Raw genomic sequence first — 112,062 nt, forward strand, 5'->3', positions numbered from 1 at the left:
TCAGCACGCTGTGCGGCGTTATAGTAAATGCGACGACGATACTTCATGGGAAACACTCCATCTTTGCTCAAAGATTAAAGTGTTGCGTCCACCTGTTGAGGGCACCCCGCATATCGGCCATTCTTTAGACCCCTCGGTACCGCTCAGCTTTGAGAGATTGACTGTCTGCAAACCGACACGCACTCAATGAAGTGAACTGCGGTCAAATCTCAGGCAAATGTCCTCGAAAGACCTCGACCACACGCGCATACACGTCTCGTTTGAAGGGTACGATTTCATCAACGAGCCGTGACGGTGTCTGCCACTTCCAGTTGGTGAATTCCGGGTGCTCAGTTGCGATGTTGATCTGATCATCCCGCCCCAGAAACCGCATCAGGTACCATTTCTGCTCCTGCCCGCGATACCGGCCCTTCCAGATTTTGGGCACAATGTCATGCGGCAAGTCATAGGGCAGCCAGCCGTCGGTCTCGGCGATGACTTCGACCAGATCTGCGGTCACGCCGGTTTCTTCCCAAAGCTCGCGCAGGGCGGCATCGCGCGGGTCTTCGCCCTTGTCCACACCGCCCTGAGGCATCTGCCAGGCGTCTTTGTGGCGGTCGTTACGCTGACCGACAAAAATCGATCCCTCGGCATTCATTAGCATCAGCCCGACACAGGGGCGATAAGGAAGTTTTGCTATCTGGTCGGGGGTCATATGCGGCCTCATGAACATTCTTTTAAGCGTCTGTAGCAAGCACTGCGGCAAACGCAAAGGGAATGACGTTAGGTTTCGCGTGACAACGGTGACGCGAAGGTCAATCTGACGGACAAAGTCGGGAGGGAGAGTTTGCCATGACTGCGTACCCAAACATGCTGGCCCCGCTGGATCTGGGCTTTACCACGTTGAAGAACCGCGTGCTGATGGGCTCGATGCATACCGGGCTGGAAGAGACGGGCGACTGGAACCGTGTCGCCGAGTTTTACGCGGATCGCGCGCGTGGCGGTGTGGCCTTGATGGTGACGGGTGGAATTGGCCCGAACCTAGAGGGCTCGGTCCTGCCCGGGGCCTCGATGATGACCAATGAGACAGAAGTGGCAAACCATTCCATCGTGACCAAACGCGTTCATGAGGCGGGTGGCAAGATCGCAATGCAGATTCTGCATGCGGGGCGGTACGCTTATGGGCCGAAATGCGTCGCCCCCAGCCCGGTGAAATCTCCGATTTCTCCATTTCCGCCGCATGAACTGGACGAAGAGGGCATCGAAAAGCAGATCAGCGATATCGTGAATGCTGCTGTTCTAGCCCAGAAGGCGGGCTATGACGGGGTCGAGATCATGGGGTCCGAGGGGTATTTCCTGAACCAGTTCCTCGTGACCCACACCAACAAGCGCACCGACCGCTGGGGTGGGTCCTATGAAAATCGGATGCGCCTGCCCATCGAAGTGGTACGCCGCACGCGCGAAGCCGTGGGGACCGATTTCATCATCATCTATCGCCTGTCGATGATTGATCTGGTGCCCAATGGGTCGACCCATGACGAAGTCGTTGAACTTGCGCAGCGGATTGAGCAGGCCGGGGCCACAATCATCAACACTGGGATCGGCTGGCACGAGGCGCGGATTCCAACGATTGCCACCAGCGTACCCCGTGCGGCCTTTGCGTGGGTCACAAAGAAGCTGATGGGCAAAGTTGGCATCCCGGTGATCACCTCGAACCGGATCAATACGCCTGAAGTGGCCGAAGAGGTTTTAGCGACCGGCTGCGCAGACATGGTATCTATGGCCCGTCCGATGTTGGCCGATGCGGATTTCGTGAACAAAGCAATCGCCGGTGAGGCAGCGAAGATCGCCCCGTGCATCGCCTGCAATCAAGCTTGCCTGGATCATACCTTCAGCGGCAAGCTGACCTCGTGTCTGGTCAACCCGCGTGCCTGTCATGAGACCGAATTGGTGATCGGCAAGTCCGCGGTACGCAAGACCGTGGCCATTGTCGGCGCGGGACCTGCCGGTTTGTCGACCGCGATGACTGCCGCCCAGCGCGGCCATGACGTAACCCTGTTTGATCGCGCCGCCGAGATTGGCGGACAATTAAACATGGCCAAACAGGTGCCGGGGAAAGAAGAGTTCTGGGGACTGGTCGACTGGTACCGCACCATGATGGACGATCTGGGTGTGACGGTCGAACTGAACCGCGAAGTCAGCGCGGATGATCTCACCAGTTACGATGAAGTGGTCATCGCCACCGGTGTCACCCCGCGCGATCCGCAGATCCCCGGACAAGAGCAAGACAATGTGCTCAGCTATATCGACGTGCTGCGCGACAAGGCCGAGATCGGCAAATCGGTTGCTGTGATCGGGGCCGGAGGCATCGGGTTCGACGTCTCCGAATTCTTGCTGGAAGATGGCCACAGCCCGACCACGGAACTGCCTCTTTGGATGAAGGAATGGGGCGTCACTGACCCGGCCGAACATCGCTCGGGACTGGCACCCGAAGGTCCGCAGCCTGAGGCGCCCGCGCGGCAGGTCACGTTGCTGCAACGCAAAGCACAGCGTCACGGCAAGGGGCTCGGCAAGACAACGGGTTGGATTCACCGTGCGACCCTAAAGATGAAAGACGTTAATTTCGTAGGCGGCGTGAATTACGAGCGCATCGATGATGACGGCCTGCACGTGAGCTTTGGCGAAGCCCACGAAGACCCGACTGTGATCCCGGTGGATACGATCGTACTGTGCGCGGGTCAGGTCTCGGACCGTTCACTGGCAGATGAGCTAATTGAACGCGGGATAACACCTCATGTGATCGGTGGTGCAGATTTGGCCGCCGAGTTGGACGCAAAGCGCGCAATCAATCAGGGGACGCGGCTGGCGGCAACTTTCTAAATTGCATCGGATTGGCGCCAATCCGGTTGCCAATCCTTGCTATAGTCTCCCGTTTATCGTGAAGTTGGCACGATCAACACACGTTGTTTGAAACGGGACTATGAGTCAGGAGCCGTTCGTACCGCGCCGCAGCAACCTGCCGATTATAGCCGGGCAAGGTGCGCTGTCCGTCATGGCCTGGTCCATGGCCAGCCCGGCGATCGTATTGACTTTTCTTGCGGTGTCACTGGACCTGCCCGTCTTTTTGGCTGGCCTTTTGGTGACCATTCGGCACGCGGCGGGCACGCTTGCGGATATGTTCTTTGCACAGTCGATCACCCGACTTCCCCAAAAGAAGTCAGCCATCGCCCGGGCTGATCTGGTGGTTGCTATATGTTTTCTGATTGTCATTTTCGCCGTTACCTATGGCAGTAGACCGGTAACCATTGCAGCATTTGTTGTTGGGATATTCGTCATCGGCATCTTGGGAGAGATCAAGAGTCTGATGATCATCGATTTCATCAGCGACAATCTGACCTCAAAAGACAGGATGCGAATTAGTTATACGCAGAAGGCGCTTGGAGGCGCTGCAACGATTGCCATTGTACTGTTGCTGCATCAGCTATTTCAGGATGCCCCCGCACTGACACGACACAGCACAGTAGTCGGACTTGGTGCCACGTGCTTCGTTTTCTCAGCCTTATTCATGATGACTCTGCAAGAGAGATCGCCGGATCCTGCCGCGAGCACTCCGTCGTCGGCCAACACACGTTCGGAGGCGATGAAGGCATATTGGCGAGAGGCCAAGGTGCTGCTGAAAGAACGTTGGTTTCAGAAATACGTTCTGATCCGGCTTGCTTTTGTTCTGACTGGTCTGTCGGTTCCGTTCTACGCATTGCTGGCGGCAGAGGCGCACCACAGTTCGTCGCAGGGTTTGACAGCGCTTGTTGTATCGTCGGCAGCCGCATTGTTGGTGGCGTCGCCCCTTTGGAGGGCGCTCAGCAGTTATTCCAATCGAGTCGTCATGGTGGCCGGGGCGTCGATGGTTGCCCTTACAGGGATAGGGTTGGTAGCGATCCATCGTTGGGGATTTGATCACAACGTGCATCTGCATGCCGTGTCGCTGTTTATCGTAACTGTAGCCGTCACCGGGTTGGGCAGTGCTCGTGGGCTTTATTTTATGGACGTCGCCCCAAAATCCCAACGGATCGCGGCGCAAGCGATCTCACAAACGCTGGTGCGGGTTGCCGTCGTCGCCATCTCAGCGGCTTTGGCTGCGATTGCCCACATGAATGAAATCGTATGGGCGGTCGCTGCCATTTCGGCCGGTAGCCTGCTTGCGGTTGTGGCGATTCTGTCCTTTGTCGAACCGAGTATTCCGAAGGGCGCGAGGCAGGAAGAAAAGGCGTAGTTCGTTACGTTCTATCATGCGGCGCTGAGACACATCTGAGCCAAGTTCGATCCTCTCGTAGTATAAAGCCTTCTTGTTGCGCAAATGCGTAGTTCTCCTGCCCAAGTGGATCAGCCGACAGACGAGCGCGGTAGGACTCATATTCAGCAAGACTGGGAATGTTGTAGATTCCATAGGCTAAGGTCGATGACCCCTCGTGCGGTGCGAAATATCCGATCAGATCAGCCCCGCATCGCGGAATCGCCTGTCCCCAATTGCGCGCGTAGGTCTGAAACTGCTCTTTTTTCGTCGGATCGATCTGGTATTGGATTATACAAGTGAGCATAGACGCCTCCGGTTTATGATTGGCAAAGAATAACCTCTTGGATGCAGCTTATGTTTCGACTATGATCGAAGTATGCGAAACGGACCGGATATTGCACAGATCGCAGCGCTGATTGGCGATCCTGCGCGTGCCAATATGTTAACAGCACTGATGTCGGGCAAAGCGCTGACGGCTGGCGAACTGGCGCGTGAGGCCGGGATCAGCCCCCAAACCGCAAGCTCACACCTGAAAAAGCTGCTTGCAGGCAGCCTGGTCCGGGTGCGTGGACAGGGACGGCACAAATATTACGGACTGTCCGGAGAAGATGTGGCGCATGTGCTGGAAAACCTTATGGGGCTGGCTGAAGGGCGCGGCCATCTGCGGACGCAGACCGGACCAAAAGATGCGGAATTGCGGTCAGCACGGGTTTGCTACAACCATCTTGCGGGCAGCCGTGGGGTGCAGATGTTCACCGCCATGCAGAAACAAGGGTATCTTGAGACAACGGAGAAAGCGGTTCACCTGACCAAAGAGGGCACTCAATTCTGCACCGGCTTTGGCATCGATCTGGAAGGACTCGGCCGCAGCCGCGCACCGATTTGCCGTCCCTGTCTAGACTGGAGCGAACGGGAAACGCATTTGGCCGGCAAACTCGGCCGCGCCATGCTGACCCGCATGGAAGAGATCGGCTGGCTGGTGCGTATACCTGACAGCCGCATCATCCGCTTTACCCGAACAGGAGAAACTGAGTTCGACGCACAATTCAGCGCTTAACCACTACTCTACAGTGATTGTAATCACCTCTGAAACGATTGGCGTCGCGTGGGGCACATGACCCGCATCACCCAACACAAGCTGCAAAGTGTGTTCCCCCGGGCTCAATTCCAGCGTGACCTCGGTCTGGCCGCCGCCAAAGTGGATGTGATTGTCATCTGCGGGCAGCCCATAGGCCAGTTCATCCGCGCCGTCTTCACCCTGCCCCAACGGAGGACGATCAACCAGAAGGTGATGGTGGCCCGTGTTCTCCTTTTCGGTTCCGGCAGGAGCAACACCCATGCCACTTAGGCCAAACACGATCGTGACGGGTGATTGTACGGTGTCTCCGTCAGTCAGATTTGCGAAATAAACCCTGGCATCAGGGTTTGACGGCGTTTCTCCTCCGGCCGACGCGAGAGTTGCGGATAGGCACAGGACGGCAGCAGCAAAAAGGGCTTTCATGATCTCCTCCATGGTCACAAAAATGCCATTCTAATCATAGCACGATAGAGAAAAAGTCCAGATATCGGTTATTTGTGTTGGGTGTTTGGAATTGCAGCACGACAACTTCGGCGTTTCCCAGTCGCAAACGATCCCTATCAAAACCCTGATATTATCTCATGTCTGCCCAGTTCTCGCCCAGATTGATCGCGATAAAGAGACAACGAACAGAAGACCTGGGGAACGAGAATGGATCGACTGACCGAAATGGAGGCCTTTTCCAACGTGGTGGACCAGGGTGGTTTCACCGACGCGGCCAAAAAAATGGGTATCTCCAAATCAGCCGTGTCCAAACACGTGTCGAGCCTTGAGGCGCGGCTGGGTGCGCGACTGCTAAACCGCACCACACGCCGGGTTTCACCGACCGAGATTGGACTGGCCTATTATGATCGCGCCCGGCGCGTGCTCAACGACGCGGGCGAGGCAGATGCGCTTGTAACCTCGATGCAATCCGACCCTTCTGGTCTTCTGCGGATCAGTGTGGCGACGGATTTCGGTGTCAATCACCTGTCACCTGTGCTTTCGGAATTCCTGTCTGCCTATCCCGATATCACTGTAAACATGGTGCTGAACAACCGTTACGTCGAACTGATCTCGGAAGGCTTTGACGTGGCTGTGCGCATTGGGGAACTGGAAGACAGCACCTTGCGCGCCCGCAAACTGACCGAGACCGTAAAACGCATGGTCGTAGCGCCCAGCTATATCGAGCAGTTTGGGCGCCCGCAAAAGATCGACGACCTGAATGAACACAAGCTACTGCACTATTCGAGCCAGTCCTCGGGCAGCGTCTGGAAACTGACCGCGCCGTCGGGCGAGAAACGTCAGGTGCGCACCGCTGGTTGGTTAAGCGTAAATGACGGGCAGTCGCTGTTGAACGCCGCAATCTCGGGCCTTGGGATCGCACATCTGCCAAGCTATCTCTATGCCGACGCGCTGAAATCGGGCGAGGTGGTGGATGCGATGCCTTCGCTTCCGGACGAGGTACAAGGCGTTTACGCAGTTTATCCGCCGGGCCGGTTCACCCAGCCCAAGGTGCGTGCTTTCATTGATTTTCTAGTCGCGTCCTTCGCTGAAAAAGGCCCGATGGATTGGTAGAATTCTCCCTGTGGAACCTAAATGGCCCGCGCTGATCAGTGCGGGTCTTTTTTGTTTTGTCGCTCGTTCGATCTGAATCTGCCGGTCAAACCTCAGCAGGTGATACAGCCCGCTGATACAGGTGCCATGTGGTGTGACCCAGGATCGGCAGTGTAAAGACAAGTCCCAAAAACGCAGGTACAAGCGAAATCAGCATGGTGACCGAGATGATCGCAGCCCAGCCGAGCATCACCACCGGATTCTCGGAGACGGTGCGAACCGAGGTAAGCATGGCAGAGACGAAATTGGTTTCACGATCCAGCAGCATCGGCATGGCGATAACGGTTACCGAGAACAGCACAGCCGACAGAAACGCCCCGACGCAGGTGCCAATCGCAAGGAAGGTCCAGCCCTGCGGCGTGAAAAGCACGATGTTCAAGAACCCCTCAAAATCGGAAAATGACGCTTTTTGCAGAGTGATCGCCAGCCAAAGGCGGATTTGATAGGTCCAGACCCAGAATATGAACAGGGTGACGAAGGCCATCCAGCCCAGCTCGCGTTTGCGTTGATTGGCCATGACGGTGAGGATGTCGGACCACCCGAAGCTTTCCCCTTTTTGCAAGCGACGGGAAATCTCATAGAGCCCCGCGGCTGCGAACGGCGCGACCAGCGGGAAGCCGACAGCGGCAGGAATGATCATCCAGATCTTGCCAAGCCAGACCAGGCACCAGACGAACAGGATGCCGAAAACTGCATAGAACAGGCCGAAAAAGCCACTCATGACTGGGCGTGCGAGGAAGTCGGAAAACCCGGCCTTGAGCGATGCGGTGATATCTGCCGCTGTCAGCCTATTGACCTCGGGAATGGCTTGTTGTGGGGTCATATTATCCGGCGGTGTGGAATCGTCGGTCCTGGATGCCATGACGCACTCCTCCCAATGCATGGTGGCGGGTGGGACTGCCTGCCAACAAATCCGACGGCAAGGCAGATGCCCTGTTCATCTGCAAGTGTGCATCAGGGTGCGGCATCAGGGCAAGAGGGGCGCAGAGCGGTTGCGATGCCCGCGCCCGTCAGTTGACCAGCAACACCGCCTCGACCCGGCGATTAATATCTCGGCCCTCGGGCGTGGCGTTCGAGGTGATGGGCGCAAGATAGCCCACACCCTGCGCCTCGATCCGGTCGGCGGCAACACCATGCGCTTCAATCAGGCGCGCGCGCACGGCTTCGGCCCGTTTGGTACTGACCGCAATATTGGCCGGCAAGGCGCCGGTATCATCCGTGTGTCCGACCAACGCCAAGCGGGTCGATGGATTGTCGGCCAGATAACCCGCAAGCAGCGCCAGCGAGGCGAAAGGCCCCTCGCCCAGCGCGACTTCACCGGTGCGAAAGTGCAGGTCATCGAGAATGACGTGTCCGGTGCCGCTGAGATCGCTGAGCAACCCGGCCGAACCTTCAACAGTTTCCTCGATCACCAATGGCGGCGCGGGCTGCGTGCCCAGTGGGGTCACCCAGATCATCTGCACATAGCCATCCGGCGGATTACGGCTGACGAGCAGGCTCAGCACCTCGTCGCCGCGGGTGGCGGACAGAAAGCGGTAATCGTGGATCGCCACATACATGTCGGGTGTCGGCACCACTTCGGTGCCAAAGCGGAAATCGAACCCGCCACAATTGCGTGCCTCGCATTCAAACGCGATCTCGAAACCCTGCGCCTGAAGCTGATCCCGCAGAGGCGCAAGGATTTGCAGCGTTGTGCTGGACCCCGCCTGCAGCCGCCATGTCAGCCGCTTGACGCGCCCTTCGACGGTCCGCGACGGGACCGAGCCATCGGCAAACACACCGGTCGGCAAGTCATAGCTGTCAAGCGCGCTGGTGCGGTCAGATATCTGCCGGGCGCCCGCAGGAAAATTCAACTCCTGCGCCAAGGTAGGCGCGGCCAGCAAAGCAATACAGATGAACAGGGTTCGGATCATCGGAACTGTGCGTGATACTCGGGGTTCGGGACCATTGCAGTCGCGCTCGCCACGCGGTTGGTCATGTTGAAGAAACCGGTGACATTGGCAATATCCCAGATGTCGTGATCTGAGAAACCGACATCGCGCAATTGCTGGCGATCAGGCTCTTCGATTGTAGTGCTGGCAGTGGTCATTTTGGCGGCGAAATCCAGCATCGCACGTTGGCGCGCATCCAGTTTGGCGACGCGGTAGTTCATCACCAACATCTCGCCCAGTTGCGGATCACCCGAAAGCTGCCGCACCGCCGCGCCATGGGCCACGAGGCAATAGAAGCATTTGTTGATCGAGGACACCACGACCGCGATCATCTCGCGCTCCAGTTTGGACAGCCCGCTGTCGGCCAGCATCAGGTCATTATACATCGAAGTGAAGGCGTTCAGCTTGTCGATATCGAAGGCATAGGCGCGCAGGACATTCGGCACCATTCCCAGTTTCTCGACACAAATATCGAAGTATTTCTGCGTCTCTGGCGGTAGAGGGTCCACCATTGGCAGATCCAGGGCAGTGGGCATGTCCTGTTTGGTCAATTCGCTCTCCTCAGACGCGCTGGCGATAGTGGTATTCTCCATCGATCTTCATCCCAAGCGAGTGGTAGAGGCCATTGGCCCCCGCGTTCGCCTTGGTACAGATCACGCTAAGCGTCTGCGCGCCATTGTCCAGCGCCCAAAAGGCCGCGGCGCGCATGGCCCAGTTGCCCAACCACTTGCGGCGGTGGTCCGGCAGGATTTCCAGCGCGTGCACCATCGCGATACCGTCATGGATCGCCACAAAGCCCGTTCCTGCGGGTTGATCGCTGTGGCGCAACAAAAGGCCGGTCTTTGGGCCCGGTGCCCGGTACATGATGGCAATCCGCTCGGGGCCGATACCGCCCTGCGCCCAGATCTCGCGCATGATGGCCAGCGGTTCCCAGATGTTGAAAACAGTCACGCGCGGGATCGGGATATCGGTCAATTGCTGCGCCGGGCAGGAATAGATATTGACCGGATCGAGAATGTCGTAGCCGCGTTCGGCAAGCATCGCATCCAGTGCTTCATCCCTCGGTCGCAGGCAGAAGATGCGTTTCTGGCCCATCGCCTGCATGGCGCCTTCAGCCGCGTCGATATCGGCGCTGGTTACGTCCCCAATCCGACTGGCGGCGGATACGCGTGACCCTCCGCCCTGCCCTTGTCGCAGCCGAAATGGGCCTTGCGTTTGATAGCCTGCAGCAGGCCATGTGCCGTCAACAATTGCGGCCCAATCGGTGCTCAAAGCTCGATCTCTTTCGCGAGGCGGGTCATGGCGGCATCGATGCGCCCGCCATCGGTGCCGCGCACAACCACATTCGCCCCGAACACGCCATTTGTCTGAAACGGATAACATCCGATCGAGAGGTCGCTGAAATCTTTGGCGAGCGCGGCCAAGGTCGACGCTATATCGCCCTCACCTCTGTCCACTCGCAGAGTCTGCGACAACAGCGGGTTGCCTCCGGTAAGCAAAGGTAAAACACTCGCCACCATCGCCTGAAAAACCAACGGTACTCCGGCCATGACATGGACGTTTGCAATCGTAAAGCCGGGCGCGGTCGAGACCGGGTTGTCGATCAATTCCGCCCCGTCCGGGATACGCGCCATACGCAGGCGAGCGTCGTTCAGCTCCAGCCCGGACTTCTCGTAATGCGCTTCAAGCAGTGCCCGCGCGTCGGCGCGAACATCGATATGCGCGCCAAAAGCTCGTGCGATGCAATCGGCGGTGATATCGTCATGGGTCGGGCCGATGCCGCCACTGGTGAACACATGGTCATGGGCCTGGGACAGCGCCCTGACTGCCGCCTCAATCGCGGGCGCATCATCACTGACAATGCGCACCTCTTTCAGGTCGATGCCGTGTTTGGTCAGCTCTCCGGCCAGATAGTGCATATTGGCATCGCGGGTGCGGCCCGAGAGGATCTCATCCCCGATCACCAACATTGCAGCGGTTGGATTGGCCATGGTGCGCCCTCCCTCTTGATCGACCGTTAGGGCAGGTATAGGCCCTTGGCCATGCGATTTGAAACCCCCCTTGTCCCCGCCCGCCTGATCCGCCGCTATAAACGCTTTCTGGCCGATTGCAGGTTGGAAGACGGGCGCGAGGTGACGGCCCATTGCGCCAATCCGGGTTCGATGATGGGGCTGGCGGAACCCGGTGAGAAAATCTGGCTGGAGCCCAACGACGATCCCAAGAAAAAGCTGAAATACGGTTGGCGGCTGGTCGATCATGAAAACGGGCATTTTACGGGGGTCGACACATCCGTCCCGAACAAGGCGCTTCGGGCAGCGCTGGAGGCGCGCGAAATCCCGGAATTGGCGTCCTATGAAACCGTGCGCCCTGAGGTTAAATACGGTGAAAACAGCCGCATCGATTTCTTGCTGACCCAGCCTAGTTTGCCAGATGCCTATGTCGAGGTCAAAAGCGTCACCCTATCTCGCCAACCCGGTCTGGCCGAGTTTCCCGACAGCGTTACAACGCGCGGCACCAAACATCTGGGCGAACTGGCGGCTATGGCGGCACAAGGGCATCGGGCGGTGATGCTGTATCTGGTTCAACGGACCGATTGCGACCGGTTCGCATTGGCCGCCGATATTGATCCGGCCTATGCGGCGGCGTTTGAGGTAGCCACAGGCGTTGAGCGTTTTATCGTTGGCACCCGGATCACACCCGAAGGCGTCTGGGTCGAACCCGCCCGGCGATGGCACATGGGCTAGTACTTAATTTACTCAGCCCTATTTACTGGTTGCAAACCGCGCCCTCTGGTACTTTCTGCACAAGCAGCGTAAAAGAAGTGCTGCGCGAAATATTTGGAGTCTCGCACCGATGAAAGAACATCGTGGCCGTCTGACCAAGGATGGCATCCGTATCTACGAACAGAGTGACTTTGCCGGAATGCATGCGGCAGGGGCGCTGGCTGCGCAGATATTGGACGATATTGCTGATCATGTTTTTGTTGGTCAGACCACTGGTGCGATTGACGGGCTGATCACTCAGATGGTCGAGGACGCAGGCGCAGAATCAGCGACCATTGGCTATAAAGGTTATCAGCACGCAAGTTGTATCAGCGTGAACCATGTAGTCTGTCACGGCATCCCCGGCGAGAAGAAGCTGAAGGATGGCGATATCCTGAATATCGACGTCACTGTGATCGTCGATGGCTGGTTTGGTGACACCTCGCGTATGTACGTGGCTGGTAAGCTTCCGCGTAAAGCCGAGCGGTTGATTCAGGTGACCCATGATGCGCTGTTCAAGGGCATCGATATGGTCAAGCCGGGTAATACCTTCGGGGATATAGGCCATGCCATTCAGGCCTATGTCGAGGCGCACCGGATGAGCGTTGTCCGTGATTTCTGCGGCCATGGGCTGGGCCGTGTTTTCCACGCGCCGCCCAATGTCCTGCACTATGGCCGTCCGGGTACAGGCGCGGTTTTGGAAGAAGGCATGTTCTTCACCATAGAACCGATGGTCAATCTGGGCCGACCGGAAACCAAAACGCTGTCCGATGACTGGACTGCCGTGACACGCGACAAATCTCTGTCGGCGCAGTTTGAGCATTCGGTGGGTGTGACGGCCGATGGGGTTGAGATTTTCACGCTGTCACCGGGTGGCAAATATCATCCGACCTATTCGTCCTGATCGGTCGCCTGATCGCGTAACAGTTTCAACAGCAATGTCTCATCCCGCCAGGGGATCACCGCGTCGTTGATGAACACCGGCGCACGCAACGGTTTGGTCGTCGGTCCGGTGGTGGTGTCGGCATCCTGCGAGAATGCCCAGAGCGGAGGTGAGATAGCGCGGTCCATGGGCCGACCTTACCATGTTTCGCAGTCAGAGTCCCAAAAGCCCCGGCACATGTGACATATCCGTGAAGACCTCGGCCCCCAGCGTTGCCAGCCGCGCGCCGTCGTCGTGGGCTGCATAGGCGAGGCAGCGCATATTGGCACGGATGGCGGCGGTGACGCCGTTCTCACTGTCTTCGATCACGACCGGCGATTTGGCGCCAAATTGCTGCGCCGCTGTCAGGAACAGGGTGGGGTCAGGTTTACCTGAGCCCAGCACATGGGCCGAAAACATGACCGTGCTGAACCGCTCCCACAGACCGTTCTGACCCAGAGTAATCTGCATTTTCTCTGGCCTGCCATTTGAGGCGACACAATAAGGAATGCTGGCTGCATCCAATTGCGTCAGCAATTCTGGGATGCCTTCAACCAAAGGAGTGCCCGCTCGCAGCCTCTCATAGATTTCCGAGTAGATTTGATCGGTCCAGTCGTCAGGCAGATCCGCACCGAGATCGCGCGCCTTGTCTCGGACACCAGTCATCGTACCACCGACGAAAAGAGACATGCACTCTGCGAGGGTCAGGTGCAAACCATATTGGGCCAGATTGTCGATCATGACCTGATTGGACAGAACCTCGCTATCAACCAGAACCCCGTCGCAATCGAAAATGATCAGATCATGCATATCAGCCCCCTGTTCGCCACATCAGCGAAATGCACGTGTCGCCATATTTTCGCGCGTCATGCAGAGTGAACCCATTTGGAGCAATCATGGGGGCGTTTTCCTCCCACACGATCAGGGCGTCCTGGGCCAGCCAGCCACCTTTGGTGGCAGCCGCCAGCGCCTTTTGACCCAGGTCTTTGCCATAAGGCGGATCAAGAAAGACCAGATCGCATACGCCGCCTGGGTTTTCCCCCAACCGCGTTGCGTCACGTCTGATCAGAGTGGTCTGGTCCCGACTTCCGGTCAGATCGATATTCTTACGGATCAGACTCTGCGCAATTCGCCCATCATCGACAAACGTAACATGGGCCGCTCCGCGCGACAGCGCTTCAAGCCCCAATGCACCAGTACCTGCAAACAGGTCCAACACGTGCAGACCATCAATGTCGATCTGATGGTTCAGGACGTTGAAAAGGCTTTCCCGCACCCGATCGGTGGTGGGGCGCAGATGTGCTCCAGCATCGCCCTTGCCGACCGAGGCCAAAGCGCGGCCCCGGAAGTTACCGGCGATGATCCTCACGCTTTGAGCAGCGGTTTCAGTTCCGCTTCTGGGTCAGCCACCACCGTCGGATCGGCTGTTTTACCCGCATCGATCAGGCGTTTACCTACCATATAAGCGCGCGGGTCATTCATCGCGTCGACCGCAATCAGCTGATCGCCTTTATAGTACCAGAAGGACACCGTCGCGCCTTCACCCTTTCGGGTCACGACGCGATCATAGCCTGTATTTAGGCCCGCAATCTGCAGCTTAACGTCGTACTGATCCGACCAGAACCACGGCGTCGCGTTATAATCCTTGGCAGCACCCAGCATGTTCTGGGCCACAATCTCGGCCTGGTCGATGGCGTTGGGCACGCTCTCCAGACGAATGCGGCCCTCACCATGCGGGAACGAGGCACAATCACCCGCCGCCCAGATCGACGGGTCCGAGGTGCGGCCATGGGCATCGGTTTTGATGCCGTTGTCCAGCTCCAACCCCGCCATTTCAGCCAGTTGCGTTGAGGGCGCGATTCCGACCCCCACCACGACGAAATCCACCTTTAATTCAGTGCCATCGGACAGAATAGCACCCGTCACCTTGCCATCTTCACCAACCAAACGATCCAGCCCAACGCCTTCGCGAATGTCGGCTCCGTATTCCGTATGAAGCGTACGGAAATAGTCGCTGGTCTCTTTCGCGGCGACACGTTGCAGAATACGGTCTGCCATCTCAACCAACGTCACCTTGACCCCACGCTTGGCACAAACCGCGGCGGCCTCGAGCCCGATATAGCCGCCACCGACGATCAAAGCGCGCGCGCCGTCGGTTACCCGAGGCTCCATCTCGTCGATATGCGCAAGATCGCGCACCACATGGACACCTTCAAGATCGCCACCAATGGCTGCGGGCAGGCGACGCGGATCAGAGCCTGTGGTCAGTGCCAACTCGTCATAGGCGATCACGTCATCACCTATCGTTACCGTTTTGGCCTTGGGGTCAATTCCGGTCACACGCTGCCCCAGTCGCAGGGTGATGTTATTCTCGGCATAGAAGCTCTCGGGTCGAAGGAACAGGCGTTCCAACTCCATCTCGCCCAACAGGTAACCCTTGGACAAAGGTGGGCGCTGATAGGGCAGGTGCGGCTCGGCACCAATCAAGGTGATGTCGCCCTCAAACCCATCTTTGCGTAGCCGCGCCACGAGTGAAGCACCAGCCTGCCCTGCTCCGATCACGACGATATGGCTCATGTTGTGCTCCCCTGCAGAATTCCGATGGTCTCTTTCTTTCGACAACCTATATTGCGACAAAGCCCGACTCTGCAAATCCAAATGACAGGAGCTTAATAAATGATCTCAACAGGTGACATGCTGCCCGACGCGACGCTGATTCAGATGGGAGCCGATGGCCCTGAAGAGGTGCGGATTTCAGAAAAAACAAAAGGGCGCAAGGTGGTGATCTTTGCTGTGCCCGGCGCATTTACCGGGACCTGCACGACCGCGCATGTCCCAAGCTTCATGCGGACAAAAGGCCAATTCGACGCAAAAGGAGTTGATGAGATCATCTGTATTTCGGTCAACGATCCCTTCGTGATGGACGCTTGGGGTGAAAGCACCGGAGCAACTGCCGCAGGACTGACCATGCTGGCTGACGCCGCATCGGAATTCACCAAGGCGATAGACATGGATTTCGACGCACCACCGGTTGGTCTGCTGGCACGGTCCAAGCGCTATGCCATGTTCGTCAATGACGGAAAGGTAATCGCCTTGAACATCGAAGAGAATCCGGGCGTTTGCGAGATTTCGGCTGGCGAAGGTCTGCTTGAAACCTTCTGATCCCGGTTGGCCCCGGCATCACCGGGGCCACATGAAACGCATTTAACTTGATGCAACGACCCGATGTGCCAATACTTGGACATACAACCCGGGAGTTCATTGATGCGACTGAAATTAATCACTTTGATTCTTGGTGGCGCCGGCGCCTTAGCCGCGTGCGGCCCTGCCCCTACACCCCAGCAACAAGCTGCTCGGCAACACGAGATCGCTTGTCTGAGCGGCACCATAGGCGGCGCATTGATCGGCGGAGTGATCGGCAATCAATTTGGCGGTGGATCGGGCAAAACCATTCTGACGGCGGCGGGCGCTGCTGCAGGTGGGTTGTCTGGCGAACGTTACGCATGCTGAGGAGATTGGATTTGAAACAAGCATTGATCATCATCGCTGTCATTCTGATGTCTGGCACCGCAAGCGCCGAAAGTGTCGCAGAACTGCACGAGGCCGAGCTGAACAATATCGACAAGAACAATGATGGGTTTCTGTCCCGGGACGAATTCAACGCCTTCTCGGATTATGCGTTTCAAGCGATGGACGAAGACAAGAACGGCACACTTGGCCTGGATGAAGCTAAACCGTTCCTAGACATCAAGCAGTTTCAGAATGTTGACCGCGATGGAGATAACGCTATCTCACGGCCAGAATACGACGCCCAGATGGACAGCGATTTTACCTCGGCTGATCTGGATGGCAATGGGCAATTAAACTAATGCTCAATCAGGAGGCGTAAGATGACGAGATGGATCAGCCTCGGCGCGCTTCTGGTGCTCGCGGCTTGTGATGTACCGCAATCACCTGTTGTTACCGGCCCAGACGGACAGACCCGCATTCAGATCAATACCGCCGGTTTGACCTGTTATGAGACACGGTGCCTCGACATCAACCCGTCGACCCGCAGCGTCCGCTCGGTCGGCAGCCGCACGATCAGAATTCCGGCCAACATCGATATCAGCGGAGGAACCATTTCTCCAGATGATTTCAAACAACTAGGAACCGCTGCGTTGCTGGCAGGTGGTGCAGGGTCAGCTGGCGACCGATAGAAGGCTATCCATCTTGCGCGCCAGCTTGGCGTCTTGTGCGGACAGGCCGCCAACATCATGGGTGGACAGCACCACCTCGACTGTGCGGTAGACATTCGACCATTCGGGGTGGTGGTTCCATTTCTCGGCCCAGATCGCCACCTGCGTCATCCAGCCGAAAGCGGCGACAAAATTATCGAAGATGAAGGTCTTTGTGATCGCATCGCGGTCCTCAACCATGGTCCAGCCATTTCTGAACAGCGGGTCCAGCAGCGGGCCGCGGGTCTCGGTTGACAGAAGTTCGGTCATTGCTGTTCCTCCGGGTTCGATTTCCTGAACGGGCCATAATCCGTCAGAATCTCGATCTCTTCTCCCACTGCGTGGGCTTCGGCGTCCAGATATTTCTGAACTGCATCAGCAAAACCCGGATCACCGACCCAGTGCAAGCTATGCGTGCGGGTCGGCATATAACCGCGCGCCAGCTTGTGCTCGCCCTGGGCACCTGCCTCAACCCGGGCCAGCCCTTCAGCAATGGCAAAGTCGATCGCCCTATAATAGCACAGTTCGAAATGCAGGCAGGGATGGTGTTCCACGCAGCCCCAATAGCGGCCATAGAGCGTTTCCCGGCCGATGAAATTCAAGGCCCCGGCTACCGGGTATCCGTTGCGTTCGGCCAGCACCAGAGCGATGTCATCTGTCATGGTTTCCTGAGCGATATCAAAGAATTGCCGCGTCAGGTAGGGTGATCCCCATTTGCGCGCGCCGGTATCCTGGTAGAATCGCCAGAAGGCATCCCAGTGCTCCGGCCGCAGATCATCGCCTGTGATCGTACGAATCTGCCCGCCGAAGTCACAGGCCTGCTCGCGTTCTTTCCGGATATTTTTGCGTTTGCGCGAAGATAGCGCTGCCAGAAACCCATCGAAATCGGTGTATCCATCATTGAGCCAGTGAAACTGCTGCGAATGCCTGACCATCAGGCCCATCTGTTCACCAGCCAGCGCCTCGGCCTCGGTGCAGAAGGTGGCGTGCAGTGAGGAGATGCGATTTTCGGCGGCTAACTGCACCGCGCCTTGCACCAGCGCTGAAATGCCCACCGCATCATAGCCGGGCCGTACCAGAAAACGTCGGCCTGTTGCGGGTGTAAATGGCGCAGCGATCTGCAGTTTCGGATAGTATCGCCCGCCTGCACTTTCATAAGCATGGGCCCAGCTGTGATCGAAGATGTACTCACCCTGCGAATGCGATTTGGCATACATCGGTGCCGCACCGATCAGCATTCCATCAAGATAAGCCGTCAGATATTGCGGCTGCCAGCCTGTGCCGCGTCCGACTGAACCGCTTTCTTCCAAAGCCAGCAAAAATCGGTGTGTGGTGAACGGATCATGCGGTCGCCCGCCATCAGCAACCTCAGGACAGGCGCAACTGTCCCAATCGCCCGCTGTTATCTGCGATAGCGATGTCAGAACCCGAACCTCAATCTGTGCCTGATCCATGTCCCCTCCGCGCTGCACCTTTATCTGTGATCGCGCGCGGCAGGATCAAGCGGGATATTCGGCCAGATAGCCTTCGAAGGTCACATTATCGGCAACCCTGCGCGCCTCGGCCTCTTGTTCAGGCGAGCGCACCGTCCAGCACAGGATCGGCACACCTTGCTCCTTCAGCTCGGCGACCCGGGGTCGGTCAAGATCAGAAGCTTCATGGCTGATGAAACTGGCCCCAACACGGTCAAAATCCGGGATATTGCGCAGATGGTCGCAAATGGATTGCGGCAAAAGCTCGGCCTTTGGGTCGTAAGAGCCGGTAACGAGACCGCGCGGTAGGTGTGGCGCAAGGCGCGCGAGTTCGGCAACCGCGTGTGGGTTGAATGACATTAGTGCGACCAGTCCGACATAGCCTTTCAGCGCACTTACTACATCCGCTTCCAACGCACCGATATCAGGTCCCATTGCCCCATCCTGATCCTTAAGCTCAATCAGAAGAGGCACCCGACCGGCAACCATGTTCAACACCTCTTCGAATGACGGGATACTCTCACCGTCGGAATGCAGCAGAGGCTGCGCCTGAGCCTGCACCGCAGTGATTTGCTGAATAGGTCCCGCGCGTCCGGTCAGGCGAGTCATGTCATAGTCATGAAACACCATCGCACGGTTATCGCGCGTGCGCTGCAGATCAATTTCAATGCCATATCCCGCGTCGATCGCAGCACGAATGGCTGACCGGCTGTTCTCGGGCCGCTGGTCTGCAACGTCATGCAGCGCCCGATGTGCAATCGGGCGCTTCAGAAACTCAAGGGGCAGCGAAGGTGTCATTGAACCTCGAAGATGCCTTCGATTTCGACTGCAACGCCCAGCGGCAGTGACGCTGCGCTGACGGCCGAGCGCGAGTGACGACCAGCCTCACCCAGCGCCTCAACCAGAAAATCGGACGCGCCATTGATCACCTGCGGTTGCGCAGTGAAATCAGCGGTCGAGTTCACGAAACCAGTCAGTTTGATCACCCGCACCAGTTTGTCGATATCGCCGTCGCACGCCGCTTTTACCTGAGCCAGCAGATTAATGGCGCAGACCTTGGCCGCAGCCGCACCTGCCTCAATATCCATGTTATCGCCCAGCTTACCTGTGATCAGATCGTCCGCCTTGGAGATTTGGCCCGACACATAGACGATGTTGCCGATGCGCACGAACGGAACGTAGTTTGCTGCCGGCGCGGGCGCGTCCGGTAAATTGACACCCAAGCTATCCAGTTTTGCTGCAATACTCATGTGGTTGATCCTCATCTCACAGTGATTCCGCGCGGACGCTAACCGGGAACGCAGGTTTCGGAAAGCGGGAAAGCGGTAATTTTCTTAAGGCCTGCGAACTGCGCGGGTGTTCTCCTGTTCAGGAAGTGTTGAATTCGTGTCACTTTACGACCTCCCACCTACTGAGGTAAACGCGAGTCGTTGTTTCATATTCCGCGCGAAACCTCTATGTGAGACGAATTGCGCACCATGAGCGCAATGGCCGTATTGATTGAAGGCCCGGCACACCACCGGGTATTTTTGGAGTAAAGAAGACAGTGCCAAGCTATATTCGCCTGAAGCACCTATTCATATTCGCCATCATGACGGTTCTGTCGGCATGCGCAACGCAGCCACAGGACGCTGCCGCGCGAGGTGAGATTTTCGACCCTTACGAAGGTGCCAACCGTGGCATTCACAAGTTCAATCTGGGCGTTGACCGGTTCCTGTTCCGTCCAGCCTCAAAAGGCTATGTGAAGATCGTGCCCGATCCGATGGTCACCAGCTTCAATCACTTTGCTGAAAACCTGACCATGCCAGGGCAGGCTCTGGATTATCTGTTGCAAGGCAATCTGAAACAATCGGGCAACGCGTTGCTGCGCTTTCTGATCAACTCGACCGTGGGTGGATTTGGCCTGTCCGCTCCGGCGGATGAATTGAACCTGCCGCCCGTCGACACCGATTTCGGAGAAACCTTGCATGTTTGGGGTGTCAGCGAGGGCGCCTACGTGGAACTTCCTTTCTATGGCCCGTCGACCGCGCGTGATGCTGTCGGCGTCGTATTCAATCTTTTCTCGAACCCAATTAACTTCTCTCCGGTGCGTCCGGTCGACAACATTGGTGTCTATGCCGAGGTTGTGCGGCGCATGGGGGATCGTGGACGGTTCTCGGATACGGTCGATTCAATTCTTTATGACAGTGCCGATAGTTACGCGCAGGCACGTACGATCTATTTGCAAAATCGCCGCTTTGAACTGGCAAGGGATGATGAAGACGCCTATCTGGGTCTGTATGACGATCCCTACGCCAACACCGGGACCGACCCTGTCAGAGACCCCTATCTTGACCCGTATGAGGACCCCTATGCCGAATAACCTGTTGAACAGACGCCGATTTGTAGCCGCTGCCCTGACCGGGATGACAGTTGCCGCATTGCCTCTGCCCGCGTTTGCGCTGACCGAAGCGCAGGCCAAGCAACTGGTCAACAGCGTGGTGGCCGATATCACGCGTATCATCGATTCGGGTAAATCCGAGAACGCGATGCTGCGCGATTTTCAGAAGATTTTCGTTCAATACGGTGATGTGCCGATCATGGCCCGCTATGCGTTGGGGGCGGATGCACGCACAGCGTCCTCCGCACAACTGCGCCAGTTCACCAAGGCGTTCGAGGGCTATATCTCGCGCAAATATGGCCGCCGGTTCCGCGAGTTCATCGGCGGTGAGGTCACAGTGCGCAACGCGCGCAAGATCAAGACCGGATACGAGGTCAGAACCTCAGTCAAACTGCGCGGCTCGTCCCCGTTCGAAGTGACATTCTTAGTGTCCGACAAGTCTGGCCGCGGCAAGTTCTACAACATGTTCATCGAAGGCGTGAACCTGCTGCTGACCGAGCGCACTGAGATCGGTGCCATGCTGGATGCACGTGGCGGTGACCTAAATCGCCTGATCAAGGACCTGAAAAACACCGGCTGATCCTGATATCCGAAAACGAGCGTGCCGCCGATTAACACCGGCGGCACAGTGGCGATCCGTTGCCTGAATCCACGGAATCAATTCAGTCGTTCGCCCGTTTCCTTGGCGAAATACGACACCTTGCTCATGTCGAAAGCCAGATTCAACATCTGGCCCGCCTGTGCGCTGGTTTCGGCATGCAGCCGCGCTGTAACCTGCTTGCCCCCCAGTTCCGACACGACATAGGTGTCGGCCCCGGCAGGTTCGACCATATCGACCATGCAGGTCGCCTCTTGCACGCCTGCCCCGGCGCGGAAACCGGCCTCGGCAATGTCTTCCGGGCGTAGACCGAGGATGACATCCTGCGGCAGTTCCGGCGCGCGCGCATCGGTTAAGACCAGCGTATCGCCGGTTTCTCGCGTGATCGAAATCTGCGTCCCCGAACCATTGTTCGATGCCTGTGCTGGGATCAGGTTCATCGCCGGAGAGCCCATGAAATCCGCAACGAAAAGGTTGGCTGGGTTGTTGTAGATCTCGGCCGGTGTTCCGATCTGCTGCACGATCCCGCCTTTAAGCACGACGATCTTGGTCGCCAGCGTCATCGCTTCGATTTGGTCGTGGGTCACGTAAACGATCGAAGCGTCCAGCGTCTGGTGTAGCTTCTTGATCTCGGTCCGCATCTCGACCCGCAGCTTGGCATCAAGGTTCGACAGGGGTTCGTCAAACAGGAACAGCTTAGGATCACGCACCAGCGCCCGACCCATTGCGACCCGTTGACGCTGACCGCCCGACAATTGGCTTGGGCGGCGGTTGAGCAGCGGTTCGATCTGCAGCAGCGACGCGACCTCTTTCAGCTTGGCATCCTGAGTGGCCTGATCGACCCCACGCACTTTCATGCCGAAGGTGATGTTCTTGGCGACCGACATGGTCGGGTACAAAGCGTAGGACTGGAACACCATCGCGATGTCGCGGTCCTTTGGGCTGACATGAGTCATGTCGTTACCGCCGATGGACAATGTGCCGCCGGTGATCTCCTCCAGCCCCGCGATGCAGTTCAGAAGGGTGGATTTACCGCAGCCTGAGGGGCCGACAAGCACCAGGAAATCGCCTGGTTCAATCGAGATGTTGATGTCTTTCAGAATTTCGACAGGGCCGTAATTCTTGTAGAGTTTGTTGATATCAAGGATGGGAGCCATGGGTCTTATCCCTTCACTGAGCCAGCGGTCAGGCCGCGGATGAAATACTTACCGGCAACGACATAGACGAGCAGCGTCGGCAGACCCGCGATGATCGCGGCCGCCATGTCGACGTTGTATTCTTTGACGCCGGTGGTGGAGTTTACGATATTGTTGAGCGCCACGGTCACGGGCTGTGTGCCCGCCTGGCTGAATGACACGCCGAACAGGAAGTCGTTCCAGATCTGCGTGAACTGCCAGATGACGGTCACCACGATGATCGGCAGCGACAGCGGCAGGAAGATCGACCAGAAGATCCGCATGAACCCGGCCCCATCGACACGCGCCGCCTTGGTCAGCTCGGCCGGAATGGTGACATAGTAGTTGCGGAAGAACAGCGTGGTGAAGCCCAACCCATATATCACGTGGACAAAGATCAGACCCGGAATGGTTCCTGCGATTCCCATGATGCCCAGAAGGCGCGCCATGGGCAGCAGAACCACCTGGAACGGGATGAAGCAACCAAACAGCATCAGCGAGAAGATGATGTTGGCACCCTTGAACCGCCACTGCGCTACGACATAGCCATTCAGTGCGCCTAGAAGGGTCGAGATCGCCACCGCAGGCACCGCAATCAGGACCGAGTTCCAGAAGTATGGCCGCAGACCTTCGCACTGGATACCGGTACAGGCACCGGACCATGCAGTTTTCCAAGCGTCAAAGCTGACTTCGCGCGGCAGCGAAATCAGGGACCCGGTGCGGATTTCCTCAAGGCTTTTCAACGATGTGGTCAACATCACGAACAGCGGCATCAGGTAATACAGCGCGAACAGGCCCAGCAGGACATAAAGCAACCAACGCAGGGCAATCTTGCCAGTGGTGCTTTGGGTACGGGTTTGGGTTTGGGGCATCGACAGATCAGTCATTTTTCGCCCTCAGCTCTGAGTAAAGATAGGGAACCACGATGGCAAAGACGACCAGCATCATGATCATCGCGGACGAGGCCGCCTGACCAATATCGCCGCGCGAAAACGCCATGGCGTACATATAAGTGGCAGGCAAATCAGTCGCGTAGCCCGGACCTCCACCCGTCAAGGCGATGACAAGGTCAAAGCTTTTGATCGCGAGATGCGCCAGTACGATGAAGGCTGACAGGAAGATCGGGGCCATCGAGGGGATGATGATCGCAGTATAGATGCGCCATGTCGGGATGCCATCGACCTGCGCGGCCTTGATGATCTCTCCGTCCACTGACCGCAGACCGGCCAGGAACAGCGCCATGACGAAACCCGAGCTTTGCCAGATCGCGGCCATCACGATGGTGTAGATGGCGTAATCAGGGTTCACCAACCAATCGAACTCGAAGTTTGTGAAGCCCCAGCCCTGCACCATGGATTCTATGCCCAGACCCGGGTTCAATATCCACTTCCACGCGGTACCGGTCACAATCATCGACAGCGCCATCGGGTAGAGGTAGATCGTGCGGATGGCTCCTTCGACGCGGATTTTCTGATCCAGCAGGATGGCCAGCAACAGGCCCAGTACCATCGCGATGACGATGAACAGCGCGCCAAAGATATACAGGTTGTTGATCGCCGTATCCCAACGGGGCGAGTCAAAGAGGCGTTCATACTGGATGAAGCCCTTGATCTCGTATTTCGGCAGTAGTTTCGATCGGGTCAGCGACACCCATGCGGTCCATCCGATAAATCCGTAGACAAAGATCAATACGGCGATGAACGACGGTGCCAGCACCACCTTGGGCAGGTGGTTTTCCAGCCATTCGGACATTTTAGCCTCCGGGGAAAAATGCTCTGCCCCTCAGTATCGGGGGCAGAGCGTATTGGATCAGTAGCTGTTTGCTACCGCGTCCGCCAGTTGCTGAACCGCGTCAGCCGAGGACATATCCGAGTTGAAATGTGCGGTCACAACATCGGTGATCGCACCGGACTGCGACCCGCGCAGCGCCATGCCATGGGCGTAAGACGGCAGCAGCGAACCCGCAGCAGATGTCGAGCCCATGTCTTCGGCCGACAGGTTGGCACAGATGTCAAAATCTTCCAGACCAACATCGGTCCGCGCAGGGATCGAGCCTTTGTTCAGGTTGAACACTTTCTGGAAGTTCGGTGCAACGATCAGCTTGGCGAGCAGGTCCTGACCGGCTTTCTTGTCGTCGCCTTCCACGTCAAACATGGCAAAGCTGTCGACGTTGTACAGATACCCGTCGCCGGGGGTCGAGGCGCACAGGAAATCTTCGCCGGGCTTTTTGCCAGCCGCCAGGAATTCACCCTTGGCCCAGTCACCCATGATCTGGAACGCGGCTTCGCCGTTCATCACCATCGCGGTTGCGAGATTCCAGTCGCGGCCCGAGAAGTTCTCGTCCACGTATCCGCGCAGGGTACGCATCTGATCAAACGCCTGCACCATGGTGTCCGAGGTCAACGCTTCGGGGTCCAAGTCGACCAGTGCTTTCTGGTAGAACTCAGGTCCACCGACGCCCAGCACAACTGCTTCGAATACGGTGGCGTCCTGCCATGCCTGACCGCCATGAGCCAGCGGGATCACACCGGCGGCTTGCAGTTTTTCGGCAGCGGCATTGAATTCATCCCAAGTGCTGGGCATTTCGATACCGTTTGCAGCCAGAACGTCCGCGTTGGCCCAGATCCAGTCAACACGGTGAACGTTCACCGGAGCCGCGCACCAGGTCCCTTCACACTTCATGTGGCCCGCGATCGACGCAGGCAGGACATCAGCCCAGCCTTCTGCCTCGGCCACGGCCGAGATGTCTGCCAGAACGCCTTCTTCATACCATTCCTGAATGGCGGGGCCTTTCAGCTGAACAGCTGTCGGCGCGTTACCGGCCAGAACACGTGCGCGAAGCGCAGTCATGGCCGCATCACCGCCGCCACCTGCGACCGGCATGTCGGTCCATGTGCCACCGTTCGAGGCAAACTCCTCCTGCAGAACCGCGACTGATTTCGCTTCACCGCCGGATGTCCACCAGTGCAGAACTTCTGCCTGCGGTTCGGCCACTACCGACGACCCGGCCGCAATGGCAAAGGTCGACACAGTGACAAATGCAAAACGCTTCATATTTGTTCTCCTCCCTGAGAATTCGGTGCCACCCAATGGGCGGCGATGCTCGATATAGCGCTAACAGAATGCCGCATGGCAACGCAGAATGCAGAGCAATATCCTGACAAGGCGGAAATTTTCACCGCTTTTGTTACCGCGTGTTACTTTGGGCTTGAATCCGTTTCCATTCGTTACAATTGGCGGCAGCGGAGGAAGTTTGAGAGGAGGATCAGAGTGGGTATTCCCCGGCTCCTGGTTGTGGACGACGATTCTGAGATGCGTTCGATGATGACCCAGTTCTTTCAGCAGAACGGGTATATAGCGCTACCTGCCAGTTCGGAAAGTGAAATACGCACGCATCTGACCTCGGGTCGGATCGACCTGATCCTGTTGGACGTGATGCTAGGCGACGAGAACGGCGTGGAAATTTGCGCTAGATTGCGCACCGAGCAAGATGTACCGATCATTCTGGTCTCTGCTTTGTCGGCAGATCACCAGCGCATGGCGGGATATGAAGTTGGCGCGGATGACTACATTGCCAAGCCGTTCAACCCGCAGCTTCTGCTGGCCCGCGTCCGTGCTGTGATGCAGCGCGCGCAACGCACCCCTTCGCTGGCTTATCGCCGCCGTACCCGTACATTTCACTTTGACGGCTGGGTCTTTGACGGCAAACGGGACGAGGTACATTCGCCCGACGGCTATTTAGTCTCGCTTTCACAGCGCGAGACCGCCCTGCTGAAAGTCTTGCTAGCAAATCCACACATCCCGCTAACCCGGGATGAGATCGCCACCGCACTGGATGTCACCGGCGAGGCTGACAAGCCCGAGGCGCAAGGCCGCGCCATCGATATGCTGGTTGGGCGACTGCGCTCTAAAATTGAGGCTAATCCGAAAGAGCCTCAGATGCTGCGCACTGAGCGTGGGGTTGGGTACATATTTACCGCCGACATATCGGTAGATGAGGACGCATGACATTGCGCCTGCGCAGCTTTGGTTGGGTCTGGACGCTGTCAGCCTTCGCTGCAGGGCTGTTGGCAACCGCATTGTGGTTCACCTCTGCACAGGCTTGGAACCGTTTCCAAACTCAGGCATTTGTTGCGGGATTCACCGTATACGAGGATTTGCGGACGGGGATGGCACCGCCACCCGGCTTGCTGATCAATCCCTTGCCTGCCAAGGCCGCCGCACTTGCCGATAGGGGAGAATTCCAACAAATGCCCGGCTTTTCTGATCGCCGCTTTGTCACCAACCTGTCGATCCTGACCGACAGTTCAGCCCCCCTGAGTGGGCGCGAACTGACGCTGGCGGTATTATCGGATCGGCTAGTCTATCCGGTTTCAGACATCGTGTCCGGCAGCGATCAGACAGGTCCCGAGAAGATGGGCAATCTGACGCGCCTGCTTGCGACCTATTGCAGCGAACCGATCCTGATCGCGCAATTTGGACGTGGTGTCTGGCAACAGATTGATGGCACTGAAATCTGGGGGTGTAAGGCAGCTCCGATTGATCTGCGCCTGCCCGCGATATTGCTGGGTATCGTCGCGCTGGCCGCGTTGCTGACCTCTGTCGGTAATGTCTCGGACAGCTTCACGCGCTTTGCACAGGCACTTGGTGACCGCAAACGCCGCGGTGGGCCACAAAGTTATGATGCGGACGGGCCGGAAGAGCTGCGCGATATCGTGGCTGCGGTGAATGATCACCTTGAGGCTGAACGCGCGCAGCTTGAGAAACGCGCCATTGTGCTGTCGGGTGTTAGCCACGATCTGGGTACGCCGGCAACGCGTGTCCGGCTGCGTGCCGCCCTGATCGACGATGCCGAATTGCGCGAGAAGCTCGAAGCAGACGTGGATCAGATGACCGGCATGATCGAAAGTGTACTAACCTATACAAGGTCCGAGCTCAGTGTCGAGGAACCGCGGCAGATCTCGTTGACCTCACTGGTCGAGTCACTGGTCGCCGACTATCAGGATATGAACTTGCCCGTATCTTTGAAAGCGATTGAACCTGTCGCTGTCGAAGGTGCGCCGTCATTGTTCATGTCGCGCCGGGGGCACGGATCGCTGCCTGAGACACGGCGCATTCTGGTGATGGGTCGACCAATCTCGTTGAGGCGGGCGCTGTCAAATCTGATCGACAACGCCTTGAAATATGGGCGCCGGGCCGAGGTTGAGCTGGAAACCAATGCTCAATCCGCCACGATTATTGTCGAAGATAAAGGCACCGATTTGTCGGTTGATGATATCGAGGCATTGCTGGCCCCGTTCCAGCGTGGGTCAAACACCGGTTCGTCAGATGGCTTTGGGCTTGGCCTGACCATCGCACGCACCGTTGCCGAGCAACATGGCGGAACGCTGAGCTTTGAGGCCGGAGACCAAGGCTTGCGCGCCTGCCTGCAGATCACCAGGCAATAGATCAGGGCGAATAGCTGCGTACCAGCGCGCTTGCGATCAAAGCCCAACCATCTGCAATCACGAAAAATGCCAGTTTGAACGGTAGGGAAACCGTAGCCGGAGGCACCATCATCATACCCATCGACATAAGGACCGCCGCAACAACCAGATCGATGATCAGGAACGGCAAAAATATCAGAAACCCGATCTGAAATGCCCGCGCAATCTCGGACAGCATGAATGAAGGCATCAGAACGGACAGAGGTGCCTCGGGTGACAGCTGCAAATCCACGCCATCCGGTCGCAATGCTGCCATCGCCTGGAACGTATCGACATCCAAACGCGCCGCCATGAAGCTGCGAAACGGCACCAACGCGCGTTCCAGCGCGGGCTCCACGTCGATTGTTTCCTCGACCATTGGCTGGATGCCGACTTCCCACGCTTCGGTGAAAACCGGCTCCATGATGAAATAGGTCAGAAACAGCGCCAGACTGACAATCAGCATGTTGGGCGGCGATTGCTGCAACCCAATCCCTTGCCGCAGTATCGCCAATACGGTGATCAGAAATGGAAAACAGGTGATCATGATCGCCAGACCCGGTGCCAGGCTGAGCACCGTGATCAGCAATATCAGCTGAATCGTCCGGGCCGAAATCGATCCATCTTCGCCCATAGACAGCGACAACTCCTGCGCCATGCCATTGGTGGGAGCGACCAGCAGGATTGCCAGCCAGATCGGATGGCGCATCATCCGATCCCGTTCTGCAGATCCGAGATCTCTGTCAGCCGCACAGCCAGCTGCCCAGCCTGATCTCCTTCCATTTCCTCCAGCAGCCCGCGCGCGACCAATTGGTCCCCGACATACAGGTCGACGGGGTCTTCAATGCGTTTGTCCAGCGCCAGAACAGCGTTTTCGCCCATGTTGAGCAGATCACGGATCAAAGGTCGCGCCCGACCGACCGAAACTGTGACTTCGATCGGAACCGCTTCGAACGGATTTGGCTTTTCGGATTTCGGAGCTTGGGAATCACTCATTTGACAGAGCCTCTTTTGCTTCAAATAGATAGGCTTCGAAAGTTGCGGCAATGGACGCGAGCAAAGCGCTACAATCCATCTCTCGATAGGCGGTGCCCACTTGCAAACGCGCCTGTCCCGGCTGCAGAGAAGGGTCCTCGGCAACTTGTGGCAACGGCGTGAGATCTTGTGGAAGAACTGCCTGAACCTGATCGGCGGCACCGTCCGGAACGGTAAGTAGCATCGGCTGCCCGATCTGTTCCCGGGCCATCTCACAAAGCTGTTCAGTCAATCTGGCGGAAAAGCCCAGTTCAACGGTTTCGGGCAAAACCACCTTTATCAGGCTCTGAAACATCGGTTCCAGCGACAATGTCATCCGGGTTAACGCCTCCTGATAGGTAAACGACAGGTCTGCTAGCGCTGCAGACAAGTCAGAGCTCAGCTGCGCCCCACCCTGTTCCCGCGCCTGCACCGCATCTTCCCAACCGGCACCATAGCCTTGCTCAAAGGCCGCAAGGCGTTGTTCTTCCAGTGCCTCTTCATCCAACAAATGAACGGCGACACCTGCTGCTGGGGCGGTGAAATCCTCAAGGAGATGAGCGATAGACATCACACCCTCTCCTCACCTTCTTCAAGCCAGCTTCGCAGGATCTCAACCGTCTCTTCCTGTTTGTCACCGATCATGGCGCGCAATCGGTCGACGGGGTCTTCACCATGGGCGCTGGCTATTACCGGAATATTTGTCTGAGCGGTCTCAGGAAGTGATGTGAACTCTTGCGCATCACCATTTGCGATCTCTCCCGTCAAGTAAGTTGCAGGCTCCGCTTCCGGCGGTATGCCTGCCGGTAGCAACGCAGGTGCAGCAGATTGTGTCAAAATGGGTCGTATGACAAACAGACCCAAAACAAGGGATACCAGTGCCAAAACGAACATCTGAACCAGCGACATGGCATCAAGATGAACCTTCTGCCAGACCGACGACGACACCAATGTACCCTGCGGCTCAACAACAGGTAGATCAAGCGATTTAAGGGTAATGACGTCACCGCGTTCGGCATCATAACCTACGGCTGAGGAAACAAGTTCCTCCAATGCGTCAAGCTCTGGCTGCGGAATGGGTTCAAATCGTTCGACGCCTTCTGTATCAACCGTTCGGGCACCGTTGATCAGCACTGCAACGGTCAGACGTTTGATGGCGCCCGGCGCTCGGTGAACCTCGAGTTCGGTCTCGGAAACCTCATAATTCACCCGCTCGCGGGTCTGGGTGGCATTTGAATTGGATTCGTCCCCGCCAGCACCATCCCCATCCGGCAGATTTGACGCCACGGTCACGTCTGCAGACTGATTTCGCGCACTGTCAGACCGTTCTTCAACATCCGTACTGATCGCTACGCGACCTTTAGGATCGAAGCGGCGCTCACGGATCGACTCGGTTTCGGTCTCCGTATCCACGCTGACCTCGACCACGGCATTACCGGCCCCGACGCGTGCTTCGACAAGTCGAAGAACTTTTTCCCGCAACTAGCGTGCTTTGTCGTCTGCAGTATCAGCGGCCACGGTTGATTCCTGTGCTCCGATCACAGCGCCGTTCGAATCGATTACGGTGACGTTTTCTGGTGCAAGCCCGCTGACAGCTGACGCCACCAGAAACCGTATCGCCTTGGCCTGATCTCCTGTGATCTGCGCACCCGATGGCACCAAATATACCGAAGCGGTCGGCGCAACACTACGTTGAAACGGGTTGGCCGAACCGTTGGCGATGTGTACGCGTGCCTGGCTGACATGTGAGCTGCCGACAATCGTGCGGGCCAACTCGCCCTCTTTTGCCCGCCAATAAGCAGCGTCAAACATCTGCGACGTCGTGCCAAATCCACTGAGTGAGTCCAGCAACTCGTATCCGCGGTTGCCGTTTGCTGGCAGTCCTTCACTGGCCAGCGTCATGCGCAACTCATCCCGTTGCGAACCCGGTACATAGATCGAACCACCCCGGATTTCATACGCAACACCGCGCTGATCCAGCGATCGCACGATATCACCCGCCGCACCGCTTTCGAGACCTGAATATAACAGCGTCATCGACGGTGCCGTCGCAATCCGTGACATCGCAAGCACGCCCAGAAACACCAGCACTACCGCACCGGCCACGAAAATTTGTTTGCGCTTGTCCAAACTTGCCCAGACAGTTCCGATCTGCTGCACACTCACCTCCGACTCACCGACATTCTGCTCGGCTCAACCCCTGTTTGGACGATTGCCCTTAACAATCGGTTAGTCCCTGCGGGGTTATGACAGTTGCCGAACAGATTCATGAGGACGGCATGACCGATGCAACAGCTGACGAAGTGGAAACCCCTAAAAAATCAGGAAAAAAGGGCCTGATTCTTGGGATGATTCTGGCCGTGGCAGGCGGTGTTGGTGGCTACTTCATAACCGCCTCTGGCTTACTGCCAATTGGTAGCGGTGCCGAAGCAAAAGAAGAAGATAGCAATAGCAATAAAAGGCCAGCGACGGCGTTGCCAGACGTGAGCTTTGTTGATCTGCCGCCGGTGATCGTTTCGGTCAATGCAGGCGATTCACGGCATCTCAAGTTCCATGCACAACTCGAGGTGAACGCGGGCTACGCCGCCGAGGTTGAAAAGATGCAGCCGCGAATCATGGATGTTCTGAACAGTTATCTGCGCGCGGTCGAGCTGAACGATCTTGAAGATTCACTCGCCTTGGTGCGCATCCGTGGGCACCTGCTGCGACGTATAGGAGTTGTCGTGGGTGACGGCCGTGTGCGCGACGTTCTGGTGACAGAATTTGTATTGAATTAGGAGGCGAAGGTGGAACTGATTGCCGATATTCTGCTGGTAGCAGGCGCGCTTGGGGCAGGACTGTACTGTTTCATTTTGGCGCGACGTTTGCGTCGATTTACTGATCTTGAAAAGGGCGTGGGTGGTGCGGTTTCCGTTCTTTCGGCCCAAGCGGAAGAGCTGCGAAAATCGCTCGATAGCGCCCGTCAGTCTTCCGACGAGTCCGGGGTTGCCCTGCAGACTTTGACTGAACGGGCGGAGTCGGTAGCGCAGCGCCTGGAACTGATGATGGCCTCGATGCACGATGTCGTACAGGAAGACCAACCAAGCCCTGAGCAGCCCGAAGAGCACGCGCAGGAAAAATCTGACGTGGACGCTGTCGAAGAAACTGTTCCTGAAAATTCTGAGCCCATATCCCTAAAACCCGTAACAAAGCCCGAGGGCTTGATGTTCTTTCGGCATGCTGCAGCGTCAAGCGGGTCGGGCCAATGATCCGCCAAAGAAAAAAGAATTCTGACCAGCGCCCGCGCGGAGGAGTTCTGACCGTCATCTCCTTGCTGATGATCGGGTCCGCCATCATTCGGATCGGGCTTGAGGCTGGGCCTGCGGTGGCGCGTGGGACTGATCCGGCCTTGGCAAAGCAAATCAAGTCGGAGCGCATTGAGACCAGCGCCACGGATCTGCAAGTTTTGCTAGCAGAACTGCTACGCCGCGAAGTCGAACTGAATCAGCGGGAAAGCACGATTGTCGATCGAGAACATGCGCTGGACATCGCAGATCAGGCCATTGAAGCCCGGTTGGCCATGCTGCAGGAAGCCGAAGAGTCGCTGCGTGAGACCGTCGCTATTGCCGAAACGGCCGCCGAAAGCGACCTGACGCAACTGACTGATGTTTACCAAAGCATGAAACCAAAGAATGCCGCGGCCTTGTTCGAAACCATGGATGCAGTATTCGCCGCCGGATTCCTGTCACGCATGCCACCGGATGCTGCCGCCAATGTGATGGCCGGTCTCAGCCCCGAGGCCGCCTATGGTATCAGCGTCATAATGGCTGGGCGCAACGCCCGCGCCCCACAGGAATAATGCTGATGGGCAACCACTTCTCCCACCTTAACGCCGGAGATCACTTATGATCGGACTCATCGGAATTGCTGTTATCTTCGTCATGGTTTTTGGCGGATATCTCGCCGCTGGCGGCAAGATGGCGATTATCATGAAGTCATTGCCGTATGAAATGATGATGATCGGAGGCGCCGCGATTGGTGCTTTTATGATCAGTAACGACATGGGTGGGGTCAAACACACCGCGAAAGATATTGGCAAAGTGTTCAAAGGCGCGAAGTGGAAGCCCGAAGATTATCGTGATCTGCTTTGCCTGTTGTTCTCGTTGATCCGGATCGCGCGCGCAAACCCGGTTGAGGCCGAGCAACACATCGAAGAGCCTGAAAACTCGTCGCTTTTCTCAGCTTATCCCAAGATCAAAGCCGACAAAGAAGCCGTGGACCTGATCTGCGACACCATGCGTTCAGCCGCGATGAACTATGACGACCCGCATCAAGTCGAAGAGGTGCTTGAAAAACGGATGGAGGCAAATTTCCATCATGCCATGCACTCGAGCCATGCCTTGCAAACCGTTGCCGACGGCCTGCCTGCTCTTGGTATCGTAGCTGCGGTTCTAGGCGTTATCAAAACCATGGGTTCGATCGACCAGCCCCCAGAGGTGCTGGGAAAGCTCATCGGCGGCGCGTTGGTCGGCACTTTTCTGGGCGTTTTTCTTGCCTATGGTTTGGTCGGTCCGTTTGCTGGCAAACTGAAAGCTGTAGTTGAAGAAGACAACCATTTTTATCAACTCATCAAGGAGGTTCTGGTCGCGAATCTGCACAATCACAACGCTGCGATGTGCATCGAGGTCGGACGCCAAAACACGCCAACCCACAACCGCCCAAATTTTTCGGAGCTTGAAGAGGCCTTGAAAGAAATCAAACAGGCGGCTGCATGATACGGGCTTTGACATTAATTTTATTGGCCCTTGGCACCAGTGTGTCAGCGCAGGTGCTGCGTGTTCGCTCGGGCGAACACGATGGATACACCCGTCTGGTGATACAAGTGCCTGCCGGCACCGATTGGGTTATGACTCCAAACGAACGCGGTGCTGATCTGAATATTGCTATCAAAGGCGCCACATTCGATACCGGAACCGTATTTGACCGGCTGACCAGCAAAAGACTTCAGTCTCTAACTCAGGCTAGTTCAGGTGGAGCTCTGAAGATGGTCTTTGGATGTGAATGTGTCGCCACCGCATTTCTGCATCAACAAACTATGGTGGTCGTGGACATCTCGCCCGGTAAATTCATTCCGGTTGCGGTTCCAAAAATCGACGTGGTGACAGACCTTCACCCGGACATCGCAAAGCAAGCTCCGCCTCCAGTACACATCCCTGCAACTGCGCTGACGTTGCCCTTGTTGCAAATGAGTCATCAAAACTTTGAGGACGAGCTGATATCCCGCATATTACAAAGCGCAGATCGTGAGGTTATTGACCTCACACTTGCTGGTAATGGGCGCAGACAATCCGCTCGTTTTGGACCTTTTAGAACCTCAGACGCACAAGCGCCCAATTTACGATTGTCTTCAGTTCTGGACGACGCCCGGGGTCTCGAAAGTCTGGCACTTCCAGAATTCGATGCCAAATTTGAATGCATCACCGATGCTGAACTGGAGTTCGACTCCTGGGCAGGCCCCGAACCATTTGTGGTGCAGGTAGCGCAACTGCGAACGGGGCTATTCCAGGAGTTTGATCGACTCGATCAGGAAAAGGCCCTGAATCTGGCCAAGCTGTACACATATTATGGATTCGGAGCCGAAGCGCTGCAGGTGTTGGATCTGCTGCCAGGAACGACGGCAGAGCAACAACGTATCTCGACGGTGGCGTCTACTCTCGATGGTTTGACTGCGTCTGAACCGCACTCATTCGCGGGTCAACAAAATTGCGAAAGCGCGGCAGCGCTATGGGCGCTTCTGGCCGAGGGGAAACTGGCACCGGAGGCACAGCTGAACATAATCGAGCACGCATTCAACCGGCTTCCCGAACACCTTAGGCGGCAACTCGGGTCGACTCTGGCAGACTTACTGGCAACAGCCGGGCGGCTGGAAGCAGCGCGGCGTATTTTGCGTTCGGTAGACCGAGTGATGACAGCTGAAACGGCCGACGTGACCCTGACCAAGGCCACGATCGCCGATGCCGAAGGCGATGCAGATACTGCGAATGCTCACTTGACTGAAGTCATAGCCACCCCAAGTGCTTCTGAGGAAGCGCCTCTGGCGCTGGCGCGGTTGATCGAAAAAAGATGGGCTGATCGGGTTTCGATACCACCCAAAGATCTTGATTTAGCGGCAGGTTACGCACGTGAACTCAGAAACTCCGAACTCGGGCCCATGATGGCGCGCGCTCATGTGCTTGCGTTGTCGATGTCGCAGGAGTTCGATGGTGCCATGCATCATATCCAAAATGCACCTGACGATAAGGATTCGCGCCGCACGCGAGATCAGGTGCTGCAACTGCTTGTTGAGCGGGCGGATAACATCACCTTCCTGCGCTACATTTTCGGACTGAAGGAGAAAACTCGCATTACCCTGAGCGTGGATACGGCCACATCGGTGGCGCATAGGTTGGTCAATCTTGGGTTTTCGAGCGCTGCCCGGGAATGGACAGACCCATCGGGCGATCAAAACCATGCTATCGAGCGTGCCCAGATTCGGGCGCGTTCATCTCTACTAAGCGACCATCCTCGCCAGGCTTTGCTGGAATTGTCTGAAGATCCCTCAGACGACGCGCGAGTATTGCGGGCTCAAGCTTTGGCGCGGGTGCAAAACTTCTACGCCGCGGCGGAATTGTTGAGAGAAACTGGTCAGATCGAGGCTGCCGACCGCCTATCCTGGTTGGCGGGCACGAATGAGATTGATGCCGAGGATTCGAATGTCTTCAGCGATCTAAATCGAATCAGAATATCGTTAGATCAACCGATTGAACGGCAATCTGACAAACCTCTTGCAGATGCCAAAACGCTTATTAAGGAGAGCGCCAATGCCCGCGCGCAAATTTCTGATATGCTTGAAATCGTGCAAACAGGCGGATTGAATTGATCGGACCCGCAGCGCCCAGTGGTTATGCTGTTTCAGAGTTGGTCATTCGTCATACACCTTATTTCAGTCTCTAACTTGGCGATTCTCGATCATGTAGTTTAATTCGGCGTGGTGCCGTATCAACATGCGGGTGGGTCGTATATCAGGGCAGACAGATTGGAAAAGCTCGACCCGGGTTGGGTCAACTTCAAAGTGGCCGCAAGGATCTGGGCGGCCCGATTGCCCCCCACAGCTGGCGCTGCAAATTCGGTGAATTTATCGGTGATCTCCTGTTTGCTCAGGGGATTTTCCTGACCACCGCGCGCGTTGATATCACCTGAATGATAAACAGATCCTTCCAAGGTTTCGATCTCGACATCTGCCCATCGTCCTGCTGGGAAACGGGCAGAGTGACGCGGGCTCTCTTTGACCTTAATCAGCTTTGTTATCTCTGCGACCGTTGGATCAGACAGGCCTTTGCCCGAGATATGTTCCACGCCAATGCGGCCGTGAACTGCCTGAACCGCTACAGCAAATGGCAACGAGTATTGAGCTTGTGAGGTAGTCAGAGGATGGCCAGAATACAAACAAGCTGCTTCTCTAAAGCTGTTGATGCGGATGGCTGCGATCTGTTGATATGTCAGCTTATGTTCCTGCATCAGCATCCGAACACCGTCAATTGATGCATGTGCCCAACGGCAGATTGGATAGGGTTTGATATATTGCTGCTCAACTTGCCAGACCCGGCCAAGATCGTCCCAGAATGGAACAGCCTCTTTCGCCTCGATCGTGATTGCAGGTGCTCCGGTAAATCCGCGCTCGGCCAGGATGGCAGATGACAGCCCCACCAGGGCACCCCAACCGGAACCGTCGTGCAACATTGTTGGATTTGCAATCTCGCGCATCATTTGGCTGCGTGGCCCGTGGAATTCCGCAATCCCCAACGCCTGTCGCAGTTGATCTGGGGCATGACGGCGCAAACGCGCCGCCACAGCAGCGACGCCCAGCGCATTCCAAGCACCGGAAGTGTGATAGTCACTGACCGTTGCGTGTAGGGTCAGGCCAGCCCGACCCGCGATTTCATACCCGATGATCATAGCCGCCAGAGCCTCACGACCCGACAGATCCGGGGATTGTTCGGCCAACGCAGCAAGCGCCGGAACAATGGCAACTCCGATGTGGCCTTTGACGGGATTGAACCCGTCATGGGCATCCAGATTATCGGTTTGACTGGCAGTTGCATAAGCTGCACCTGCAAGACTGGCGTGCCGCCCGTCGAACAGCATCCGAGCGCTAAAATCAGGCTCTGAACTTGCAAAAAGCAACGCTGCGGTATCCCGGGCGATCCCACCGGCCTGCATCGATCCTGCAGCGATCAGAACACCCATCGTATCCAGCAACAAATACGCAGCTGTTTCGCGGGCTGTGTCGGGAATGTCTTCGGCGGTGCTGTTCAGAGCAAACTCGGCAACCCGGTCAAAAACGTTGGTCATTTCACTGGCTCCGCAACGGTTTTCGTATCGCGCAACCTGTTTCCGGCGGGGTCGAACGGCGGCTTTAAAAGGAGTTTAGCTTTGTGTGGTATTCCAAGGATGAAGATCTCGACCGTGTCTCCGGGTTTTGCGGCTTTGGGGTTGGCGAAACCCAGGGCCAGGGATTTGCCGACCGAATACCCATATGCGCCGGAAGTTACCCGGCCCACCGGGGTACCGTCGGGGGTGAAGATCGGTTCGCCGCCAGTGGCGTCGGCTTTGTCCGCATCGACCTCGAATATCGAGAGCACCTCGCGCGGGGCGTTATCATTGACCCGTAGATAAGCATCTTTGTGCAGAAATTCTTTGTCCAGCTTGATTAGACCTGACAGGCCAACCTCTTGTGGCCAGTATTCCTGAGAATACTCTCGCCCCCACGAGCCATACCCCTTTTCGATGCGCAAAGATCCCAGTGCGCGACCACCAACCGGGCCACCGCCCAGGTCTTTTGCAGCCTCCAATAGCGCTGAATAGAGCATGGTTTGATCTGATTCCGCGCAATGCAACTCCCACCCCAGATCGCCAGTAAAGCTGACACGGATAGCCAGGCAAGCGATACCGGCCACCTTGATTGTGCGCGAGCGCATAAAGCGGAACGCGTCGTTTGAAAGGTCTGCATTGGTCAGCCGCTGTAACAATTCGCGCGACTTGGGCCCAGCCACGTTGAAGCCTGCGATGCGATCGGTGGCGACCTCAAGCGTGGTGCCTTCGGGCAAGCCGATCATGTTGAAAAACCGCTGATGATAACGCTCGGCCATACCCGAGCCGATCATCATATACTCTTCATCAGCTACCTTGGTGATGGTAAAGTCACCAGCCACGCCGCCGCGAACCGAAATCAGGGGTGTCAGGCACGAACGACCTACCTCGGTCGGGACCTTGTTAGCCACCAGACGATCCAGCCAGTCATAAGCACCTGGGCCTTTCACGACGTAATTGGCGAAGTTCGAGATGTCGATCACACCCACATGATCGCGCAGCATCTGCACCTCGCGGCCCACCGGTTCCCACCAGTTCTGACGGGTGAACCCATTGGTTTCTTGTACACCGGGCTGATCGGCAAACCACAGCGGATGTTCCCAGCCGCAGTTCAAGCCAAAGACCGCGCCCAACTCCTTTTGCATTTCATAGGCGGGGCGGACACGCGCGGGGCGTCCCGCGCTGCGCTCCTCATTGGGGAAATGGATGGCGAAACGATGGGTATAGGCATCCTCAACCCGCGCCTTGGTAAAGGCCTTGTCGGCCCAGTCGCCGAACCGGGCTAGATCCCAGGCAAACATGTCGTATTGCGGCTCGCCTTCTATCATCCATTGCGCAGACAGCAGACCCAGCCCGCCCGATTGCGAGAAGCCCGGAATGATGCCGGTGCAGCAGAAATAGTTCTGCAGCTCGGGCACTGGGCCCCAGATTGCGTTTGAATCAGGAGACCAGATCATCGGCCCGTTGATCACCCGTTTGACGCCCGCCGTGGCAGCGACCGGTACCCGTTCTGTGGCGCGGATGACATTTTCCATGATCCGGTCCAGATCGTCTGGGAACAGGTCATGGGCAAAATCCAGCGGCGTGCCGTTTTCGGCCCAAAACCGCATGTCTTTCTCGTAGGCGCCGATCAGAAGGCCGTTGCCTTCCTGGCGGAAGTAATATTCTCCGTCCCGGTCAGCGATCGAGGGTAGGCGGCGCCCAAGATTAGCCACTTCGTCGATGGCTTCAGTGACGAAATACTGATGCTCGGTCGGTTGCAGTGGCAGTTCGATGCCCGCCATTGCAGCCACTTCGCGCCCCCACAGGCCCCCCGCATTCACAACCCATCGAGTGTGAATGTCCCCCTTATCCGTGCGCACGATCCAAGAGCCATCGGATTGCTGTTCAGTCCCTATTACAGGGCAAAACCGCTCAATTGTGGCCCCCATTGCCCGCGCACCCGCAGCGTAGGCGTGGGTAACCCCGGACGGATCGACATTGCCACCATCGGGTTCGAACATGATGCAACGGATGTCGTCAAACTGCGCCAGCGGGTGAAGTTCACTCGCCTGTTCGCAGCTGATCTCATAAAAGTTCAAACCGTAGAATCGGGCTTTTGCCTCCTGCAGACGTAGCTGATGTTCGCGATCTTCGGTTTGCGCCAGATACAACGAACCAGATTGGAAAACCCCGCAGCCCTGCCCGGTTTCCTTCTCCAGCTCTTTATACAGGTTCATCGTATAGTGCTGGATGCGGGTGATGTTGTTGTTGTCATGCAGGCCGTGGATGTTCGCTGCCGCATGCCAAGTTGATCCCGAGGTCAGCTCATTGCGTTCCAACAGAACCACATCGGTCCAACCAAGCTTGGCCAAATGATAGAGGATTGAGCAGCCAACCAATCCTCCTCCGATCACGACGGCCTGAGCGTGGGTCTTCATGGTCTGATCTCCTGTCTGCGAACCTAGTGCTCTCAGGAAAGTCAGCCACAGCCAAATGTCAGGTTATGCTCTGTTCCCGACGCGAAATGTCGGGAACAGAGTCTGAATGACCGGTTTTGATCAGTAAGGGGCCTCGACATCGTTCATCGAAACATACACTGTCTTCATCTCGCTGAAGTGGTTGATCGCCAGTTTCGAGTTCTCGCGCCCCACGCCCGACATCTTGGACCCACCGAACGGGGCCTCAACCGGGGCGAGGTTATAGGTGTTGATATAGCAAGTGCCAGCTTCGAACCCCGCCACAATTCTATGGGCGCGGGTCAGGTCATTGGTGAAGACACCGGCAGCCAGACCGAATTCGGTATCATTGGCACGCGCCAGCACCTCTTCTTCGGTTTCAAAATCCAGCACCGACATCACAGGTCCAAAAATCTCTTCTCGTGCGATTGTCATATCGTCGGTGACGTCGGCAAAAACTGTGGGCTGCATGTAGAACCCGTCACCTGCGATCCTGTCGCCGCCGTAGACCAACCTCGCACCCTCGGCTTTACCTTTTTCGACATAGCCCAGCGCAATATTCATCTGGTTTTCGCTGACCATCGGGCCAAAATTGACCTCCTCATCCAGCGGATCACCAATTTTCGCGGTGGCCAGCCGCTCGGACAAACGCGAAAGAAATGCTTCCTTGATACCCTTTTGTACAAAGACGCGAGTGCCGTTGGAACAAACCTGCCCCGAAGAATAGAAGTTGCCCAAGATCGCACCCGAGACCGCATTGTCGAGATCTGCATCGTCGAAAACGATCATCGGGGACTTCCCGCCCAGCTCCATAGTGACGTGTTTCATGCCATCGGCTGCCGCCGCATAGACCTTGCGGCCTGTTGGAACCGACCCCGTCAGCGAGACCTTGGCCACACGCGGATCGGTAACCAGGCTGGCCCCGACATCTCCATAGCCTTGCACCACGTTGTAGATACCTTTTGGCGCGCCCGCCTCGATCAAGATTTCGGCCACCTTCAAAGCTGACAATGGTGTGGTTTCAGACGGTTTGAAGACCATCGCATTGCCGCAGGCTAGCGCCGGGGCACCTTTCCAACAGGCGATCTGGGTCGGGTAGTTCCACGCACCAATGCCGACACAGATACCCAATGCCTCGCGGATCGTATAGACGAAATCTCCACCCCCAAGTGGGATATGTTCGCCGGTCAGAGACCCTGCCAAGCTACCGAAATATTCCAAAGCATCTGCGCCGCTGGTCGCGTCCGCCACAAGTGTTTCCTGCAGCGGTTTGCCGGTGTCGTGGGTTTCGAGAACTGAAAGCGCCCGATTGCGATCCCGCATGATGTCTGACGCACGCCGCAGGACCCGGCCACGTTCCGTGCCCGACATGGCGGCCCAGCTTGCCTGAGCCGATTTTGCGTTATTTAGAGCCTGTTCTACGATTTCAGATGTTGCAGAATGCAACCGCGCGATAATTTCACCGGTGGCTGGATAGATAACGTCGATTGGGGTGCCTCTGGTATCTTCAACATATTCGCCGTTGATGAAATGGCTGGCCTTGGGCTGAAATTTCATGCCGAATCCTTCTCTTTTCGGACTACCCCTGCGCAAGGGGAGGTGTGTGTTGCCGACAGACTTAGCTTTCATTGATTGACCAGTCAATAAATCTGGTGATTGGCAGGTTCTCGCCGAATCCAAATGGCCTTCTCTTGAAATGAAAGGTCAATGTTCTATTTATGTTCTACATAGTCAGAGGATAACCCCGATGGCCCAGAACATGCGAAAAGCCGCACTTGGCGGCACGTCAAACGATTATCACCTGTTGCCTGTGACAGATCGGCAGATGCGCTATGCCCGCGCGATTGCGCAACAATCCGCGCTTGAGATTCCTGTCGAGGCGCAACACGACCGTAAATCACTATCAGACTGGATATCGGCCCATAAGCCGCATGACCCGTCGCCTTTCGCAAACTACCCAACGGGCAAGCAGGTCGCGTTTGCGGAGCGTATCTCGCTCACTAAACGGCGTCCGATCCCATCCGAGTGTTTCCGCGACAGACAATTGATGTCTCGATGGATCGATCACAACAAATAAGCTGGTCTACTTGCTGTGGTGGCGCGCGTATAGCGCCACGGCTGCGGCTACAAACATACTCAACAGGATATAGCCCGTAACCGCCTCGGCCACGGCCAACCCACGGCACAGGCCGGTCGGGGACATGTCGCCATATCCGACCGTGGTGAAAGTGACGTACGAAAAATACAGAGTATCTGCCGGTCCTTTGGCGCCGACAACACAATAATCCTCATACCCGAAGGCGCCGTAGACGGCGGCAAATAGGAACGGCACAACCTGAATGAAGGACACCCCCATCAAGAACAGTATTCTGCGCGGGGATTTAACCTGTGTTATGTAGTAGTAGGATTGCGAAGCCATCCAGACCACCAGCCCAACCGATGCAATCGTACCGATCGTGTCACCTGCGGTGGTTTCATTCAGACGCGACAAACCATACCAAGCGAGAAAACTGGCCAGAACCAGCCCTAATGCCGCCAATAGGGTGGATTTCCATTCTTCCAGAGTTCTGGGTTCGTGAGTCATAATCCGCTCCATCAGGCAGGCCCAAAGGCATCATCCGTTTTTCGGCATAGCCTGCAAGATGAATTCAATCTGACCCTAGATGTTCCTCACCTCGCGCGCGGGCCAGCTGGATTTGTCTCTGCCGCTCGCGAAACCGTGCCTTGTCCTGTTCGGACGTCTCATCAACACATCGATGGCAAGATACACCATGTTCGTATTCAGGGCGCTTTACATCTTCAGGCAGGATTGGGCGGCGGCAGCCATGGCAAAGCTTGTGTGGGCCTTCGACCAGCCCATGACCAACTGAAACGCGATTGTCGAAGACAAAACACTCACCCTGCCACGTGCTGTCTTCGCGTGGCATCTCCTCGAGATAGCGCAGGATGCCACCTTTCAGGTGGTAGACATCCTCGACGCCCTGCCCCAGCAGATAATTAGTGGACTTCTCACATCGAATTCCGCCGGTGCAGAACATGGCGACACGCTTGTTGTGAAATCGCTCTTTGTTTTCTTCCCACCATACTGGGAAATCGCGGAAACTTGCCGTGTTTGGATCTATTGCGCCTTCAAACGTGCCGATTGCAACTTCGTAGTCATTGCGCGTATCGATCACCACCACATCGTCCGAGCGGATCAGATCGTTCCAGTCCTCGGGCTCAACATAGTTTCCGACACTGGCACGTGGGTCGACATCGGGCTGCCCCATCGTCACGATCTCTTTTTTCAGACGCACCTTCATCTTACCAAAGGGTGGGTGGTCTGAGGTTGCCTCTTTCCATTCCAGATTGTTGCAACCCGGAAGCGCGCGGATATGCGCCAGCACCGCATCAATCCCAGCGCGGGGGCCGGCTATGGTGCCGTTGATCCCCTCGTGCGCCAGCAACAGGGTTCCTTTCACCGATTGAGCGCGGCAAAGCTCGTGCAAGGCAGGGCGCAATGCATCAGGATCAGGGAAGCGTGTGAAATGGTATAGGGCAGCGATTGTGTACATGTGCGCGATCTAATGCGCCTGATGAAAACACACAAGAGACAGCATTGACGATCCACGCTGCGCGCCATACCGATTATGTAACTGAAGGAGACCAACATGTCCCACGCGCTGCTCGTCATCGATGTTCAGAATGATTTCTGCCCGGGAGGTGCACTCGCAGTTGCGGGTGGCGATGAAATCGTCGCTCCGATCAACGCGATCATGGGCGATTTCGACGCGGTGATCCTGACTCAGGATTGGCATCCGGCGGGGCATTCGTCTTTCGCCAGCTCACATGACGACAAATCCCCGTTCGAAATGATCCAGATGCCCTACGGCGCTCAAGTCCTGTGGCCTGATCACTGCGTTCAAGGCTCGGATGGCGCGGCCTTTCACCCGAACCTGCGTACCGATGGCGACCTGATCATCCGAAAAGGCTTTCGCCGCGACATCGACAGTTATTCGGCATTCTTCGAAAATGATCATTCCACTCCGACTGGTCTGAAAGGCTATCTTGAAACGCGCGGGATCGGACAGTTGACGATGGTTGGACTGGCGACAGATTTCTGCGTCCATTATTCGGCGGTAGATGCGGCACAACTGGGATTTGACGTTACTATCAGAACCGGTCTGTGCCGTGCGATAGATATGGATGGATCATTATCAGCTGCCGAGAAATCAATGCGCGAAGCGGGTGTCAAATTGGCCTGAGGATCAATTCGCTGCGCCGTACTCCGCCAGGAGCTTCAGCAACACAAACAAAATCACAGCCAGCCCCAACGCAAATCCCAATCGCCCAACCAGGGTGCGCCGTTCTGGACGTACCGGCTCGGGGCTTTGGGATTGTACAGGTCGCGCAGGTGCCGGGCGGAGAACATGACCGGGCTTAGCTGCCCTGATGTGCGCCAGGAAGTGATGAAAATCAAACTCGCCGCAATATTCGCCCTGAACACCCATGTTCCGAATGTTTGCAAAAAGCCGTTTCAGTATTACGACGCGATTCTCGGAATCCTCGGGCCGGTAATATCCGGTGGACCGATTGTCACTCACCGTATCCAGACTGAAGCCAGATTCCAGAAATATGCGACGTATTTTAGGCGAAGCTGCCCGCAAGGCATCTGCAGTCTTGATATTCCTGAACTGCGCGCGCACCGGGGGTCGCCCTGTTACCGCTGTGTGTCCATGTTCCGGATCAACCTCATCCGGAGCAATCGCCACTATGTCAAAGTCGTACTCGAGACTCATTCACCAAATTCAACCTCTCAACCATCCCCACCCCCTCACTAAAGCGCGAAGGACACTCATAATATGCCCGCAATGTGACTTGTCATGGGCATTGTTACCAATCCAGCGACTCTTGCCAATCAGCGCGCTGATTGATCTAACAACGGAAATCGCAGGAGGTCCCCATGGTCGACATCGCGACGAGGGTCTACAATCACAAATGGAAGATTGACCCAATTGTGCGGTCATTAATAGACACAGACTTCTACAAACTGCTGATGTGCCAGTCAGTGTTTCGTAATAAGCCCCAAACAGACGTGGTTTTTTCGCTCATTAACCGGTCGAATCACGTTCCATTGGCGAAATTGATCGATGAAGGTGAGTTGCGTGAACAGCTGGATCATATCCGTTCCCTCAGTCTCAGCCGGGGCGAAAGCACCTGGCTGCGCGGCAATACGTTCTATGGCAAACGCCAGATGTTCCGTCCTGATTTCATGGAGTGGTTCGAAAATCTGTGTCTGCCGCCTTATCATCTGGAACGCAAAGGCGATCAGTATGAACTGACCTTCGAAGGCAAGTGGCACGAGGTCATGTTGTGGGAAATCCCAGCATTGGCTGTGCTGATGGAGCTCCGCTCGCGCGCAGTTCTAAACGGGATGCGCCGGTTCGAGCTTCAGGTACTGTATGCCCGCGCAATGACACGCGTTTGGGAAAAAATCGCCCAGCTTCGCAACATTGAGGGGCTGGGGATTGCGGATTTCGGCACACGACGGCGGCATTCGTTTCTGTGGCAGGACTGGTGCGTGCAGGCGATGATCGAAGGTTTGGGACCATCTTTCACCGGTACGTCCAACTGCCTGATTGCGATGCGCCGCGAAGTAGAGGCTATCGGCACCAATGCACATGAATTACCCATGGTCTATTCGGCTCTGGCTGAAGATGACGCTGCGCTCGCCCAAGCGCCATATGATGTGCTTAGCGACTGGCATGAAGAACATGACGGTAATCTGCGTATTATTCTACCTGATACCTATGGCACCAAAGGGTTTTTAGCCCGCGCGCCCGACTGGCTGGCAGGCTGGACAGGAATACGTATCGACAGCGGCGATCCTGCAACCGGGGCCGAAATTGCAATTGATTGGTGGAAATCTCGAGGTGAAGACCCCACTCAGAAACGCATTATCTTCTCGGACGGATTGGACGTGGACAAAATTCGCGAGCTGCACGCCCAGTTTGCTGATCAGACCAACGTATCGTTTGGCTGGGGCACTCTGCTGACCAACGATTTTCGCGGGCTTGTTCCAAATGACGCGCTGGCCCCCTTCTCGGTGGTCTGTAAGGCAGTGTCCGCCAATGGCAAACCAACCGTGAAGCTGTCTGACAACCCGGAAAAGGCAATGGGGCCAACAGATCAGATTGAGCGGTACAAGCGGGTTTTTGGCGTCGGAGCGCAGAAAGCGATCGAGGTGATCGTTTAGCCGTGATAGGCAGCGACCGTCTTAAGCTGTGAGAACCCGTACAGCGCCTCGAAGCCTTTTTCGCGGCCGTGGCCGGATTTACCAACACCTCCAAAAGGCAACTCAACACCGCCGCCCGCACCATAGTTGTTGATGAAGACTTGCCCCGACTGCAGCCCCTTGGCCAGTCGCATCTGGCGTGCCCCATCCCGCGTCCAGACGCTGGCGACAAGGCCATAGTCGGTGCTATTCGCTATGCTTAGAGCCTCTTCCTCGGTTTCAAACGGTATCAAAACCTGAACCGGGCCAAATATTTCATCCCGCGCAAGCACATGGTCCGGAGGGACGTCAGCAAAGAGTGTGGGCAGGACATAAGCCCCATTTTCTGGGGCGTTTTCCGCGATTTGCCCCTGTCCGGCGATGGTCAAATCCGCGCCCTTCTCAAGAAAACCGTTTACGATCTGTTTTTGCCGTTCCGAGATCAACGGCCCGACGCGCGGATCGTTCATCGCCGGTCCCACGGATAGCTCGCTATATGCGTCGGCCATGCGAGACTTGACCTGCTCATAAACGCCCCGCTGAACCAGTATGCGAGATGAGGCCGAGCAGGTTTGGCCCGCATTCTGAATGCCCGCATTCACCAGAAACGGCAGCGCGGCATCCAGATCGGCATCATCGAAGACCAGTTGCGGCGACTTGCCGCCCAATTCCAGCGTCACCGGGACAACATTTCGACCAGCCGCTTGCTGCACAAGTGCTCCCGTCGCGACCGACCCGGTGAAGGAGATATGATCGACATCTGGGTGTGCCGATAGCGCCGCGCCTGCTTGGGCTCCCAGTCCGGGCACCGCATTCAAGGCTCCGGGTGGCAAGCCCGCTTGAATAGCCAGATGAGCGAAGGCCAATGCGGTCAGGCAGGCTTCTTCCGCCGGTTTCAGAACGCAGGCGTTGCCCATCGCCAGCGCCGCCCCGACCGAGCGGCCAATGATCTGCATCGGATAGTTCCACGGCACGATATGGCCGGTCACACCATGCGGTTCGCGCAGCGTGTAAACGGTGTAGCCATAAAGGTAGGGAATGGTCTCGCCCATCACTTTATCAGCAGAACCGCCGTAAAACTCGCAATACCGCGCCAAGGCAACGGCATCCGCCCGCGCCTGGGTCAGCGGTTTGCCGACATCCATCGCCTCAAGCTGTGCCAGATCATCGACCCGTTCCAGAACCAGTTGCCCCAACCGGGTGAGAACACGCCCCCTTTCCAGCGCGGTCATGCGACCCCATTCATCATCGCGCGCAGAACGGGCGGCCTGCACCGCAGCATCTATATCGCGTTCGTTACCCCTTGCGATCTGGCAGATTTCAGAGCCGTCCGAGGGATTAACAAGCGTCAAGCATTGCCCTGAAGCAGGTGTTTTCCATTCACCACCAATCAGACACAGGCTGGGATCGAACCAGAGGGGATTAGACATCAGAAACTCCTAATATAGGCTCTAATAAAGTACTTTTGGATCATGCAGCCCCCTGTCCGATCTCTGGCAGACTGGGCGCTGCATCGATTAGCGTTCGCGTGTAGGGGTGCTGTGGCTGGATAAAGACCTGCTTGGTTTCACCCTGCTCGACAATCTTGCCGGCCTGCATCACCAACACGCGGTCGGTTATCGTACGAACCACACTCAGATCGTGGCTGATAAACAGATATGTCAGATCGTAAGCCTCACAAAGCTCGACCAAAAGATCGAGGATCTGGGCGCGTACCGAGACATCGAGGGCCGAGACAGCTTCATCGAACAGGATCAACTCGGGCTGGATGATCAGCGCACGGGCGATGGCGATCCGTTGGCGTTGCCCGCCCGAAAACTCGTGGATATACCTGCTTGAGTCATCCGGGCTGAGGCCAACCGCAGTAAGCATTTCGGCAATGCGATCCTGCCGTTCGGACACGTTTGGCGGGGTTTCGAGTAGGTGAAACGGCTCGGTGATCAGGCGCGCAACCCTGTGGCGCGGATTAAAACTGCCGTAGGGGTCCTGAAACACCACCTGCATCTTGCGACGTACTGTCAGATTGGGTTTATGGCCTGTAAATACAGGCTGACCATCCAGAGATATTCGGCCTTGTTGCACCTCTTCGAGACCCAATATCGCCCGTGTTAGGGTCGATTTTCCGCAGCCGGACTCACCAACCAACCCCAATCGTTCCCCTCGGTTCAGCGTAAAGCTAACCTGATCGACGGCCCGGTGATGGCCAGGTGCATCGAACAAGCGCTTTCTGGGCAGGCGGTAGTCCCGAACCACTTTGTCGACTTCCAGCAATGGCCGTGGCTCTGGGGCTACCGGCAGGTTGACCTGATGCCCCGAAGCCTCGAACAGCATGCGGGTATAGGGGTGTTGCATATGGCGTAGCAGATGTTCAGTTGCGCCGGTTTCAACCACCTCGCCATGCCGCATAACCACGATCTGATCCGCCATGCCAGCAACCACTGCCAAATCATGGGTGATCATCAGCAGACCCATGCCGTATTCCGTCACCAGTCCTTTGAGCAAGTCGAGGATTTGTGCCTGCGTCGTCACGTCCAGCGCCGTTGTCGGCTCATCAGCGATCAGTAACCGGGGGCGCAACGCAATCGCCATGGCGATCACCACACGCTGACGCTGTCCACCCGACAGCTCGTGCGGAAAGCGTGTCATAGGGAACCGGTCGGTGGGCAATCCGACCCGCGCCAAAACCTCTTCGGCCCGTTCGCGCGCCTGGGCGGGGGGCATGGTCTTGTGGATCAGGATGGTCTCCATCACCTGATCGCCAATTGTCTTGACCGGGTTCAAGGCAGTCATCGGTTCTTGGAAAACCATTCCGATCGCGGCACCCCGCAGGGCGCACATCTCTGCTTCTGACTGATTCAGCAGGTTCTGACTGTCAAGCTGCAGCACCCCTTCCGCATCAGCCCCGCTGGGCAGCAACTGCATCACGGCAAGGGCGGTCATGGATTTTCCCGAACCGCTTTCACCGGTCACAGCCACGATCTGCCCAGGGACAATTGACAGGTTAATCTGCTTTAAAATCGGTGTGCCATGGATGGCTACTGAGAGGTTCTTGATCTGCAAAAGGCTCATGCGCGGGCCACCCGTATCCGAGGGTCCAACCAGTCGCGCAAGCCATCACCCAGAAGGTTCAGACCTAGAACCGTCACGATGATCGCCAAACCCGGAATCAGAGCCAAATGCGGGGCAAAACTGACCATAGTCTGCGCGTCGGCCATCATTCTGCCCCAGCTTGGTGTGGGCGGTTGCGCGCCCAGGCCGACATAAGACAGCCCGGCCTCGGCCAGAATACCCAGAGAGAATTGAATCGTTCCCTGAACGATCAGCAGATTGGCGACATTGGGCAGGATGTGTTCAGCCGATATGCGTGCCGCCCCTTTGCCTGACACGCGGGCGGCGAGGATGAACTCGCGCTCCCACAGCGACAGGGCCGCACCTCGGGTGATCCGCGCAAAGACAGGGATGTTGAAGATACCGATGGCGATGATCGCGTTGATGGCCCCGGCACCAAAGACAGCGGTGATCAGAATGGCGATGACAAGAGAGGGGAATGCAAAGACCAGATCGTTGCCGCGCATGATGACTTCGTCCAGCCACGATCCTTTGCGCGCGGCAGCGGTCAGGCCCAAGGGGACGCCCAGCGCCATGCCGATCCCGACGGCCACCAACGCTACCGCAATCGAGGTACGAGCGCCGACCATGATCATCGAGAACATGTCGCGCCCGAAATGATCGGTGCCGAACCAGTGTTGCGCGTTTGGCGGTTGCAGCTTGGCCGGAATATTGAGCGCGGCATGGTCATATGGCGTCCAGACAAACGATACGAGCGCTGCCAGAAGCACCAGCGAGGACAGTGCGGCACCAAGGATCAGGTTGCGGCTCATGTCCTGCTCCTCAGTCTTGGATCGACGGCGGCATAGGCCAAATCGACCAAAAAGTTCACCATGATGACGGCGAAGACCAGCAACATGACGACCGATTCCACTACGATCAGGTCACGTGCAGAAATCGCCTGAAACACCAGCCGTCCGAGGCCTGGCAGATAGAAAACCTGTTCGATGATGATTGAGCCTGCCAGCAGGAAGGAAAATTGGAGCCCGATGATCGTCAGCACAGGAATCAGAGCATTCCGCACCCCGTGTCGCCACAGTGCCTGACGGCGTGACAGGCCCTTGGCGCGGGCAGTACGCATAAAATCCTCGGCCAGAATATCCAGCAATGCCGATCGCATGACCCGCGCAAGAATAGCCGCCTGTGGCAGGGCTAGGGCGATCGCAGGCAGGGTCAGAGAATGCAGGCCTGTCCAGACGCCGTTTTCCCAACCCGCGAACCCGCCGGCATTGAACCAGCGCAGATTGATCGCAAAGATCAGCACCAGCATCATTGCAAACCAGAAGTTCGGCACTGCTATCCCGAGTTGCGTTGCGCCCATTACAGCCAAGTCACCCGGTTTGCCACGCCGTGCCGCTGCATAGATACCAGCGGGAAACGCAATAAGCGTGGACAGGGTCAGTGCGTACAACGCCAGCGGCAACGACACCCATAGTCGATCCGTAATCATCTGCGACACCTGCGTGCGATAAGTGTAGGATGTGCCGAAATCCCCAACCAGCATCCCGCCGACCCAGTTGAAATACCGTTCGGCTTTGGAGACATCGAGACCCAATTCAGCCCGCAGGGCGGCCAAAGTGTCTGCCTGCGCGTTCACACCCAGCATGAACGACGCCGGATCACCGGGCGCAATCTCGATCACCGCGAAGATGACAACCGAGGCGACGGCCAGACTCAGGATCAGCGACAGCAGGCGTTTGAGGGCATAACGTAGCATTGGTAACAGGCTAAGTGTCTGGATTGCGCGGGTCCAGCACCTACTCGTAGGCCTGTCGCTCGTCGTTGACCAGTTTGATCGCACAGGCCGAGAGATTGGCGGCGGGCTCAGTCTCTGACAGCCATTCAAGATTGGTTTCAGTACGAGCCAGCGCGGCGCGGCGCAGGACCATCAACCGGGCGCGCGGACTATCCAGAAACTCATCTTGCGGGATCACCGTTTCAAGCGGGCTGTCGATCCGGATGGCCTCATAATACCCGCCCGTCAGTGCCAAAAATGCAAAAGCGCAGGCCGGAGCGTCATCGGTACATTGCTGATTGCAAAGTTGGGCAATGGGGTGTGTCTCTTCCGATGACATCAGCCAACTCTCTACCGATTGACGCCACGGGTTATCCAGCGAGATATCGCCGTACCCTAGCCCAAGCGCCAGCAGACCCGCCATACCCAGCGCTTGGTCCGAGTTTGCGTCGACCGGATCAGGTTGAATATGACGCAATGCTGCAAGCCCGTCTCCGCGTGGTTCTGGAGTTTGAGACAGATAGGCCAAGTAGGGTTTCAAGGCCTGCATGACCTGATCATCGGCCAACAACGTCTCACGCATTATGGCGTTACCATACAGCGCCACGATGCGTGTTGGATAATCCGTGGCCTGATGCTCACCAAGCGCGTTGAGTTTTGCGATCAGGTCAAGATCGGGGTTCGGATGCTTGGCCTGGAGTAAGATTTGCGCCAACTCGTTTCCAGCGCGTGCCTCGACCGTTAACCACGACTGCCCAAAGGCCGACCAATCTTTCTGGCGAAAAAGCTTTCGCGACTGTTTGGGTCCCAGCGATTGACGATATGGCGACGGCCCAAGATCCGATGTTTCGATCCGACCCAGTAACAGGCGCGCTTCTACGTCACCTTCAGCGGCAAGCTCTGCCAGCATGGGCAGGGCCTGCTCATCGTCGCCTTGCAGCCACAACTCAACCGCCTGGCTAAGCGATGAATCGGCCCGAGCAACAGATGTAATAGCGATCTGCGCCGCGAGGGTAAGAGCGACGAAGATTGACTTGACCATGCACGGACCTCCCTGGGGTCTATTCGTCCCAACTGATGGCAGTCAGGTCGATGGCTGCGGTGGGCGCGTTTTCCCACAGACCCTGAACACCTGCCTTGGCAACCCCGAGCTTGGCAAGCTGAAACAGATACCCGTTAACGTAATCGGTTGCGATCAGGCGCTGCGCCTCCCCCAACAGACGAGTTCGTTCATCAGGGTCGGTGGTGGAATTCAGAGTGTCCATCAAAGCCTGAAAATCGGTGCTGTCATATTGGAAGTAATAGTCAGGACGCGCATAGATACCGATATCCATAGGCTCGGTGTGGCTGACGATGGTCAGGCCGAACTCCTTGCCTTTGAACACGCTTTCCAGCCATTGCGCCCATTCCACATTGATGATCTCGGCTTTGATGCCAATCTCGGCCAGCTGAGCAGCGATGATCTCACCCCCGCGCCGAGCGTAAGAGGGCGGTGGCAGGTGCAGCATGGTCTCGAACCCGTCGGGATATCCGGCCTCGGCAAGAAGAGCCTTAGCTTTCTCAGGGTCGTAGGCCGAATTACCAGTCAGATCGACATAAGCCGGGTTGTGCGGCGCGAAATGGGTGCCGATGGGTGTGCCATAACCGAACATAGCGCCGTCGATGATGGCTTGCCGATCGATGGCATGGGCTAGGGCCTGCCGCACGAGTATATCGTCAAAGGGTTCTTGTTTGTTGTTGGTCGATAGGATTGTCTCACCCTCAGTCGAGCCGACAAGGACCTGAAAGCGCGGATCGGCCTCGAACTGAGGCAGGTTCTCGGGCGCAGGGAAGTTGTCGAACACGTCCACATCCTCGGCCATCATGGCGGCGAATGCGGCGGTCGGGTCCGAAATAAATTTGAACGTTGCAGTCTCTAACGCGGGCTGATCGCCCCAATAGTCGGGATTTCGATTCAGGGTGATGCTGTCCCCTTGCACCCAATCGGCAAAGGTGAACGCACCCGTGCCAACCGGGTTGGTCTTAATATTTTCGATACTTTCCGGCGCAACGATGACCGCGTCACCCCAGGCAAGGTTGAAGAGGAAATTACCGTTCGGTTCCTTCAACGTCACCTGAACGGTCTGAGGATCCACAACTTCGACAGTCTCAATCCCAGCAAACAGAGCCTTTTGTGCATTGGCGCTGTCTTCCGCGTTCGCCCGGTCGAGGCTGAACTTGACGTCCTCGGCATCCATCGTAGTGCCGTCATGAAAAGTCACGCCATCGCGCAGTTTGAATGTATAGACCGTGCCGTCATCCGAAATCTCCCAGCTTTCAGCCAACCCCGGAACAACCGATCCATCGCCCATAAAGCGGGTCAGACCTTCGAAGATGTTGGTGTAGACAACCGAATCGATTGCCTGAGCGGCGGCGCTGGTTGGGTCCAGATGCGGCGGCTCTAGCTGCATGGCGATGGTGATGTCGGATTTAGCCAGAGCCTGCGTGGCAAACAGGCTGGCACCTAGGGCCAAGGCCGACGCGAATGAGCGAAAGCGCTGCTTTGTCATGAAAATCTCTCCCCACATTATACGACTATTCCGCTGACTACGGATCGTTCTGAGACCGATCCTGCCAGAAACCCCGGGTCAATCAAGGGATTGTTGGCGCAACCGGGGTTTCTTTGCATCTGCCGCATCTGCTATGCCGCACTGCAACATGAACCCTGCGAGGAGTGATCATGAGCGCCACCGCCCACAAGAAAGCCCCGAACGCCGAGGATATCCGCGCCCGGAAAGGCACTGAACCTCTGGTCTCGCTGACTGCCTACACGACGCCGATGGCGCGGTTGATGGATGCGCATTGCGATTTCGTCCTGGTCGGTGACAGCGTCGGCATGGTGCTGCACGGGTTGACCTCGACCCTCGGGGTCACAATGGACATGATGATCATGCACGGCCAGGCCGTCGCCCGCGGGCTGGACAGAGCCATGATGGTGATAGACATGCCTTTCGCCAGCTACGAACACGACCAGGCGCAGGCCTTCCGCAACGCGGCCCGCTTAATGTCCGAAACCGGTGCAGGCGCGGTTAAGCTGGAAGGCGGCGTGGAGATGGCCGAAACCATTCGGTTTCTCGTCAAACGCGGCATCCCGGTGATGGCGCATATCGGTTTGACACCGCAATCAATCAACACGCTGGGCGGCTACAAGGTACAGGGGCGCGACAAACAGGCCGATGCCGTACTGGCCGACGCCTGTGCCGTTGCCGAGGCCGGTGCGTTTTCCGTCGTGTTAGAGAAGGTTCCGCAAAGCTTGGCTGACCGGATCACGTCCCAGATTGCGATCCCCACCATCGGCATTGGTGCTTCGGCCGGGTGTGATGGGCAAATTCTGGTGGTAGACGACATGCTTGGCTTTTTCACTGCTTTCAAACCAAAATTCGTCAAACGCTATGCCGATCTTGGCCCGTTGGCCGAAGCAGCAATTGCAGAATACGCAGCCGAGGTTCGAGCTCGCAGCTTTCCGGCAGACGAACATGTCTTTGCAGATCAGACCCCTTCAAAAGGGTCCAAGTCATGACCGCGCCTATTCTGCGTCGGCTGGCGGATTTGCGTGCACTGACCCGTGAATGGCGCCAAAAGGGCGAGGTGATCGGAGTCGTCCCGACCATGGGCGCGCTGCATCAAGGACATCTGTCACTGGCCGAAGCCGCCAAGGCGGATTGCGACCGGGTGGTCGTGACAATCTTCGTGAACCCCAAACAGTTCAACAACCCAGAAGACCTTGCCAACTATCCACGCACCGAACAGGAAGACGCGGAAAAGCTGGCCCCTTATGACGTTGATGCGATTTACGTACCCGACCCTCAGGAGATCTATCCCGAGGGATTCGCCACCACAGTCTCGGTCTCGGGCCTGACTGACACAATGGAGGGTGAATTCCGCCCGGGTCATTTCGATGGCGTGGCGACCGTTGTCGCCAAACTGTTCCTGCAAACGCAGGCGGATCGAGCCTATTTTGGGGAAAAAGACTATCAGCAGCTTATGATCGTCCGACGGATGGCCCGCGATCTGAATATTCCGATCGAGGTGATTGGTTGCCCGACGGTACGAGAGCCCTCGGGTCTTGCCATGTCTTCGCGCAACCAGAGACTGTCAGATCGGGGGTTGGTAATTGCGGCTAAAAAACATCGCATCATGCGCGCACTTGTTCAGGCTCTGGAGAATGGTGAGGCGTTCAACTCGCTGGTGACGCAAGCCCAGGCTGAATTGCTGGCCGCCGGTTTCGCTAAGGTGGAATATCTCCAACTCCGCTGTGCCGATACGCTGGACCCGCTAGCCCACGCCGACCGCCCGGCGCGCTTGTTCGCGGCGACCATGCTTGAAGGCGTGCGGCTGATCGATAATCTGTCGGTGTCAAAGGTCTGATTTCCCCTCTGGCACGTTTGGCATTGTTTGCGCTAAAGTCCCGCAAAACCAATGCGGGAGGGGCGCAGGCATGACCTATATTCTGGCAATCGATCAGGGCACCACATCGTCTCGTGCGATCCTGTTTGACGCGCAAATGCAGCGCGTCGGCACTGCGCAGCACGAGTTTACGCAGCATTTCCCGCAGGAAGGCTGGGTCGAACATGATGCCGAAGAAATCTGGGACAGCGTCCTGACCGTTTGCCGGGAGGTGTTGGACACCACGGGTGTTGCCGCCAGCCAGATCGCCGGAATTGGGATCACCAATCAACGCGAAACCACAGTTATCTGGGATCGCGCCACCGGTGCCCCGATTCACAACGCGATTGTCTGGCAAGACCGGCGCACTGCTGAAATTTGCGAACGTCTTCGCAAAGCGGGGTGCGAAGATGACGTGACCGCCCAGACGGGGCTGCTGCTGGACCCTTATTTCTCGGGCACAAAGGTCAAATGGCTTCTGGATACCGTGCCAGGCGCGCGCGACCGTGCCGCCGCGGGAGAGCTGCTGTTCGGCACAATCGACACCTTCCTGATCTGGCGACTGACCGAAGGGCGCATGCACGCCACCGACGCCACCAACGCCGCTCGTACATTGCTGTTCGACATTCACAAGGGGGAATGGAGCAGCGAGATTTGTGACTTGCTGGACATCCCCCAGGCCTTGTTGCCCGATGTCCGTGATTGTGCGGCAGATTTCGGATCGACCTCACTGCTTGGCGGCGACATTCCTATACTCGGCGTGGCAGGGGATCAGCAGGCCGCCACCATCGGGCAGGCCTGTTTCCAGCCGGGCATGATGAAATCCACCTATGGCACGGGGTGTTTCGCGCTGCTCAACACCGGTGCGCAGCCGGTGGACTCGAAAAACCGCCTGCTGACCACCATTGCCTATCAGCTGGACGGGCAGAAAACTTATGCGCTTGAGGGCTCGATCTTCATCGCCGGTGCGGCAGTGCAATGGCTGCGCGATGCGTTGCAAATCATCGAAGCCGCACCGCAAAGCGGTGAACTGGCCGCGCAAGCTGATCCAAACCAACATGTTGTCCTTGTGCCTGCCTTTACCGGGCTCGGTGCGCCCTATTGGAAACCCGATTGCCGCGGCGCAATCTTTGGCCTGACCCGCAATTCCGGCCGCGCCGAAATCACGCGCGCCACGTTGGAAAGCATCGCGTTCCAAACCCGCGACCTATGGCACGCAATGCAGGGCGATTGGGGGGCCGAGGCTGACGTGATCCTGCGCGTCGATGGCGGGATGAGCGCATCGGACTGGGCCATGCAGGGGCTTTCGGACATTCTGGGCGCTCCGGTCGACCGCCCGGTGATGCAGGAAACCACCGCGCTGGGTGCCGCATGGCTGGCTGGAATGAAAGCAGGTGTCTACCCGGATCAGGCAGGATTCGCCGAAACCTGGGATCTTGACTGTCGGTTTGAACCTCAGAAGGCCGAGGTCGACCGAGACGCGGCCTATGCGCGCTGGCAACGGGCCGTTCAGGCGACCATGGCGTTCTAGCTGTGGTCCTTCATCAGACGCTGTTTCTGGCGTGACCAGTCGCGTTTGGACTGTGTTTCGCGCTTATCGTGTAGCTTCTTACCCTTGGCGATGCCGATCTTCAGCTTCGCCCGGCCTTTGTGGTTGAAGTACAGCACCAACGGCACCAGCGTCATACCCTTGCGCTGAGTCGCGTTCCACAGGTTTGCCAACTCCTTGCGCGACACCAACAGCTTACGGCGGCGGCGTTCTTCGTGTTTGAAGACCTTCGCCTGTTCATAGGGCGCGATATAGCTGTTGATCAGCCACAGCTCTCCGTCATCAACCGACGCATAGCTTTCAGCAATGTTCGATCCGCCCGCGCGCAGAGATTTGACCTCGGACCCTTCCAGTACGATGCCGCACTCGATATCGTCTTCGATCGCGTAATCGAAGCGCGCACGCCGGTTTTCGGCGATCACTTTGTAATTCGGGTCAGTTTTCTGCTTCTGCTTGGCCATGACGCGTTGATGTATTCCGCTTGCGAGCGCCTTGCAAGACAGGGTTACGATTTGGCTGAGATAATCAAGTCAGGCCCAAAGATCGTATCCGCGTGGTTGTGCAGATAAATCTTGAGCCATGGCGTAAAGCGGTTCGGGTGCCGTTTCACCTCAGCCAGCAGATCGTGATAGTCGACCCAACGAATATCCATCACTTCGTCAGGATTAGGCTCGATTTTCAATGGTCCACGCACGTGCGCCAGAAAGACATCGACCACCTCGTTCTCAACCATGCCATTGCCAACGTCGGCGTGATATTCAAGCTTGTGGCGATATTCAGGATATTGCCCGGTAATGCCCAGCTCCTCGCGCAGACGACGTACCGCGCAATGCGAGGCGCTTTCTTCCCAATCTGGATGTGTGCAGCAGGTATTCGCCCAAAGACCCGGCGTGTGATATTTGCCCATCGCCCTGCGCTGCAGCAATATCTCAGTTCCGCGCACAACGAAGACCGACACGGCCTTGTGCTTGAGGCCTTTCTCGTGTGCCTCAAGCTTGTCAACGGGGGTCAGTTCGCCTTCAACCCAGGCCGGGATCATGATTCCCATCTGTCGTCTCCTGTTGGCGAATCCCGGTGCTCAAAGTCATACCGGTTTTTATCCAAAGTGACGCCGATGGAGGCATCATTCAACCGCACGAAAGGCCGCAGGGGCTGCGGCCTTTTGCACTTTTATACATGAACTAGACGAACCTAGTTATTCGCCCGAAACGCTCACGATATAAGCGTAAACGTCTTCAGCGCCCTTTTTCAGTTTAAAGGTCATTTTTGACTTGGCCGAGGTTTCACCCAGATAGTCTTTAAGAAACGCTTTGGGGTCCTGGGCGTAAGAAACAAAAGTCGCTTCATCCCAGACCAAGCCGTTTTCACCCGCTTCGACAATGCTGTCGCCGTATTTGAACCCTTCGACAGTGCCGGCGGTACGACCCGCAACACCATAGAGGTTCGGTCCGGTCTTGCCGCCTTTGACGATCACTTCACCGGCGGGATCAGCGATCAGGTGACAGGATTTGCATTTGTTAAAGGCTTTCTTGCCAGCTTCGGCGTCACCTTCAGCGTAGGCGGGAAGGGCTAGCAGACCAGCAATTGCGGTGGCAAGGATACGATTCATAGCTTTTGCTCCGATACGAATTGGCTGCACAGAAAGGACCTTTGGCGCAGCAGAGAGTCAACGCGCAGATTGCCGCGCGAGGGCACTGTGTCACAGCAGAGACTAGTTCGTCCTTAACTTAAGTCATGTACGGCAGACCAGCAGGGCAGAAGATCGCCTGCACTGGGTGACGCCAAATAGACCGCGCGCGCAATCGCCCGCGCCAGACAGATTGAGGCCGCGTGGCCGATCATCGCCATTGCTTCAGCCTCAACTTCACGGGCAGCTGTGCTAAGGCCAAATACAAGATCTCCATCGCCGGGCGTGTGCGCGGGAACAATGGCGCGGGCGATGCCATCATGGGCAGCCACCGCCATTCGCTGGCATTGCGGTTTGGTCAGTGCAGCATCGGTTGCAACGATAGCAATGGTTGTGTTTGTCCGATCTGGCTGGGCTGGTTTCATAGCCTCCGCCTTGCGGCTGGTGTGGATGCGGCCAAGATCCGAAGCCGGATCCGAACCATGCCCGCCAAACTCGGAACCGATCTCGAATGGTGCCGCCCAAAAATGGCGATCTCCGGGCGTACTCACACTGCCCAGCGGGTTTGCTGCAACCAGTGCACCAACAGTTGTTCCATCCTCAAGTACTAGCGAGGCCGAGCCCAGTCCTCCCTTATGCATTGCCGCTAATGCGCCGGTTCCGGCCCCGGCAGTCCCCAGTTCAAATTCTGGTGAGGCGTTCAGATATGCGGCATTCCCCAGCGCGCGATAGGGGTTTTCGACCCAGTCCTTATCTCCGCCATTAAGCAAATCGAACAGAATCGCCCCCGGCACAATCGGGACGATGGCCGAACCAGCTACAAAACCGCGCCCCTCTGCGCGCAAGGCATCGGATACACCCGAACAGGCATCCAGCCCAAAGGCCGAGCCACCGGAAAGCGCAATCGCATCAACCCGGTCAACGGATTTGTCGGCCGCCAAGAGATCGGTTTCACGCGTGCCCGGCGCCCCACCCATGACATGCACCGAAGCCGTGAAAGGGTGATCCGCAGTCAAGACAGTCGCGCCCGATTTCAACGCCTCGTCCTGCGCATTGCCGACCTTCAGGCCCGGGACGTCGGTGATCAGGTTTCTGGGGCCGGGTGTCATCGAAACCTCTGATGTTGGGCAGATATGCGCGCCGCGGCGCGCTGCCTCCGGCGGAGATATTTATGGCCAGATGAAGAGCGGATCAGATGCATCGGCCCCCATCCACCTCAAGCGCGGTGCCTGTGATCATGCTGGCCTCGTCCGAGCACAGGAAACAGGCGGCGTTGGCCATGTCTTCAGGGGTCGAAAAGCGGCCCAGCGGGATGGTCGAGAGGAACTTGGCGCGGATTTCCGGTGTGTCTTCGCCCATGAAGGATTTCAGCAGAGGCGTTTCTCCTGCCACCGGACAGATCGCATTGACGCGCACGCCCGATGGCGCGAGTTCCACCGCCATCGTTTTTGTTGCCGTGATCATCCAACCTTTGGACGCGTTATACCAGTTCAGATTGGGGCGGGGCGACAGACCTGCTGTTGAGGCCACGTTCAGGATCGCGCCCATACCGCGCGCCTTCATGCCCGGCACAAAGACGCGCGCTGTCAGGTAGACAGATTTCATGTTCACTGCAAAAACCCTGTCGAAGTCAGCTTCACTGACGTCTTCCAGTGGCGTTGGCATATGAGTCACGCCCGCATTGTTCACCAGAACATCAAGCGATCCGAAAACACTGTGTACGACATCAGCCATGGCCTGAACGGAGTCCACATCCGAGACGTCAACTTGCTGAGAAATGGCATCCTGGCCCAATGCAGCGGCCATATCGCGGGCGGCATCGCCATTGATATCGGCAATCATAACGCGGGCACCTTCAGAAAGGAACTTTTGCACAATTCCCGCACCGAACCCGGATGCACCACCGGTCACGATTGCGGTTTTACCCTCCAGCCTCATGTTGTTGCCCTCCTGCCCTTATTGTGGGTCAGACTATCAACCAAGAGCCGAGATGCCAGTTCATTCTTCGGACACTTTGCCCCGTAGCGCCTTTACATCGCCGCGTGCTTTTTTGGCTGCCAATCGACGCTTGACCGAGCCATAGGTCGGTTTCGTTGCAATCCTACGCTTGGGTTTGACCAAGGCGCGGGCAATCAGTTCCCCCAGCCGGGCGCGCGCAATCTCGCGGTTGCGGGCCTGGGAACGGGTTTCTTCGCATTGGATGACAATCGCTCCGTCCTTAGTCCATCGCCGCCCAGCTATACGTTTCAATCGAATTTTGACCGGGTCGGGCAAGGAGGGTGAGCGCGCTGCTTCGAACCGCAATTCAACCGCTGTCGATACCTTGTTCACGTTCTGCCCACCCGGACCAGAAGACCGCACAAAGCTTTCCGTCATTTCCCAGTCTTGCAGGGTGATATCGTCGTTGATGCGCAACATGGGTCGGACCATACTAGGCACAGGTAAAAACAGAAAGGGCCGCCCCGGTGGGACGGCCCTTCGAAAGTTCAGGAGGTGGGGTCGGTTAGATCAATCGACCAGCCGAAGCGAGCGCTCCGCCAAGGGCTGCCTTAACAGGCGATCCCCACGGTTGTTCCGACACCTCTCTCCAATCTCTTTCTCGACACTGGATCACCTCCTTTTCTATCTGTTGCGGTTAGAAAGGAGCGTGACACAACTTGTGCCAATCTCAAAGAACTTTTTTACGCAGGCTGTGCAGCGGTCAAGCGGGCAACGATCACTTTGAACGGAATCAACGCGATCAAAGCCAGTGACAGTTTCACAAGCCAGTCAGCGAAAGCCAGTGTCACCCAGAGCGGCGCCATCGGGCCAGACAGCATGAATGGCACAGGCTCCCACGCCCAACTGATCGCAGCGTCAGCATTGGCACCAAAGAAGGTGACCGAAGCCGAGAAGGCGATAGTGAAGAACAGCGCGGTGTCCAGTGCAGACCCAACCAGCGTCGAGACCAGCGGTGCGCGCCACCAGCGTCCGCCACGCAGTGAATTGAACACGGTGACATCGGTCAGTTGTGCGATCAGGAACGCGGTGCCCGAGGCGACGGCAATCCGCAGCGGTACGGCGGCATAGGTGAAGCCGTCACCCTGCAGCATGATCTGGCTGCCGATCAGCGAGCAGATGATACCGGTGACAAAACCGGCAAACACGACCTTGCGGGCTGGACCTACGCCATAGACGCGATTCATGATGTCCGTGACCAGGAAGGCCAGCGGATAAGTGAAAGCACCCCAGGTCAACAGCCCATCAAAGATGAGGAACTGGACCAGGATGTTTGAGGCCACGACAATGGCGGCCATGGCAATGATGCCGGGAATAAAGCTGCGTTGCATTTTCAGATGCCCGTTTTGACAAGGTAGCGGCGACTTGGCCCCAGGCTCATCCCAAGGCAGGCCGTGCGTTTAGACCTTTGATAACGACCTGTCAATCGGGCAACAGGTATTCAACCACTTCTGTCCGTTGCAGTGCCAGAAAGTTGTCGTCCGAGATCATCGTAGCGCGCAAACGCATCTGACCGTCGCGCCAGATCGACAATCCTTCGAGGTTGTCGTGAAGTCCGGTGCCGGTTTCGAGTAACACTTCTTCGGACTGAGGGGCATCATTGTCAATCTCCCATCGACGCAGGCGCGTTCGAAAGCCTATGAATGCAACGGCACGCTCAAGTACATAAAACCTCCCGTCAGGACCGAATTCAGCGGCAACTGGTTGGAACTTTCCGCGCGCGGGCAGAACAAAGGGCGTTGACCAGCGGCTGCCATCCCAACGATAGATCGGGATATCGCCGCGAAGGGTTCTGCTTTTTTCAGTCAGTGTATAAAGCCGTCCCAGATTGTCGATCGCCAGCGCTTCGAATGACCCGTTGCGGTCCAAATTCAGAAACTCTTTTGGACGCGGCAGAACCCGTGTATTTGTGTTGTGCGCCGTATAATGTGCGATGCGGTGAACACCTTCGAACGAGATGTATATACTTTCGTCCGAAGCAACCGCAATCCCTTCGGAATCCCCTGCCCGTCCCTTCAGAACGCGCCCTTTGCTGGACAGGATTGGCCATTGCCCGAGAATTTCGATACCGATGATCTTATCACCGTCCCGATTGACCCGCGCTGTAACCAGCCTTGACCGGTCACTGATCGCGATCAAACGTTTGCCGCCTTCTGCGATGTGAATCGCCGAAAATCCACCAAACCAATCAGAAGTGTTGCGCCAGACGTAAATGTCGAGCAACGAAGCCCGCTTTGGCTCGACTGCCCAAACCTGCCCTGTTAGCAGCAGCGCTAATATCAGTTGGCTTGCAAAACAGCGGTACATTGCTGGGGCAAGTCAGCCAGACGGTATTCTCGTCGTTTCTTTGGTGGAGGTGCATTTGGATCGGGTGGAGGTGGGTTGAGGATATTGCGGACCCATTGTTCCGCTTCTGCACAGCCATCGCCCTTGGGAGGTGGATCCTGATTGACGCAGCCTTTCGATCCCCTTGGGCACTTCAGACGCACATGAAAATGATAGTGATGCCCCCACCACGGTCGGATTTTACGCAGATAGGCTTTGTTGCCCTTCTCGTCATTGCACATCTGCACCTTGGCACCAGGGAACACAAAGATCCGGGCAACGCGCTTGTCCTTGGCGGCTTCGCGCAACACCGCATGATGCTGCTTGGTCCAGTTGCCGTTGACATAGGCGCCGTTCGCGCGGCGTAAGGATATGGACGAGATATTCTCGCGCGCTTTACGGCTAAGGCGCATGTTGTCGCCCGGCAGCATCCATATGTCGATATCCAGCCCTAATTGGTGAGAGCGATGGCCAGAGGTCATTGGCCCGCCCCGTGGTTGGCTGATATCGCCAATATAGAGACCATTCCACCCCGGTTGCTTGGCTGCAAACCGACTGAGATCCTGAACATAGTCGATCGCCTGCGGATGCCCCCAGTTGCGATTGCGGGACAGGCGCATCGCCTGCCATGTTGGCCCAGTTTCGGGCAATTGCACCGACCCTGCAGCGCACCCGCGCGAATAACTGCCGAAAGCCGCTGATTTTTGCTGAGACCCCACCTTCTGGGCCCCGAACAATTGCTTGGCCAGCGGTTGCGCACCCGCCGTGCCTGCCAGTGTCATCACCGTTAAGACGGCTAAAAAACGTAATAAAATCATCTGCTCTGATCCCCTTCCGGTTTCACCCAGCGCATCAGGACTAGTCCTAGAATAAACAACAGAATGATCGGTGACACCCCCAGTCTTGCACTACCGGTCACTGCCGTTGCTATTCCGATCAAAAGCGGCGCTGCAAAGGCCGTTGCCCGACCCGAAAGCCCATAAAGCCCAAAACTTTCAACCGGGGTGGCGGGATCAGTATGGCGCACCATCATAGATCGGCTGGCCGATTGCAGGATGCCTCCCATACCGCCGATCAGAATTCCGCATCCGAAAAACGCCATATCCGGCAAGCCAGAGCCTTCGGGCAATGAAATTCCGTAAATCTGTGTTCGATCCATCGACACAACCGTCAGGCAGACAAAGATCAAAACCCATATGGCTACCAGTATCACTGGTTTAGGGCCGTATTTCCGATCCATCTTACCGCCGACCCATGCGAAGATGGCCGAAGCCAGTACGCTGACGATCCCGAACACACCGATCTTAACGATATCCCATTCCAGGACCAGCGCAGCGTATGTTCCACCAAAGGTATATAGCCCGTTCAGAGCATCGCGGTAGAACATCGACGACCCAAGATATGTCGCCAGGCTCACCCGATGACGCAAGGCAGCGACGGATTTTCCCAGCAACCGCAAGGCTTCGCCCACGCTGCCTTGTTTATCAGTGTTCGTGTCGTCCCTGACCCAAAGAAAATACGGCACCATGAACAGGATGAACCACCCGGCTGTGAAGGGCCCGACAAACCGAGTACCTTCCTGCGTTGCCGCATCCAGACCGAACATCGGGTTCATCCCGATCAGGGTTTTGCCATTGGGCTGCTCGACGAACAGTGCCAGCATAATCGCCAGCGACAGCAGTCCTCCGAAATAGCCAAACGCAAAACCTGATCCCGAGATCTCACCGACCTCACTGTCATCCCCCAAATCGGGCAGCTGAGAATTGATGAAGATTAGCGCATATTCGGCCCCCACAAAGCCCAGCCCAAAGGCCGAAATCATCAGCCACATATTCGAGCCATCAGGCATCGTGTACCAAAGCGCCGCGGATCCCACCGCGTACATCAGCGAAAATCCAAATATCCAAGGGATACGCCGACCTGAGACATCTGCCATCGCGCCAAGTAATGGCGCGCCAAAGGCAATGATCAGCCCAATAATGGTCATGCCGTTCGCCCAGACAACCTGCGCCTGCGCCTTGGCAGCCTCCTCCACCAGACCTGATGTCAGATAATACTGTGCAGCAACACTTACAAAATATGGGCCAAATACGAAGGTCACCAGCAAGGTGTGATAGGGCTGCGAAGCCCAGTCGAAAAACCACCAGCCCCAGATGCGCTTGCGCTTGGAAATTTCCGCCATTTCTGCCCCTGTTCTTGTTGAATTCATAAGAGGGGGCTTTGTGGTAATTCGCAAGCGTTGTGTTGCTGCAGACTTGCTCTTTGGCGCAGGCGCGCTTAGGTCTCTGGGCAATTGACGAACGGAGTGCCCATGCTGTCGCTGATCCAAATCCTGCTTTTGATCCTAGACATTGTCTGGTTCATCATTCTTGCCCATGTGATCATGAGTTGGCTGATCAACTTTCAGGTTCTTAACCTGCACCAGCAACTGGTGGCGCAAATCTGGTATGGGCTGAACCGGATATTAGAACCGATCTATAGCCCCATCCGTCGCATCCTGCCCAACATGGGCGGTCTGGATCTGACGCCTCTTGTCGTGCTGATCGGAGTCTATGCCCTGCGGATCATCCTGATCAACAATGCGGTCTATTTCTACTGACCTCTTGTTCACCGAATCTTAGTATGTGATGGTCCTGTCTTAAGAGCAGACAAACCTTAATACAGGACCCTCCGGCGCATGTTCGACTCCGCACCCTTGTTGCGAGACGTCTTTGGATTCGACGACTTCCGCCCCGGGCAGGAAGAGATTGTCGATGCCGTGACCGCGGGCGAAAACGTGCTGGCTATCATGCCCACGGGTGGTGGTAAATCCCTTTGTTTTCAATTGCCTGCACTGTTGCGCGACGGGGTAACTGTGGTGATATCTCCGCTCATCGCCCTGATGCGCGATCAGGTACGTGGGCTGCAAGAGGCCGGTGTCGAGGCAGGCGCGCTCACCTCGGGCAATACATCTGAGGAAACTGATGCCGTTTGGGATGCTATAGAGGGTGGTCGACTCAAGCTGCTTTATATGGCGCCGGAACGGCTGGCTGCAGGGTCTGCACTGGGAATGCTACGTCGGATCAACGTCAATCTGATTGCCGTGGACGAGGCGCATTGTGTTAGCCAATGGGGCCATGATTTTCGCCCTGATTACCTGCGGATCGGAGAGCTGCGTCGCACGTTAAATGTACCGCTGGCCGCTTTTACAGCGACAGCGGATGCGGAAACGCAGGAAGAGATCGTCGAAAAGCTGTTCGACGGTGTTGAGCCGCGTAAATTCCTGCGCGGGTTTGACAGACCCAATATCCATCTGGCCTTTGCGGCCAAGGATGGACCGCGCAAACAAGTCCTCGATTTCGCTGCCGCCCGAAAGTCCCAATCCGGCATCGTCTATTGCGGCACCCGCAACAAGACCGAAGTGCTTGCGCAAGCCCTGCGCGCCGAAGGGCATTCGGCCTGCCACTATCACGGCGGGATGGAGGCCGAAGATCGACGCATCGTTGAGACCCGCTTTGCGCGCGAGGATGGTCTGATCGTCGTCGCCACTGTCGCGTTTGGCATGGGTATCGACAAGCCGGATATTCGCTGGGTCGCTCATGCGGATTTGCCGAAGTCGATCGAGGCCTATTATCAGGAAATCGGACGCGCCGGCCGCGATGGCGGCCCCGCCGAGACCCTGACCTTGTTCGGCCCCGACGATATCCGACTGCGCCGGTCGCAGATCGACGAAGGACTGGCCCCACCTGAGCGGCGGATGGCGGATCATGCACGCCTGAATGCGCTGCTTGGATTGGCCGAAGCCCTAAAATGCCGTCGCCAGACCCTGCTGGGATATTTCGGAGAACAGACCGAACCCTGCGGCAAATGCGATCTTTGCGACAGTCCTCCTGAAGTGTTCGATGGCACCACGCCGGTTCGCATGGCCCTGTCCGCTATTCTGCGTACAGAAGAATGGTTCGGCGCGGGTCATCTGATCGACATCCTGTTGGCCAATGAGACCGACAAAATCCGAGCACGTCGGCACGACAACCTGTCAACCTACGGCATCGGTAAAGACTGGTCGCGCCCGCAATGGCAGGCGATCTTCCGGCAGATGATGGGCCACGATCTGGTCCGTCCCGACACCGAGCGCCACGGTGCCTTGCGTATGACCGAATCCGCCAAACCGATCCTGAAGGGTGAGGCGCAAATTGACCTACGTAAAGACACGATCCGCAAAGCCACCCGTCGTCCCGCAGTCAAAGCGATGGTGTCCGAGGAAGACGCACCGCTGCTCTCGGCGCTCAAGGCCAAACGTCGCGCATTGGCCGAGGCCGCGCGGGTTCCGGCCTACGTCATCTTCCCAGATCGCACCCTGATCGAGATGGCGGAAACCCGACCTGCAAATCTGGACGATATGGCCCGGATCAGCGGCATTGGGGCAAAAAAGTTGGAGCGCTATGGTGCGACCTTCCTTGAGGTGCTGATCGGCGCGGTAGAAGAGCTGCACCCGGCACGGCGCAAGCTTGCCGGCCGCGATCAGGGCGACATCTACGATCAGTTGCTTGAGGTTCAATCACAATTGTCGCGGGGCCCCGACGGGATCGACAAACCACTGAGCTGTTCGGCATCGCAACTGGCGAAGGTGGCGCAGCTGCGCCCGGATGATCCACGAGCGATGGAGCAAGTTTTGGGCGACCGTCGTCACGAAAGGTTTGGTGCGGCGTTTCTGGACGTGCTGCAACAGGCGGGCTAGATACGCCTGAGCAGGCGAGAAACGAGGGCGGACATGCTGGTAGTGATTTCCCCGGCCAAGCGGCTGGATTGGGCAGAACGAAACGTCGAAGTCACCCAACCCGATTTTCAGGATGACGCGATCCGCTTGTCGAAGACCGCCCGCAACCTGACCTTGGGCGATCTGAAAAAGCTGATGGACCTGAGCGACGACTTGGCCCGCCTGAATCGGGACAGGTACCGGGTATTTTCAGACGCGCCGGAAGCAGATGCAACGCGCCCTGCCGCTTTGGCCTTTGCAGGCGATACCTATCAGGGGCTTGAGGCCGCATCGCTGGACGCCGACGAAATGGCCTGGGCACAAGATCATTTGCGCATCCTATCTGGGCTTTATGGTGTATTGCGCCCACTGGATGCCATTCAGGCATATCGGCTTGAGATGGGCAGCAAACTGAAAACCCGACGTGGCAAAAACCTTTATGAATACTGGCGCGATCAGCTGAGCAAGGCGCTGAACGCCCAAGCTGCTGAGGCTGGCAGCAAAGTTCTGGTGAACTGCGCCAGCCAGGAATATTTCAGCGCAGTCGACCTGAAAGCGCTGAAGCTGCCCGTTGTGACCCCGGTATTCATGGAGGACAAGGGCGGCACCCCCAAGATCGTCAGCTTCTTTGCAAAGAAGGCGCGTGGTGCGATGGCCCGGTACATCATTCAACATCGACTGACCGACCCCAAAGGCCTGCTGGATTTTGATAGCGGCGGGTACGAATACCGGGCCGATCTGTCGGAAGACGACAAACCCGTGTTTGTACGCCCCTATCAGGCCTGATCAAGCATCGAAGGATCGTAAGCCACAAGTTCCACCGTGTTCCCCTCGGGGTCTTGAGTGAAGATGCCGCGCCAGCCGATCCAGCCGAAATGCTCAACCCGATAGGGCTGCCCGATTTGGTCGTACCAGCGCATGACCGCGTCCTGCTCGGCAAAGGGCACCGACAGCGCGATATGGTGCAGGGCCGAAGCGCCCCCTGTTACCGGCACTGTCTCGCCAGTCTGCTCTGGTCCACGCTCAGAGCCAACTGATTGGTGAAACAGGGCCAGCACCTGTGTATGCCCGCCGAATCCTTCGGCGATCCGAAAAAAGGTGATGGCGCTGTTATGGTCGCCTTGCAGCCGCTGCAACCCGATCACCTTCTCATAGAATTGTACCATTGCCGCCATATCGGCGCAGCGAATTGCAATCTCGCCCAATCCTCGGGGACGAAAACCGCGCTCATCTGACATCAATCGATCCTATTCCGTGCCTTCACCGTCTGCACCGACCGCACGAGCCTCGGCAGGTCGATGTTCCAGTATCATCTTGTGGATCAGTTTCTTGTGCAACGGTTTGGTCAGGTAATGATCAAGCCCCGCCGCCAGTATGCCTTGGTCATCGCCTGTCATGGCATGGGCCGTCAGGGCCACAATGGGAACATGGCGATCTGTTCCGATCTCGCGTCGCCGGATTTCACCTGTCGCCTCTTTGCCATCCATCTTCGGCATCGAGATATCCATGAAGATCAGATCCGGATCAAAGCTGGTGAAGGTTTCGACCGCCTCCAACCCGTTGGAGACGAATTTCAAATCGATGTTCAGGTCCTTGGTCATCTTTCGAAGGATCAGCTGATTGGTTCGATTGTCTTCGGCTGCCAGAACCCGCATCAGCCTCTGCTCCTGCGGAACTTGTGCATTAGTCTCGAGATTAGAGGCGCAGTCGTCACTGCGATCCGGCTTGAATACAGGCGCGCCCAGCGCCATCAGCCGCGAATACAGCTCGGCGCGCGGGATGGGTTTTTGCAACACACCATTAATGAGCCGATGGGCCGGATCGGCGTGGATCACACCGGGATTGGCCGACATCACTACGATTGGCAGATCACCCCATCCTTTGTCACGCAGAGTGGTGGCAAGCTCCAACCCATCCATGTCTGGCAGATCGTGATCGCACAGGACCAGATCAATGGTTTTGTCCATTGCAGACAGCGCCTCGGCCCCCGTCGAACAGGTCAGCGCCTGAGAGCCGAGGCGGTCTAATTGCTTGGTCAGGATGGCACGGTTGACGGCCATATCTTCGACCACCAGAACACGCCCCAATTGCCCCGCCAAATCGGGTGGAACAGGTTGCGGACCTTCAGCAGTGGGCAACGATATGCGGAAACCGAAGCAAGATCCTTTGCCCGCATCGCTTTCGACCCAAACGGCACCGCCCATCATCGAGATCAGACGCTTGGTGATCGCCAGCCCCAGACCCGTGCCTTCGAACTGGCGGTTTTGCGCATCCTCGACCTGATTGAATTCACCAAAGATGTGCGGGACCTTGTCAGCCTCAATCCCGATGCCCGTATCCTCGATGGCCACGTGGATATCGCAGCTTTCTGTGGTCATGTCTGGTACGCCTGTCACACGGATCAATACATGGCCTTGTGCGGTAAACTTCACCGCGTTCCCCACGAGGTTGGTCAGAATCTGACGAATCCGCCCCGGATCACCTACAAAAAGCGTCGGCAGGAACAGGTCATAATCCACTAACAAGGTCAGGCCTTTGTCGCGTACGCTAGGCTGCAACAGCATAGCGACCTCTAGGATACAACGTTCAAGATCGAACTGCTCGGGGTGCAGCGTCAACTTGTCGGCCTCGATCTTTGAATAGTCGAGAACATCGTTGATGATGACCAGCAGCGCCTCGCCCGAATTACGAATCGTGCTGACATAGAGCCTTTGTTCTTCGTTCATCGGGGTTTCGGTCAGCAGTTCGGTCATGCCAACGATCCCGTTCATCGGCGTGCGAATCTCATGGCTCATATTAGCCAGAAAGGCGGATTTGGCGCGGTTGGCAGCCTCGGCCCGTTCACGCGCGGCGTTCAGTTCGGCCTCATGCCGGACCGAGGCGGTGATGTTCAGCGCAAGGCTCAGCACGTCGCCGCCGTGGCCCCGCTGATCGATCAACCGGATATACTGGCCGTTCCACAGCTGGATCACTTGAGGTTCGGGGTGCGGTTGCGCCCAGCGTGCGAGCATACGGGCCTGCCAATCCGCGATCTTTTCCGCGCCGATATCCACGATCCCTTCATGGGTCAGAATCTCAAGAATACGCGGATAGCTGATCCCCGGTGCGACTTCTTCTAGCCCATCGAAAACGCTAAGGTAAGCGGCATTGGCACCGATCAGTGTGTTGTTGCCATCGAAAAATGCAAACCCGTCGGGGATGGTCTGGATCGAGTGCCAAAGGCGACGTTCAGCCACCTCTATCTTGGCATTGGCTACGGTCAGATCGGATTTGACCTTTTCGTTTTCGTCGCGGACCGTCGCAACCTCGGCTTGAGTCTCATCGATCTGACGTGTCAGAGCGATGGCATGACGCCCCAGTTTGCGGTTGGCGGCAGAGAGCTCGGCCTGTTTCAGATGCAACAGCCGCTCAGCAGCCAATCGCGCGCGCCGTTCCTGCGCCAGTTTCTCAGCAAGACTCATGTAATAATTTCCCGCGACAATCTGCCCAGAGCCTCGCGGGAGAGCATGAAAAAGTGCTTAAGCCGCGTTAGCGACGCCCCTCGCGCAACCAACCGGCTAAGAGGAACCCACCGGCCAGCAACAGCACCAGCCAGGGTGGAAGCAACCCGGCCTGCGTTACATCGCGGGTTTCATAGGCGTCACGCGGTGTAAGGCCGATCCAACCTCGCCCGGCCGCCGGTCGGCCCACTCGGACATTCCGGATTGAGGGCAGACCTTCTTCTACCCAAATCGTACCGCCGCGCAGGCTGGCCAGAACCGGGCTTAGGATTTCATCGGTTGCGATAGTGCGTTCGAATTCCTTGGGTGCGGCGGGTCCAAGACCAATCACGGCGGAATGCTCACCCTCTTCCAGACGGTAAAGGCCAATTTCGGGGCCGAAATACTGCGCCTCAAACCGACCAGGCGAGACCTCGTTCAGCGTGATATCCAAGGTGTCGCCGTTAGGGCGGGTGACGGTGACGGGGCCAACCTCATCCTCCAGCGTCTGGCGGATGATACGCATCGACTGGCCATTCGCTTCGGCCCACAGCGCCTCTTCCTCAAGCTCGGGTTCTTTCATCATCCAGTGGGCCAGCCTGCGGAGTAGCTCCAACTGGGGGCCACCGCCCTCAAAACCGCGACTCCACAGCCAAGCGTGATCAGAGGCCATCAGCGCCACACGTCCTTCGCCGACGCGATCCAGTACTAGCAACGGACGGTCATCCACGCCGGTCATTAGCATGTCGCCGGATAGCTGGCTGACGTCAATCTGGCGCAGCCATGCGCCCCATGTTTCAGAATCGCCCAGGTCGGTAGTCACTGGGTGACGCTGGCCCAGATCGGTAACCATAGGCACATACCGTTCCTCATAGACCCGTGCGCTGGGTTTTGCAGGCAGGACTGGCCCAAGCGGAGAGCGGAAAAGGCTGTCCGCGGTGGCAAAATCGGGGCCCGCAGCGACCAGCACCGCCCCACCATTGACGATATAGTCGCCCACGTTGTCCAGATAGATCGCAGGCAGGATGCCGCGCCGCTTATAGCGGTCAAAGATGATCAGGTCGAAGTCATTGATCTTTTCCAGAAACAGCTCACGCGTTGGAAAGGCAATCAACGAGAGTTCATCCACCGGCACGCCATCCTGCTTTTCCGGTGGCCGCAGGATGGTGAAATGGACCAGATCAACCGAGCTGTCGGATTTCAGCAGGTTGCGCCACGTGCGCCCGCCAGGATGCGGCTCGCCCGATACCAGCAAGACGCGCAGACGATCCCGCACGCCGTTCATCTGGATAAGGGCGGTGTTGTTGCGTTCGGTCAACTCGCCTTCGGCCTGCGGAACCGAGAACTGGATGACGTTTCGCCCACCATGCGGCAAGGTAATCGGCAACTCTACGTCCACACCGATGGGAATGGTGAAACGCTCAGGCTCAGCACCGTCGACTGAGATCTCAAGCGGGGCGTTTGTGACACCGACAGGCGCTACGCCGGTATCCTCGACGCGCAGGGTAAGCGTTACAGGCTCTCCGATTATGGCGAATGCAGGTGCATTGCGCACGATCAGCCGACGATCCCAATCACTCGCACGCCCTGTCTGTAACAAGTGCATCGGCGCAGGTAGGTCAGGAGCTTGGTCTGCGTCGTGCACTATACCGTCTGAGACCACGATGATGCCTGCAATCCGCGCCCGGGGTTCTTCGGCGAGGGCCGCATTCAGAGCGGCCATGACCTGCGTGCCCTCATCCCCGTCGCCGTCATCAACCCGTATGCGGCGTAGCTCGGTATTGTCGCGGGCTTCGATTTCAGCCGCAAGCTCGTTTGCGGCCTGAATGGTCTGTTCAGCACGATCCGACAGGGTTTGGCTGGCGCTTTCATCTTCGATCATCAGCACGATATCGGTGAGCGGCGCACGATCTTCGACCTGATATACTGGACCGCTAAGTGCGGAGAGGACAACCAAAGCAGCCAAACCACGCAACGCCCAACCCGACAAGCCACGCCAGAGCGCCAGCACTACCCCGGCAAGCGCGATGGCGGCGACAACGGCCAAGACGGGCCATGGGATCAGCGGATCAAAGATGACGGTACCGGTCATTGCCCCAACCTATCCAAAAGGGCGGGCACGTGGACCTGATCGGATTTGTAGTTTCCGGTCAGTACATGCATCACCAGATTAACGCCAAAGCGATGGGCCAGTTCACGTTGCCGTTCGCCAGCATAGCCGCGACCCACAGGCAAAAGGGACTGACCGTTGCGATCCACCGCCCAGGCCCCAGCCCAGTCATTCCCTCCGATCACTACCGGAGTCACGTTGTCATTGAGATTGCGGAACGGCATCCCCTCGATCTGCTCGGCATTCGGCGGCGCAGCTTCGACCCAGACTTCGGTGCCGGAATAGCGACCGGGGAAATCCTGCAGCAGATAAAAGGCGCGAGTGAGAACATGATCACGCGGAACCGGCTCTAATGAGGGGATATTTAGCGGCGCAGCCAACTGTTGCAGTTTGCGACCATTGGGGCTTGACGCCCCGAAACCGGCGATGTCGGCGTCGCGCGTGTCAAACAGGATCATCCCGCCTGATCGCAGATAGGCGTTAAGCTTGGCATAGGCCTCGGCCGAAGGTTGTGGCTGATCGGTTGTGATCGGCCAATAAAGTAGCGGAAAGAACGCAAGCTCATCGCGTTCCAGATCGACCCCGATGGGATCAGCAGGCTCGACCGAGGTGCGATAATGCAGCGTTTGCACGAGCCCGCGCAGCCCAGCCAGCGCGATATCATCTACTTGCGCATCGCCCGTCAGCACATGCGCCAGTACGAGTTCCTGCGTCGCATTCAGCGCGAAATCGGTATCATCCGGCGTCTGCGCCTGCGCATCCGGAACAAGCAGCAATGCGCCCAGCATCACGGCTGCCGCGCGCGCCAGACCCAAACGTCCGGAAAGAGCCAATGACGCGATCACGTCAATCGTCAACAGCACAAGCGAAAGGCTAAGCAACAGACCCGCCAACGGCGTCTCTGTTGTGATATCCTGCCCCCGGATCGGGACATCGGCAGGCCAAACGGCTGGCGTCAGCACCGCATCCTCGGCCAACACATTCCGTGCAAGTTTCTGCTTGCCGCTTTCATATAGGCCCGGGCGCAAGTCTGGTCCGATCTGGCCCGAGACCAGCTCGACCCCATCCACGCCGGCCAATGTTCCGGCATCGGTCAGAGTACCAAAACCATCCAGTATCTGAACCGGCTCCCACACTGTTCCCTGCATCTGCGCCTCTTGCCGAGATTTGGCGGCAGAAGCGACGGCCAGCCGGTCCAACATCTCCACAAATAGCCCAGACAGCGGCAGGCTTGACCATTCTGCATCCGCCGTAACATGGAACAGCACCACCTGCCCCAATCCTAAGGGTTTGCGGGTAACCAAAGGCGTACCATCGGAGAGTGACGCAATCACCCGATCGGCCAGATTAGGGTCTGGTTGTGCCATCACCTGAGTTGTTACCGTGACATCCTCGGGTATGGTTAGCCCGTAGAATGGCGAGTTTTCTGAGAACGGCGCTAAACCTTTGGCCTCGCCCCAACTCATCGCGCCACCGACGGAACGGCCACCGCTACGCAGACGCACCGGCAGCAAATCATCTTCTTCATCTCGACCCAGATCGCTTGCGGCCATGCGCGGTCCAGCAAAGCGCAGCAGAAGGCCGCCTTGTTCAACCCACTCAATGACCTCAGCCTGTTCTGAATCAGAAAGCCTCGCCACATCCGCGAGCACGATCACATCCGGGTTGGCGGGGAGGACTTCAGTCAAACCTCCTTCGACAAAATCAGCGGTTGGGATCAACACCTGTGTCAGATAGTGGAGCGGTGAAAGCAGCTCTAACCCTTCACGGTTCAACGTGCCCGCAATCAGCGCCACTTCGCGCCGCCTCAGGCTGTCATCTGTCAAAGTCACCGCGCCGGCAGAGCGCTGGTCCTGAAGCTCGAACCGTGTAATTCGAGCGCGCAATTCCGAGGGCAGCGCGAATTCGATTTGCGCCTGTGTAGAGCCGCTTTCAAACTCCAGTGACGTGGATTGCAGCACGCGCATCGCGCCCGCTGGATCGCGCCCTTGCGCCAGCACAGTAACGCTTTCGGCTGGGCCCGGATTGGCACGTAGAACGCGAAGCTGGATCGCTCCGTCCTGATACGTTGCAGGCAGGATCGCGGTCGCGGATGCGGGGGATTGATAAACGATCACTTCGCCCCGCCCCTGCAGGGCCGAAACCAGACGATCATGACCATCAAACGCCAACTGGTCAGAGAACCAATGGGTGTCAAAACCACCTTCTACCTGCTCCAGTGCGGCCAAAGTTTGGGGAATCTGTGCTTCGGTAGGTTGCCAAGGCATCGGTGTAAGACCTGGCAATCGCCCGCGCCAAGCTTCGGCGGCCTGAAACACAGGGGGCTCAGGTTCGGTCAGGCGCAAGATCGAGACCGGGCGACCAGCACGGCCGGCTTCGGTCAGTTGTGCATCGATCTGATCCAGCGTCGATGACCAGCGCGTCGCACCTGCCCAGCTGGCATCCAGCACCAGCAGCAACGGCCCGGATCCGGTTTCATCGCGCGAGGGATTTAGTACCGGCCCTGCTAGCCCGATGATGATTGCCGCAGCCGCCAGCATTCTGAGCAGCAACAGCCACCACGGCGTGCGGTCCGAGACACTTTCGTCATCCTTCAGGCCCAACAACAACGTCACAGCCGGGAACAGGCGGCGGATGGGCGCTGGTGGGACAGCGCGCAGGATCAACCAAATGATCGGCAGGGTCAAAAGCCCCAGCAGCACCCAAGGCGCGGTAAAGCCAATGCCCGCCAGAACTGTCATTGCGCCCCCCCATCCAAGGCGCGATAGAGCCACAATAGAGCCGATTGTGCACTGTCACCCGTATGGTGTAGCCCCATCTGCCAGCCGGTCGCGCGGCAAAGATGCGTCAATGCGTCTTTACGCCGTGCAAGGCGATCCAAATAGCGATCTCGTAGGTCTGCAGCTTTCAAAGTCTCATGCCGGGCAGTGCCGCCGACGCTTTCAAAGATGGTACGCCCGGAATAGGGAAAGGATTCCTCGCTGGGATCCAGAAGCTGCATTAGAACGCCCCGAACACCTCGGTCGGCTGCTTTGGTAAGCGCCAACTCAACCTCATCCAGCGGCCCCAGGAAATCCGAGATAAACACCGCGCGCGCATGCGGGATCATCGCGCGATGTTCGGGTGGTGCATAATCGGTTTGCGCATCCTCTGACCAAGCCTGCGCTAGTCTTATGATCTGTGCATTGCCCCTGCGCGGAGGCAGGGTTGTTCCCGTCAGACCAACGCGTTCACCCCCACGCACAAGCAGGATGGCCGTTGCGAGCCCCAGCAGGCGGGCGCGGTCGATCTTGGTTGGCAAGGTCTTGTCTGAAGCAAACCGCATCGACGCACCCTGATCGACCCAAAGCATGATCGACTGCGCAATCTGCCATTCACGTTCGCGCACAAACTGCTGGTCGCCACGGGCCGAGCGCCTGTGGTCAATCATCCGGCGACTGTCGCCGATTTGCGCTGGACGGTATTGCCAGAAATCATCCCCCAGACCCGAGCGTCTGCGCCCGTGATCTCCCAATAACACGGTTCCGGCCAGATGTTCGGCGCGCGCCAAAAGGGGCGGCAGCCGGGACGCCTCGGCCTCGGATCGTTCGCGTAGGGTCTGGGCGGCGTTCACGCCGCAGCCTCGGTACGGACCAGACCAGCGGCGGTGGACTCGATCAGGTCAGACAGGCTGTCGCCCCGTGCTCGGGCTGCAAAGTTCAGCGCCATGCGGTGGCTGAGAACCGGTCGCGCCATGGTCAGCACATCCTCGGCATTGGGGGCCAGTCGACCTTCCAGCATCGCATTGGCACGTACGGTCATCATCAGCGCCTGCGCAGCACGCGGGCCGGGACCCCAAGCGACGGTTTCCCTCACCCGCTCGGACGCGCCTGCCTCATCCGGGCGAAAGGCACGGACCAGATCGAGGATCAGTTCGACAACCGACTCTCCAACCGGCATCCGGCGCAACAGAACCTGTGCGGCCAGTAATTCTTCCTTAGTGAAAATCTGATGCGCCTCTGCTTCTTCGACACCGGTTGTGGCCAGCAGAATGTCGCGTTCGGTCTGGCGATCCGGATATTCCACATCAACCTGCACAAGGAAACGGTCCAGCTGAGCTTCGGGCAGCGGGTAGGTCCCCTCCTGCTCAATCGGGTTCTGCGTGGCCAGCACATGGAATGGCACGCCCAAGTTCCTATCCTCTCCTGCAACGGTCACCGTGCGTTCCTGCATCGCCTGCAGCAGCGCTGATTGGGTCCGCGGGCTAGCGCGGTTGATCTCGTCCGCCATCAGCAGCTGGCAGAAGATCGGGCCGGAAATGAACCGGAAATGGCGGCTGCCATCCTCGGCTGTGTCCAATACTTCGGATCCCAGAATATCCGCTGGCATAAGGTCCGGGGTGAACTGGATGCGATTGCCATGCAGGCCCATGACCGTCGACAGCGTCTCGACCAGCCTTGTCTTGCCAAGCCCCGGCAATCCGATCAACAACGCGTGACCGCCGCACAACAAGGCGGTCAAGGTCAGATCGACGACCTTTTCCTGCCCGATAAAGCGGCGGGTGATCGAGGCTTTGGCCTCTTGCAGCTTGTTTTCCAGCGCTTCGATCTCGGACACGAGGTCGGCAGGTTCGGACATGAGGTTCCCTTCCGTGGACTGTTATGATTGAAGTGTATCGCGCTGAGAGGAAATGGCAAAAGCAATGAGCGGACAAAAACCCGTGACCCCCTCGCCCGACGGTCTGGCGGCATCGGTCAAAGCGGCCAAAACACGGGGTTTACCGCCCGTTCACCTATGGAATCCTCCGTTTTGCGGCGATCTGGACATCCGGATCGCAAAAGATGGCACTTGGAGTTATCTAGGGTCACCCATCACCCGGTTCGAGCTTGTGAAGCTATTTTCCTCAATTCTTAAGAAAGAAGAGGGCAAGTATTTTCTGGTTACCCCGGTCGAAAAGGTGGGAATCACCGTCGAGGATGCGCCGTTCATCGCCGTCGATTTCGATCAGGATGGTGAGAGCGACGCCCAGCGCCTGACGTTTACCACGCAGGTGGGCGATACAGCCACTGCCGGGCCCAATCACCCAATCCGCATTGTATTTGATGCGGAAACAGATGAGCCGTCACCCTACATATTGGTTCGCGACAACCTGGAGGCGCGCATCGATCGCAAGAGCTTTTACCGATTGGTTGAGATCGGCAACCATCATGACGGTTGGTTCGGGGTCTGGTCCGAAGGTCAGTTTTTCCCGCTGATCGCCTCTGCTGTACTTGAAGATTGAACCGGTCGCGGCTTTCGGTCTTGTGCCAACACCACCGCCAGCGCCACTATCGCTGCACCCAGCGCACGGGTCCAGTTCCACTCTTCTCCCAACGCCATCATGATCACCATCACGTAAAATGGCGCGATGTTGATATGGAATGAGGCCAGCGCCACTCCCAATTTCCCAACAGATGCGATGAAGAAAAATTGGCTCAGGCCCAGTGAGAACAGTGCATAGAAAACCAACATTCCCATCTGTGCTGCGTCGACCGACCGTGTGGGCATGACTTCAAACCCCAGAAAACCGGCTACCGGCAACAGTACGACCGCGGTCAGCAACCCTCCGACAAGCGTTATTGTGCAACGGCCCAGATGGCTGAGCTCGGGGAAATCGCGCGCCGTTGCCATGCTGGCCCAACAAAACAGCGCGGTCGACACCACTGCGCAAACCGCACCGATCCCCAACTGCGCAGGCGCGACGGCGCTGGTCGCAATCAATCCGCCTATGATCGAAATTCCCATACCTATCGCAAATTTCCACCGCAATCGTCGTGTTCCTGCTGCCAGTTCCAAAAGCGTCGCGATCAGAGGTGCGCAAGAAGCGATGATTGCAACCGTGACAGGGTCGGTCAGCTTTTGCGCGACAAGGATTAGGAACATCCCTGTTCCAATCCCCAAGCCGCCAACAAAAAAAGCATGCCCCCAGCGGGCGCGCAGAACGCGCGCTGGCCCATCCAACAGTATCCAGATCGGCACCATAACCAGAACCGCAAGCATCATACGCGCTGCAAACAGCGCTATTGGCGGCCAGGTTTGCAGCAAAACTTCGGCGGCTGGAAAACCCGCAGCCCAGGTCAACATTGATGCCAGCGCTAACGTGTTCCCGGTAAACGCGGCTTGACTGTTGTCGGATACAGCAAGGGTGTTCCCGCGCGCGGGTTCAGGGCTCATTGCCATCGTATTCAGACCTTTTGTTGACGCAGCCCCCTGCACCGAGGCACCGCTTGAACCAAAGGTTTTCTGATTCGAAGCCATTGATCTGGCCGATTTTCGACAAACTGTCGTTTTCCGACTCTTTTAGCCGCCTAACTTGGTCGATATGCTCAGACGCTCAGGAGACCGCGCACCCAATGCCCAAATTTGCCGCCAATCTTTCGCTATTATTTACAGAGTTGCCCTATCTCGACCGGTTTTCAGCCGCCGCACAGGCCGGGTTTACGGCGATTGAAATTCTGTTTCCTTACGATCTGGCCGCCAAGGAAACCCGCAGGGCGCTATTGGCGAACGGGCTTGAACTGGTGCTGATCAACGCTCCACCGCCAAACTATACTGGTGGCGAGCCGGGATATGCGGCCGTTCCCGGTGGCACAGCCCGATTTCAATCCGACATCCGGCGCGTTCTGCGCTATGCCAAAGTTCTAAAGCCACAATACATCCATATAATGGCGGGATACGCCTCGGGAGAAGAAGCACTTGCGTGCTTTGTTGAAAACCTGCAATGGGCCGCAGATTTCGCGCCCGACCAAATGTTCACGATCGAGCCACTCAATCCCGTTTCACAACCTGACTACTTCTTGAATGACTATGAGCTTGCCGCAGAAGTTCTCGATCACGTTGAACGGCCAAATGTTGGCCTGCAATATGACAGCTTTCACGCGCAAATGATCCACGGCGACGCGCTTACAATCTGGGACCGCTTCAAGGCTCAGATCGTCCACGCACAGATTGGGGCCGCGCCAGATCGCTCAGAACCCGGACGAGGTGAAATGGATTTCGCGGCCCTGTTTAAGGCGATGGATCAATCTGATTATCAGGGTTGGGTCAGCGCCGAATACACGCCCTCAACCCGGCGAACCGAAGACACTTTGATCTGGTTACGTCAGTAAAGCCATGAAGAAGGCTGGATTTTCTTCCTGAAATGTCGCAATTGAAAACATCGACACCCAAGGACACCATTCATGATCCCCGCCCGTTTTGCCAATGCTTTGTTCGCCCTGATCATGTCGGGCCTGATGTCTTGCGTCGTCACGGGTATCGCAACGGTCAAGGCTATTGGCTTCGGTCCGTCGACATTCGCGGATTGGATGGGTTCATGGGCATTTTGCTGGCCAATCGCCTTCACAGTAATCCTGACGCTGGGACCATCCGTAAAACGACTAATCGCGCGCCTGGTCAGGCCCGAGGCCTGACCCGCTGCAAAGAGGGCCTGATAAGCAGCGCCGCCCTTAGTGCGCTTCGGCCCAGTTTGCACCCTGACCGGCGTCGACAGACAGATTAACGTCCAGTTTGACAGCCGGGTCTGACGCCCCCTCCATCACATCGCGCGCGATTGAGATCGTTTGATCCACGGCATCCTCAGCCACCTCGAACAACAATTCGTCATGAACCTGCAGCAACATTTTGGCGGGCAATCCGTTGATCGCATCAGGCATCCGCACCATCGCGCGGCGGATCACGTCCGCTGCCGTACCCTGAATTGGAGCGTTAATCGCGGCCCTTCTTGAGAAGCCTGCATGCGGGCCTTTTGCGTTTATTTCTGGCGTATGGATCTTCCGCCCGAACAGAGTCTGCACATAGCCATGCTCTTTGGCGAATGCGACAGTTTCGTCCATATAGGTCCGAATACCCGGGAAACGTTCGAAATAGCGGTCAATGAATCCCTGCGCCTCGGCGCGTGGTATGCGCAGATTACGGGCCAGGCCAAAACCCGAGATACCATAGATCACACCAAAGTTGATCGCCTTTGCCTGACGACGGATATCAGGCGTCATCTCATCCAACGGCACATCGAACATCTCGGATGCGGTCATGGCATGAATATCCAAACCATCCGAAAACGCCTGCTTCAGGGTCGAAATATCCGCAATATGAGCCAATATCCTCAGCTCGATCTGGCTGTAGTCCAAACTGACCATCACATTGCCCGGTTCGGCAATAAACGCCTCACGAATGCGACGCCCTTCTTCCGTTCGTACCGGGATGTTCTGCAGGTTGGGATCAGTTGAGGCCAGACGGCCGGTGTTCGCCCCGGTGATCGAATAAGACGTGTGCACCCGGCCTGTATCCGGGTTGATATGTGTTTGCAGCGCGTCGGTATAGGTTGACTTCAGCTTGGAGAGCTGCCTCCAGTCCAACACCCGACGGGGAAGTTCATGTTCGGTGGCAAGATCCTCCAAGATATCGGCCCCGGTCGAATATTTCCCGGTTTTGCCCTTCTTGCCTCCCTCAAGACCCATCTTGTCGAACAGGATCTCGCCCAGCTGAGCAGGCGAACCAACGTTAAAGCTCTCACCGGCCAATTCGTGAATTTCAGCCTCTAATCCGGCCATTTTCTGGGCAAAGGCGTTGGACATGCGGCTAAGAACATCGCGGTCGACCTTGATGCCGTGCATCTCCATTTCTTTGAGAACCGGCACCAATGGACGTTCGAGGGTTTCGTAAACCGTGGTCACCTGCACCTGATGCAGTTGAGGCTTGAACAGCTCCCACAGACGCAGGGTGATATCCGCGTCTTCGGCAGCGTAGGCCGTAGCCTCGTCAATCGGAACCTTGTCGAAGGTGATCGCCGACTTGCCGGATCCCAGCAGTGGCTTGATCGGGATCGGCGTGTGGCTCAGATAGCGTTCTGACAGCGTATCCATGCCATGCCCATGCTCACCGCCGTGCATGGCGTATGACATTAGCATCGTGTCATCGATGGGGGCGACGTCGACGCCGTATCGCTTAAAGATCTTGGCGTCGTATTTCATGTTCTGTCCGATCTTCAGGATCGATGGATCCTCAAACATCGGTTTCAGCAGGTTTAAAGCCTCATCCATCGGCATCTGTCCATCGGCCATCGCGTCGGAGCCAAACAGATCATCGGTCGCGCTTTCGCGATGGGTCAACGGGATGTAGCAGGCCTCACCGGCCTCGACACATAGCGAGATACCCACCAGATCGGCGATCATTTCATTCAGGCCGGTGGTCTCTGTATCTACCGCGATCCAGCCACGCTCATAGGCCTGATCGATCCATTTCTGCAAAGCAGCAGCATCGCGCACGCATTCGTATTTCGAGGCGTCAAACGGCAGGGCCTCGGCCTCTTCCGCTTCAACAGGCGCAGGGGCATCTGCGATCACCGGGGCTTCGGCCCCCAGCTTGTCGGCGATGCGCTTGGTGAGGGTGCGGAACTCCATCTCAGCGAGAAAACCCAGCAGGGTCTCTGCATCGGGATCTTTCACCTCCAAGTCATCCAGCGTGAAATCTAGTGGGGTGTTTTCGTCCAACTGCACCAGCTTCTTCGACAGCTCGATCTGGTCGCGCTTTTCGATCAGGGTCTGACGACGCTTGGGCTGTTTGATCTCTTCCGCGCGATCCAGCAGGGTTTCCAGATCGCCATATTCATTGATCAGCAGCGCGGCCGTTTTAACGCCAATGCCCGGGGCACCCGGCACGTTATCCACTGAATCCCCTGCCAAAGCCTGCACATCCACAACTCGTTCGGGCCCGACGCCGAACTTCTCGACGACTCCATCGTGATCAATGCGCTTGTTCTTCATCGCATCCAGCATCTCAACACCGCCGCCCACCAGCTGCATGAGATCCTTGTCAGAGCTGACAATGGTCACCCGCCCACCGGCCTCACGCGCCTGAACGGCGAGGGTGGCGATGATGTCATCGGCCTCGTACCCCTCAAGCTCTTTGCAGGCGATATTGAAGGCCTTCGTTGCCTCTCGGGTCAGCGGCATCTGCGGGCGCAAATCCTCGGGCATCGCCTCACGGTTGGCTTTGTACAAGTCGTACAGATCATTCCGGAACGTGTGCGAGCCTTTGTCAAAGATCACCGCCACATGAGTCGGCGCATCAGGACCGGAATTTCCTTCGACATATTTCTGCAGCATATTGCAGAATCCCGACACGGCCCCAATCGGCAACCCATCCGATTTCCGCGTTAAAGGCGGCAGCGCATGATAGGCGCGGAAGATAAAAGCTGATCCATCAATTAGATGCAGATGGCAGCCTTTTCCGAATTGGGTGCTAGTCATATGAGGCTCCTGCGCTGGGTTGCGCCAAGTTGTACAGAAGGGCTGAACGAAAGACGAGGCCGCTTGGCCAATTCGTTCCGACCTATTACGCCAGAAGACTGGTCTCAGCTATTTGAAAAAGCGCGCTGGTCCGCATTCCAGGTCAAACCTGCTTTTTGCGCAATCATCGCAAACTGTTTGTTCAGCGAGCGATCATTTAGATGTCGGGACAAGCTGCGCAGCGGGATGAGGTTCCGCTCCCCATATCCGTCGATCAGAAAACAGGCTGGGCCTGCGCCCCGCGTCCCGAATACGATATTCGAGCGTTTAATGTCGCGCGCGACAATATGAAGGTCGAACATCTGCCCGACAAAGACATTCAGCGCCTCCAACGCCGTGGCGTCCAACCCGCCGCGACTGACTTCACTAAGCTTGGGCGCAAGCCCGCCATCAAGGCCTGCGATGCGCTCCACAACCACGCCCGCCCCGCGCGTGGTCTGAACCACGCCCAACATTCTGGACAAGGGGGAGTGTTCAATATCCGCCCCGAGTTTCAGCGACACGCGAAGCTCGCATTCCAGTTCTTTCAGGGTGCTGCGATATTGCGCCTCGGGGAAAAGTCTCCACACGAGTCGCTTGCCAAGCCTGTGCGAAACGCGGTCTTGAGATCGGGTGAAAACCTTGATCAGAAGGTCGGGTTGTCCGGGAAAATCAAAGACACTGCGAACGGTCCCGTTGGCAATTGGCTGGCTCTCGGAAAGGTCAATCGTTTTGGCTGTGAACAGCATCATCTATCCTCGCCAATTACGACCGCCTGCCGTCTGGCCGCCCTTAAGCGTCCTGGCCAGAGATCGCACCGCGCAGCAGGTATTTGCAATCGCAATAGGGGCACTCGACCCAGCCGGTGTCTTCAGGGATCTGCAGCCAGACACGCGGATGGCCGAGCGCGCCCTCGCCGCCATCACAGGCGACGCGGGTGGTTTCCACGATTTTGGTTTCCGGCGCTTCGATGGTCACGGCTGGCGATCCTTCTTTGGTTGTCGGCCTCGCGGGCATGTATTAGGTGCGTTTATGAGCGATGAGCAATCCGGGGGCAAGGGCCACATGGCCGATGCGGCAATCACAATCAAATCACTGCGCAAGACCTATCGCGGCAGCAAGGGCCAGCCCGAGAAACAGGCGCTGAAAGGTATCGATCTGACAGTGCCCCGGAGATCAGTGTTCGGCCTGCTTGGCCCAAACGGCGCCGGTAAATCGACTCTCATCAACATTCTGGCGGGGCTCGTGGTCAAAACCTCGGGCAGCGTTTCGATCTGGGGCTTTGATCAGGATCGGAACCCGCGCCAATCCCGCGCCGCCATCGGCGTGATGCCGCAAGAATTGAACCTTGATCCATTCTTCACGCCGCGCGGCGCATTAGAGGTTCAGGCCGGACTGTACGGTATTCCCAAGGCAGACCGGCGCAGTGACCAAATCCTCGACCTCGTAGGGCTTGCCGACAAGGCCGAGGCCTATGCCCGCACGCTGTCGGGAGGCATGAGGCGGCGTCTGCTGCTGGCAAAGGCGTTGGTGCATCATCCGAAGATTCTGGTGTTGGACGAGCCGACCGCGGGCGTGGATATCGAACTACGGCAGATGCTGTGGGCCAATGTGCGCAAGCTGAACGAACAGGGCATGACCATCATCCTGACCACGCATTACCTGGAAGAAGCGCAGGAGATGTGTGACGAGATCGCCATCATCAATCACGGCGAAAAGATCGCCCAGGACAGCACCGCAAATCTGTTGGGCCGCATGGACAGCAGGACCATGGTGATTGTGCCGGATAGCCCTATTCAGGCTCTTCCAACGGCAGAAAATGTGACCGCGGCACAACGTGAGAATGGCGATCTTGTGCTACAGTATCACAGCAATCTGACCACGGCTGAGCAGGTATTGGAGGCAGTACGTCAGGCCGGTATCCGCATTCAGGATGTGCGAACCGAAGAGGCCGATCTTGAGGATGTGTTCCTCGCTCTCACGTCCAGCCGGGCCGACGACCTGCCAGTCGACGACCCGAACCAACCGCGTCGCGGGATGCACCGCGTCAAACTTTAGGCACGATCGATCCGCGCGTGATAGCAGTTGTTCAGCGCTGATCGGACATGGATGTATGCAACGTCGGCACGGTCAAATATGTTCGCGACCGCTTCCTGAAACTGCGCTTGAGGCGCAATGATGCCGGTACCATAGACGATACGATCGTCCGATCCATACCCTTTGATCAAGTAGTTCGGCGAGCTGATCAGCGTTTCGGGAACCCCATCTTCATCCTCGTGGCGCGCGCAAGGTTCGGCACATAGAAAGATCGGGCCGGTTTCCGCATAGGGCTGAGTTTCCGCAAAGGGCCTGTGCGCCAGTACCAGCATTTCTTTGCCCTCTGGTATGTATTTCAAGCAATGACGGCAAGGATTTCCCCCACCGTCAGAAATAGCGCGCTCTGGCGGGTTTCCATAACCATCAGGCCCGCCGGAACGGTAGGCCTGAACTTGTTCGGTCGGTAACCCTGAAATCCTGTACATGATGTATCTCCTCGATTTTGAGAGATCATGACCATCGCTTACCCCTGGTTCGACCCGTTTCCTGCGCATTGCAAATTTTGCAATGCAGCTTGCCAAGAGATGTTAGCGGTAAAATTAGGGCTACCAGTCGCGGCAAATTGAGTCTAAGCAATCAACAAACACCCCTAACGAATTCTTCCGTGATTGAGGCCTCTGATATGAGCGCTCAGAACTCCACCCTTCGTGGGCTAGCCTTTGCGTTCCTGGGCTTTGCCGTCTTTGCCACCCATGATGTGTTCATCAAAGTGTTGGGCGGTACCTATTCGGTATTGCAGATTATTTTCTTTGCCACTTTGTTTTCGTTTGTTCCGATGGCAGTGACTATTCTGGCTGACAGAACGACTGGCAACTTCGTGCCGCACCACCCGTGGCTGGTGCTGCTGCGATCCGCCTTGATGGTCACTGCGATGTCCTGCGCGTTCTACGCCTTTTCGGTCCTGCCGTTGGCCGAGGTCTATTCGCTGCTGTTTTCCTTCCCTCTGATCGTTACCGTCCTCTCGATCCCAATTCTTGGCGAAGTGGTCCGCGGCCAGAGATGGGCTGCAGTCGGCGTCGGCCTGATCGGTGTCCTGATCGTTCTGCGCCCCGGCGCAACCGATATTACATTGGGCCATCTGGCAGCCCTGTCCGCAGCCTTCTGCAGCGCGTTCGCCTCGGTTCTGGTCCGCAAGATCGGCAATGAAGAGCGGTCGGCTGTTCTGATCCTCTACCCGATGCTGCTCGCCATTGTGGTCATGAGCATCGCCCAACCAGCAGTGTATCAACCACCCTCACTGCTGCATCTGGCGATGATGGCATTAGTCGGCGTGCTCTCAGTGATTGCACAGCACCTGATCATCCTCGCCTACCGAGCCGCTCCGGCAGGGGCCGTTGCCCCCAGTCAGTACAGCCAAATCATCTGGGCTACGATTTTCGGCGTAATATTCTTTGGCGAACACCCGGATATCTGGGTCGCGGTCGGCGCAAGCATCATCATCGCTTCTGGTGTTTTTGTGGTTTGGCGTGAAAGCCGGGCGAACACGACTTCGGCCAATACGCCGGTATTGCGCGTGCGATCCCCACGCTCGGACACAGGCGCAACACGACCGGGAGAATGAAAGCGGCGCGCCCGAAAGCGCGCCGCATCTGCTTGTTCGATTGGTTTAAAGCCTTAGTAAACGACGACCGATCGGATGCTCTCACCCTTATGCATCAGGTCAAAGCCGTGGTTGATGTCATCCAGGCCCATGGTGTGTGTGATCATTGGATCAATCTCGATTTTTCCGTCCATGTACCAATCGACGATCTTCGGAACGTCGGTCCGGCCACGCGCGCCGCCAAATGCGGTACCACGCCAAGAACGACCGGTGACCAGTTGGAACGGACGGGTCGAGATTTCGGCACCTGCAGGCGCCACGCCGATGATGATCGATTCACCCCAGCCTTTGTGGGCCGACTCAAGTGCAGCGCGCATCACGCCTACATTACCGGTGGCGTCAAAGGTATAGTCCGCGCCGCCCTTGGTTAGGTTAACCAGATAAGGCACCAGATCGCCTTCAACTTCGGACGGATTGACGAAATCAGTCATGCCGAACTTGGTGGCCATTTCCACCTTGGCCGGGTTGAGGTCGACGCCGACGATCTGATCAGCTCCAGCTAGGCGAAGGCCCTGAATGACGTTTAGGCCGATACCGCCCAAACCGAACACGATGGCACGGCTGCCGATTTCTACCTTGGCTGTGTTGATCACCGCGCCGATACCGGTGGTCACACCGCAACCGATATAGCAAATCTTGTCGAAAGGCGCGTCCTCGCGCACTTTGGCCAGCGCGATTTCCGGAAGAACCGTGTGGTTCGAGAAGGTCGAGCAACCCATGTAGTGCAGGATCGGATCACCATCCAGCGTCGAAAAACGCGAAGTGCCATCGGGCATGAGACCTTGGCCCTGCGTCTCACGGATTGCCTGGCACAGATTGGTTTTGGGGTGCAGACAATATTCACACTCACGACATTCAGGAGTGTAAAGCGGAATGACGTGATCACCCGGCTTTAGGCTGGTCACGCCCGGACCAACCTCGACCACCACACCTGCACCTTCGTGGCCCAGAATGGCGGGAAACAGGCCCTCAGGATCCGCCCCCGACAGGGTGAACTCATCGGTGTGACAGATGCCTGTCGCCTTGATCTCGACCAGAACCTCACCCGCTTTGGGGCCTTCAAGGTTCACGTCCATCACTTCCAAAGGTTTGCCTGCCTGAACGGCAACGGCTGCACGGGTTCGCATGGTGCATATCTCCCTGTCTGTTTTGCCCGACCCTGCGTCAATTGCAGGGTTTTTTCAACTGCACTTTCGTGACAGGTTGGCTAAATCTTTGATATTTCAGAAACGACACCACCAGAAAGTCCTGCGCCAATGTACCGTTTTTTTCCGATCCTGATCCTATTAACCGCATGTACCGAAGGCTCTGTTCCGCAAAATGAAACGCTTGCAGCGGAAGATGTGGCTGTCGATTTGGCCTTCTGTAAGGGTGAACCTTTTGCTGATGCAATCGGCCAGCCGGTCTCAACCATACAGGCGCAACTTCCCGAACGGTCACGCGTTCTAGGCCCGGATGATATCGCCACTCAGGATTATCGCATCGATCGGCTAAACGTCTATGTGAATGGCTCAGGCACCATTCAAAGACTTACCTGCGGATGAAATCACTTGCCCCGATAGACCAGAATGTCAGGCAAGTAGTCGATCAGGCGGATAATCCAAGAAAATGGGGCCGGAAAATCGGTACGGAATCGGCGGTGGGACATCGCCCGGACCACCCGATCAGCAGCATCTTCGGGCGTCATTATCATGGGCATGTTAAAACTGTTCTTGTTGGTTAGACGGGTTTTGATGAATCCCGGATTGACGATCCGGACAGTGACGCCTGTACCTGCCAAATCATGGCGCATCGTCTCGGCCAGCGAGATCAGGGCAGCTTTGCTGGAGCCGTAAGAGATCGCATTGGGAAGCCCATGATACCCGGCTAGCGATCCGATTAGGGTGATGTCTCCGTTTCCCTTGTGAATTAAGTCAGGCACCGTTTCGCCCAGAACACGCAATGCGCCGGAATAATTTACGTCACTGATCGCCAAGGCGGCTTCGGTATTCCAATCGGCAGTATTGATCGGATCATAGGTGCCCGCATTGTAGACAAGCCCATCAAATGCGCCGACCTCAACCACAGCACGGCAGACAGCATCAAGATCGGTCACATCAAATGGGACAGCACGTGTATTGGGCAACTTCTCACAAATCTCGGCCAGTCGTGACGCATTGCGCGCCGACAAGATAAGACGCGCCCCTTGACGGCTAAGCGCCTCGGCCAGCGCTTTGCCCAGCCCTTCGCTGGCACCGATGATCCAATAGGTCTTTCCGTCAAATTTGCTCATCTAAGGGCCTTTTTCGCACCGCTGAGTTCAATACGGCGCGATGAATACTTTGGATCACGCGTAGTGTTCTGAGCATAGGTCAGTCATCATCACGTAGTGCGATGGAAAAAAACTTCTACCCCGGTTGATCCAGTACACCATTACCTGCGTATCCTATTGTAAAAGCCGAATAACGAGGATGGAATGTTCGACGAAACCCGGTGCGTACGCAAGAAAATCGCAGTTATTGGTGCAGGCATTTCAGGTCTCTCCGCAGCTTATTACCTTTCTGAAAATCACGATGTCACCGTGTTCGAGGCTGAACCTCGACTTGGTGGCCATGCCCGTACGGTAATGGCCGGTAAGAATGGTGATCAGCCGGTCGATACCGGTTTTATCGTCTTTAACTACGTCACCTACCCTTATCTGACGCGATTATTCGATGAATTGAACGTGCCCGTCACAAAAAGCGAAATGAGCTTTGGCGCCACCATCGACAATGGCCGCATCGAATACGGGCTGAACAACCTGCGCACACTGACGGCGCAGAAACGCAATCTTGCGCGTCCAGCCTATTACAAGATGATCGCCGACATCCTGCGCTTTGGAAAAGAAGCTCCCGAAGCCGCGCAGGACGATGACACCACGATCGGAGAACTGGTGGATCAGCTGCGCCTCGGCCACTGGTTTCGGCACAATTACCTGATGCCGATGTGCGGCGCGATCTGGTCAACACCGGTTGAGTTTGTCGATCAATTCCCCGCCCGCTCTTTGGTCCAATTCTTCCGCAACCATGCTCTGTTGGCTTCCGGCCGCGCCAATCAGCATCAGTGGTACACCGTGAAAGGCGGCAGCATCGAATATGTCCGTCGGATCGAGGCAGCTTTGCGCAAGCGAGGCAGCGATATTCGTCTAGCTTCACCCGTACAAGGGATTGAACGGCATGATCTGGGCGTCACCGTACATGCAGGTGGCGAGACTGATTTGTTTGATGAGATCATTATGGCCACCCATTCAGACCAGTCCCTTGTCATTTTAGGTGATGCGGCGACAAAGGCGGAAAAACATGCTCTCGGTGCGATCAAGTATCAGCCGAACAATGCCATTCTTCACTGTGATCCCCGCCAGATGCCACGGCGGCGTGCCTGCTGGTCCAGTTGGACCTACCGGTCGCAAAAAGGCAATGTTGGGGTCACATATTGGATGAACCGGCTACAGAACATCCCCGACAGTGATCCGCTGTTCGTGACCCTGAACGCCGCATCAGACATTCCTGCCGACAAAATCTATGACGAGGTCGAATTCGCACACCCGGTATTCGACAAAGCCGCCTTGCGCGCTCAAGGGCAGATTCGTCAGTTTCAGGGACAGAACCGAACCTGGTTTGCTGGTGCCTATAACCGGCATGGCTTTCACGAAGACGGGATCGCCAGTGCCATGCACGTGGTTGAGCGCATAACTGGCACCCCGCAGATAATCGGAGCTGACAATGATATCTCTGAAAAAGAACTCGCCGTTCCTGCCTCAGCCTAAACTCGCCGCGACACTGGTGTCGCTGGTGCTGCTAGCCCCCGGAGGACTGGCAGCGTCACCCGTTTTTGGTGCCCTAAACGATGCTGAGTTACGCGGCTCAGCGACGTTCCGCTATTTGGGATTCCCGATATACGATGCGCAGCTGTTCACCCCAGGCGGCACGCCTCTGAACTGGAGCCAGGATTTCGGGCTTGAACTGCGCTATCGCCGAAACCTGTCCAAAAAGGCTCTGGTGAACTCCACCTTGGACGAGATGAAGCGGATCGGACGTGCCGCCCCCGTGCGCAGCCAACTTGAGGTCTGTTTCGACGCCGTCAGCAAAGGCGATCGCTATCTTGCAATCTCGCAAGGGCCAAACAAGGTTGGGTTCTGGCTGAACGGGCGCAAAGTTTGCACCATGTCCTATCCGGGCATCAAACGCAGCTTCATGTCGATCTTTTTGGGCGACAACACCCGGTCGGCATCATTCACCCGGACATTGCGAGGCAACTGATGCTGTATCCGCGGGTCAGCCTCTACGCGTTGATGCTGGCTGCGGCGGGTATCCCGCTATACATCCATTTGCCTCGGTTTGCGGCAGTAAATCTTGGTATCGGGCTAAGTGTGATCGGGACCGTTCTGCTGGTCATCCGGCTAGTCGATCTGGTGCAGGATCCACTAATCGGCTGGGCGATTGATCACTGGCCAAGCAGGCAGATCCTGTTCGCCACCGCCGCAGCGCTGGGCCTGGCGGTCGGATTTCCGTTGCTTTTCGGACTGCCGGAAGGGGCCAGTATTCCCGTATTAGTATCTATTTTGATCCTTTTGTTTTCAGCCTACAGCCTCGGAACCATCCTGCTCTACGGACGCAGCGCAACGCTTGCAAAACAGGCCAACCCGAAAGAGTTAATGACTCTGGCTGCCTTCCGAGAGGGTGGGCAACTGACCGGCGTGATAATCGCCGCCGCTGCACCCGCCCTGTTCGTAGCTGTTGGTGCTGGTGCACAAGGATATCCGGCCTTTGGTGTGTTCCTGGGAATTCTGGCGGTCGTGACATTGGCCGTGACATTGCCAATGTGGCGACGCACTCCTATCACTGGGCACGGGCTGTCCTTCGCGGGCCTTGGGCAGGCGGGGGCTTTACGTCTACTCGCTCTGGCGTTGGTGAACAGCCTACCCGTTGCGATCACCTCAACCCTGTTCCTGTTCTTTGTCGAAGACAAACTGCAACTGCCAGGCAAAGCGGGGCCTTTATTGATCTTGTTTTTCCTCAGCGCGGGACTCAGCGTGCCGTTCTGGGCAAAGCTCAGCAACCGAATTGGCCCGAAACAGACTCTGATGATTGCCATGCCGCTGGCCATTCTCGGTTTTGTCGGGGCCGCGCTTCTGGCCCCCGGCAATCTGGCCGGTTTCGCGATCATCTGCCTGGCATCCGGCGCGGCACTTGGGGCAGATATGGTTGTCCTGCCAGCCATGTTCTCGGTCGTTCTAACCCGCGCCGGGTTGAACGCGTCAGCCGCGTTCGGCATCTGGTCCTTCGCAGGCAAGCTTGGGCTCGCGCTGGCTGCCTTTTTCACTCTGCCGCTGCTTGAACGCAGCGGCTTCACCCCCGGACAGGCAAATTCGACTGAGGCTTTGAACACACTTACCCTCGCCTATGCTGTCCTGCCCTGCATTCTTAAACTTGGAGCGTTTGGCTTGGTCCTGACGCTCCCGACAGAGGTCTCTGCCAAATGAAAACGCTCCTGTTCTGTCTGCTCGCCATTTTTGCTGTGTTCGCTGTGAAGAACCGTTTCCTCAGCTTCCGGTCGCAATCACCGTCCGACTACAGCGGGACCGGGCCTGAGTTTTCGCTGAAGAAGAACCTGAATGGAGAGATCCTATCGGAAGGGCTGATCTATGGCCCGAACGGCAAGATGTCGAACAGCTTTGTCGCGCGAATGGTCGGCGAATGGGAGGGCAACACCGGCACGTTGTCCGAGTATTTCACTTATTCCAATGGCAAACATATGACCCGCAAATGGTATCTGACGCTAGGCACCGGGAACACCTTCACCGCCACCGCCGATGATATTGTGGGCGAGGGCAAAGGGGTGATCTCGGGCGCAACCGTCAAGCTGACCTATCGCATCATCCTGCCCGAAGATGCGGGCGGGCACACACTGGATGTGACGGACTGGATGTACCTGACTGAAAATGGGGTGATCATGAACCGTTCCGAGATGCGCAAATTCGGGATCAAGGTTGCCGAGTTGGTCGCCACGATGCGCCCGGCCCCCGAGGTCAAGTCGACCCATCTGCATGGCGCAAATGTGCATGATTCAGACTCTGATCTACGGATTTTGCAATGATCACCCGCCGCACTCTTGTTGCGATCGTCGCCCTCGCGGGGCTGGCGACGCTTGCCGCCTGCGCGGGTAAACCCCGCGTCCCTAACACGTTCCTGTCAGATCGCCAGTTGAACCTTGAGGAATTCTTTGAAGGTAAGACCGTCGCCTACGGCCAGTTTCAGGATTTGCTGGGCAACGTCCCTCGTCGCTTCACGGTCGATATTGACGGCAAGTGGGACGGTGAGACCCTGACGCTTGTTGAGGATTTCGTCTACGACGATGGCGCCACCGAGCAACGGATTTGGACTCTGACCAAAACCGGCGAAGACACTTGGACCGGCACCGCGCCCGGTGTGCTGGGCACTGCCAGCGGGGTTGAGCGAGGCGATACGTTTAACTGGAAATACAAAATCGATCTGCCGGTTAAAGACGGCACTATGCGGGTTAATTTCGATGACTGGATGTGGCTCTTGTCCGATGACCGGCTACTGAACCGAGCCTATGTCTCACGATATGGCGTGAGGTTGGGTGAGGTCATTTTGTTCTTTGAGAAAAAGTAGCCACCCCGCCAATACAGCCAGCGGGGTGTAATAAGCTCAAACAGTTCCGCCCAAGCTGCCTTCCAGCTCGACCATTTCCTGACCACCGGCCATCAGGTCCTGCAGCTCTTCAGGGGTGATCTGGCCACGCTGCGCCGTACCTAGCGTCTGGCCACGGTTTAGAACCGTGAATCGGTCACCCACTGCCAATGCATGACGAACGTTATGGGTGATGAAGACAACGGCAATGCCCTGCTTGCGCACTTTGTCGATCGTCGCCAGCACGTTGGCCGTTTGGCGCACACCAAGGGCCGAAGTCGGTTCGTCCAAGATCAACACCTTAGCCCCGAAATGCACAGCACGCGCAATGGCAACAGTTTGGCGTTCACCACCCGATAACGTGCCAACCGCTTGATCGGGTCCACGTAGGTTGATGCCCATCTTCTTCATTTCTTCCATCGTGACCTTGTTGGCATAGTCATGATCGAAAAGCTGGATAGGACCGACCTTCTTGACCGGCTCGTTGCCCATGAAGAAATTGCGAGAAACCGACATCAGAGGGATCATCGCCAGATGCTGGTGCACTGTCGCGATCCCGGCTTCGATCGCATCGCGCGGGTCCGCGAAATGCATGGGGTGGCCTTCAAACAGAATCTCGCCATGGGTGGGCTGGTGTACCCCGGACATAGTCTTGATGAAGGTCGACTTACCCGCGCCGTTATCGCCAAGAAGACAATGACATTCACCGGGGAACACATCCACCGAGACACCTGCCAGTGCGATCACGCTGCCGAAGTGCTTTTCGATGTTCTTCATCTGGATGATGGGTGCATGTTCGGGATTCATATCAACGCTCCCCTGTGATGATGCGGCGAATATAGGTATTAAGGATCACGGCCCCCAGCAGGATCACCCCCAAGAACACCCGGAACAGTGAGCTTTCGACTCCGGCAAAGAACAAGCCCTGCTGCACGACGCCAAAGATCAACGCGCCAAGCGCAGCACCCAGAACCGAACCGTAGCCTCCGGTCAGAAGCGCGCCACCGATGACAACGGCAATGATTGCTTCGAACTCTTTCAGCAGACCCCGATCGGCACCAGCAGATCCGAACTCCATGACCTGACAGACGGCGAAGATCGTGGCGCAGAAGGCGGTGAACATGAACATCAGGATTTTGACCCGGTTCACGGGAACACCCGAGTTACGGGCCGCCTCAGCATCACCACCCGATGCGAAAATCCAGTTTCCGAATTTGGTTTTGGTCAGCAACACATGGCCAAAGATGATCAACACGATCGCCCAGACAATCAGCATCGGAACCCCATCCACGACGGGCTGACCCTGACGCGTGCCACGTTCGAACACGGCGATGATCCCGGCGTCCCCCATCCACTGAAAGAAACCTTGCAGGATTTTGCCACCAAAGATTGGCGCCAGCCAATCACCCTCGGCCGCGTCCTTTACACCACCAATGATGGTTTTGCGTTCGATCACCTGTGGCAGGAAGATTGTGAAACCACGCAGGATAAACAAGAAGGCCAGGGTGACAATGAAGCTGGGAAGCCCAGTACGGATCACGATCCAACCATTCAGCGCCCCAATTGCCAATGCCATGGCGAAGGTAACGATGATGGCCATCCAGACCGGCCAGGCCAGTGTGACCGAGAAGATTGCGATCATCATCCCTGAAAAGCCGATCATCGAACCGACTGACAGGTCAAACTCACCGGCGATCATCAGAAGACAAGCACCCACGGCGATGATCATGAACTGCGCTGATACAACCGACCAGTTCATCATGCCCTGTGCGTTAAACATCCCGCTGTCGAAAGCGAAGAGCAGGAAAAAGGTGAACACAGCGACCGTGCCGACCATCCCTCCAAGTTCCGGCCGGATCAGCGCCTTGCGCAGCGGAGAAATCTCTTTGATCCGTTCGTCGGTTACAGCCGTATTTTGAGCAGACTCGCTCATAAGAACGCCCCTCCGAGTTATGCAGTGATTTTGCGTCTGAAAGTCAAAACGGGCACCCCATGCTCAGGGTGCCCGCGTTTAAAGAATCAGCGGTACTCGCCAGCGAATTCTTCGATTTTGCTCAGACCGTCTGCAGTTACGAAACCGGGGCCCGAGTTGATGTTGTTGCCTGGCAGAACGCCGTAGCGGTGGTAGTTTGCCATGACAACAACCGGCAGATATGCCTGCAAGAAGGGTTGCTGGTCGATACCCCACTGGATCACGCCGGACTTGATGCCTTTGACGATTTCACCACCCAAATCGAAGGTGCCGAAATAGATGTCACCAGCCATGCCGTTTTCTTCCAGGGCCAGGATAGTCGGATCAGCCGAGGTCGGGCCAAGCGTCAGCACGGCATCCGTATCCGGATTCGCCGACAGATAGGCCAGCACGCGGTTTTTGATTTCGGCAGGGTCCTGACCGGCGTCAATCATCTGATCGCCCAGTTCGATCCCCAGACCGTCTGCAAAACCCTGGCAGCGTTCCTGGCTGGAGGGTTGCACGATATAGTGGTTCACGCACAGGAATGAGCCGATTCCGTCGCCTTTGGCCCGCTGGCCTGCGGCGAATCCGGCGTCATATTCGGGCTGACCAACATACATCAGCGCGCCAACTTCACGTGCTTGATCCGGGGTGCCGGTATTCATGATGATCACGTCTACACCCGAATCCACGGCCGATTTGATTGGACCACTCAACACGTCATAGTCCGCCAGCGTGGTAATGATCCCATTCGGTCCCGAGGCTGCGGCCTGATCGATGATCCGCGCCATATCGGCAAGGTCGCCGGTAGGCGGGTTGCGATATTCAACCTCGACACCCATCTGGTCGCCCGCAAGCGCGATACCATTCTTGATGGTATTCCACCAGCTGTCGCTGTCAGGGGCGTGGCTAACCAGAATGTATTTCTCACCCTCAGCCGCAGCGCTCGTGGCTGCAATCAAAGGCGTCGCTGCGACGACAGCGGCCAGCGCCAGCTTCTTCGTCAGTGAAGTCATAATGTCCTCCCAAAACATATCGTTTTCCCGGAACGAGGTTTTTTCTCCGAACCTCTCCGACTCGATTTAGAACATATCTGATATCTTTTTGCAACCGGTTGCAAAACATATTGGAAGTGTTTCATACTGTATCTGCCAGAGAATACGGGTAAAAGGGCTGCTAAAAACTTAGAAAGGTCAGGCGGAATATGGCTGTCACATTGAAAGAGGTTGCAGAACGCGCGGGGGTTTCCCGGTCCGCTGTGTCGCGCACTTTCACCGATGGAGCCTCGGTTTCCGACAAAATGCGTCGCAAGGTTGAGAAGGCCGCGCGTGAGCTGGGATACAGCCCAAACGCCCTGGCATCCTCGCTGACAACAGGACGTACAAAACTGATCGGACTGGTCTCGAACAACTTTCACAACCCTATTTTTCTTGAAGTCTTCGACCTTTTTACCCGCGGCCTGCAGGACCGCGGCCTGCGCCCGTTGCTGGTGAACCTAACCGATGAGGTAGATCCGGCAAACTCGGTTCGTATGCTGCGGCAGTATTCGGTTGATGGCGTCGTGGTGGCATCCTCGACGTTGCCACCTGGTTTTGCCAAAGCGTTTCGCGATGCAGGTGTACCAGTGGTTCACAGTTTCGGCAGGTCCTCTTCGTCACCCCAGGTTCATGTTGTGGGCATCGACAACGTGGAATGCGGGCGCATGGCGGCGCGCGAACTTGTTACACGCGGATATGGAAAGGTGGCCTTCCTTGGCGGACCTGAAGCCGCAACTTCTACACAAGATCGCCATGCGGGCTTCATGTCAGAAATGTCGCTGCACCCTCAGATCACTGTGACCTGCTCATTTGCCGAGGCCTACTCATTCGACGCAGGTCGCCAGGAAATGCTGAGCCTTTTGAAATCTGAACGGGCTGACGCCTATTTTTGCGGTGATGACGTATTGTCCATCGGGGTGTTGTCCGCGATTCTGGATAGCGGCCTAAACGTGCCCGAGGATATCGGCATCATTGGCTTGAACGACATGGAAATGGCGCGGTGGGAGAATATCGACCTCACCACGATCCATCAGCCGATCCGCCAGATCGTCAGTTCCTCGATCGAGTTGATGGTGGCGACCCTGAACGAGCCTGACCGATACCCTGAAGCGCGCATCTTTCCCTGCTCGGTGGTGGAACGGGGCACGTTGCGCCCCGTCCCTTAAAATTAACGGAACATCGGTGGGCGCGCATCCATCCATGCGCTGCCCTGTTTTGCGGATTCGACCGCAGTATGCACCGCAGCCATCGACCGAACGCCGTCCGCGGCATTCGGCAGACCGTCACGGGTTTCTCCGGATATGGCATCCGCCAGATCGCAATAGATATTCGCAACAGCCAGAGGGAACCCTTCGGGATGCGCAATCGCCACACGGCTTAGGCGCTGAGCCTCTTCGTGCAAACCGCCCTCACCTTTTTCGATGATCTGCATGCGACCGCCAACAGGCGTATAGATCAACTGATTTGGCTGCTCGGACGCCCAGCGCAAGCCGCCTGTTTCCCCAAACACCTGAATGTCGAACCCGTGCTGCCGACCGATGGCGACAGACGATGTCCACAGCCGACCGACCGCGCCTTTTTGCGTCCTGAAATTGACCATGGCGTCATCTTCCAGTTCGCGGCTACCAATGGTGGATGCGAAATCCGCCGACAGAGTCTCAACCTCATCATCGGCGATAAAACCAGCCATATGCATTGCATGGATTCCACAATCGGCGAACTGCCCGGACACGCCCGCCATCGCCGGATCATAGCGCCAGCGGACGCGCGGATTGTCGGCATCAGTGGCATCCCCATGATGGCCATGGCTGAAATTAGTGACGACAAGACGGACCTTTCCAATCTCACCGGCGCGCACCATCGCACGGGCCTGACGCACCATCGGATAGGCCGAATAGCAATAGTTTACCGCGCAAATCTTGCCGGATTTCTCGGCAACTTTGACGATCTCTTCGCCCTCCTCCACGGTCATGGTCATGGGTTTTTCGCAAAGCACATTGAACCCGGCCTCAAGGAATGCCTTGGTGATCTCAAAATGCGTGGCATTGGGCGTGGCCACGGTGACCAGATCGATCCGGTCTTCGCGTCCGCGCTCACCTGCCAACATCTCGGTCCAATCGCCATAGGCACGGTCTGCCGCGATGCCCAACCTTTGCGCGTATTCGCGACCAACATCGGGCCGGTGATCCAGCGCCCCAGCAGCGAATTCGAAATGCCCGTCCGCCAGCGCGCCCAAGCGGTGCGCCGGTCCGATCTGGCTGCCTTCGCCGCCGCCAATCATGCCCCATTTCAGCTTGGTCATCGTCTTGGCCTCCTCAATTGAAACCAATGGATTCGAGGTATTCGCGGTTCTTCCGCGCGTCGCCGACTGGATCAGGATCAAGTGTAGGATCGCAGTCCTGTTCAACCGTGCACCACCCGGTGAAGCCTGCATCCAGCAGCACCTGACGGACCGACGGGAAGTCCACGTCGCCTTCACCCAGATTGCAGAAAATCCCCTGCCCGCAGGCATCGTAAAAGCCCGTCCGGTTGGCAATGACATCCGCCTTCACGGTTGGCGAAATATCCTTGAAGTGCATATACGAGATCCGATCAACGTAGCGCTGCATGAAGCCAACCGGATCAAACCCGGCATAAGAATGATGCCCGGTGTCGAAGCAGATTTTCAGAAGGTTTTCATCGACTTCATCCAGCAATCGAATGAGTTCCGGCTCAAAGTCCATGAAACCTGCCGCATGGGCGTGCATGCCCACCGTCAGCCCGTATTCTTCCGCGCCAATGCGTGCGCTTTCGGCGATCCGGTCGCGATATGCCGTCCACTCGGCCTTATCCATCTGCTCGGCTTCATCGGCGCGACCTGCGGTTGGTGCGCGACGGGGTGAGATCGCATCGATCAACACCAGATGCTGCGCCCCATGCGCCTTCAACGCGCGGGCGGTACGATGAGTGGCATCCAGCACATCCTCCCACGCGTTGGGGTCATGATAGTTGCGGAACACCACGCCCCCGATCAATTCCAGATCATTCTCGGCAAGCGCATCGGCCAGAACTGCTGGGTCTTCAGGCATAAAGCCCACTGGGCCCAGTTCGATGCCCTTGTACCCAGCCTCGGCACAGTCGCTGAGAACGGTTTTCCAATGCGGATTGCGCGGGTCCTGCGCGAATTCCACGCCCCAGGAACAGGGCGCATTACCAATCCTGATGCTCATCTTGTCTTGTCTCCGATGCTCAGAAATCTTCGATGTTTTTCCAGTTTTCATCCGCCGACGACGCCAGCGCCGCAGCAACGATCCGGTTGACCTCATGCCCGTCACGGAAGGTCGGCCAAACCGGCTTGCCTGTCTCGATCGCGCGTAGGAAATCACGCGCTTCGATGATGATCTGATCCTGATAGCCCGTGCCATGGCCAGGGCCCTGACAGAACGGCTCATAGTCCGGATGGGCGGGGCCGGTCAGGATTTTGCGGAAGCCGCGTTCGGACTCGGGGCCTTCCATGCGGTAGAGCCACAATGCGTTCTGATCCTCCTGATCAAACCGGATCGCACCCTTGGTGCCGCTGATCTCGTAGGCGTATCCCATCTTGCGTCCGGTCGCGATGCGGCTGAAATACATCGATCCCATCGCTCCGTTAGCGAAGCGAACCATCATCTGGGCGTGATCGTCGTTATCCACTTCACCACCCGGGCGGGTTTTATGAACCGTTTCAACCTCGGCCATCACGCGCTCGATTGGCCCAATTAGGGCTAGCGCCGCGTTTATCATGTGTGGCGCCAGATCGCCCATCGTCCCGTTGGACATTCCAGATGTGCGCCAGGTCGCCGGTGCCTGCGGGTCGGCATAAAAATCTTCGGTATGCTCGCCGCGAAACCATGTGACTTCCCCGATCTCACCATTGGCGATCAACTGACGAGCATGTTGGCTGGCGGGTGTGCGGATATAGTTGAATCCGACCATGTTGGTCAGACCAGAGGCCTCAGCCGCAGCCACCATGGCATCGCCATCTTCCATCGATGCACCCAGGGGTTTCTCGCATAAAACCGGCTTACCCAGCGCAAAGGCTGCCAGAGCAATCTCGCGATGCGTTTCCTGAGGGGTAGCGATCACGACCGCCTCGACCTTCGGATCGCTCACAAGCTCGCGCCAGCTATCTGTCGAACGCGCGAATCCATAAGACTGACGATAACGCTCAGCACTTTCTTTAGATGATGCGCACACCATCTCAAGTCGCGGGCGCAAAGCAGTGTTGAACACTGCCCCGACCGAAGACATGGCGACCGCATGGGCCTTACCCATATACCCGCCGCCCAGAATGCCAATGCCGATATCTGCCATTCCGACGCCCTCCTCCGCTTTTTCTTGAAAACCATTTGCAACCGGTTGCAAAACTTGTATCGTGAGAATAGGACTCTCGCAAGCTGCATTCGGCATTGCACCTCAATTTTCCTAAAGGAGCCCGCAGACATGTCCGCGCAACATGACACTGTTTACCTGACAACGGCGCAGGCGATCATTCGCTGGCTGTCGAACCAATTTATCGAGATCGACGGACAGGAATATCGTTTATGTGGCGGGGGTTTCGGGATTTTCGGCCATGGCAACGTGACCTGCCTGGGAGAGGCCCTGAATACCGTGCGGGATGAGTTGCCACTCTATCGTGGGCAGAATGAACAGAGCATGGGATTCGCGGCCGCAGGCTATGCCAAACAATGGCTGCGTCAGCGATTCATGTTCTGCACCGCCAGCGCGGGGCCCGGCACTGCGAATCTGCTGACCGCAGCCGGACTGGCCCATGCCAATCGCTTGCCGATGCTGATGCTGTGCGGGGATACATTCATCACCCGCTTGCCTGACCCGGTTCTGCAGCAGATGGAAAACTACTATGACCCGACCTTCGGCGTGAACGACGCCTTCAAGCCGGTCAGCCGCTATTGGGATCGCATCACGCATCCGGCACAGGTCATTCAATCTCTGCCCGCCGCCATTGCGACGATGCTGGACCCGGGCGATTGCGGGCCTGCTTTCCTCGGGTTGCCGCAAGACGTGCAGGGTTGGACCTATGACTACCCGGTGAAGTTCTTTGAAAAGAAAGTCCACCGCATTCGTCGCCAATCGCCCGATGCGGATGAGATCGCTGATGCGGTTGCCGCGCTGGCAGGCGCGAAACGCCCGATGATCATCGCAGGTGGCGGCGTTCAGTATTCCAAAGCAGTCGCCGAACTGACTGAGCTTGCCGAGAAGCACCAGATCCCGGTCGTCGAAACCATCGCAGGCCGCGCCAACATGCTGGCAACCCATCCGCTGAATATCGGCCCGATTGGCGTGACGGGTTCAGACAGTGCCAATGCGATTGCAGAAAAGGCCGATGTGATCGTCGCAGTCGGCACGCGGCTACAGGATTTCACAACCGGATCGTGGACCGCCTTTGACAAGGACGCTCAGTTCATCTCGATCAACGCAGCGCGGCATGATGCGGGCAAGCATATGTCGTTGCCGGTCGTGGGGGATGCCAAGCTGTCAATTCAGGCTCTAACACAGGCGGTTGATTACACTGCGCCATCCGATTGGGTATCCCTGGCACAGGACGAACGGCACAAGTGGGATGCCTATGTGGCCGAGAATGTCTCCTACGGAAACCGTCCGAATTCCTACGCTCAAGCCATCGGCGTCGTGAACGAACTGTGCGACACGCGCGACCGTGTGGTTGCCGCTGCCGGGGGATTGCCCGCCGAGGTTACAGCCAACTGGCGCACTTTGGATATCGGTACAGTCGATGTCGAGTTCGGCTTTTCCTGCATGGGCTATGAGATCGCAGGCGCCTGGGGTGCGCGCATTGCCCAATCCGAGCGCGAGCCTGAGAAAGACACCATCACCTTCTGCGGTGACGGCTCGTACATGATGTTGAATTCAGACATCTATTCCTCGGTCCTGAGCCGTAAAAAGATGATTGTTCTGGTGCTGGACAATGGCGGCTTTGCAGTCATCAACAAGCTTCAGAACAACACAGGCAACGAAAGCTTCAACAATCTGCTGGAAGATTGCCCGACCATCCCGGAACCCTTCGGGGTTGATTTCACGGCCCATGCCACCTCGATGGGAGCGACGGCCGAGAAGGTGGCGAACCCAGCGGAGCTGGCCGAGGCATTCAAACGCGCCAAAGCCAGCGACAAGACCTACGTGATCGTGATGGATGTGGACGCCTATGAAGGTTGGACAACCGAAGGCCATGCCTGGTGGGAGGTTGGAACCCCTCATACCTCGGCCGATGAAAACGTGCGCAATGCCCATGTTGAATGGGAAACCACTCGTGAAAAGCAGCGTAAGGGTATCTGATGAAACGGTTTACAGCAGAGACAGCCGATCCTGACGTCATCGTTAATGAGTTGCTGAATGGCGGCGGAGCGGTTGCCATATCAGGCCTGTTCACACGCGAGGAAATCGCCGAGGCCCGCGCGATCGTCATGGAGCATTCCGAGGTGGCGGCCGAGAAAGTGACCCACTTTCAAGGTGCTGCGGAAGAGGATGGCAAACTGAACCTGCAGCGACGGGTTTGGAATCTGTTGGCGAAGGGTGAGGTGTTTTCCCGCATGGCGGCGCATCCGGTTTTGATGAAGATCCTCCGCAAGTTTCTGGGGACCGAGTTCATCATGGGCTCGATCGCTGCCAATCGCATCCTACCAGGCGGTCCGGGGCAAGAGCCGCATGTCGATTATCCCTATTGGGATTTTCACAGCCCCGAAACGCATCCCATGGGTCTGAATGGGTCATTTCCGATGAACGCGCAGGTCTCGGTTTTGCTGGACCCGTTCACTAAGGAAAGCGGCGCGACCGGCTATGTACCCGGATCGCAGAAAGAGCTGCGGTATCCCACACCTGAAGACAAGTTCTTCGACAAATGCGAGCAGATGACCGGTGAGCCCGGTGATGTCGCTCTGTTCTATGGCGTGACGTGGCATTGCGCGATGCCGAACAAAGCGGATCACGACCGCAGCGCGATCCTGATCCAGTATCTACCCAAATGGGTCAAGCCGATGGAAGATATGCCTGCTGCGCTGCCACAGGACTTCCTTGATCAGGCAAGCCCGGATATGCGGCAGTTGCTGGGTCTGAACTATCCCTACCCCGAGGTGCTTGATGCAGCGCGGGCAGGCAATACCGAGGGACGCACGTGACTCTGATCGAAGGTATAAAAGGTAACCGCTTTGCCGTGTTCGGCAGGGCCGGAATGGACATGTTTGCGGATCGGGTCGGAACCAAAAGCGAAGACGCAAATGTGTTTCGCGCCGATCTGGGCGGATCGAGCGCCAATATCTGCGCCGGACTGGTGAAGCTGGGATCGCAAGCGGCGCTGGTCACCTCGGTCTCTGATGATGCTGTGGGGCGGTTCTGCGTAAACCGGCTGCGGGATTATGGCGTGGAAACGCGATATGTCCGTGCTGTGGGTGGCGAGGCACGTACGTCCTTGGCTGTCTACGAAAGCTGCATCGAAGATTTCCAGAACGTTATCTACCGCAACGGTGCCGCTGATTTCCAAGTGACCGATGCGGATATGGATGAGGTCGACTATAGCGCTTTCTCGGCCCTGATCACGGCGGGCACGGTGTTTGCGGCGGAACCTTCACGCTCGGCTACGTTCCGCGCGTTTGAAAATGCGCGCGCTGCAGGATTGCCGGTAATCTTCGACATCGATTATCGCCCCTATAGCTGGCCATCGCCCGAAGTGGCCTCAGAAGTTCTGACCCGCGCAGGTAACGAAAGTGATCTGATCATCGGAAATGACGAGGAGTTCGGCTTTATGGCGGGCGGCATTGAAAAGGGATTGGACAAAGCTCGCGAACTGGCCGCCCACGGCAAGATGGTGGTCTACAAGATGGGCCATGAGGGGGCCATCACCCTGACCGACGGGCAAGAGATCCGCACCGGCATTTACCCGGTCACCGCCGTGAAACCCAATGGCGCAGGCGATAGCTTCTTGGCCGGTCTTCTCGCCTCGATCGCTGCGGGGCATGACTTGCGTGACGCGGTGCTGCGCGGCTCGGCCTGCGCGTCCATTGTCGTGTCGAAACCCGGTTGTGCCGGGGCCATGCCGACAACGCCCGAACTGGACGAATTTCTGGCCCGACACCCGGGCCCCACGGATACCTGAAAGGAGACGCAGATGCATATCGCGCCCCATGACAACCAGAACAAACCTATTGTCGATGCCGACAATGATCTGGTGCCGCTGAACTATTTCAACATCGTCAAACTGAAAAAGGGTGAAGTGTTCGAATACGCCGTGCCAGGCTATGAGACTTGCATTGTGCCTGCGACCGGCACTGTGGATGTGGATGTGGACGGCGCGATTTATACCAACCTCGGCAACCGCACCATCGACGTCTGGGATGGCGACCCCGAAGGTGTCTATGTACCCGTCGGCGCCAAAGTTCGTGTCACCTGCGTGACGGACGAGACCGAGACCTTCATCGCGGGCGCGAAGTTCGATCGCGTGCTTGAGCCTTTTGATGTCCGCGTGCCCGAGCTGGATCTGGTTCAATACGGTTCTGACGACACCAAAACGCACCGCAAGATCAAACACATTCTTGGCGCAAATCACCACGACAAGGTGGGTCGCCTGCTGGTGTCTGAACTTTTCACCGTGGGTCAAGGCGGTTGGTCTGGCTTTCCTAGCCACAAACACGACACCGACCGCAAAGGTGACGATGACGAGATGATCGAAACCCGCCATGACGAGACCTACAATTTCCGCTTCCGGCCTGACTATGGCTCGGGCATCCAGATGCTCCAGCGTGAGGACAACAAGCCGGGCGATGCCTATCACATCATGGATGGTTCAACGATCATGATCGACAAAGGCTATCACCCTTGCGCGGTTCTGCCGGGGTACGAGATGTACTATTTCACCATCCTCGGCGGCCTCAGCCAGCGCTCGCTAAAACAGTACTTCCAACCGACCCATGCAGCCCAGCTGCACACCATCCCCGGAATCATGGACATGGTGGCCAAGTTCAAATGAGCCTTGTGACATTATCGGACGCGCTGCAACCCGCGCTGCGTGACGGCTATGCCGTGGCCGGGCTGGTGACTTTGGGTTGGGAGGATATGCGCGCCTATGTGGCCGCCGCCGAAGCCGAAGGCGTGCCTATCATCCTACAAGCCGGTCCATCCTGCCGCGAACACACGCCGCTGCCGGTTCTGGGCAAGATGTTTCGCCATTTGGCCGAGGGGGCAAGCGTACCTGTCGTGGCCCATCTGGATCACGGCTACACCCATGAAGACTGCCGCATCGCCATCGACAGTGGCTTCACCTCGGTCATGTTCGACGGTTCGCGCAAACCATTGGCGCAGAACATTGCCGAGACCGCAGCGATTGCCGAAATGGCCCATTCTGCCGGTATTTCCTGCGAAGGAGAAATCGGCTTTGTTGGCTACTCCGGCGGCGAGGGCTCGGACGGCACCGATCCGGATGAGGCCGCACAATTCGCCCGCGAGACCGGCGTGGACGCGATGGCCATCTCGGTCGGCAACGTCCATCTACAGCAGAATAAAGAAGGTGGCTTGGACGAGGCCCGCATCCGCGCTATCGAAGCCGTGACTGAAGTACCGCTGGTGATCCATGGCGGTTCAGGAGTGCCAGTCGCACAGCGCTCTGCTCTGGCACGCGGGTCGAAAATCTGCAAATTCAACATTGGGACCGAATTGCGGATGGCATTTGGTAATGCCTTGCGTACTGCCGTGAATGCCGACCCTGACAGGTTCGACCGCGTTCAAATCCTGAAACAGACACATGAACCGGTTGTCGAAGCGACCCGCCGGGTTCTGAAAGCGTTCAAAGGGGCATGAGATGCTGAATATCGGCTTACTGGGCTGCGGACGGATCGGGCAAGTTCATGCGCGCTCAATCGGGCAGATTGATGGCGCGCGAGTCAGCGCGGTGGCAGATGCGTTTGCGGAGCCGGCTCAGATGCTGGCCGACAATACCGGTGCACAGGCCCTGTCGGCGGAAGATCTGATTGAAAGTGCGGATGTTGACGCTGTGGTCATCGGCACCCCGACCGATACCCACTACGATCTGATCCACAATGCCGCGAACGCTGGCAAAGCGATCTTCTGCGAAAAGCCAGTTGATATGTCCGCAAACCGCATCCGCGACTGCATCAAAGTTGTCGAAGCCACCGGCGTGCCCTTCATGACGGCCTTCAACCGCCGCTTTGATCCCAGCTTTGCCAATATCCAGTCCCGCATCGCCAACGGCGAAATCGGAAACGTCGAGATCGTGACCATCCTGTCCCGCGACCCCTCGCCGCCACCAATCAGCTATATCGAAAGCTCGGGTGGGCTGTTCCGCGATATGATGATCCACGATCTGGATATGGCGCGCTTCCTGCTGGGTGAAGAACCAATCAGCGTCTACGCGGTTGGCTCATCACTGGTCGACCCCGAGATCGGCAAGGCCGGAGATGTCGATACCGCTGCTGTCACCCTGACCACGGCGAGCGGCAAGATTTGCCAGATTTCAAACTCGCGCCGGGCAAGCTATGGCTATGATCAACGCATTGAAGTTCATGGTGAGAAGGGCATGTTGCGGGCTGAAAACATGCTGGAAAATGCGGTCGAGATTGCGACACCTGCCGGGTTTCAGAAAGCCCCCGCGCAACATTTCTTCCTTGAGCGATATGAAAGTGCCTATCGGGCAGAAATGGGACACTTCGTTGATGCGGTGTCTCGCGCATCCTCTCCCTCTCCGGGTATCGTTGACGGGTTACGGGCGCAGGAACTGGCAGATGCGGCAGACACTTCCTTGAAGCAGGGATCGGTTGTGAAGCTCGCGTAATGCCTCACACACTGAAATGAGGGATAAGGTACGACGCGCTGCACTCGTACCCCCTCAAGAAATCATCAGACATCCTCCAAGCGCGCCGTGACTGTTTAGTATCTGCATGAGATGTCCGGAATGTGTCTGAAAGATTAAATTTTTTGGACGTTGGGAAAACCGATATACTTGGTTACTCGCTTCAAGCACGCGACTCGCCTTGGAGCCAGTGTTGCGATCTTTTGCAGATGCAGAGCCAAGTTTGGCGGGATGAACGTTCGGGTGCGAAGGAGCTGCGAGCGCAGCGGAACGAGAACAACTGTCTGTGACGGATGTTGGCGGCTGTCATGCTAGATAACGGGGTAATGAAGTCCTTCGCGAGCAATGGCGGGAATTGGAGAATGAACGTCGCCAGTCCGGCTATCCATTTGCAGGTAGGTGATCGCCTGAAGTCACCGTAAAGCGTGGTCTGGACATTCTGCCGTCTACGCCAATCTCAATCGTGCCACCCAGACTGTTTCGCCTGAGCTACTCAAGGGCTCCATTCAGCAAGCCTCGACCGGCCCTCTAATCTACAGAAAGAAATGAGGATTGATGCTACATCCAATCGGCCCGGATCAACGTGCTGGATCACGCCATAGGAGACCCGGCGCGGAACCAAAGCTGATCTCAAACTGCCTACAAGACCTTGAAGGGTTGGCCACTTTGGTTCCAGTAAATTCAAATAAACGGGTTCGTTGGGCGGCCCTTCTCGTGTTACAAGCTATTAATTCATTGCGGTAATTCCGAAATATCAACTGGGAGACATGGCAAGTCTCACCAGTGGAGCTTGCAAATCTAATCGGGCTAACAGCAGAATAATCCATGTTTGCAATTATCTCGCAAAACTTTGGGCGACTACGCTTGAATTTCCTGAGTGCAATCAAACAAAAATGAACGTCTCTTCATAAAAATATTTGTAGGCATTTTAGGGATCTGGCACCGGATCAGCGGATGTGCAAGCCGAACGAATTGCCACAGACTCTGGCTGTACGCAGAAAAGCTGTTATGTTTCCCCTAAGCCAACGGGGAACGCTGCCAAATATACATCAGTACAAAAACAAGAAGCAGCTGCAATTTCCCCTCGAGCCAACAGGGACAAATAAACATGAATAATCGTTTGCGCAAAATCACCATCGTTGGGGGTGGTACAGCCGGTTGGATGACCGCGCTGATCTTGGACATGGTGTTTTCACGCACTTCAGCGCCTAAGGATCGTCCTCGTATTTGCCTGATCGAGAGCCCCAATATCTCAACCGTGGGCGTTGGGGAAGCGACTGTACCGCGTATGCCGGTCACGCTCCGCCAGGCGGGTATTGCTGAGAGAGATTTTTTTCGCGAAACCAACGCGTCATTCAAGCTGGGTGTAAAGTTCTGCAACTGGAACAACGACGCAAAGGGCAATCGTATTGATTATGTAAACCCGTTTGCGCATGGTCAATTGCTGGAAGGGTTGGAAGCAGCCGAGTATTTCCTACGATTTGGCAATGGCGATCGGGATTTTACGCAATCGATCTCGCCGCATGATGATCTTGCTCGCCTGTGCAAAGGGGCGCGGCCCTTAGGTGCGCCCGAATTCGAGCAGCGGTTTGGCTATGCCTATCATCTGGATGCCGTGAAATTTGCGGGTATGTTGACCAAAGTCTGCACCAAGCGTGGCGTTGAACATATTCAGGACGAAGTTCAATCGGTCGAGCTGGATGAACACGGTAACGTCAGTCATTTGATGTTAGAGCGCAAGGGCCGGCATGACATCGAGATGGTCATTGATTGCACCGGCTTCCGCGGGTTGATCATCAATCAGGCGCTGGGCGAGCCATTTATGGATTATTCCGAATACCTGCCCAACGATCGCGCCATGGCATTGCAGATCGAACATCCCGATCCGGAGAAGATCGAAAGCGTCACGCGGTCGACGGCGCTTGGTGCAGGTTGGACGTGGCGGGTGCCACTCTACAATCGCGTGGGCACGGGCTATGTGTATTCATCGGCGCATCGTACCGATGATCAAGCGGCGGATGAATATCTGGAGTGGCTGGGTGACAGCGGCAAGGGTCTGACACCCCGCGTGATCCCGATGCGCGTCGGCCGCGTACGCAATGCGTGGGTCAAGAACTGCCTTGCGATCGGTCTGTCCGGTGGCTTCATAGAACCGCTTGAAAGTACCGCAATCCATATGATCGATCATGCAATACGATGGTTCGCTGAGCATTTGCCGACACGCGATATCGAGCCAGCGCTGCGCAATCGGTATAACCGTCAGATGAACAAGCTCTACGACGAAGTTCTAGATTTCATCTGTCTGCACTACCGATTGGGGAACCGCACCGATGATCAATACTGGATCGACGCCCGCACCGAGATGAAAATCCCGGATCGGTTGGCTGAGAACCTAGAGCTGTGGCAGCACCGTCTGCCGATGGAACACGATATCGAGTTTGCAACGCTGTTCAACTTCCGCGTTTATCAGACCGTCCTTTTGGGCAAGCAGGTTTATGATACCGGCTATGGCACGGGTATACGCGATCGCATTCGGCCGTTGAAGAAACCGATTTGGTTCCAGTGGTGGAAAGGTGCGAAAATGGACCTCGCGCAAATCCTCAAATCAATGCCAGATCACAAAACGCTGCTGCGCGATATCCGAGGAGAGCTGGAGAAACCCGCCTTTGGTAAAGCGGCTGTTGCGAAACCAACAGTAGCGATGCCGGGCACCGCTCCGGCTCCTGTGGTTGTGCAGAACATGCCGAACTTCGCCGAAATTCAAAGTGGCGCGAAGGACTTGCAGCTATTCTAGGGCAGTATTGAAAACGCAGTAGAGCGTCTTCCAATACGTTGTAGCGGCACGCATAACCCACCAATTGCTGGTCAGGTTCTATTTTTAGCGAATAGGCCTCTGACCAACTCTTGGTTTGGTATGTCTTGGCGGTCCTATAGATAGCATTCGATGGGGTTTCGGCCAGTTTCAAGGACGGCTTACGATGATGTCCGGAACGATACCGGCCTTGTCGATTGCTGTTTCAATATCGTGTCCGGCAAAAAAACCGTAACCTGAGACCAAAGCCGACGCGATCCCTGCTGCATTTGCGCCCAAAATATCTGTATGCAAGCTGTCGCCGACCATGAGAACGCGGGATTTGTCGATGGATCCCAGCCGTTTGAATGCCAGATCGAAAATGTTGCCGAACGGCTTTCCGAAGAATTCAGGGACCACACCTGTTCGGTCGGCGAGGCGGTGTGCGAACAGGCCAGGTTCAATTGAAAAGCCACTTTCTCGGGGGGCAACAATATCCGGGTTGCCGACCAATACAGGTCGCTGCCGCTTTGACAGAGTAGACTCCAACAATGCCTGACGCGCTTCGGTCCAGGCCGCGGACCCAATCATCAAAAATCCGTCGACCGCATCATAGGGTGTTGGATCTTCTTCCAGATAGGTCAGATTCAAACCTTCCAGATCGCGAAGGCCCGTGCTTGGTGTTGCCATCAACCCCCAGTGCAGATCGCGTTGCAAATCAAGATTTGCAAGCAGCGTTGCTCGGCTGGTGATGACATCCTGCGAAGCAAAATCATAGCCAAGCCGAGTGTATTTCTCGATCAATGCCGCATGAGGGAACCCGGCAGCATTCGAAACCACAAGAACGCGCTTTCCCATGGCCTTTAGATTTGCGACCCGTTCAGGCGTACCGGGGATAGCGGTTTCACCAATGTTAAGAACTCCGAACGCATCCAAAAGGAAGACGTCAAACTCATCGGCTACATCTTCGAGTGTTTCCACCCGACGAAAGGACTGGCCAGTAGCGGCAGCAGAGGGCAGACGATGCCGCGCAGCTTCGTACGCATCGAACGCCTCTTCAATCGAGATTTGGCTCAAATGATCGCCCCCCGCACTTTGGCAGAGACCCATTCGCTGATCATCACGGCAATCAGGATGACAATCAGGATCAGGCTGACTTGCGGCCATGCCAGGACATTGAGCGAAGCCGATAGTTGCAGTCCGATACCCCCCGCTCCGACCAGGCCAAGAACCGTGGATTCGCGGATGTTGATATCCCAGCGAAAAACGGCGATGCCTGCAAAGGCGGGCAGAATTTGTGGGACGATGCCATAAGCCATGATCTGCCAGCGCGATGCGCCGGTGGCCGTTATGGCCTCGACCTGAGTGTGGTCGATTTCTTCTATGGCTTCATAAAGCAGCTTGGCGCAGAACCCGATAGACCGGATCGCGATGGCGATAACGCCTGCGAAAACCCCTGGACCGATGATTGCGATCAGCAGGAGGGCCCAGATCAACGAGTTGATCGAACGGGTTGAAACGATAATCAGCAGCGCGACAGGCCGGATGAAAACGGCCGAGGGCGTGGTATTGCGCGCAGCCAGAAAAGCGACTGGTACGGCAAGAAACAGGGCGATGATCGTGCCGAGCGTGGCAATATTCAGCGTGTCCCAGATCGGACGCCCCAATTGCGTGATATAGTCCCATTTTGGTGGTGTCGCACGGGTCCAAATGTCATTTGCGATGCG

At 57.0% G+C, this 112,062-nt stretch carries 113 protein-coding genes and 1 pseudogene (1 of these 114 only partly in view); 47 read left to right on the plus strand and 67 right to left on the minus strand.

The window, feature by feature from the left end; translation table 11 throughout:
* Positions 1–202: 202 nt before the first annotated feature.
* Positions 203–694 (minus strand): RNA pyrophosphohydrolase, encoded by a 492-nt coding sequence (locus ACRZ91_RS14715; protein WP_480906632.1) that lies wholly within the window; start codon positions 692–694, stop codon positions 203–205.
* Positions 695–831: 137 nt separating this feature from the next.
* On the opposite strand from ACRZ91_RS14715, the gene ACRZ91_RS14720 reads away from it, so the two are divergent.
* Together ACRZ91_RS14720 and ACRZ91_RS14725 are read left to right on the plus strand one after the other, a co-directional pair.
* Positions 832–2,859, plus strand: a complete 2,028-nt coding sequence (locus tag ACRZ91_RS14720; RefSeq protein ID WP_480906634.1) for an FAD-dependent oxidoreductase — start codon at positions 832–834, stop codon at positions 2,857–2,859.
* 100 nt (positions 2,860–2,959) lie between these two features.
* The gene (locus ACRZ91_RS14725; RefSeq protein ID WP_480906637.1) at positions 2,960–4,249 is read left to right on the plus strand and encodes a permease; all 1,290 of its coding nucleotides are present in this window, start codon (positions 2,960–2,962) and stop codon (positions 4,247–4,249) included.
* Positions 4,250–4,253: 4 nt separating this feature from the next.
* On the opposite strand, the gene ACRZ91_RS14730 is transcribed toward ACRZ91_RS14725, so the two are convergent.
* Positions 4,254–4,574, minus strand: a complete 321-nt coding sequence (locus ACRZ91_RS14730) for an NIPSNAP family protein (protein ID WP_480906640.1) — start codon at positions 4,572–4,574, stop codon at positions 4,254–4,256.
* A gap of 72 nt (positions 4,575–4,646) precedes the next feature.
* On the opposite strand from ACRZ91_RS14730, the gene ACRZ91_RS14735 reads away from it, so the two are divergent.
* Positions 4,647–5,327: an ArsR/SmtB family transcription factor gene (locus tag ACRZ91_RS14735; protein WP_480906643.1), complete on the plus strand. Its 681-nt coding sequence runs from the start codon at positions 4,647–4,649 to the stop codon at positions 5,325–5,327.
* A gap of 3 nt (positions 5,328–5,330) precedes the next feature.
* Here ACRZ91_RS14735 and ACRZ91_RS14740 read toward each other — a convergent pair whose 3' ends face one another.
* On the minus strand, positions 5,331–5,771 hold the full coding sequence (locus ACRZ91_RS14740) for a DUF4399 domain-containing protein (protein ID WP_480654742.1): 441 nt from the start codon (positions 5,769–5,771) through the stop codon (positions 5,331–5,333).
* A gap of 228 nt (positions 5,772–5,999) precedes the next feature.
* On the opposite strand from ACRZ91_RS14740, the gene ACRZ91_RS14745 reads away from it, so the two are divergent.
* Positions 6,000–6,905, plus strand: a complete 906-nt coding sequence (locus ACRZ91_RS14745) for a LysR family transcriptional regulator (protein ID WP_010438570.1) — start codon at positions 6,000–6,002, stop codon at positions 6,903–6,905.
* Positions 6,906–6,990: 85 nt separating this feature from the next.
* Here ACRZ91_RS14745 and ACRZ91_RS14750 read toward each other — a convergent pair whose 3' ends face one another.
* The 5 genes from ACRZ91_RS14750 to ACRZ91_RS14770 all read right to left on the minus strand — a co-directional run bounded on the left by ACRZ91_RS14750 (position 6,991) and on the right by ACRZ91_RS14770 (position 10,866).
* Entirely contained in the window at positions 6,991–7,806 is an 816-nt protein-coding gene (locus ACRZ91_RS14750; RefSeq protein ID WP_480906648.1) for a DUF2189 domain-containing protein, read from the minus strand.
* A gap of 148 nt (positions 7,807–7,954) precedes the next feature.
* Positions 7,955–8,857, minus strand: a complete 903-nt coding sequence (locus ACRZ91_RS14755) for an OmpA family protein (protein WP_480906651.1) — start codon at positions 8,855–8,857, stop codon at positions 7,955–7,957.
* A complete protein-coding gene (locus ACRZ91_RS14760) occupies positions 8,854–9,468 on the minus strand; it encodes a peroxidase-related enzyme (RefSeq protein ID WP_480654736.1) in 615 nt (204 codons plus the stop codon). The genes ACRZ91_RS14755 and ACRZ91_RS14760 overlap by 4 nt, the downstream gene beginning before the upstream one ends.
* A complete protein-coding gene (locus ACRZ91_RS14765; protein WP_480906654.1) occupies positions 9,437–10,147 on the minus strand; it encodes a GNAT family N-acetyltransferase in 711 nt (236 codons plus the stop codon). The genes ACRZ91_RS14760 and ACRZ91_RS14765 overlap by 32 nt, the downstream gene beginning before the upstream one ends.
* Positions 10,144–10,866: a competence/damage-inducible protein A gene (locus ACRZ91_RS14770; protein WP_260023383.1), complete on the minus strand. Its 723-nt coding sequence runs from the start codon at positions 10,864–10,866 to the stop codon at positions 10,144–10,146. The genes ACRZ91_RS14765 and ACRZ91_RS14770 overlap by 4 nt, the downstream gene beginning before the upstream one ends.
* A 51-nt stretch (positions 10,867–10,917) precedes the next feature.
* Here ACRZ91_RS14770 and sfsA point away from each other — a divergent pair, with 51 nt between their 5' ends.
* Positions 10,918–11,619, plus strand: a complete 702-nt coding sequence (gene sfsA / locus ACRZ91_RS14775; RefSeq protein ID WP_480906658.1) for a DNA/RNA nuclease SfsA — start codon at positions 10,918–10,920, stop codon at positions 11,617–11,619.
* Positions 11,620–11,728: 109 nt separating this feature from the next.
* Complete coding sequence (map, locus tag ACRZ91_RS14780; RefSeq protein WP_480906661.1) at positions 11,729–12,541, plus strand: type I methionyl aminopeptidase; 813 nt, start codon at positions 11,729–11,731, stop codon at positions 12,539–12,541.
* Here map and ACRZ91_RS14785 read toward each other — a convergent pair.
* From ACRZ91_RS14785 to ACRZ91_RS14800, 4 genes are read right to left on the minus strand one after another with little or no spacing between them, the layout of a single operon-like run.
* Positions 12,529–12,708: a hypothetical protein gene (locus ACRZ91_RS14785; protein WP_170541888.1), complete on the minus strand. Its 180-nt coding sequence runs from the start codon at positions 12,706–12,708 to the stop codon at positions 12,529–12,531. The genes map and ACRZ91_RS14785 overlap by 13 nt on opposite strands.
* Before the next feature lie 25 nt (positions 12,709–12,733).
* Positions 12,734–13,369, minus strand: a complete 636-nt coding sequence (locus ACRZ91_RS14790) for an HAD family hydrolase (RefSeq protein ID WP_480906664.1) — start codon at positions 13,367–13,369, stop codon at positions 12,734–12,736.
* Position 13,370: 1 nt separating this feature from the next.
* The gene (gene rsmD, locus ACRZ91_RS14795) at positions 13,371–13,928 is read right to left on the minus strand and encodes a 16S rRNA (guanine(966)-N(2))-methyltransferase RsmD (RefSeq protein ID WP_480906667.1); all 558 of its coding nucleotides are present in this window, start codon (positions 13,926–13,928) and stop codon (positions 13,371–13,373) included.
* The gene (locus ACRZ91_RS14800) at positions 13,925–15,136 is read right to left on the minus strand and encodes an NAD(P)/FAD-dependent oxidoreductase (RefSeq protein WP_480906670.1); all 1,212 of its coding nucleotides are present in this window, start codon (positions 15,134–15,136) and stop codon (positions 13,925–13,927) included. Before ACRZ91_RS14800 ends, rsmD begins: the two co-directional genes overlap by 4 nt.
* 99 nt (positions 15,137–15,235) lie before the next feature.
* On the opposite strand from ACRZ91_RS14800, the gene ACRZ91_RS14805 reads away from it, so the two are divergent.
* From ACRZ91_RS14805 to ACRZ91_RS14820, 4 genes are all read left to right on the plus strand, one after another.
* A complete protein-coding gene (locus ACRZ91_RS14805) occupies positions 15,236–15,721 on the plus strand; it encodes a redoxin family protein (RefSeq protein ID WP_480906672.1) in 486 nt (161 codons plus the stop codon).
* A gap of 102 nt (positions 15,722–15,823) precedes the next feature.
* Complete coding sequence (locus ACRZ91_RS14810; RefSeq protein ID WP_010438542.1) at positions 15,824–16,069, plus strand: glycine zipper 2TM domain-containing protein; 246 nt, start codon at positions 15,824–15,826, stop codon at positions 16,067–16,069.
* Positions 16,070–16,080: 11 nt separating this feature from the next.
* Positions 16,081–16,428 carry an EF-hand domain-containing protein gene (locus tag ACRZ91_RS14815; RefSeq protein ID WP_480906674.1) on the plus strand — a complete coding sequence of 116 codons (348 nt, stop codon included), beginning with the start codon at positions 16,081–16,083 and terminating at the stop codon, positions 16,426–16,428.
* 21 nt (positions 16,429–16,449) lie between these two features.
* Positions 16,450–16,758 carry a hypothetical protein gene (locus ACRZ91_RS14820; RefSeq protein ID WP_170471619.1) on the plus strand — a complete coding sequence of 103 codons (309 nt, stop codon included), beginning with the start codon at positions 16,450–16,452 and terminating at the stop codon, positions 16,756–16,758.
* Here ACRZ91_RS14820 and ACRZ91_RS14825 read toward each other — a convergent pair.
* From ACRZ91_RS14825 to ACRZ91_RS14840, 4 genes are read right to left on the minus strand one after another with little or no spacing between them, the layout of a single operon-like run.
* Entirely contained in the window at positions 16,741–17,046 is a 306-nt protein-coding gene (locus ACRZ91_RS14825) for a 4a-hydroxytetrahydrobiopterin dehydratase (protein ID WP_170471617.1), read from the minus strand. The genes ACRZ91_RS14820 and ACRZ91_RS14825 overlap by 18 nt on opposite strands.
* Positions 17,043–18,230, minus strand: coding sequence for a GNAT family N-acetyltransferase (locus ACRZ91_RS14830; RefSeq protein WP_480906679.1), 1,188 nt, complete (start codon positions 18,228–18,230; stop codon positions 17,043–17,045). The genes ACRZ91_RS14825 and ACRZ91_RS14830 overlap by 4 nt, the downstream gene beginning before the upstream one ends.
* A 45-nt stretch (positions 18,231–18,275) precedes the next feature.
* Positions 18,276–19,046: a glycerophosphodiester phosphodiesterase family protein gene (locus ACRZ91_RS14835; protein WP_480906682.1), complete on the minus strand. Its 771-nt coding sequence runs from the start codon at positions 19,044–19,046 to the stop codon at positions 18,276–18,278.
* Positions 19,043–19,498 carry a RidA family protein gene (locus ACRZ91_RS14840; RefSeq protein WP_480906685.1) on the minus strand — a complete coding sequence of 152 codons (456 nt, stop codon included), beginning with the start codon at positions 19,496–19,498 and terminating at the stop codon, positions 19,043–19,045. The genes ACRZ91_RS14835 and ACRZ91_RS14840 overlap by 4 nt, the downstream gene beginning before the upstream one ends.
* 296 nt (positions 19,499–19,794) lie before the next feature.
* Between ACRZ91_RS14840 and ACRZ91_RS14845 the strand changes: the two genes are divergently transcribed.
* Positions 19,795–20,610 (plus strand): MlaA family lipoprotein, encoded by an 816-nt coding sequence (locus ACRZ91_RS14845; protein ID WP_010438526.1) that lies wholly within the window; start codon positions 19,795–19,797, stop codon positions 20,608–20,610.
* Complete coding sequence (locus tag ACRZ91_RS14850; protein WP_170541913.1) at positions 20,600–21,208, plus strand: MlaC/ttg2D family ABC transporter substrate-binding protein; 609 nt, start codon at positions 20,600–20,602, stop codon at positions 21,206–21,208. Before ACRZ91_RS14845 ends, ACRZ91_RS14850 begins: the two co-directional genes overlap by 11 nt.
* 77 nt (positions 21,209–21,285) lie before the next feature.
* Here the strand turns inward: ACRZ91_RS14850 and ACRZ91_RS14855 are convergent, their stop codons facing one another.
* The 4 genes from ACRZ91_RS14855 to ACRZ91_RS14870 are packed head-to-tail and all read right to left on the minus strand — an operon-like array spanning position 21,286 to position 25,455.
* Entirely contained in the window at positions 21,286–22,383 is a 1,098-nt protein-coding gene (locus ACRZ91_RS14855; protein ID WP_480906689.1) for an ABC transporter ATP-binding protein, read from the minus strand.
* 5 nt (positions 22,384–22,388) lie between these two features.
* A complete protein-coding gene (locus ACRZ91_RS14860; RefSeq protein ID WP_480906692.1) occupies positions 22,389–23,288 on the minus strand; it encodes a carbohydrate ABC transporter permease in 900 nt (299 codons plus the stop codon).
* Positions 23,281–24,153 carry a carbohydrate ABC transporter permease gene (locus tag ACRZ91_RS14865; protein WP_170387762.1) on the minus strand — a complete coding sequence of 291 codons (873 nt, stop codon included), beginning with the start codon at positions 24,151–24,153 and terminating at the stop codon, positions 23,281–23,283. Before ACRZ91_RS14865 ends, ACRZ91_RS14860 begins: the two co-directional genes overlap by 8 nt.
* 57 nt (positions 24,154–24,210) lie before the next feature.
* The gene (locus tag ACRZ91_RS14870; RefSeq protein WP_010438511.1) at positions 24,211–25,455 is read right to left on the minus strand and encodes an ABC transporter substrate-binding protein; all 1,245 of its coding nucleotides are present in this window, start codon (positions 25,453–25,455) and stop codon (positions 24,211–24,213) included.
* 216 nt (positions 25,456–25,671) lie between these two features.
* Here ACRZ91_RS14870 and ACRZ91_RS14875 point away from each other — a divergent pair, with 216 nt between their 5' ends.
* Together ACRZ91_RS14875 and ACRZ91_RS14880 are read left to right on the plus strand one after the other, a co-directional pair.
* The gene (locus tag ACRZ91_RS14875; RefSeq protein WP_170541920.1) at positions 25,672–26,409 is read left to right on the plus strand and encodes a response regulator transcription factor; all 738 of its coding nucleotides are present in this window, start codon (positions 25,672–25,674) and stop codon (positions 26,407–26,409) included.
* Positions 26,406–27,848, plus strand: coding sequence for a sensor histidine kinase (locus ACRZ91_RS14880; RefSeq protein ID WP_170774698.1), 1,443 nt, complete (start codon positions 26,406–26,408; stop codon positions 27,846–27,848). Before ACRZ91_RS14875 ends, ACRZ91_RS14880 begins: the two co-directional genes overlap by 4 nt.
* 1 nt (position 27,849) lies before the next feature.
* Here the strand turns inward: ACRZ91_RS14880 and fliP are convergent, their stop codons facing one another.
* The 4 genes and pseudogenes from fliP to fliF all read right to left on the minus strand — a co-directional run bounded on the left by fliP (position 27,850) and on the right by fliF (position 31,040).
* Positions 27,850–28,578 (minus strand): flagellar type III secretion system pore protein FliP, encoded by a 729-nt coding sequence (gene fliP / locus ACRZ91_RS14885; protein ID WP_480906697.1) that lies wholly within the window; start codon positions 28,576–28,578, stop codon positions 27,850–27,852.
* A complete protein-coding gene (locus ACRZ91_RS14890; RefSeq protein WP_170471601.1) occupies positions 28,575–28,862 on the minus strand; it encodes a FliM/FliN family flagellar motor C-terminal domain-containing protein in 288 nt (95 codons plus the stop codon). Before ACRZ91_RS14890 ends, fliP begins: the two co-directional genes overlap by 4 nt.
* The gene (locus ACRZ91_RS14895) at positions 28,855–29,451 is read right to left on the minus strand and encodes a FliH/SctL family protein (RefSeq protein ID WP_480906700.1); all 597 of its coding nucleotides are present in this window, start codon (positions 29,449–29,451) and stop codon (positions 28,855–28,857) included. Before ACRZ91_RS14895 ends, ACRZ91_RS14890 begins: the two co-directional genes overlap by 8 nt.
* Positions 29,451–31,040, minus strand: a pseudogene (gene fliF / locus ACRZ91_RS14900) (flagellar basal-body MS-ring/collar protein FliF). The gene ACRZ91_RS14895 and the pseudogene fliF overlap by 1 nt, the downstream one beginning before the upstream one ends.
* A gap of 119 nt (positions 31,041–31,159) precedes the next feature.
* On the opposite strand from fliF, the gene ACRZ91_RS14905 reads away from it, so the two are divergent.
* Genes ACRZ91_RS14905 through ACRZ91_RS14925 form a run of 5 tightly spaced genes read left to right on the plus strand, consistent with a single transcriptional unit; the run spans position 31,160 to position 35,778 of the window.
* Entirely contained in the window at positions 31,160–31,657 is a 498-nt protein-coding gene (locus ACRZ91_RS14905) for a flagellar basal body-associated FliL family protein (RefSeq protein WP_480906703.1), read from the plus strand.
* Between the two features lie 9 nt (positions 31,658–31,666).
* Entirely contained in the window at positions 31,667–32,128 is a 462-nt protein-coding gene (locus ACRZ91_RS14910; protein ID WP_319545562.1) for a hypothetical protein, read from the plus strand.
* Complete coding sequence (locus ACRZ91_RS14915; protein ID WP_480906706.1) at positions 32,125–32,718, plus strand: MotE family protein; 594 nt, start codon at positions 32,125–32,127, stop codon at positions 32,716–32,718. The genes ACRZ91_RS14910 and ACRZ91_RS14915 overlap by 4 nt, the downstream gene beginning before the upstream one ends.
* Positions 32,719–32,764: 46 nt before the next feature.
* The gene (gene motA / locus ACRZ91_RS14920) at positions 32,765–33,634 is read left to right on the plus strand and encodes a flagellar motor stator protein MotA (protein WP_170541948.1); all 870 of its coding nucleotides are present in this window, start codon (positions 32,765–32,767) and stop codon (positions 33,632–33,634) included.
* Positions 33,635–33,642: 8 nt separating this feature from the next.
* Positions 33,643–35,778 (plus strand): hypothetical protein, encoded by a 2,136-nt coding sequence (locus ACRZ91_RS14925; RefSeq protein ID WP_480906710.1) that lies wholly within the window; start codon positions 33,643–33,645, stop codon positions 35,776–35,778.
* Between the two features lie 119 nt (positions 35,779–35,897).
* On the opposite strand, the gene ACRZ91_RS14930 is transcribed toward ACRZ91_RS14925, so the two are convergent.
* The 3 genes from ACRZ91_RS14930 to betB form a co-directional block, all read right to left on the minus strand.
* On the minus strand, positions 35,898–37,250 hold the full coding sequence (locus ACRZ91_RS14930; RefSeq protein ID WP_480906713.1) for an MmgE/PrpD family protein: 1,353 nt from the start codon (positions 37,248–37,250) through the stop codon (positions 35,898–35,900).
* Entirely contained in the window at positions 37,247–39,688 is a 2,442-nt protein-coding gene (locus ACRZ91_RS14935) for a GcvT family protein (RefSeq protein ID WP_480906716.1), read from the minus strand. The genes ACRZ91_RS14930 and ACRZ91_RS14935 overlap by 4 nt, the downstream gene beginning before the upstream one ends.
* Before the next feature lie 120 nt (positions 39,689–39,808).
* A complete protein-coding gene (gene betB / locus ACRZ91_RS14940) occupies positions 39,809–41,263 on the minus strand; it encodes a betaine-aldehyde dehydrogenase (RefSeq protein ID WP_480906719.1) in 1,455 nt (484 codons plus the stop codon).
* Positions 41,264–41,453: 190 nt separating this feature from the next.
* On the opposite strand from betB, the gene ACRZ91_RS14945 reads away from it, so the two are divergent.
* Complete coding sequence (locus tag ACRZ91_RS14945; RefSeq protein ID WP_480906722.1) at positions 41,454–41,783, plus strand: hypothetical protein; 330 nt, start codon at positions 41,454–41,456, stop codon at positions 41,781–41,783.
* A gap of 6 nt (positions 41,784–41,789) precedes the next feature.
* On the opposite strand, the gene ACRZ91_RS14950 is transcribed toward ACRZ91_RS14945, so the two are convergent.
* Positions 41,790–42,290, minus strand: a complete 501-nt coding sequence (locus tag ACRZ91_RS14950; RefSeq protein WP_480906725.1) for a potassium channel family protein — start codon at positions 42,288–42,290, stop codon at positions 41,790–41,792.
* A gap of 64 nt (positions 42,291–42,354) precedes the next feature.
* Positions 42,355–43,260 (minus strand): oxygen-dependent tRNA uridine(34) hydroxylase TrhO, encoded by a 906-nt coding sequence (trhO, locus tag ACRZ91_RS14955; RefSeq protein WP_480906728.1) that lies wholly within the window; start codon positions 43,258–43,260, stop codon positions 42,355–42,357.
* A 96-nt stretch (positions 43,261–43,356) separates the two neighbouring features.
* Here trhO and pncA point away from each other — a divergent pair, with 96 nt between their 5' ends.
* Positions 43,357–43,950 (plus strand): bifunctional nicotinamidase/pyrazinamidase, encoded by a 594-nt coding sequence (pncA, locus tag ACRZ91_RS14960; RefSeq protein WP_480906730.1) that lies wholly within the window; start codon positions 43,357–43,359, stop codon positions 43,948–43,950.
* Positions 43,951–43,953: 3 nt separating this feature from the next.
* Here pncA and ACRZ91_RS14965 read toward each other — a convergent pair whose 3' ends face one another.
* Positions 43,954–44,484 carry a hypothetical protein gene (locus ACRZ91_RS14965; RefSeq protein WP_480654686.1) on the minus strand — a complete coding sequence of 177 codons (531 nt, stop codon included), beginning with the start codon at positions 44,482–44,484 and terminating at the stop codon, positions 43,954–43,956.
* Positions 44,485–44,648: 164 nt separating this feature from the next.
* Here ACRZ91_RS14965 and pncB point away from each other — a divergent pair, with 164 nt between their 5' ends.
* Positions 44,649–45,941 carry a nicotinate phosphoribosyltransferase gene (pncB, locus tag ACRZ91_RS14970; protein WP_480906732.1) on the plus strand — a complete coding sequence of 431 codons (1,293 nt, stop codon included), beginning with the start codon at positions 44,649–44,651 and terminating at the stop codon, positions 45,939–45,941.
* Here pncB and ACRZ91_RS14975 read toward each other — a convergent pair.
* Genes ACRZ91_RS14975 through ACRZ91_RS15000 form a run of 6 tightly spaced genes read right to left on the minus strand, consistent with a single transcriptional unit; the run spans position 45,938 to position 53,351 of the window.
* A complete protein-coding gene (locus ACRZ91_RS14975) occupies positions 45,938–47,389 on the minus strand; it encodes an aldehyde dehydrogenase family protein (protein ID WP_480906735.1) in 1,452 nt (483 codons plus the stop codon). The genes pncB and ACRZ91_RS14975 overlap by 4 nt on opposite strands.
* 40 nt (positions 47,390–47,429) lie before the next feature.
* Positions 47,430–49,028: an ABC transporter ATP-binding protein gene (locus ACRZ91_RS14980; RefSeq protein WP_480906738.1), complete on the minus strand. Its 1,599-nt coding sequence runs from the start codon at positions 49,026–49,028 to the stop codon at positions 47,430–47,432.
* Positions 49,025–49,840: an ABC transporter permease gene (locus tag ACRZ91_RS14985; RefSeq protein WP_480906741.1), complete on the minus strand. Its 816-nt coding sequence runs from the start codon at positions 49,838–49,840 to the stop codon at positions 49,025–49,027. The genes ACRZ91_RS14980 and ACRZ91_RS14985 overlap by 4 nt, the downstream gene beginning before the upstream one ends.
* Entirely contained in the window at positions 49,837–50,784 is a 948-nt protein-coding gene (locus ACRZ91_RS14990; RefSeq protein WP_480906744.1) for an ABC transporter permease, read from the minus strand. Before ACRZ91_RS14990 ends, ACRZ91_RS14985 begins: the two co-directional genes overlap by 4 nt.
* A 40-nt stretch (positions 50,785–50,824) precedes the next feature.
* The gene (locus ACRZ91_RS14995; protein WP_480906747.1) at positions 50,825–51,844 is read right to left on the minus strand and encodes a hypothetical protein; all 1,020 of its coding nucleotides are present in this window, start codon (positions 51,842–51,844) and stop codon (positions 50,825–50,827) included.
* A 19-nt stretch (positions 51,845–51,863) separates the two neighbouring features.
* Positions 51,864–53,351: an ABC transporter substrate-binding protein gene (locus ACRZ91_RS15000; protein ID WP_480906749.1), complete on the minus strand. Its 1,488-nt coding sequence runs from the start codon at positions 53,349–53,351 to the stop codon at positions 51,864–51,866.
* A gap of 170 nt (positions 53,352–53,521) precedes the next feature.
* On the opposite strand from ACRZ91_RS15000, the gene panB reads away from it, so the two are divergent.
* The 3 genes from panB to glpK all read left to right on the plus strand — a co-directional run bounded on the left by panB (position 53,522) and on the right by glpK (position 56,758).
* Positions 53,522–54,361 (plus strand): 3-methyl-2-oxobutanoate hydroxymethyltransferase, encoded by an 840-nt coding sequence (panB, locus tag ACRZ91_RS15005; protein WP_480906752.1) that lies wholly within the window; start codon positions 53,522–53,524, stop codon positions 54,359–54,361.
* Positions 54,358–55,209, plus strand: coding sequence for a pantoate--beta-alanine ligase (gene panC, locus ACRZ91_RS15010; protein ID WP_480906755.1), 852 nt, complete (start codon positions 54,358–54,360; stop codon positions 55,207–55,209). The genes panB and panC overlap by 4 nt, the downstream gene beginning before the upstream one ends.
* Before the next feature lie 70 nt (positions 55,210–55,279).
* Entirely contained in the window at positions 55,280–56,758 is a 1,479-nt protein-coding gene (gene glpK, locus ACRZ91_RS15015) for a glycerol kinase GlpK (protein ID WP_480906757.1), read from the plus strand.
* Here glpK and smpB read toward each other — a convergent pair.
* The 10 genes from smpB to ACRZ91_RS15065 all read right to left on the minus strand — a co-directional run bounded on the left by smpB (position 56,755) and on the right by ACRZ91_RS15065 (position 64,935).
* The gene (gene smpB / locus ACRZ91_RS15020) at positions 56,755–57,237 is read right to left on the minus strand and encodes an SsrA-binding protein SmpB (RefSeq protein ID WP_480906759.1); all 483 of its coding nucleotides are present in this window, start codon (positions 57,235–57,237) and stop codon (positions 56,755–56,757) included. The two genes, glpK and smpB, sit on opposite strands and share 4 nt — an antisense overlap.
* A 44-nt stretch (positions 57,238–57,281) precedes the next feature.
* Positions 57,282–57,824, minus strand: a complete 543-nt coding sequence (gene idi, locus ACRZ91_RS15025) for an isopentenyl-diphosphate Delta-isomerase (protein ID WP_480906761.1) — start codon at positions 57,822–57,824, stop codon at positions 57,282–57,284.
* 147 nt (positions 57,825–57,971) lie between these two features.
* The gene (locus tag ACRZ91_RS15030; protein WP_480906764.1) at positions 57,972–58,385 is read right to left on the minus strand and encodes a c-type cytochrome; all 414 of its coding nucleotides are present in this window, start codon (positions 58,383–58,385) and stop codon (positions 57,972–57,974) included.
* Positions 58,386–58,498: 113 nt separating this feature from the next.
* Positions 58,499–59,512, minus strand: coding sequence for a P1 family peptidase (locus ACRZ91_RS15035; RefSeq protein WP_480906767.1), 1,014 nt, complete (start codon positions 59,510–59,512; stop codon positions 58,499–58,501).
* A gap of 82 nt (positions 59,513–59,594) precedes the next feature.
* Positions 59,595–60,341 (minus strand): SDR family oxidoreductase, encoded by a 747-nt coding sequence (locus ACRZ91_RS15040; protein WP_480906769.1) that lies wholly within the window; start codon positions 60,339–60,341, stop codon positions 59,595–59,597.
* A gap of 60 nt (positions 60,342–60,401) precedes the next feature.
* Entirely contained in the window at positions 60,402–60,821 is a 420-nt protein-coding gene (arfB, locus tag ACRZ91_RS15045) for an alternative ribosome rescue aminoacyl-tRNA hydrolase ArfB (RefSeq protein ID WP_480906917.1), read from the minus strand.
* 263 nt (positions 60,822–61,084) lie between these two features.
* The gene (locus ACRZ91_RS15050; protein ID WP_010438419.1) at positions 61,085–61,732 is read right to left on the minus strand and encodes a queuosine precursor transporter; all 648 of its coding nucleotides are present in this window, start codon (positions 61,730–61,732) and stop codon (positions 61,085–61,087) included.
* Positions 61,733–61,823: 91 nt separating this feature from the next.
* Entirely contained in the window at positions 61,824–62,708 is an 885-nt protein-coding gene (locus ACRZ91_RS15055) for an esterase-like activity of phytase family protein (protein ID WP_480906772.1), read from the minus strand.
* Entirely contained in the window at positions 62,681–63,544 is an 864-nt protein-coding gene (mepA, locus tag ACRZ91_RS15060; RefSeq protein ID WP_170542014.1) for a penicillin-insensitive murein endopeptidase, read from the minus strand. Before mepA ends, ACRZ91_RS15055 begins: the two co-directional genes overlap by 28 nt.
* A complete protein-coding gene (locus tag ACRZ91_RS15065) occupies positions 63,541–64,935 on the minus strand; it encodes an MFS transporter (protein ID WP_480906775.1) in 1,395 nt (464 codons plus the stop codon). The genes mepA and ACRZ91_RS15065 overlap by 4 nt, the downstream gene beginning before the upstream one ends.
* 102 nt (positions 64,936–65,037) lie before the next feature.
* On the opposite strand from ACRZ91_RS15065, the gene ACRZ91_RS15070 reads away from it, so the two are divergent.
* From ACRZ91_RS15070 to yaaA, 3 genes are all read left to right on the plus strand, one after another.
* The gene (locus ACRZ91_RS15070) at positions 65,038–65,325 is read left to right on the plus strand and encodes a YggT family protein (RefSeq protein WP_010438415.1); all 288 of its coding nucleotides are present in this window, start codon (positions 65,038–65,040) and stop codon (positions 65,323–65,325) included.
* Between the two features lie 78 nt (positions 65,326–65,403).
* A complete protein-coding gene (recQ, locus tag ACRZ91_RS15075) occupies positions 65,404–67,443 on the plus strand; it encodes a DNA helicase RecQ (RefSeq protein ID WP_480906778.1) in 2,040 nt (679 codons plus the stop codon).
* A 33-nt stretch (positions 67,444–67,476) separates the two neighbouring features.
* The gene (gene yaaA / locus ACRZ91_RS15080) at positions 67,477–68,247 is read left to right on the plus strand and encodes a peroxide stress protein YaaA (RefSeq protein ID WP_170471535.1); all 771 of its coding nucleotides are present in this window, start codon (positions 67,477–67,479) and stop codon (positions 68,245–68,247) included.
* On the opposite strand, the gene ACRZ91_RS15085 is transcribed toward yaaA, so the two are convergent.
* The 6 genes from ACRZ91_RS15085 to ACRZ91_RS15110 all read right to left on the minus strand — a co-directional run bounded on the left by ACRZ91_RS15085 (position 68,238) and on the right by ACRZ91_RS15110 (position 77,667).
* A complete protein-coding gene (locus ACRZ91_RS15085; protein WP_010438409.1) occupies positions 68,238–68,699 on the minus strand; it encodes a VOC family protein in 462 nt (153 codons plus the stop codon). The two genes, yaaA and ACRZ91_RS15085, sit on opposite strands and share 10 nt — an antisense overlap.
* A 9-nt stretch (positions 68,700–68,708) precedes the next feature.
* Complete coding sequence (locus ACRZ91_RS15090; protein WP_480906783.1) at positions 68,709–70,922, minus strand: response regulator; 2,214 nt, start codon at positions 70,920–70,922, stop codon at positions 68,709–68,711.
* A gap of 67 nt (positions 70,923–70,989) precedes the next feature.
* Entirely contained in the window at positions 70,990–73,032 is a 2,043-nt protein-coding gene (locus ACRZ91_RS15095; RefSeq protein WP_170703555.1) for a hypothetical protein, read from the minus strand.
* The gene (locus ACRZ91_RS15100) at positions 73,029–75,791 is read right to left on the minus strand and encodes a DUF4159 domain-containing protein (RefSeq protein WP_480906786.1); all 2,763 of its coding nucleotides are present in this window, start codon (positions 75,789–75,791) and stop codon (positions 73,029–73,031) included. Before ACRZ91_RS15100 ends, ACRZ91_RS15095 begins: the two co-directional genes overlap by 4 nt.
* A complete protein-coding gene (locus ACRZ91_RS15105) occupies positions 75,788–76,663 on the minus strand; it encodes a DUF58 domain-containing protein (RefSeq protein ID WP_480906789.1) in 876 nt (291 codons plus the stop codon). The genes ACRZ91_RS15100 and ACRZ91_RS15105 overlap by 4 nt, the downstream gene beginning before the upstream one ends.
* Complete coding sequence (locus ACRZ91_RS15110) at positions 76,660–77,667, minus strand: AAA family ATPase (protein ID WP_480906792.1); 1,008 nt, start codon at positions 77,665–77,667, stop codon at positions 76,660–76,662. Before ACRZ91_RS15110 ends, ACRZ91_RS15105 begins: the two co-directional genes overlap by 4 nt.
* Positions 77,668–77,731: 64 nt before the next feature.
* Between ACRZ91_RS15110 and ACRZ91_RS15115 the strand changes: the two genes are divergently transcribed.
* Positions 77,732–78,310 (plus strand): DUF1285 domain-containing protein, encoded by a 579-nt coding sequence (locus ACRZ91_RS15115; RefSeq protein ID WP_480906795.1) that lies wholly within the window; start codon positions 77,732–77,734, stop codon positions 78,308–78,310.
* Here ACRZ91_RS15115 and ACRZ91_RS15120 read toward each other — a convergent pair.
* The gene (locus ACRZ91_RS15120) at positions 78,268–79,326 is read right to left on the minus strand and encodes a DMT family transporter (protein WP_480906798.1); all 1,059 of its coding nucleotides are present in this window, start codon (positions 79,324–79,326) and stop codon (positions 78,268–78,270) included. The two genes, ACRZ91_RS15115 and ACRZ91_RS15120, sit on opposite strands and share 43 nt — an antisense overlap.
* A 95-nt stretch (positions 79,327–79,421) precedes the next feature.
* On the opposite strand from ACRZ91_RS15120, the gene ACRZ91_RS15125 reads away from it, so the two are divergent.
* Together ACRZ91_RS15125 and ACRZ91_RS15130 are read left to right on the plus strand one after the other, a co-directional pair.
* On the plus strand, positions 79,422–80,177 hold the full coding sequence (locus ACRZ91_RS15125) for a hydroxypyruvate isomerase family protein (RefSeq protein WP_480906801.1): 756 nt from the start codon (positions 79,422–79,424) through the stop codon (positions 80,175–80,177).
* 72 nt (positions 80,178–80,249) lie between these two features.
* Positions 80,250–80,480, plus strand: a complete 231-nt coding sequence (locus tag ACRZ91_RS15130) for a DUF2798 domain-containing protein (RefSeq protein ID WP_010438389.1) — start codon at positions 80,250–80,252, stop codon at positions 80,478–80,480.
* 36 nt (positions 80,481–80,516) lie between these two features.
* On the opposite strand, the gene polA is transcribed toward ACRZ91_RS15130, so the two are convergent.
* The 3 genes from polA to ACRZ91_RS15145 all read right to left on the minus strand — a co-directional run bounded on the left by polA (position 80,517) and on the right by ACRZ91_RS15145 (position 84,314).
* On the minus strand, positions 80,517–83,318 hold the full coding sequence (polA, locus tag ACRZ91_RS15135; RefSeq protein ID WP_480906804.1) for a DNA polymerase I: 2,802 nt from the start codon (positions 83,316–83,318) through the stop codon (positions 80,517–80,519).
* Between the two features lie 104 nt (positions 83,319–83,422).
* Positions 83,423–84,088: a YrbL family protein gene (locus ACRZ91_RS15140; protein ID WP_480654632.1), complete on the minus strand. Its 666-nt coding sequence runs from the start codon at positions 84,086–84,088 to the stop codon at positions 83,423–83,425.
* A gap of 40 nt (positions 84,089–84,128) precedes the next feature.
* Positions 84,129–84,314 (minus strand): zinc-finger domain-containing protein, encoded by a 186-nt coding sequence (locus ACRZ91_RS15145; RefSeq protein ID WP_010438384.1) that lies wholly within the window; start codon positions 84,312–84,314, stop codon positions 84,129–84,131.
* Between the two features lie 87 nt (positions 84,315–84,401).
* Between ACRZ91_RS15145 and ACRZ91_RS15150 the strand changes: the two genes are divergently transcribed.
* Positions 84,402–85,394, plus strand: coding sequence for an ABC transporter ATP-binding protein (locus ACRZ91_RS15150; protein WP_480906919.1), 993 nt, complete (start codon positions 84,402–84,404; stop codon positions 85,392–85,394).
* Here ACRZ91_RS15150 and ACRZ91_RS15155 read toward each other — a convergent pair.
* A complete protein-coding gene (locus tag ACRZ91_RS15155) occupies positions 85,391–85,858 on the minus strand; it encodes a DUF1203 domain-containing protein (RefSeq protein WP_480906807.1) in 468 nt (155 codons plus the stop codon). The genes ACRZ91_RS15150 and ACRZ91_RS15155 overlap by 4 nt on opposite strands.
* 197 nt (positions 85,859–86,055) lie before the next feature.
* Between ACRZ91_RS15155 and ACRZ91_RS15160 the strand changes: the two genes are divergently transcribed.
* Complete coding sequence (locus ACRZ91_RS15160) at positions 86,056–86,994, plus strand: DMT family transporter (protein ID WP_170780235.1); 939 nt, start codon at positions 86,056–86,058, stop codon at positions 86,992–86,994.
* Positions 86,995–87,047: 53 nt separating this feature from the next.
* Here the strand turns inward: ACRZ91_RS15160 and ACRZ91_RS15165 are convergent, their stop codons facing one another.
* A complete protein-coding gene (locus ACRZ91_RS15165) occupies positions 87,048–88,160 on the minus strand; it encodes an S-(hydroxymethyl)glutathione dehydrogenase/class III alcohol dehydrogenase (RefSeq protein ID WP_010438374.1) in 1,113 nt (370 codons plus the stop codon).
* 129 nt (positions 88,161–88,289) lie between these two features.
* Between ACRZ91_RS15165 and ACRZ91_RS15170 the strand changes: the two genes are divergently transcribed.
* Positions 88,290–88,577: an I78 family peptidase inhibitor gene (locus tag ACRZ91_RS15170; protein ID WP_480906811.1), complete on the plus strand. Its 288-nt coding sequence runs from the start codon at positions 88,290–88,292 to the stop codon at positions 88,575–88,577.
* Between the two features lie 2 nt (positions 88,578–88,579).
* Here ACRZ91_RS15170 and ACRZ91_RS15175 read toward each other — a convergent pair whose 3' ends face one another.
* Complete coding sequence (locus ACRZ91_RS15175; protein WP_480906814.1) at positions 88,580–89,305, minus strand: SDR family NAD(P)-dependent oxidoreductase; 726 nt, start codon at positions 89,303–89,305, stop codon at positions 88,580–88,582.
* Between the two features lie 183 nt (positions 89,306–89,488).
* Here ACRZ91_RS15175 and ACRZ91_RS15180 point away from each other — a divergent pair, with 183 nt between their 5' ends.
* From ACRZ91_RS15180 to ACRZ91_RS15200, 5 genes are read left to right on the plus strand one after another with little or no spacing between them, the layout of a single operon-like run.
* On the plus strand, positions 89,489–90,817 hold the full coding sequence (locus tag ACRZ91_RS15180) for an NAD(P)/FAD-dependent oxidoreductase (protein WP_480906817.1): 1,329 nt from the start codon (positions 89,489–89,491) through the stop codon (positions 90,815–90,817).
* Positions 90,774–91,310 carry a hypothetical protein gene (locus ACRZ91_RS15185; RefSeq protein ID WP_480906820.1) on the plus strand — a complete coding sequence of 179 codons (537 nt, stop codon included), beginning with the start codon at positions 90,774–90,776 and terminating at the stop codon, positions 91,308–91,310. Before ACRZ91_RS15180 ends, ACRZ91_RS15185 begins: the two co-directional genes overlap by 44 nt.
* Entirely contained in the window at positions 91,310–92,533 is a 1,224-nt protein-coding gene (locus ACRZ91_RS15190) for an MFS transporter (protein ID WP_480906823.1), read from the plus strand. The genes ACRZ91_RS15185 and ACRZ91_RS15190 overlap by 1 nt, the downstream gene beginning before the upstream one ends.
* Positions 92,530–93,147 carry a DUF3833 domain-containing protein gene (locus ACRZ91_RS15195; RefSeq protein ID WP_480906826.1) on the plus strand — a complete coding sequence of 206 codons (618 nt, stop codon included), beginning with the start codon at positions 92,530–92,532 and terminating at the stop codon, positions 93,145–93,147. Before ACRZ91_RS15190 ends, ACRZ91_RS15195 begins: the two co-directional genes overlap by 4 nt.
* Entirely contained in the window at positions 93,144–93,686 is a 543-nt protein-coding gene (locus tag ACRZ91_RS15200; protein WP_170774592.1) for a DUF3833 domain-containing protein, read from the plus strand. The genes ACRZ91_RS15195 and ACRZ91_RS15200 overlap by 4 nt, the downstream gene beginning before the upstream one ends.
* A 36-nt stretch (positions 93,687–93,722) precedes the next feature.
* On the opposite strand, the gene ACRZ91_RS15205 is transcribed toward ACRZ91_RS15200, so the two are convergent.
* The 3 genes from ACRZ91_RS15205 to ACRZ91_RS15215 all read right to left on the minus strand — a co-directional run bounded on the left by ACRZ91_RS15205 (position 93,723) and on the right by ACRZ91_RS15215 (position 96,674).
* Entirely contained in the window at positions 93,723–94,511 is a 789-nt protein-coding gene (locus tag ACRZ91_RS15205) for an ATP-binding cassette domain-containing protein (protein ID WP_010438358.1), read from the minus strand.
* 1 nt (position 94,512) lies between these two features.
* Positions 94,513–95,637, minus strand: a complete 1,125-nt coding sequence (locus ACRZ91_RS15210) for an ABC transporter permease (RefSeq protein ID WP_010438354.1) — start codon at positions 95,635–95,637, stop codon at positions 94,513–94,515.
* Between the two features lie 86 nt (positions 95,638–95,723).
* Positions 95,724–96,674, minus strand: coding sequence for a sugar ABC transporter substrate-binding protein (locus ACRZ91_RS15215; RefSeq protein ID WP_029621694.1), 951 nt, complete (start codon positions 96,672–96,674; stop codon positions 95,724–95,726).
* Between the two features lie 188 nt (positions 96,675–96,862).
* On the opposite strand from ACRZ91_RS15215, the gene ACRZ91_RS15220 reads away from it, so the two are divergent.
* Positions 96,863–97,861, plus strand: coding sequence for a LacI family DNA-binding transcriptional regulator (locus ACRZ91_RS15220; RefSeq protein ID WP_480906831.1), 999 nt, complete (start codon positions 96,863–96,865; stop codon positions 97,859–97,861).
* A gap of 2 nt (positions 97,862–97,863) precedes the next feature.
* Here ACRZ91_RS15220 and ACRZ91_RS15225 read toward each other — a convergent pair whose 3' ends face one another.
* Genes ACRZ91_RS15225 through ACRZ91_RS15235 form a run of 3 tightly spaced genes read right to left on the minus strand, consistent with a single transcriptional unit; the run spans position 97,864 to position 101,027 of the window.
* The gene (locus ACRZ91_RS15225; RefSeq protein ID WP_319545610.1) at positions 97,864–98,997 is read right to left on the minus strand and encodes a Gfo/Idh/MocA family protein; all 1,134 of its coding nucleotides are present in this window, start codon (positions 98,995–98,997) and stop codon (positions 97,864–97,866) included.
* Positions 98,998–99,010: 13 nt separating this feature from the next.
* The gene (locus tag ACRZ91_RS15230) at positions 99,011–99,904 is read right to left on the minus strand and encodes a TIM barrel protein (RefSeq protein WP_480617676.1); all 894 of its coding nucleotides are present in this window, start codon (positions 99,902–99,904) and stop codon (positions 99,011–99,013) included.
* Positions 99,905–99,923: 19 nt separating this feature from the next.
* The gene (locus ACRZ91_RS15235) at positions 99,924–101,027 is read right to left on the minus strand and encodes a Gfo/Idh/MocA family protein (protein WP_480906834.1); all 1,104 of its coding nucleotides are present in this window, start codon (positions 101,025–101,027) and stop codon (positions 99,924–99,926) included.
* Between the two features lie 129 nt (positions 101,028–101,156).
* Here ACRZ91_RS15235 and iolD point away from each other — a divergent pair, with 129 nt between their 5' ends.
* The 7 genes from iolD to ACRZ91_RS15270 all read left to right on the plus strand — a co-directional run bounded on the left by iolD (position 101,157) and on the right by ACRZ91_RS15270 (position 110,338).
* The gene (gene iolD / locus ACRZ91_RS15240) at positions 101,157–103,025 is read left to right on the plus strand and encodes a 3D-(3,5/4)-trihydroxycyclohexane-1,2-dione acylhydrolase (decyclizing) (RefSeq protein WP_480654613.1); all 1,869 of its coding nucleotides are present in this window, start codon (positions 101,157–101,159) and stop codon (positions 103,023–103,025) included.
* Positions 103,025–103,864: a phytanoyl-CoA dioxygenase family protein gene (locus tag ACRZ91_RS15245; protein WP_480906837.1), complete on the plus strand. Its 840-nt coding sequence runs from the start codon at positions 103,025–103,027 to the stop codon at positions 103,862–103,864. Before iolD ends, ACRZ91_RS15245 begins: the two co-directional genes overlap by 1 nt.
* Positions 103,861–104,838, plus strand: coding sequence for a 5-dehydro-2-deoxygluconokinase (gene iolC, locus ACRZ91_RS15250; protein ID WP_480906840.1), 978 nt, complete (start codon positions 103,861–103,863; stop codon positions 104,836–104,838). The genes ACRZ91_RS15245 and iolC overlap by 4 nt, the downstream gene beginning before the upstream one ends.
* Positions 104,839–104,850: 12 nt before the next feature.
* On the plus strand, positions 104,851–105,708 hold the full coding sequence (locus tag ACRZ91_RS15255) for a 5-deoxy-glucuronate isomerase (RefSeq protein ID WP_480906843.1): 858 nt from the start codon (positions 104,851–104,853) through the stop codon (positions 105,706–105,708).
* On the plus strand, positions 105,705–106,535 hold the full coding sequence (locus ACRZ91_RS15260) for a class II fructose-bisphosphate aldolase (protein ID WP_260023459.1): 831 nt from the start codon (positions 105,705–105,707) through the stop codon (positions 106,533–106,535). The genes ACRZ91_RS15255 and ACRZ91_RS15260 overlap by 4 nt, the downstream gene beginning before the upstream one ends.
* Before the next feature lies 1 nt (position 106,536).
* Positions 106,537–107,526, plus strand: a complete 990-nt coding sequence (gene iolG / locus ACRZ91_RS15265; protein WP_480906846.1) for an inositol 2-dehydrogenase — start codon at positions 106,537–106,539, stop codon at positions 107,524–107,526.
* Between the two features lie 1,126 nt (positions 107,527–108,652).
* A complete protein-coding gene (locus ACRZ91_RS15270) occupies positions 108,653–110,338 on the plus strand; it encodes a tryptophan halogenase family protein (RefSeq protein WP_170471469.1) in 1,686 nt (561 codons plus the stop codon).
* 168 nt (positions 110,339–110,506) lie between these two features.
* Here ACRZ91_RS15270 and ACRZ91_RS15275 read toward each other — a convergent pair whose 3' ends face one another.
* Together ACRZ91_RS15275 and phnE are read right to left on the minus strand one after the other, a co-directional pair.
* Complete coding sequence (locus tag ACRZ91_RS15275) at positions 110,507–111,445, minus strand: TIGR01459 family HAD-type hydrolase (protein ID WP_170471468.1); 939 nt, start codon at positions 111,443–111,445, stop codon at positions 110,507–110,509.
* Positions 111,409–112,062 carry the 3' portion of a phosphonate ABC transporter, permease protein PhnE gene (phnE, locus tag ACRZ91_RS15280; protein WP_010438311.1) on the minus strand. Its footprint extends 162 nt past the window's final position, so the window shows 654 of its 816 coding nt (coding positions 163–816); its start codon lies off the right edge, out of view; it ends in the stop codon at positions 111,409–111,411. Before phnE ends, ACRZ91_RS15275 begins: the two co-directional genes overlap by 37 nt.

This window comes from Ruegeria sp. O11, from assembly GCF_056535285.1.

Excerpts from the sequence above, each read along its gene's own strand:
- ACRZ91_RS15260 (WP_260023459.1), top strand. The coding sequence starts at position 105,705 with ATGAGCCTTGTGACATTATCGGACGCGCTGCAACCCGCGCTGCGTGAC.
- ACRZ91_RS15095 (WP_170703555.1), bottom strand. The coding sequence starts at position 73,032 with ATGACCGGTACCGTCATCTTTGATCCGCTGATCCCATGGCCCGTCTTG.
- ACRZ91_RS15270 (WP_170471469.1), top strand. The coding sequence starts at position 108,653 with ATGAATAATCGTTTGCGCAAAATCACCATCGTTGGGGGTGGTACAGCC.
- ACRZ91_RS15255 (WP_480906843.1), top strand. The coding sequence starts at position 104,851 with ATGCATATCGCGCCCCATGACAACCAGAACAAACCTATTGTCGATGCC.
- ACRZ91_RS15185 (WP_480906820.1), top strand. The coding sequence starts at position 90,774 with ATGATATCTCTGAAAAAGAACTCGCCGTTCCTGCCTCAGCCTAAACTC.
- ACRZ91_RS14890 (WP_170471601.1), bottom strand. The coding sequence starts at position 28,862 with ATGAGTGATTCCCAAGCTCCGAAATCCGAAAAGCCAAATCCGTTCGAA.
- ACRZ91_RS14840 (WP_480906685.1), bottom strand. The coding sequence starts at position 19,498 with ATGAGTATTGCAGCAAAACTGGATAGCTTGGGTGTCAATTTACCGGAC.
- ACRZ91_RS15275 (WP_170471468.1), bottom strand. The coding sequence starts at position 111,445 with ATGGGTCTCTGCCAAAGTGCGGGGGGCGATCATTTGAGCCAAATCTCG.
- ACRZ91_RS15085 (WP_010438409.1), bottom strand. The coding sequence starts at position 68,699 with ATGTCAGATGAGCGCGGTTTTCGTCCCCGAGGATTGGGCGAGATTGCA.
- ACRZ91_RS14805 (WP_480906672.1), top strand. The coding sequence starts at position 15,236 with ATGATCTCAACAGGTGACATGCTGCCCGACGCGACGCTGATTCAGATG.
- ACRZ91_RS14785 (WP_170541888.1), bottom strand. The coding sequence starts at position 12,708 with ATGGACCGCGCTATCTCACCTCCGCTCTGGGCATTCTCGCAGGATGCC.
- ACRZ91_RS14800 (WP_480906670.1), bottom strand. The coding sequence starts at position 15,136 with ATGAGCCATATCGTCGTGATCGGAGCAGGGCAGGCTGGTGCTTCACTC.
- ACRZ91_RS14725 (WP_480906637.1), top strand. The coding sequence starts at position 2,960 with ATGAGTCAGGAGCCGTTCGTACCGCGCCGCAGCAACCTGCCGATTATA.
- ACRZ91_RS15130 (WP_010438389.1), top strand. The coding sequence starts at position 80,250 with ATGATCCCCGCCCGTTTTGCCAATGCTTTGTTCGCCCTGATCATGTCG.
- ACRZ91_RS14720 (WP_480906634.1), top strand. The coding sequence starts at position 832 with ATGACTGCGTACCCAAACATGCTGGCCCCGCTGGATCTGGGCTTTACC.
- ACRZ91_RS15230 (WP_480617676.1), bottom strand. The coding sequence starts at position 99,904 with ATGAGCATCAGGATTGGTAATGCGCCCTGTTCCTGGGGCGTGGAATTC.
- ACRZ91_RS15030 (WP_480906764.1), bottom strand. The coding sequence starts at position 58,385 with ATGAATCGTATCCTTGCCACCGCAATTGCTGGTCTGCTAGCCCTTCCC.
- ACRZ91_RS15205 (WP_010438358.1), bottom strand. The coding sequence starts at position 94,511 with ATGAATCCCGAACATGCACCCATCATCCAGATGAAGAACATCGAAAAG.
- ACRZ91_RS15140 (WP_480654632.1), bottom strand. The coding sequence starts at position 84,088 with ATGATGCTGTTCACAGCCAAAACGATTGACCTTTCCGAGAGCCAGCCA.
- ACRZ91_RS14735 (WP_480906643.1), top strand. The coding sequence starts at position 4,647 with ATGCGAAACGGACCGGATATTGCACAGATCGCAGCGCTGATTGGCGAT.
- ACRZ91_RS14895 (WP_480906700.1), bottom strand. The coding sequence starts at position 29,451 with ATGTCTATCGCTCATCTCCTTGAGGATTTCACCGCCCCAGCAGCAGGT.
- map (WP_480906661.1), top strand. The coding sequence starts at position 11,729 with ATGAAAGAACATCGTGGCCGTCTGACCAAGGATGGCATCCGTATCTAC.
- ACRZ91_RS14755 (WP_480906651.1), bottom strand. The coding sequence starts at position 8,857 with ATGATCCGAACCCTGTTCATCTGTATTGCTTTGCTGGCCGCGCCTACC.
- ACRZ91_RS15125 (WP_480906801.1), top strand. The coding sequence starts at position 79,422 with ATGCCCAAATTTGCCGCCAATCTTTCGCTATTATTTACAGAGTTGCCC.
- sfsA (WP_480906658.1), top strand. The coding sequence starts at position 10,918 with ATGCGATTTGAAACCCCCCTTGTCCCCGCCCGCCTGATCCGCCGCTAT.
- ACRZ91_RS14750 (WP_480906648.1), bottom strand. The coding sequence starts at position 7,806 with ATGGCATCCAGGACCGACGATTCCACACCGCCGGATAATATGACCCCA.
- ACRZ91_RS14820 (WP_170471619.1), top strand. The coding sequence starts at position 16,450 with ATGACGAGATGGATCAGCCTCGGCGCGCTTCTGGTGCTCGCGGCTTGT.
- iolG (WP_480906846.1), top strand. The coding sequence starts at position 106,537 with ATGCTGAATATCGGCTTACTGGGCTGCGGACGGATCGGGCAAGTTCAT.
- ACRZ91_RS14745 (WP_010438570.1), top strand. The coding sequence starts at position 6,000 with ATGGATCGACTGACCGAAATGGAGGCCTTTTCCAACGTGGTGGACCAG.
- ACRZ91_RS15040 (WP_480906769.1), bottom strand. The coding sequence starts at position 60,341 with ATGAGGCTGGAGGGTAAAACCGCAATCGTGACCGGTGGTGCATCCGGG.
- glpK (WP_480906757.1), top strand. The coding sequence starts at position 55,280 with ATGACCTATATTCTGGCAATCGATCAGGGCACCACATCGTCTCGTGCG.
- ACRZ91_RS14965 (WP_480654686.1), bottom strand. The coding sequence starts at position 44,484 with ATGAGTCTCGAGTACGACTTTGACATAGTGGCGATTGCTCCGGATGAG.
- ACRZ91_RS15210 (WP_010438354.1), bottom strand. The coding sequence starts at position 95,637 with ATGAGCGAGTCTGCTCAAAATACGGCTGTAACCGACGAACGGATCAAA.
- ACRZ91_RS15195 (WP_480906826.1), top strand. The coding sequence starts at position 92,530 with ATGAAAACGCTCCTGTTCTGTCTGCTCGCCATTTTTGCTGTGTTCGCT.
- ACRZ91_RS15115 (WP_480906795.1), top strand. The coding sequence starts at position 77,732 with ATGAGCGGACAAAAACCCGTGACCCCCTCGCCCGACGGTCTGGCGGCA.
- panB (WP_480906752.1), top strand. The coding sequence starts at position 53,522 with ATGAGCGCCACCGCCCACAAGAAAGCCCCGAACGCCGAGGATATCCGC.
- ACRZ91_RS14985 (WP_480906741.1), bottom strand. The coding sequence starts at position 49,840 with ATGAGCCGCAACCTGATCCTTGGTGCCGCACTGTCCTCGCTGGTGCTT.
- ACRZ91_RS14880 (WP_170774698.1), top strand. The coding sequence starts at position 26,406 with ATGACATTGCGCCTGCGCAGCTTTGGTTGGGTCTGGACGCTGTCAGCC.
- ACRZ91_RS14830 (WP_480906679.1), bottom strand. The coding sequence starts at position 18,230 with ATGGATCAGGCACAGATTGAGGTTCGGGTTCTGACATCGCTATCGCAG.
- motA (WP_170541948.1), top strand. The coding sequence starts at position 32,765 with ATGATCGGACTCATCGGAATTGCTGTTATCTTCGTCATGGTTTTTGGC.
- betB (WP_480906719.1), bottom strand. The coding sequence starts at position 41,263 with ATGAAATTTCAGCCCAAGGCCAGCCATTTCATCAACGGCGAATATGTT.
- ACRZ91_RS14715 (WP_480906632.1), bottom strand. The coding sequence starts at position 694 with ATGACCCCCGACCAGATAGCAAAACTTCCTTATCGCCCCTGTGTCGGG.
- ACRZ91_RS15120 (WP_480906798.1), bottom strand. The coding sequence starts at position 79,326 with ATGGCTTCGAATCAGAAAACCTTTGGTTCAAGCGGTGCCTCGGTGCAG.
- ACRZ91_RS15055 (WP_480906772.1), bottom strand. The coding sequence starts at position 62,708 with ATGTACCGCTGTTTTGCAAGCCAACTGATATTAGCGCTGCTGCTAACA.
- ACRZ91_RS14825 (WP_170471617.1), bottom strand. The coding sequence starts at position 17,046 with ATGACCGAACTTCTGTCAACCGAGACCCGCGGCCCGCTGCTGGACCCG.
- ACRZ91_RS15000 (WP_480906749.1), bottom strand. The coding sequence starts at position 53,351 with ATGACAAAGCAGCGCTTTCGCTCATTCGCGTCGGCCTTGGCCCTAGGT.
- polA (WP_480906804.1), bottom strand. The coding sequence starts at position 83,318 with ATGACTAGCACCCAATTCGGAAAAGGCTGCCATCTGCATCTAATTGAT.
- ACRZ91_RS14870 (WP_010438511.1), bottom strand. The coding sequence starts at position 25,455 with ATGAAGCGTTTTGCATTTGTCACTGTGTCGACCTTTGCCATTGCGGCC.
- ACRZ91_RS15215 (WP_029621694.1), bottom strand. The coding sequence starts at position 96,674 with ATGACTTCACTGACGAAGAAGCTGGCGCTGGCCGCTGTCGTCGCAGCG.
- trhO (WP_480906728.1), bottom strand. The coding sequence starts at position 43,260 with ATGTACACAATCGCTGCCCTATACCATTTCACACGCTTCCCTGATCCT.
- yaaA (WP_170471535.1), top strand. The coding sequence starts at position 67,477 with ATGCTGGTAGTGATTTCCCCGGCCAAGCGGCTGGATTGGGCAGAACGA.
- ACRZ91_RS15180 (WP_480906817.1), top strand. The coding sequence starts at position 89,489 with ATGTTCGACGAAACCCGGTGCGTACGCAAGAAAATCGCAGTTATTGGT.
- ACRZ91_RS15070 (WP_010438415.1), top strand. The coding sequence starts at position 65,038 with ATGCTGTCGCTGATCCAAATCCTGCTTTTGATCCTAGACATTGTCTGG.
- ACRZ91_RS14835 (WP_480906682.1), bottom strand. The coding sequence starts at position 19,046 with ATGACACCTTCGCTGCCCCTTGAGTTTCTGAAGCGCCCGATTGCACAT.
- ACRZ91_RS14995 (WP_480906747.1), bottom strand. The coding sequence starts at position 51,844 with ATGGTCAAGTCAATCTTCGTCGCTCTTACCCTCGCGGCGCAGATCGCT.
- arfB (WP_480906917.1), bottom strand. The coding sequence starts at position 60,821 with ATGTTGCGCATCAACGACGATATCACCCTGCAAGACTGGGAAATGACG.
- ACRZ91_RS14950 (WP_480906725.1), bottom strand. The coding sequence starts at position 42,290 with ATGACTCACGAACCCAGAACTCTGGAAGAATGGAAATCCACCCTATTG.
- mepA (WP_170542014.1), bottom strand. The coding sequence starts at position 63,544 with ATGATTTTATTACGTTTTTTAGCCGTCTTAACGGTGATGACACTGGCA.
- smpB (WP_480906759.1), bottom strand. The coding sequence starts at position 57,237 with ATGGCCAAGCAGAAGCAGAAAACTGACCCGAATTACAAAGTGATCGCC.
- ACRZ91_RS15160 (WP_170780235.1), top strand. The coding sequence starts at position 86,056 with ATGAGCGCTCAGAACTCCACCCTTCGTGGGCTAGCCTTTGCGTTCCTG.
- ACRZ91_RS15065 (WP_480906775.1), bottom strand. The coding sequence starts at position 64,935 with ATGAATTCAACAAGAACAGGGGCAGAAATGGCGGAAATTTCCAAGCGC.
- panC (WP_480906755.1), top strand. The coding sequence starts at position 54,358 with ATGACCGCGCCTATTCTGCGTCGGCTGGCGGATTTGCGTGCACTGACC.
- ACRZ91_RS14790 (WP_480906664.1), bottom strand. The coding sequence starts at position 13,369 with ATGCATGATCTGATCATTTTCGATTGCGACGGGGTTCTGGTTGATAGC.
- iolD (WP_480654613.1), top strand. The coding sequence starts at position 101,157 with ATGTCCGCGCAACATGACACTGTTTACCTGACAACGGCGCAGGCGATC.
- pncB (WP_480906732.1), top strand. The coding sequence starts at position 44,649 with ATGGTCGACATCGCGACGAGGGTCTACAATCACAAATGGAAGATTGAC.
- ACRZ91_RS15155 (WP_480906807.1), bottom strand. The coding sequence starts at position 85,858 with ATGTACAGGATTTCAGGGTTACCGACCGAACAAGTTCAGGCCTACCGT.
- ACRZ91_RS14740 (WP_480654742.1), bottom strand. The coding sequence starts at position 5,771 with ATGAAAGCCCTTTTTGCTGCTGCCGTCCTGTGCCTATCCGCAACTCTC.
- ACRZ91_RS15165 (WP_010438374.1), bottom strand. The coding sequence starts at position 88,160 with ATGCGAACCCGTGCAGCCGTTGCCGTTCAGGCAGGCAAACCTTTGGAA.
- ACRZ91_RS15200 (WP_170774592.1), top strand. The coding sequence starts at position 93,144 with ATGATCACCCGCCGCACTCTTGTTGCGATCGTCGCCCTCGCGGGGCTG.
- ACRZ91_RS15090 (WP_480906783.1), bottom strand. The coding sequence starts at position 70,922 with ATGAGTCTTGCTGAGAAACTGGCGCAGGAACGGCGCGCGCGATTGGCT.
- ACRZ91_RS15100 (WP_480906786.1), bottom strand. The coding sequence starts at position 75,791 with ATGACAGTTCTGGCGGGCATTGGCTTTACCGCGCCTTGGGTGCTGCTG.
- ACRZ91_RS14860 (WP_480906692.1), bottom strand. The coding sequence starts at position 23,288 with ATGACTGATCTGTCGATGCCCCAAACCCAAACCCGTACCCAAAGCACC.
- ACRZ91_RS14930 (WP_480906713.1), bottom strand. The coding sequence starts at position 37,250 with ATGACCAACGTTTTTGACCGGGTTGCCGAGTTTGCTCTGAACAGCACC.
- ACRZ91_RS14855 (WP_480906689.1), bottom strand. The coding sequence starts at position 22,383 with ATGGCTCCCATCCTTGATATCAACAAACTCTACAAGAATTACGGCCCT.
- ACRZ91_RS14905 (WP_480906703.1), top strand. The coding sequence starts at position 31,160 with ATGACCGATGCAACAGCTGACGAAGTGGAAACCCCTAAAAAATCAGGA.
- recQ (WP_480906778.1), top strand. The coding sequence starts at position 65,404 with ATGTTCGACTCCGCACCCTTGTTGCGAGACGTCTTTGGATTCGACGAC.
- ACRZ91_RS14935 (WP_480906716.1), bottom strand. The coding sequence starts at position 39,688 with ATGAAGACCCACGCTCAGGCCGTCGTGATCGGAGGAGGATTGGTTGGC.
- ACRZ91_RS15175 (WP_480906814.1), bottom strand. The coding sequence starts at position 89,305 with ATGAGCAAATTTGACGGAAAGACCTATTGGATCATCGGTGCCAGCGAA.
- ACRZ91_RS14915 (WP_480906706.1), top strand. The coding sequence starts at position 32,125 with ATGATCCGCCAAAGAAAAAAGAATTCTGACCAGCGCCCGCGCGGAGGA.
- pncA (WP_480906730.1), top strand. The coding sequence starts at position 43,357 with ATGTCCCACGCGCTGCTCGTCATCGATGTTCAGAATGATTTCTGCCCG.
- ACRZ91_RS15110 (WP_480906792.1), bottom strand. The coding sequence starts at position 77,667 with ATGTCCGAACCTGCCGACCTCGTGTCCGAGATCGAAGCGCTGGAAAAC.
- ACRZ91_RS15150 (WP_480906919.1), top strand. The coding sequence starts at position 84,402 with ATGGCCGATGCGGCAATCACAATCAAATCACTGCGCAAGACCTATCGC.
- ACRZ91_RS15225 (WP_319545610.1), bottom strand. The coding sequence starts at position 98,997 with ATGACCAAGCTGAAATGGGGCATGATTGGCGGCGGCGAAGGCAGCCAG.
- ACRZ91_RS15050 (WP_010438419.1), bottom strand. The coding sequence starts at position 61,732 with ATGCAACGCAGCTTTATTCCCGGCATCATTGCCATGGCCGCCATTGTC.
- ACRZ91_RS15245 (WP_480906837.1), top strand. The coding sequence starts at position 103,025 with ATGAAACGGTTTACAGCAGAGACAGCCGATCCTGACGTCATCGTTAAT.
- fliP (WP_480906697.1), bottom strand. The coding sequence starts at position 28,578 with ATGATGCGCCATCCGATCTGGCTGGCAATCCTGCTGGTCGCTCCCACC.
- ACRZ91_RS15220 (WP_480906831.1), top strand. The coding sequence starts at position 96,863 with ATGGCTGTCACATTGAAAGAGGTTGCAGAACGCGCGGGGGTTTCCCGG.
- ACRZ91_RS15035 (WP_480906767.1), bottom strand. The coding sequence starts at position 59,512 with ATGACACCCGGCCCCAGAAACCTGATCACCGACGTCCCGGGCCTGAAG.
- ACRZ91_RS14810 (WP_010438542.1), top strand. The coding sequence starts at position 15,824 with ATGCGACTGAAATTAATCACTTTGATTCTTGGTGGCGCCGGCGCCTTA.
- ACRZ91_RS14945 (WP_480906722.1), top strand. The coding sequence starts at position 41,454 with ATGGCCCAGAACATGCGAAAAGCCGCACTTGGCGGCACGTCAAACGAT.
- ACRZ91_RS14760 (WP_480654736.1), bottom strand. The coding sequence starts at position 9,468 with ATGGAGAATACCACTATCGCCAGCGCGTCTGAGGAGAGCGAATTGACC.
- ACRZ91_RS14850 (WP_170541913.1), top strand. The coding sequence starts at position 20,600 with ATGCCGAATAACCTGTTGAACAGACGCCGATTTGTAGCCGCTGCCCTG.
- ACRZ91_RS15235 (WP_480906834.1), bottom strand. The coding sequence starts at position 101,027 with ATGGCAGATATCGGCATTGGCATTCTGGGCGGCGGGTATATGGGTAAG.
- idi (WP_480906761.1), bottom strand. The coding sequence starts at position 57,824 with ATGGGAATCATGATCCCGGCCTGGGTTGAAGGCGAACTGACCCCCGTT.
- ACRZ91_RS14730 (WP_480906640.1), bottom strand. The coding sequence starts at position 4,574 with ATGCTCACTTGTATAATCCAATACCAGATCGATCCGACGAAAAAAGAG.
- ACRZ91_RS14990 (WP_480906744.1), bottom strand. The coding sequence starts at position 50,784 with ATGCTACGTTATGCCCTCAAACGCCTGCTGTCGCTGATCCTGAGTCTG.
- ACRZ91_RS14865 (WP_170387762.1), bottom strand. The coding sequence starts at position 24,153 with ATGTCCGAATGGCTGGAAAACCACCTGCCCAAGGTGGTGCTGGCACCG.
- ACRZ91_RS14975 (WP_480906735.1), bottom strand. The coding sequence starts at position 47,389 with ATGTCTAATCCCCTCTGGTTCGATCCCAGCCTGTGTCTGATTGGTGGT.
- ACRZ91_RS14770 (WP_260023383.1), bottom strand. The coding sequence starts at position 10,866 with ATGGCCAATCCAACCGCTGCAATGTTGGTGATCGGGGATGAGATCCTC.
- ACRZ91_RS15170 (WP_480906811.1), top strand. The coding sequence starts at position 88,290 with ATGTACCGTTTTTTTCCGATCCTGATCCTATTAACCGCATGTACCGAA.
- ACRZ91_RS14980 (WP_480906738.1), bottom strand. The coding sequence starts at position 49,028 with ATGAGCCTTTTGCAGATCAAGAACCTCTCAGTAGCCATCCATGGCACA.
- ACRZ91_RS15190 (WP_480906823.1), top strand. The coding sequence starts at position 91,310 with ATGCTGTATCCGCGGGTCAGCCTCTACGCGTTGATGCTGGCTGCGGCG.